The organism is Nocardia sp. bgisy134, assembly GCF_965341865.1.
Taxonomy (GTDB): Bacteria; Actinomycetota; Actinomycetes; order Mycobacteriales; family Mycobacteriaceae; genus Nocardia.
In genome coordinates, this window is the sequence record NZ_CBDQZP010000013.1 from 114,199 (window position 1) to 229,541 (window position 115,343).

104 protein-coding genes and 4 pseudogenes (2 of these 108 only partly in view) are annotated in these 115,343 nt (G+C 67.8%); 54 read left to right on the plus strand and 54 right to left on the minus strand.

Annotated elements, in window-relative coordinates; all coding sequences use genetic code 11:
• The 5 genes in view from ACRWNM_RS22900 to ACRWNM_RS22920 are tightly spaced (at most 41 nt apart) and all read right to left on the minus strand, a layout consistent with a single transcriptional unit that may run on beyond the window.
• Window positions 1-363, minus strand: partial view of a phosphoribulokinase gene (locus ACRWNM_RS22900; protein ID WP_431970110.1) — the 5' end (the start) only. The gene continues 516 nt to the left of window position 1, outside the view; the window shows 363 of its 879 coding nt (coding positions 1-363); its start codon is at window positions 361-363; its stop codon lies beyond the left edge, outside the window.
• 41 nt (window positions 364-404) lie between these two features.
• Entirely contained in the window at window positions 405-1,496 is a 1,092-nt protein-coding gene (locus ACRWNM_RS22905) for a class 1 fructose-bisphosphatase (RefSeq protein ID WP_431970111.1), read from the minus strand.
• Window positions 1,497-1,510: 14 nt separating this feature from the next.
• On the minus strand, window positions 1,511-2,572 hold the full coding sequence (locus tag ACRWNM_RS22910; RefSeq protein ID WP_431970112.1) for an AAA family ATPase: 1,062 nt from the start codon (window positions 2,570-2,572) through the stop codon (window positions 1,511-1,513).
• Complete coding sequence (locus tag ACRWNM_RS22915; protein WP_431970113.1) at window positions 2,562-2,984, minus strand: ribulose bisphosphate carboxylase small subunit; 423 nt, start codon at window positions 2,982-2,984, stop codon at window positions 2,562-2,564. The genes ACRWNM_RS22910 and ACRWNM_RS22915 overlap by 11 nt, the downstream gene beginning before the upstream one ends.
• Window positions 2,985-2,995: 11 nt before the next feature.
• Window positions 2,996-4,438 (minus strand): form I ribulose bisphosphate carboxylase large subunit, encoded by a 1,443-nt coding sequence (locus ACRWNM_RS22920; RefSeq protein ID WP_431970114.1) that lies wholly within the window; start codon window positions 4,436-4,438, stop codon window positions 2,996-2,998.
• A 120-nt stretch (window positions 4,439-4,558) separates the two neighbouring features.
• Between ACRWNM_RS22920 and ACRWNM_RS22925 the strand changes: the two genes are divergently transcribed.
• A complete protein-coding gene (locus ACRWNM_RS22925; RefSeq protein WP_431970115.1) occupies window positions 4,559-5,434 on the plus strand; it encodes a LysR family transcriptional regulator in 876 nt (291 codons plus the stop codon).
• Window positions 5,435-5,506: 72 nt separating this feature from the next.
• Here ACRWNM_RS22925 and ACRWNM_RS22930 read toward each other — a convergent pair whose 3' ends face one another.
• Genes ACRWNM_RS22930 through ACRWNM_RS22940 form a run of 3 tightly spaced genes read right to left on the minus strand, consistent with a single transcriptional unit; the run spans window position 5,507 to window position 8,852 of the window.
• Window positions 5,507-6,811, minus strand: a complete 1,305-nt coding sequence (locus tag ACRWNM_RS22930) for an FHA domain-containing protein (protein WP_431970116.1) — start codon at window positions 6,809-6,811, stop codon at window positions 5,507-5,509.
• Window positions 6,812-6,863: 52 nt separating this feature from the next.
• Entirely contained in the window at window positions 6,864-7,307 is a 444-nt protein-coding gene (locus ACRWNM_RS22935; protein WP_431970117.1) for a hypothetical protein, read from the minus strand.
• Between the two features lie 3 nt (window positions 7,308-7,310).
• Window positions 7,311-8,852 (minus strand): hypothetical protein, encoded by a 1,542-nt coding sequence (locus ACRWNM_RS22940; RefSeq protein WP_431970118.1) that lies wholly within the window; start codon window positions 8,850-8,852, stop codon window positions 7,311-7,313.
• Between the two features lie 211 nt (window positions 8,853-9,063).
• Here ACRWNM_RS22940 and ACRWNM_RS22945 point away from each other — a divergent pair, with 211 nt between their 5' ends.
• The 15 genes and pseudogenes from ACRWNM_RS22945 (at window position 9,064) to nuoN (ending at window position 25,746) form a co-directional block, all read left to right on the plus strand.
• Window positions 9,064-9,399 carry a hypothetical protein gene (locus ACRWNM_RS22945; protein ID WP_431970223.1) on the plus strand — a complete coding sequence of 112 codons (336 nt, stop codon included), beginning with the start codon at window positions 9,064-9,066 and terminating at the stop codon, window positions 9,397-9,399.
• A gap of 518 nt (window positions 9,400-9,917) precedes the next feature.
• Window positions 9,918-10,292, plus strand: coding sequence for an NADH-quinone oxidoreductase subunit A (locus ACRWNM_RS22950; protein ID WP_431970119.1), 375 nt, complete (start codon window positions 9,918-9,920; stop codon window positions 10,290-10,292).
• 47 nt (window positions 10,293-10,339) lie between these two features.
• Window positions 10,340-10,894 (plus strand): NuoB/complex I 20 kDa subunit family protein, encoded by a 555-nt coding sequence (locus ACRWNM_RS22955; RefSeq protein WP_431970120.1) that lies wholly within the window; start codon window positions 10,340-10,342, stop codon window positions 10,892-10,894.
• Window positions 10,891-11,670: an NADH-quinone oxidoreductase subunit C gene (locus tag ACRWNM_RS22960; RefSeq protein ID WP_431970121.1), complete on the plus strand. Its 780-nt coding sequence runs from the start codon at window positions 10,891-10,893 to the stop codon at window positions 11,668-11,670. Before ACRWNM_RS22955 ends, ACRWNM_RS22960 begins: the two co-directional genes overlap by 4 nt.
• A gap of 83 nt (window positions 11,671-11,753) precedes the next feature.
• Window positions 11,754-13,052 (plus strand): NADH-quinone oxidoreductase subunit D, encoded by a 1,299-nt coding sequence (locus tag ACRWNM_RS22965; RefSeq protein ID WP_431970224.1) that lies wholly within the window; start codon window positions 11,754-11,756, stop codon window positions 13,050-13,052.
• On the plus strand, window positions 13,049-13,759 hold the full coding sequence (nuoE, locus tag ACRWNM_RS22970; RefSeq protein ID WP_431970122.1) for an NADH-quinone oxidoreductase subunit NuoE: 711 nt from the start codon (window positions 13,049-13,051) through the stop codon (window positions 13,757-13,759). The genes ACRWNM_RS22965 and nuoE overlap by 4 nt, the downstream gene beginning before the upstream one ends.
• The gene (gene nuoF, locus ACRWNM_RS22975; RefSeq protein ID WP_431970123.1) at window positions 13,756-15,081 is read left to right on the plus strand and encodes an NADH-quinone oxidoreductase subunit NuoF; all 1,326 of its coding nucleotides are present in this window, start codon (window positions 13,756-13,758) and stop codon (window positions 15,079-15,081) included. Before nuoE ends, nuoF begins: the two co-directional genes overlap by 4 nt.
• Window positions 15,082-15,104: 23 nt before the next feature.
• A complete protein-coding gene (locus ACRWNM_RS22980) occupies window positions 15,105-17,615 on the plus strand; it encodes an NADH-quinone oxidoreductase subunit G (protein WP_431970225.1) in 2,511 nt (836 codons plus the stop codon).
• Window positions 17,608-18,903: pseudogene (gene nuoH, locus ACRWNM_RS22985) on the plus strand (NADH-quinone oxidoreductase subunit NuoH); the annotation flags it as partial. The gene ACRWNM_RS22980 and the pseudogene nuoH, both read left to right, overlap by 8 nt.
• 39 nt (window positions 18,904-18,942) lie before the next feature.
• Window positions 18,943-19,497, plus strand: a complete 555-nt coding sequence (nuoI, locus tag ACRWNM_RS22990; protein ID WP_431970226.1) for an NADH-quinone oxidoreductase subunit NuoI — start codon at window positions 18,943-18,945, stop codon at window positions 19,495-19,497.
• 8 nt (window positions 19,498-19,505) lie between these two features.
• The gene (locus ACRWNM_RS22995) at window positions 19,506-20,327 is read left to right on the plus strand and encodes an NADH-quinone oxidoreductase subunit J (RefSeq protein ID WP_431970227.1); all 822 of its coding nucleotides are present in this window, start codon (window positions 19,506-19,508) and stop codon (window positions 20,325-20,327) included.
• On the plus strand, window positions 20,324-20,623 hold the full coding sequence (nuoK, locus tag ACRWNM_RS23000) for an NADH-quinone oxidoreductase subunit NuoK (protein ID WP_036536861.1): 300 nt from the start codon (window positions 20,324-20,326) through the stop codon (window positions 20,621-20,623). Before ACRWNM_RS22995 ends, nuoK begins: the two co-directional genes overlap by 4 nt.
• 1 nt (window position 20,624) lies before the next feature.
• Complete coding sequence (gene nuoL, locus ACRWNM_RS23005) at window positions 20,625-22,511, plus strand: NADH-quinone oxidoreductase subunit L (RefSeq protein ID WP_431970124.1); 1,887 nt, start codon at window positions 20,625-20,627, stop codon at window positions 22,509-22,511.
• On the plus strand, window positions 22,508-24,130 hold the full coding sequence (locus tag ACRWNM_RS23010) for an NADH-quinone oxidoreductase subunit M (RefSeq protein WP_431970125.1): 1,623 nt from the start codon (window positions 22,508-22,510) through the stop codon (window positions 24,128-24,130). The genes nuoL and ACRWNM_RS23010 overlap by 4 nt, the downstream gene beginning before the upstream one ends.
• On the plus strand, window positions 24,127-25,746 hold the full coding sequence (nuoN, locus tag ACRWNM_RS23015; RefSeq protein ID WP_431970126.1) for an NADH-quinone oxidoreductase subunit NuoN: 1,620 nt from the start codon (window positions 24,127-24,129) through the stop codon (window positions 25,744-25,746). Before ACRWNM_RS23010 ends, nuoN begins: the two co-directional genes overlap by 4 nt.
• Window positions 25,747-25,801: 55 nt before the next feature.
• Here the strand turns inward: nuoN and ACRWNM_RS23020 are convergent, their stop codons facing one another.
• On the minus strand, window positions 25,802-27,454 hold the full coding sequence (locus ACRWNM_RS23020) for a hypothetical protein (RefSeq protein ID WP_431970127.1): 1,653 nt from the start codon (window positions 27,452-27,454) through the stop codon (window positions 25,802-25,804).
• Window positions 27,455-27,947: 493 nt separating this feature from the next.
• On the opposite strand from ACRWNM_RS23020, the gene ACRWNM_RS23025 reads away from it, so the two are divergent.
• Complete coding sequence (locus ACRWNM_RS23025) at window positions 27,948-28,973, plus strand: fused (3R)-hydroxyacyl-ACP dehydratase subunits HadA/HadB (protein ID WP_431970228.1); 1,026 nt, start codon at window positions 27,948-27,950, stop codon at window positions 28,971-28,973.
• Between the two features lie 201 nt (window positions 28,974-29,174).
• Here the strand turns inward: ACRWNM_RS23025 and ACRWNM_RS23030 are convergent, their stop codons facing one another.
• From ACRWNM_RS23030 to ACRWNM_RS23040, 3 genes are all read right to left on the minus strand, one after another.
• A complete protein-coding gene (locus ACRWNM_RS23030) occupies window positions 29,175-29,846 on the minus strand; it encodes a DNA alkylation repair protein (protein ID WP_431970128.1) in 672 nt (223 codons plus the stop codon).
• 163 nt (window positions 29,847-30,009) lie between these two features.
• Window positions 30,010-31,371 (minus strand): serine hydrolase domain-containing protein, encoded by a 1,362-nt coding sequence (locus ACRWNM_RS23035; RefSeq protein ID WP_431970129.1) that lies wholly within the window; start codon window positions 31,369-31,371, stop codon window positions 30,010-30,012.
• Window positions 31,372-31,454: 83 nt separating this feature from the next.
• Entirely contained in the window at window positions 31,455-32,282 is an 828-nt protein-coding gene (locus ACRWNM_RS23040; RefSeq protein WP_431970130.1) for an alpha/beta fold hydrolase, read from the minus strand.
• A 186-nt stretch (window positions 32,283-32,468) separates the two neighbouring features.
• On the opposite strand from ACRWNM_RS23040, the gene ACRWNM_RS23045 reads away from it, so the two are divergent.
• From ACRWNM_RS23045 to ACRWNM_RS23055, 3 genes are all read left to right on the plus strand, one after another.
• Window positions 32,469-32,903, plus strand: coding sequence for an ester cyclase (locus ACRWNM_RS23045; RefSeq protein ID WP_431970131.1), 435 nt, complete (start codon window positions 32,469-32,471; stop codon window positions 32,901-32,903).
• A gap of 126 nt (window positions 32,904-33,029) precedes the next feature.
• Entirely contained in the window at window positions 33,030-33,572 is a 543-nt protein-coding gene (locus ACRWNM_RS23050) for an SMI1/KNR4 family protein (RefSeq protein WP_431970132.1), read from the plus strand.
• Between the two features lie 43 nt (window positions 33,573-33,615).
• Window positions 33,616-34,305: a 2-phosphosulfolactate phosphatase gene (locus tag ACRWNM_RS23055; protein ID WP_431970133.1), complete on the plus strand. Its 690-nt coding sequence runs from the start codon at window positions 33,616-33,618 to the stop codon at window positions 34,303-34,305.
• 166 nt (window positions 34,306-34,471) lie between these two features.
• Here ACRWNM_RS23055 and ACRWNM_RS23060 read toward each other — a convergent pair.
• The 4 genes and pseudogenes from ACRWNM_RS23060 to ACRWNM_RS23075 all read right to left on the minus strand — a co-directional run.
• Window positions 34,472-34,645: pseudogene (locus ACRWNM_RS23060) on the minus strand (tylosin resistance protein TlrC); the annotation flags it as partial.
• A gap of 20 nt (window positions 34,646-34,665) precedes the next feature.
• Window positions 34,666-35,889 (minus strand): DUF418 domain-containing protein, encoded by a 1,224-nt coding sequence (locus tag ACRWNM_RS23065; protein WP_431970134.1) that lies wholly within the window; start codon window positions 35,887-35,889, stop codon window positions 34,666-34,668.
• A gap of 113 nt (window positions 35,890-36,002) precedes the next feature.
• Complete coding sequence (locus ACRWNM_RS23070) at window positions 36,003-36,758, minus strand: hypothetical protein (protein WP_431970135.1); 756 nt, start codon at window positions 36,756-36,758, stop codon at window positions 36,003-36,005.
• 196 nt (window positions 36,759-36,954) lie between these two features.
• Window positions 36,955-38,340: a three-helix bundle dimerization domain-containing protein gene (locus ACRWNM_RS23075; RefSeq protein ID WP_431970136.1), complete on the minus strand. Its 1,386-nt coding sequence runs from the start codon at window positions 38,338-38,340 to the stop codon at window positions 36,955-36,957.
• Window positions 38,341-39,200: 860 nt separating this feature from the next.
• On the opposite strand from ACRWNM_RS23075, the gene helR reads away from it, so the two are divergent.
• Window positions 39,201-41,402 carry an RNA polymerase recycling motor ATPase HelR gene (gene helR, locus ACRWNM_RS23080; RefSeq protein WP_431970137.1) on the plus strand — a complete coding sequence of 734 codons (2,202 nt, stop codon included), beginning with the start codon at window positions 39,201-39,203 and terminating at the stop codon, window positions 41,400-41,402.
• A 68-nt stretch (window positions 41,403-41,470) separates the two neighbouring features.
• On the opposite strand, the gene ACRWNM_RS23085 is transcribed toward helR, so the two are convergent.
• The 4 genes from ACRWNM_RS23085 to ACRWNM_RS23100 all read right to left on the minus strand — a co-directional run bounded on the left by ACRWNM_RS23085 (window position 41,471) and on the right by ACRWNM_RS23100 (window position 45,253).
• Window positions 41,471-42,871 carry a S8 family peptidase gene (locus ACRWNM_RS23085; RefSeq protein ID WP_431970138.1) on the minus strand — a complete coding sequence of 467 codons (1,401 nt, stop codon included), beginning with the start codon at window positions 42,869-42,871 and terminating at the stop codon, window positions 41,471-41,473.
• Between the two features lie 91 nt (window positions 42,872-42,962).
• Window positions 42,963-43,562, minus strand: coding sequence for a DUF308 domain-containing protein (locus ACRWNM_RS23090; protein WP_431970139.1), 600 nt, complete (start codon window positions 43,560-43,562; stop codon window positions 42,963-42,965).
• Window positions 43,563-43,631: 69 nt separating this feature from the next.
• On the minus strand, window positions 43,632-44,258 hold the full coding sequence (locus tag ACRWNM_RS23095) for a maltokinase N-terminal cap-like domain-containing protein (RefSeq protein WP_431970140.1): 627 nt from the start codon (window positions 44,256-44,258) through the stop codon (window positions 43,632-43,634).
• Window positions 44,259-44,308: 50 nt separating this feature from the next.
• Entirely contained in the window at window positions 44,309-45,253 is a 945-nt protein-coding gene (locus tag ACRWNM_RS23100; protein ID WP_431970141.1) for a hypothetical protein, read from the minus strand.
• Window positions 45,254-45,903: 650 nt separating this feature from the next.
• On the opposite strand from ACRWNM_RS23100, the gene ACRWNM_RS23105 reads away from it, so the two are divergent.
• Window positions 45,904-47,148: a peroxiredoxin gene (locus tag ACRWNM_RS23105; protein ID WP_431970142.1), complete on the plus strand. Its 1,245-nt coding sequence runs from the start codon at window positions 45,904-45,906 to the stop codon at window positions 47,146-47,148.
• A 32-nt stretch (window positions 47,149-47,180) separates the two neighbouring features.
• Here the strand turns inward: ACRWNM_RS23105 and ACRWNM_RS23110 are convergent, their stop codons facing one another.
• Both ACRWNM_RS23110 and ACRWNM_RS23115 read right to left on the minus strand, forming a co-directional pair.
• Window positions 47,181-47,609: a pyridoxamine 5'-phosphate oxidase family protein gene (locus tag ACRWNM_RS23110; protein WP_431970143.1), complete on the minus strand. Its 429-nt coding sequence runs from the start codon at window positions 47,607-47,609 to the stop codon at window positions 47,181-47,183.
• Complete coding sequence (locus ACRWNM_RS23115; RefSeq protein WP_431970144.1) at window positions 47,576-48,394, minus strand: NAD(P)H-binding protein; 819 nt, start codon at window positions 48,392-48,394, stop codon at window positions 47,576-47,578. The genes ACRWNM_RS23110 and ACRWNM_RS23115 overlap by 34 nt, the downstream gene beginning before the upstream one ends.
• Before the next feature lie 88 nt (window positions 48,395-48,482).
• Between ACRWNM_RS23115 and ACRWNM_RS23120 the strand changes: the two genes are divergently transcribed.
• From ACRWNM_RS23120 to ACRWNM_RS23135, 4 genes are all read left to right on the plus strand, one after another.
• Window positions 48,483-48,872, plus strand: coding sequence for a winged helix-turn-helix transcriptional regulator (locus tag ACRWNM_RS23120; RefSeq protein ID WP_431970145.1), 390 nt, complete (start codon window positions 48,483-48,485; stop codon window positions 48,870-48,872).
• 214 nt (window positions 48,873-49,086) lie between these two features.
• The gene (locus tag ACRWNM_RS23125; protein WP_431970146.1) at window positions 49,087-53,415 is read left to right on the plus strand and encodes a CHAT domain-containing protein; all 4,329 of its coding nucleotides are present in this window, start codon (window positions 49,087-49,089) and stop codon (window positions 53,413-53,415) included.
• Window positions 53,416-53,446: 31 nt separating this feature from the next.
• A complete protein-coding gene (locus tag ACRWNM_RS23130; RefSeq protein ID WP_431970147.1) occupies window positions 53,447-53,863 on the plus strand; it encodes a hypothetical protein in 417 nt (138 codons plus the stop codon).
• Window positions 53,860-54,666, plus strand: coding sequence for a hypothetical protein (locus ACRWNM_RS23135; protein WP_431970148.1), 807 nt, complete (start codon window positions 53,860-53,862; stop codon window positions 54,664-54,666). Before ACRWNM_RS23130 ends, ACRWNM_RS23135 begins: the two co-directional genes overlap by 4 nt.
• A gap of 36 nt (window positions 54,667-54,702) precedes the next feature.
• Here the strand turns inward: ACRWNM_RS23135 and ACRWNM_RS23140 are convergent, their stop codons facing one another.
• The 3 genes from ACRWNM_RS23140 to ACRWNM_RS23150 form a co-directional block, all read right to left on the minus strand.
• Complete coding sequence (locus ACRWNM_RS23140) at window positions 54,703-55,155, minus strand: ArsR/SmtB family transcription factor (RefSeq protein WP_431970149.1); 453 nt, start codon at window positions 55,153-55,155, stop codon at window positions 54,703-54,705.
• A complete protein-coding gene (locus ACRWNM_RS23145; protein ID WP_431970150.1) occupies window positions 55,152-55,778 on the minus strand; it encodes a serine hydrolase in 627 nt (208 codons plus the stop codon). Before ACRWNM_RS23145 ends, ACRWNM_RS23140 begins: the two co-directional genes overlap by 4 nt.
• Window positions 55,779-55,945: 167 nt before the next feature.
• Entirely contained in the window at window positions 55,946-56,401 is a 456-nt protein-coding gene (locus ACRWNM_RS23150; protein ID WP_431970151.1) for a MarR family winged helix-turn-helix transcriptional regulator, read from the minus strand.
• 102 nt (window positions 56,402-56,503) lie between these two features.
• Between ACRWNM_RS23150 and ACRWNM_RS23155 the strand changes: the two genes are divergently transcribed.
• A complete protein-coding gene (locus ACRWNM_RS23155; RefSeq protein WP_431970152.1) occupies window positions 56,504-56,899 on the plus strand; it encodes a hypothetical protein in 396 nt (131 codons plus the stop codon).
• 190 nt (window positions 56,900-57,089) lie between these two features.
• On the opposite strand, the gene ACRWNM_RS23160 is transcribed toward ACRWNM_RS23155, so the two are convergent.
• Entirely contained in the window at window positions 57,090-57,413 is a 324-nt protein-coding gene (locus ACRWNM_RS23160) for a rhodanese-like domain-containing protein (RefSeq protein ID WP_431970153.1), read from the minus strand.
• An 88-nt stretch (window positions 57,414-57,501) separates the two neighbouring features.
• On the opposite strand from ACRWNM_RS23160, the gene ACRWNM_RS23165 reads away from it, so the two are divergent.
• Entirely contained in the window at window positions 57,502-57,978 is a 477-nt protein-coding gene (locus ACRWNM_RS23165; protein ID WP_431970154.1) for a MarR family winged helix-turn-helix transcriptional regulator, read from the plus strand.
• Window positions 57,979-58,468: 490 nt separating this feature from the next.
• Here the strand turns inward: ACRWNM_RS23165 and ACRWNM_RS23170 are convergent, their stop codons facing one another.
• Complete coding sequence (locus ACRWNM_RS23170; RefSeq protein ID WP_431970155.1) at window positions 58,469-60,019, minus strand: hypothetical protein; 1,551 nt, start codon at window positions 60,017-60,019, stop codon at window positions 58,469-58,471.
• Window positions 60,020-60,170: 151 nt separating this feature from the next.
• Window positions 60,171-60,923: an ankyrin repeat domain-containing protein gene (locus ACRWNM_RS23175; RefSeq protein WP_431970156.1), complete on the minus strand. Its 753-nt coding sequence runs from the start codon at window positions 60,921-60,923 to the stop codon at window positions 60,171-60,173.
• Between the two features lie 109 nt (window positions 60,924-61,032).
• Between ACRWNM_RS23175 and cynR the strand changes: the two genes are divergently transcribed.
• The 4 genes and pseudogenes from cynR to ACRWNM_RS23195 form a co-directional block, all read left to right on the plus strand.
• Window positions 61,033-61,917 carry a transcriptional regulator CynR gene (gene cynR / locus ACRWNM_RS23180; RefSeq protein ID WP_431970157.1) on the plus strand — a complete coding sequence of 295 codons (885 nt, stop codon included), beginning with the start codon at window positions 61,033-61,035 and terminating at the stop codon, window positions 61,915-61,917.
• A 198-nt stretch (window positions 61,918-62,115) separates the two neighbouring features.
• On the plus strand, window positions 62,116-62,694 hold the full coding sequence (locus ACRWNM_RS23185; protein ID WP_431970158.1) for a carbonic anhydrase: 579 nt from the start codon (window positions 62,116-62,118) through the stop codon (window positions 62,692-62,694).
• A 67-nt stretch (window positions 62,695-62,761) separates the two neighbouring features.
• Entirely contained in the window at window positions 62,762-63,232 is a 471-nt protein-coding gene (gene cynS, locus ACRWNM_RS23190) for a cyanase (RefSeq protein ID WP_431970159.1), read from the plus strand.
• Between the two features lie 80 nt (window positions 63,233-63,312).
• Window positions 63,313-63,444 (plus strand): annotated as a pseudogene (locus tag ACRWNM_RS23195) (nucleoside deaminase); the annotation flags it as partial.
• Here the strand turns inward: ACRWNM_RS23195 and ACRWNM_RS23200 are convergent.
• Window positions 63,441-64,016, minus strand: coding sequence for a winged helix-turn-helix transcriptional regulator (locus ACRWNM_RS23200; protein WP_431970160.1), 576 nt, complete (start codon window positions 64,014-64,016; stop codon window positions 63,441-63,443). The pseudogene ACRWNM_RS23195 and the gene ACRWNM_RS23200 overlap by 4 nt on opposite strands.
• An 89-nt stretch (window positions 64,017-64,105) precedes the next feature.
• On the opposite strand from ACRWNM_RS23200, the gene ACRWNM_RS23205 reads away from it, so the two are divergent.
• Entirely contained in the window at window positions 64,106-65,317 is a 1,212-nt protein-coding gene (locus ACRWNM_RS23205) for a pyridoxal phosphate-dependent aminotransferase (RefSeq protein ID WP_431970161.1), read from the plus strand.
• An 87-nt stretch (window positions 65,318-65,404) separates the two neighbouring features.
• Here ACRWNM_RS23205 and ACRWNM_RS23210 read toward each other — a convergent pair whose 3' ends face one another.
• Window positions 65,405-66,265, minus strand: coding sequence for a TIGR03619 family F420-dependent LLM class oxidoreductase (locus ACRWNM_RS23210; RefSeq protein ID WP_431970162.1), 861 nt, complete (start codon window positions 66,263-66,265; stop codon window positions 65,405-65,407).
• A 314-nt stretch (window positions 66,266-66,579) separates the two neighbouring features.
• Here ACRWNM_RS23210 and ACRWNM_RS23215 point away from each other — a divergent pair, with 314 nt between their 5' ends.
• The 5 genes from ACRWNM_RS23215 to ACRWNM_RS23235 all read left to right on the plus strand — a co-directional run bounded on the left by ACRWNM_RS23215 (window position 66,580) and on the right by ACRWNM_RS23235 (window position 73,697).
• Window positions 66,580-67,779, plus strand: a complete 1,200-nt coding sequence (locus ACRWNM_RS23215) for a site-specific integrase (protein ID WP_431970163.1) — start codon at window positions 66,580-66,582, stop codon at window positions 67,777-67,779.
• 370 nt (window positions 67,780-68,149) lie between these two features.
• On the plus strand, window positions 68,150-69,187 hold the full coding sequence (locus ACRWNM_RS23220) for a type III polyketide synthase (protein ID WP_431970164.1): 1,038 nt from the start codon (window positions 68,150-68,152) through the stop codon (window positions 69,185-69,187).
• A 59-nt stretch (window positions 69,188-69,246) separates the two neighbouring features.
• A complete protein-coding gene (locus ACRWNM_RS23225; protein WP_431970165.1) occupies window positions 69,247-70,416 on the plus strand; it encodes an NAD(P)/FAD-dependent oxidoreductase in 1,170 nt (389 codons plus the stop codon).
• Complete coding sequence (locus tag ACRWNM_RS23230; RefSeq protein ID WP_431970166.1) at window positions 70,413-72,017, plus strand: DHA2 family efflux MFS transporter permease subunit; 1,605 nt, start codon at window positions 70,413-70,415, stop codon at window positions 72,015-72,017. Before ACRWNM_RS23225 ends, ACRWNM_RS23230 begins: the two co-directional genes overlap by 4 nt.
• A gap of 213 nt (window positions 72,018-72,230) precedes the next feature.
• Window positions 72,231-73,697, plus strand: a complete 1,467-nt coding sequence (locus tag ACRWNM_RS23235; RefSeq protein WP_431970229.1) for an APC family permease — start codon at window positions 72,231-72,233, stop codon at window positions 73,695-73,697.
• Window positions 73,698-73,748: 51 nt separating this feature from the next.
• On the opposite strand, the gene ACRWNM_RS23240 is transcribed toward ACRWNM_RS23235, so the two are convergent.
• Window positions 73,749-74,216 (minus strand): luciferase family protein, encoded by a 468-nt coding sequence (locus ACRWNM_RS23240; protein WP_431970167.1) that lies wholly within the window; start codon window positions 74,214-74,216, stop codon window positions 73,749-73,751.
• An 81-nt stretch (window positions 74,217-74,297) separates the two neighbouring features.
• On the opposite strand from ACRWNM_RS23240, the gene ACRWNM_RS23245 reads away from it, so the two are divergent.
• From ACRWNM_RS23245 to ACRWNM_RS23260, 4 genes and pseudogenes are all read left to right on the plus strand, one after another.
• Window positions 74,298-74,699 (plus strand): winged helix-turn-helix transcriptional regulator, encoded by a 402-nt coding sequence (locus tag ACRWNM_RS23245; RefSeq protein ID WP_431970168.1) that lies wholly within the window; start codon window positions 74,298-74,300, stop codon window positions 74,697-74,699.
• Between the two features lie 19 nt (window positions 74,700-74,718).
• Window positions 74,719-75,168 carry a hypothetical protein gene (locus tag ACRWNM_RS23250; protein ID WP_431970169.1) on the plus strand — a complete coding sequence of 150 codons (450 nt, stop codon included), beginning with the start codon at window positions 74,719-74,721 and terminating at the stop codon, window positions 75,166-75,168.
• Window positions 75,169-75,265: 97 nt separating this feature from the next.
• A complete protein-coding gene (locus tag ACRWNM_RS23255) occupies window positions 75,266-76,273 on the plus strand; it encodes an EamA family transporter (RefSeq protein WP_431970170.1) in 1,008 nt (335 codons plus the stop codon).
• Between the two features lie 451 nt (window positions 76,274-76,724).
• A pseudogene (locus ACRWNM_RS23260) lies at window positions 76,725-76,808 on the plus strand (hypothetical protein); the annotation flags it as partial.
• Window positions 76,809-77,092: 284 nt separating this feature from the next.
• Here ACRWNM_RS23260 and ACRWNM_RS23265 read toward each other — a convergent pair.
• Entirely contained in the window at window positions 77,093-78,712 is a 1,620-nt protein-coding gene (locus tag ACRWNM_RS23265) for an FAD-dependent monooxygenase (protein WP_431970171.1), read from the minus strand.
• 46 nt (window positions 78,713-78,758) lie between these two features.
• Window positions 78,759-79,268 carry a hypothetical protein gene (locus ACRWNM_RS23270; protein ID WP_431970172.1) on the minus strand — a complete coding sequence of 170 codons (510 nt, stop codon included), beginning with the start codon at window positions 79,266-79,268 and terminating at the stop codon, window positions 78,759-78,761.
• Window positions 79,269-79,297: 29 nt separating this feature from the next.
• Here ACRWNM_RS23270 and ACRWNM_RS23275 point away from each other — a divergent pair, with 29 nt between their 5' ends.
• Entirely contained in the window at window positions 79,298-79,693 is a 396-nt protein-coding gene (locus ACRWNM_RS23275) for an HIT family protein (RefSeq protein WP_431970173.1), read from the plus strand.
• A gap of 196 nt (window positions 79,694-79,889) precedes the next feature.
• Here ACRWNM_RS23275 and ACRWNM_RS23280 read toward each other — a convergent pair whose 3' ends face one another.
• The 4 genes from ACRWNM_RS23280 to ACRWNM_RS23295 all read right to left on the minus strand — a co-directional run bounded on the left by ACRWNM_RS23280 (window position 79,890) and on the right by ACRWNM_RS23295 (window position 82,787).
• Complete coding sequence (locus ACRWNM_RS23280) at window positions 79,890-80,342, minus strand: DUF6640 family protein (protein WP_431970174.1); 453 nt, start codon at window positions 80,340-80,342, stop codon at window positions 79,890-79,892.
• 1 nt (window position 80,343) lies between these two features.
• Complete coding sequence (locus ACRWNM_RS23285) at window positions 80,344-80,913, minus strand: TetR/AcrR family transcriptional regulator (RefSeq protein ID WP_431970175.1); 570 nt, start codon at window positions 80,911-80,913, stop codon at window positions 80,344-80,346.
• Between the two features lie 197 nt (window positions 80,914-81,110).
• Window positions 81,111-81,824 carry a TylF/MycF/NovP-related O-methyltransferase gene (locus ACRWNM_RS23290; RefSeq protein ID WP_431970176.1) on the minus strand — a complete coding sequence of 238 codons (714 nt, stop codon included), beginning with the start codon at window positions 81,822-81,824 and terminating at the stop codon, window positions 81,111-81,113.
• A gap of 66 nt (window positions 81,825-81,890) precedes the next feature.
• A complete protein-coding gene (locus ACRWNM_RS23295; protein WP_431970177.1) occupies window positions 81,891-82,787 on the minus strand; it encodes a dihydrodipicolinate synthase family protein in 897 nt (298 codons plus the stop codon).
• 70 nt (window positions 82,788-82,857) lie between these two features.
• Here ACRWNM_RS23295 and ACRWNM_RS23300 point away from each other — a divergent pair, with 70 nt between their 5' ends.
• Complete coding sequence (locus ACRWNM_RS23300) at window positions 82,858-83,730, plus strand: LysR substrate-binding domain-containing protein (RefSeq protein WP_431970178.1); 873 nt, start codon at window positions 82,858-82,860, stop codon at window positions 83,728-83,730.
• Between the two features lie 6 nt (window positions 83,731-83,736).
• On the opposite strand, the gene ACRWNM_RS23305 is transcribed toward ACRWNM_RS23300, so the two are convergent.
• Window positions 83,737-84,213, minus strand: coding sequence for a nitroreductase family deazaflavin-dependent oxidoreductase (locus tag ACRWNM_RS23305; protein ID WP_431970179.1), 477 nt, complete (start codon window positions 84,211-84,213; stop codon window positions 83,737-83,739).
• 301 nt (window positions 84,214-84,514) lie between these two features.
• Between ACRWNM_RS23305 and ACRWNM_RS23310 the strand changes: the two genes are divergently transcribed.
• Window positions 84,515-86,737 (plus strand): MMPL family transporter, encoded by a 2,223-nt coding sequence (locus ACRWNM_RS23310; protein ID WP_431970180.1) that lies wholly within the window; start codon window positions 84,515-84,517, stop codon window positions 86,735-86,737.
• Between the two features lie 109 nt (window positions 86,738-86,846).
• Window positions 86,847-87,647 carry a class I SAM-dependent methyltransferase gene (locus ACRWNM_RS23315; RefSeq protein ID WP_431970181.1) on the plus strand — a complete coding sequence of 267 codons (801 nt, stop codon included), beginning with the start codon at window positions 86,847-86,849 and terminating at the stop codon, window positions 87,645-87,647.
• 348 nt (window positions 87,648-87,995) lie between these two features.
• Here the strand turns inward: ACRWNM_RS23315 and ACRWNM_RS23320 are convergent, their stop codons facing one another.
• Entirely contained in the window at window positions 87,996-89,123 is a 1,128-nt protein-coding gene (locus tag ACRWNM_RS23320) for an NADH:flavin oxidoreductase (RefSeq protein WP_431970182.1), read from the minus strand.
• Between the two features lie 114 nt (window positions 89,124-89,237).
• Here ACRWNM_RS23320 and ACRWNM_RS23325 point away from each other — a divergent pair, with 114 nt between their 5' ends.
• Together ACRWNM_RS23325 and ACRWNM_RS23330 are read left to right on the plus strand one after the other, a co-directional pair.
• Window positions 89,238-89,672, plus strand: coding sequence for a MarR family winged helix-turn-helix transcriptional regulator (locus ACRWNM_RS23325; protein WP_431970183.1), 435 nt, complete (start codon window positions 89,238-89,240; stop codon window positions 89,670-89,672).
• Window positions 89,673-89,983: 311 nt separating this feature from the next.
• Window positions 89,984-91,309, plus strand: a complete 1,326-nt coding sequence (locus tag ACRWNM_RS23330) for a glycoside hydrolase family 1 protein (protein ID WP_431970184.1) — start codon at window positions 89,984-89,986, stop codon at window positions 91,307-91,309.
• Window positions 91,310-91,357: 48 nt separating this feature from the next.
• On the opposite strand, the gene ACRWNM_RS23335 is transcribed toward ACRWNM_RS23330, so the two are convergent.
• A complete protein-coding gene (locus ACRWNM_RS23335; protein WP_431970185.1) occupies window positions 91,358-92,689 on the minus strand; it encodes a PucR family transcriptional regulator in 1,332 nt (443 codons plus the stop codon).
• Window positions 92,690-92,826: 137 nt separating this feature from the next.
• The gene (locus tag ACRWNM_RS23340) at window positions 92,827-94,446 is read right to left on the minus strand and encodes an amidohydrolase (protein ID WP_431970186.1); all 1,620 of its coding nucleotides are present in this window, start codon (window positions 94,444-94,446) and stop codon (window positions 92,827-92,829) included.
• Window positions 94,447-94,649: 203 nt separating this feature from the next.
• On the opposite strand from ACRWNM_RS23340, the gene ACRWNM_RS23345 reads away from it, so the two are divergent.
• Both ACRWNM_RS23345 and ACRWNM_RS23350 read left to right on the plus strand, forming a co-directional pair.
• Window positions 94,650-95,870: a cytochrome P450 gene (locus tag ACRWNM_RS23345; protein WP_431970187.1), complete on the plus strand. Its 1,221-nt coding sequence runs from the start codon at window positions 94,650-94,652 to the stop codon at window positions 95,868-95,870.
• The gene (locus ACRWNM_RS23350; RefSeq protein WP_431970188.1) at window positions 95,867-96,430 is read left to right on the plus strand and encodes a TetR/AcrR family transcriptional regulator; all 564 of its coding nucleotides are present in this window, start codon (window positions 95,867-95,869) and stop codon (window positions 96,428-96,430) included. Before ACRWNM_RS23345 ends, ACRWNM_RS23350 begins: the two co-directional genes overlap by 4 nt.
• Before the next feature lie 77 nt (window positions 96,431-96,507).
• Here ACRWNM_RS23350 and ctaD read toward each other — a convergent pair whose 3' ends face one another.
• Complete coding sequence (ctaD, locus tag ACRWNM_RS23355; RefSeq protein ID WP_431970189.1) at window positions 96,508-98,262, minus strand: aa3-type cytochrome oxidase subunit I; 1,755 nt, start codon at window positions 98,260-98,262, stop codon at window positions 96,508-96,510.
• Window positions 98,263-98,661: 399 nt separating this feature from the next.
• On the opposite strand from ctaD, the gene ACRWNM_RS23360 reads away from it, so the two are divergent.
• The gene (locus ACRWNM_RS23360; protein WP_431970190.1) at window positions 98,662-99,396 is read left to right on the plus strand and encodes a TetR/AcrR family transcriptional regulator; all 735 of its coding nucleotides are present in this window, start codon (window positions 98,662-98,664) and stop codon (window positions 99,394-99,396) included.
• A 37-nt stretch (window positions 99,397-99,433) separates the two neighbouring features.
• Here the strand turns inward: ACRWNM_RS23360 and ACRWNM_RS23365 are convergent, their stop codons facing one another.
• The 3 genes from ACRWNM_RS23365 to ACRWNM_RS23375 form a co-directional block, all read right to left on the minus strand.
• Entirely contained in the window at window positions 99,434-100,423 is a 990-nt protein-coding gene (locus tag ACRWNM_RS23365) for an AurF N-oxygenase family protein (RefSeq protein WP_431970191.1), read from the minus strand.
• 123 nt (window positions 100,424-100,546) lie between these two features.
• Window positions 100,547-101,242, minus strand: a complete 696-nt coding sequence (locus tag ACRWNM_RS23370) for a TetR/AcrR family transcriptional regulator (protein WP_431970192.1) — start codon at window positions 101,240-101,242, stop codon at window positions 100,547-100,549.
• A 37-nt stretch (window positions 101,243-101,279) separates the two neighbouring features.
• The gene (locus ACRWNM_RS23375) at window positions 101,280-101,963 is read right to left on the minus strand and encodes a MerR family transcriptional regulator (protein ID WP_431970193.1); all 684 of its coding nucleotides are present in this window, start codon (window positions 101,961-101,963) and stop codon (window positions 101,280-101,282) included.
• Between the two features lie 100 nt (window positions 101,964-102,063).
• Between ACRWNM_RS23375 and ACRWNM_RS23380 the strand changes: the two genes are divergently transcribed.
• Together ACRWNM_RS23380 and ACRWNM_RS23385 are read left to right on the plus strand one after the other, a co-directional pair.
• Complete coding sequence (locus tag ACRWNM_RS23380; RefSeq protein ID WP_431970194.1) at window positions 102,064-103,797, plus strand: GMC oxidoreductase; 1,734 nt, start codon at window positions 102,064-102,066, stop codon at window positions 103,795-103,797.
• 438 nt (window positions 103,798-104,235) lie between these two features.
• Entirely contained in the window at window positions 104,236-105,426 is a 1,191-nt protein-coding gene (locus tag ACRWNM_RS23385; protein WP_431970230.1) for a lipase family protein, read from the plus strand.
• Between the two features lie 129 nt (window positions 105,427-105,555).
• On the opposite strand, the gene ACRWNM_RS23390 is transcribed toward ACRWNM_RS23385, so the two are convergent.
• The 9 genes from ACRWNM_RS23390 to ACRWNM_RS23430 form a co-directional block, all read right to left on the minus strand.
• Entirely contained in the window at window positions 105,556-106,296 is a 741-nt protein-coding gene (locus ACRWNM_RS23390; protein WP_431970195.1) for a hypothetical protein, read from the minus strand.
• A gap of 169 nt (window positions 106,297-106,465) precedes the next feature.
• Window positions 106,466-107,743, minus strand: coding sequence for a type III polyketide synthase (locus ACRWNM_RS23395; RefSeq protein WP_431970231.1), 1,278 nt, complete (start codon window positions 107,741-107,743; stop codon window positions 106,466-106,468).
• Between the two features lie 160 nt (window positions 107,744-107,903).
• Window positions 107,904-108,515 carry a phosphoribosylanthranilate isomerase gene (locus ACRWNM_RS23400; RefSeq protein WP_431970196.1) on the minus strand — a complete coding sequence of 204 codons (612 nt, stop codon included), beginning with the start codon at window positions 108,513-108,515 and terminating at the stop codon, window positions 107,904-107,906.
• Window positions 108,516-108,525: 10 nt separating this feature from the next.
• Complete coding sequence (locus ACRWNM_RS23405) at window positions 108,526-109,983, minus strand: nitrilase-related carbon-nitrogen hydrolase (protein ID WP_431970197.1); 1,458 nt, start codon at window positions 109,981-109,983, stop codon at window positions 108,526-108,528.
• Window positions 109,984-110,140: 157 nt separating this feature from the next.
• Entirely contained in the window at window positions 110,141-110,803 is a 663-nt protein-coding gene (locus ACRWNM_RS23410) for a response regulator (RefSeq protein ID WP_431970232.1), read from the minus strand.
• A complete protein-coding gene (locus ACRWNM_RS23415; RefSeq protein ID WP_431970198.1) occupies window positions 110,800-111,927 on the minus strand; it encodes a sensor histidine kinase in 1,128 nt (375 codons plus the stop codon). The genes ACRWNM_RS23410 and ACRWNM_RS23415 overlap by 4 nt, the downstream gene beginning before the upstream one ends.
• 73 nt (window positions 111,928-112,000) lie before the next feature.
• Window positions 112,001-112,225, minus strand: a complete 225-nt coding sequence (locus ACRWNM_RS23420; RefSeq protein WP_431970199.1) for a hypothetical protein — start codon at window positions 112,223-112,225, stop codon at window positions 112,001-112,003.
• 467 nt (window positions 112,226-112,692) lie between these two features.
• Window positions 112,693-113,160, minus strand: coding sequence for a hypothetical protein (locus ACRWNM_RS23425; RefSeq protein WP_431970200.1), 468 nt, complete (start codon window positions 113,158-113,160; stop codon window positions 112,693-112,695).
• A gap of 449 nt (window positions 113,161-113,609) precedes the next feature.
• Window positions 113,610-114,092 (minus strand): hypothetical protein, encoded by a 483-nt coding sequence (locus ACRWNM_RS23430; protein WP_431970201.1) that lies wholly within the window; start codon window positions 114,090-114,092, stop codon window positions 113,610-113,612.
• A 798-nt stretch (window positions 114,093-114,890) separates the two neighbouring features.
• Here ACRWNM_RS23430 and ACRWNM_RS23435 point away from each other — a divergent pair.
• Window positions 114,891-115,343, plus strand: the 5' end (the start) of a protein-coding gene (locus ACRWNM_RS23435) for a hypothetical protein (RefSeq protein WP_431970202.1). 741 nt of this gene lie beyond the right edge of the window; 453 of the gene's 1,194 nt are visible here — the first part of the coding sequence; the start codon lies at window positions 114,891-114,893; its stop codon lies beyond the right edge, outside the window.

The window sequence follows — 115,343 nt, forward strand, 5'->3', positions numbered from 1 at the left end:
GAGCTCCTCCCACGGAGTGAACGTGCCCGGCGGCTGCCCGTACGGCTTGGCCTCGGCCTCGTCGTGCAGGTATCGGCGCACCGTGCCGACGCCGGTCTCGCCGTAATCGCGGAACAGCGTCTCGAGCTCCTTCAGCAGATTCGCTTCCTCGCCGAAATGCGAGAACCGCACGTTGCGGTTCTGTTCGGCCTCGGCCATGGCGAGCTTCATCTCGTTGCGGTCGAAGCGGTGGAAGGAATCGCCCTCCACGATCGCCGCGTTGATCCCCTCGCGACGGAAGATCTCCTGAAAGGTCCGAGTGACGCTGGTCGTCCCCGCACCGGACGAACCGGTGATCGCGACCACGGGATGTTTGACCGACATGGCACCTCCTGAATTGCCGGACAACGATGTCGATGCGCCGATCAGCGACCGGCCGGCCGGAACAGCGACCGGTTGCCGAACAGGGAACTGTCGAAACTGGGGCCTTCGTCGGGCTCCTGGTGGTAGCGCTCGATGCGCTCGACCTCGTTGCGGGAGCCGAAGATCAACGGCACCCGCTGATGGACCGCGTCGGGCGTCACCTGGAGCACCCGCTCGTTACCCGTCGTCGCCGCTCCACCCGCCTGCTCGACGATGAACGCGATCGGACTGGCTCCGTACAGCAGCGCCACCCGCCCCGGCCGCGCGGGCGGACGGGTGTCGTGCGGGTAGAGGTACACCCCGCCGCGGGTGAGGATGTGGAATGTGTCGGCCACCAGCGACGCCACCCAGCGCATGTTGAAATCCCGGCCGCGCGGCCCGTCGACGCCGTCCAGGCATTCGTGCACGTAGCGCCGCACCGGGCGTTCCCAGAACCGCTCGTTGGCGGCGTTGATGGCGAAACCCGAGGTGTCCTCGGGGATTCGCATGCGCGGGTGGGTCAGCACGAACGCGCCGATCTCGCGGTCCAGCGTGAACCCGTCCACGCCGCGGCCGGTGGTCAGCACCAGCATGGTGGCCGGACCGTAGAGCGTGAAGCCAGCGCACACCTGCTCGGCGCCCGCCTGGAGGAAGTCCGCCGCCGTGGGTTCGCGGCCGGGTCGCCCCCACACCCGCTCCGGCGCCCGCAGCACGCTGAAGATCGTGCCGACGGGCAGGTTCACGTCGATATTGCTCGAACCGTCCAGCGGGTCGAACGCCAACAGATACTTTCCGCGCCGGTGCGTGTCGGGCACGGGATGGATCGCGGACATCTGCTCGGAGAGCAGCGCCGAGAGATGGCCCGTCCATTGGGTTTCCGCCACCATGATGTCGTTGGTGATGGCGTCGAGCTTGCGATGCACCGTGGGCGGGAGGTTGTCCGGCTCGGAGGCGCCGAGCGACCCGACGATCGCGCCGCGGGTGACCTGATTGGCGATGATCTTCGTCGCCGTCGCGACGACGTTCACCAGGGCGGAGAACTCACCGGACGAACCGGGATGCCGGTGCTCCTCCTCGATCGTGTAGCGGGTGAGGGTCTTCAGTCCTTCTGGCATGGCGGCTCATTCGGTCATGCGGGGGCCCTCGCGGTCGGCCCGTCCGGCTGCTCGGTGGTGTTCGACGCGCGGTGCTCCGCTGCACCGTCGCGCGCACCGCTGTCGGTGAACACGCTGCTGCCGTAGACGTCCCGGTCGGTCAGCGTGATCAGATCGGTCCTCGTCAGCGGTCGCCGCAGCTCCACCAGGCGTTTGGCCTGGCGCAACCTGCACCGGTCGAGCGCGTTGCGGACGCTGCGGGCATTCGAGAAGCGCGGGCGGGTCATCCGCAGCTCCAGATACTCCGAGAACGCCGCGGCCGCGGGCGGATCGAAACGGAAGTTCTCCCGCGCGACCATCAGCTCCGCGATGGCCATGAGCTCGGCATGGGTGTAGTCGACGAACTCGAGGTGATGCGCCACCCGGGACGACAAGCCGGGATTGGCCGAGAAGAACCGCTCCATCCGATCCGGATAGCCCGCGAAGATCACCACCAGACTCCCGCGTTCGTTCTCCATCTCCTGCAGCAGGATCTCGATGACCTCCTGCCCGTAATCCCGCTCGTTCTCCGGCCGGAACAGGTAGTAGGCCTCGTCGATGAACAGCACCCCGCCCGCGGCCTTGGCCAGCGCCTCCTTGGTCTTCGGCGCGGTGTGCCCGATGAACTGACCCACCAGATCGTCGCGGGTCACGGTGTGCACCTTGGGCTTTCGGATATAGCCCAGCGCGTGCAGCATCTCGGCCATGCGCAGCGCCACCGTCGTCTTCCCGGTCCCGGGACCGCCCGTGAAGCTCATGTGCATGGTGGGCCGCGAGGCGTCGAGCCCGAACCGCTGCCTGGCCCGGTCGATCAAGAGCAGCGCGGCGATCTCGCGCACCCGCAGCTTCACATTGGCCAGGCCGACCAGCTCCGCGTCCAGCCGGCCCAGCGTCTCCTCGACATCGTTGCCCGCGATATCGGTCGACAGATCGAGCGTCGCGTCCGGGCCGAGGACGGGCGCCTCGGCTTCGGCCTCGGACGCGACGCGCACCGGCCGGGAGTCGTCGACACCCGGCCGGTGCAGGCGGAAACCGGAGCCGTTCCGATCAGCCGCCATACCGCTGTCCCTGGCGGTGATCGGTGGCGTAGGCATGCAGGCCGTAGGTCTGCACGCGGTCCGGGCCCTCGGTGCGGGTCAGGGTGAAGCCCGGCTCGTCCAGCGGACGCTGCACCAGAAAGCTCAGCGCCGTGGTCTGCCTGGTGTAGCTCGCGTCGTAGGCCAGCACTCGAATGTAGTGCCGCGGGAAGGTCGCCCGGCACGCATCGATCTCGGCGAGCACGCCGTCGGGCTCGTCCAGATCGAACAGCGGCAGACCCCACATCTCCCAGTACGCGTTGCGCGGGTGCGGGTCGTCGGTGTACTCGATCGACACCGGCCACCCGTTGAGCAGCGCGTAGCGCACTTGCGCGGCGATCTCGGCGTCGGTGAGATCCGGCAGATACGAGAAGGTTCCGTGACGCAGATACATGCGAACGCCTTTCAGCGGCTGGACGTCGGCACCGCGTCGGGTGCGTCGGTGGAGGTGTAGTCGAAGGTGACGTCGCCCCACGTCGCCAGCGCGACGTCGAGCGGACGGCAGATCTCGGCCGCCTTGCGCAGCACGTCCGGACCTTCCTTGAGCAGGTCGCGGCCCTCGTTGCGCGCCTTGACCACCGCTTCCAGCGCCACCCGGTTGGCCTCGGCGCCCGCCGCGATGCCCAGCGGATGGCCGATGGTGCCGCCGCCGAACTGCAAGATCACGTCGTTGCCGAACAGGTCGAGCAGCTGGTGCATCTGACCCGCGTGAATGCCGCCGGAGGCCACCGGCATCACCCCGGGCAGGCTCGCCCACTCCTGGTCGAAGAAGATGCCGTTGCGCGGTTCGGTGCGAATGTGGTTCTCCCGCAACGTGTCGTAGAACCCCTTGGTGGTCGCAGGATCGCCCTCCAGCTTCCCGACCACGGTGCCCGCGTGCAGGTGATCGACGCCGATCAGCCTGCACCACTTGGCTAGAACGCGGAAGCTCACGCCGTGCGTCTTCTGGCGCGTGAAGGTGGCGTGGCCCGCGCGGTGCAGGTGCAGCAGCACGCCATTGCGTCGCGCCCAATGCGACATGGACTGCATTGCGGTGTAGCCGACCGTCAGGTCCATCATGATGACCACGCTGCCGAGTTCCTTGGCGAACTCCGCGCGCTCGTACATCTGCTCCATGGTGGCCGCGGTGACGTTGAGGTAGTGGCCCTTGATCTCGCCGGTCTCGCACATGGCGCGGTTCACGCCCTCCATGGCGAACAGGTACCGGTCGCGCCACCGCATGAACGGCTGCGAGTTGATGTTCTCGTCGTCCTTGGTGAAATCGAGTCCGCCCTTGCACGCCTCGTAGACCACCCGGCCGTAATTGCGTGCGGAGAGTCCCAATTTCGGCTTCACCGTGGCGCCGAGCAGCGGCCTGCCGTATTTGTTGAGATATTCGCGCTCCATCACCGTGCCGTGCGGCGGGCCCTGGAAGGTCTTGACATACGCCACCGGAATGCGCATGTCCTCCAAGCGCAATGCGAGCAGCGGTTTGAAGCCGAAGACATTGCCGATGACCGAGGACGTCAGATTCGTGATCGAGCCCTCCTCGAACAAATCGATGTCGTAGGCGATGTAGGCGAAGTACTCCCCCGGCCTGCCCGGCACCTCGTCGATCCGGTAGCATTTGGCCTGATATTTCGAGTGTGCCGTGAGCCGGTCGGTCCACACCACCGTCCAAGTGGCCGTTGACGATTCGCCCGCCACCGCGGCCGAGGCCTCGATCGGATCCACGCCGCGCTGCGGCGTCACCCGGAACACGGCGAGCACATCGGTGTCCGACGGCTGGTAGTCCGGTGCGTAATATCCCATCGACGCGTACGACTGGACGCCCGGATCCCACCGATCCCGTTCGATCTCTTCGGCCATCGTTCCTCCTGGAGCGTTGTGCGCCTTGCGAATTCCAGGATGACCGGGCGACCGACCACAAACAATTTGAATGTTTCTGGTAATCCTCAACGTTTTCATTGAGTTTGCTACCGTCGGTAGATGGGTATGGTGAGCGCGGCGCGGATGGAAACATTCCTGGTCGTCGCCCGCCAGAGCAGCATCCGGCGCGCGGCGACCCAGCTGCACGTCACCGAGGCGGCGGTGTCGGCGGCGGTCGCCCACATCGAGAAACAGCTCGGCGCCAAGCTGGTCAGGAAGGCGGGCCGGGGCATCGCGCTCACCGAGGCGGGCCGCGTCTACGCCGAATACTGCCGCAGCATCCTCGGACTCATGAAAGAGGCCCACGCCGCCGTGCGGCAGGCCGAGATCGGACGCCTGCGCATCGGCGTGGTGGCCACTGCGGGCGAATCGGTGCTGCTGCGGCCGCTGGCCAAGTTCCGCAATCGCTATCCCGACATCGAGCTGAGCCTGAGCATCCATCCGCGCGACGTCCTGTTCGTCGAATTGCAGCACCACGAAACGGATCTCGTCATCGCGGGCCGCCCGCCGAGGGAGGCGGGGCTGGTCACCCGCGCCCGCCGCGCCAGCCAGCTCGTCGTCGTCGGCGCGCCCGACCGCTGCCGCGACCCGCTGCGCTCCACCTGGCTGCTGCGCGGACGCGGCTCGGGCACCCGCGACGCCACGCTCGCCCTGCTCGACCAACTCCAGATCACCCCGCCCACCCTCACCCTCGGCTCGCACGGCGCGGTCCTCGCCGCGGCCCGAGAAGGCCTCGGCGTCACCCTGATCCACAACGACGCCGTCGAGCACCACGTCGAATCCGGCGCACTGCGCGTGCTACCGGTGGACGGCACCCCCCTCGACCGCCCCTGGCACGCCATCACCACCCGAACCCCCACCCCCACCACGCGCCTGTTCCTCGCACACATCATGGACCGCGCCGAGGTCGGCGAAGACGCCTTCCACCCCGGCTGACCACAGGGCGTCACCGTGGCTGTCGCGCCCGACGGCCCGGCCGCCGAAGGACGCGCGGAATCGCCCGCCGACTCACACCTGCCCGTGCTGGGAGTCGAAGGTGGCGGTGCGGCCGCCGAGGAGGATTTGCGCGCCGGGGTGGAGGATCACCGGGTGTCCGGGGAGGGCGCGGGTCCAGTCCTGGCCCGGTTGACGGATGTGGGTGCCGTTGGCAGAGCCGCTGTCCACCACGGTGACATCCCAGTCCTTCAAACGGATCTCGGCGTGGGTGCGGGACATGCCGCCGGAGGCGTCGTCCACGCGGATGGGGCGGGCGCCGCGGCGGACCGCCTCGGAGTGGTCGGGTTCGCGACCCAGTACGCAGTCGGAGTCGAGGATATAGGAGGTGCCGTCGTCGAGCAGCAGCAGGCCGAGCGGCGGGCGCACGCCGTCGGTGAGGACGCAGGTGAGCTGATCCATCCGGATACCGCAGACCGCGCAGAACGAGACCCGGGGATCGTTGTGGTGCTGGCGAGCGCACTTGTAGCCCTTGACGATCGCCTGCCCGGGCGAGTGCGCCGACCCTCGACCCGATGGCGGTACGGTTTCGCGGCGCGGTTCCGTGACCGCCCGCCTGCGTGAGCCGTCGATCGGTCCGGAACCGCGGCGGCCGGACGCCGCGGTGGACGCTCGCGGCACGGCGGTCTCGTCCTCGACCGGTGCACTCGGCGCCATCGTCTCCTCGAGATCGATGTCCGTGGTCGGTGGCGCCGCACGATTCGGCGGCACGGAACGCGGCGGCTCCGACCGCGCACGGTCGGTCCCGGGATACACCGAGGCCCGATCTCGTTTCACCACGGGCACTTTCCGCACCGGCTGCCCGTACCAGAGCACCGCCCCCGCGCCGGGAACGACACCCGATGCCAACGTGCACAGTCCGCGGATCCCCGGCAGTTCGATCGCCGAATCCACCTCGTCGACGAACAATCCGGCCCCGATCGCGGGCGCGGGAATCACCACCCGGTCGACAGTGAAACCGGCGTCGCTGCCGCGCAGCACCTCCGAACGGTCCCCGACCGTCAGCACCGCGCTGACCCCGCCGTGCAGGAACACCGCGAGCCCGGTCACGCAGGGGGTGAGCACGCCGAACTCGACGGCGTCCTCGTCGTCGAGACCCATCAGCCAGGTGGTGGCAAGGCGTGCGAACATGCGCCCGGTGCGCGTGCTCTCCTTGGCGGCCGCCTCGTCGACCAGACCGCACAGCGCGGTCAACGCCGCGCCCGCCGCCGTGTCCTCGGTCGGTGTCACATCGTGCCGATGGGCCACCACCACGACCACCCCGTCGCAGCACGCCACGAGATGCGTGCCGGGCAGCACCTCGACCTGCGGATCCGTCACCGCCACCCTCCTTCGCGGCGCCCGTCCCGGTCGGGCCGGTGCGCCGCCCCGCTCACAGGAACCTGCCTCCGTTGTACCGCCAGCGGTGGAAGAACAACCGGATCGGCCCGTTCACGAAGAGCCAGAACACGATCCAGGTGACCACGAAGTGGATCAGGAACGCCGCCGCCGAAGGCCGCAGGTGCTCGGGCAGCACGATCGTGGTGGTGCGCAGCAGCAGCCAGATCAGCAGCCCCTCGTTCACGATCGTCAGCAGCCCGAACAACGTCGGCCAGTCCTTCTCCCATCGGAATTGCTGCAGGAAGTGGTACAGCAGCTCCCAGAGCACGCCGACCAGGATCACCGCGAGCAGCACCGACAGGGTCACCCGATAGGACTGGCCGAGGGAGAGCGATCCGGTCGGCAGCAGCGGCGTGACGAACAGCGCCACCAGCAGCCCGATCGCGCCGAGCACGAACACACGGGTCTGGATTCGCCCGTTCAGTGTGGGAGTCATCGGTCAGATCTTCTTGTCGTTGACCCACAGCCACCACTGCCGAGCCGAGCGCAGCGGGCCGAGGCGCGGGCAGAAACCGAGCGCGGCGAGGTCGTCCGCCATTTCCAGTGCGGCGTACTGCAGGCCGAGGAACGAGTCGACGCCCGCGTAGTAGCCGCCGAGCGTCGCGCTGCCCGCGGCGTACACGCGCCCCGCACCGCTACGGGTGCCGACCAGCTCGAACGTGCGGTCCACGTCGAGCCTGCCGACCGGGTTGCGCCCGGCCCCCGCGTGGTCGAGCAGGTCGGCGAGCAGCCGGTGTTCGCGGATGTCGGCCTCCAGGCCGGTGCAGTCGATGATGTAGTCGGCGTGGGTGTCGAACGGTTGTGTCGGCGGCCGAAAAGGCAACGGCGCCTGCGCGTCCGGCTCGATGGTGGTCACCACGCCCGGCCTGCCCTCGGCGGGGCGCAGGTCGCGAGCGCTGCCCGCCATCACCTGGTACCAGCCCTGGGCGCGGCCACGCTTCAGTTGCTCCTGCCAGCTCTTGCGCACCGGAGTGTTGGTGCCGCCGAGCATCTTGTACAGCGCGGCGCGCTCCTCCCCCTCCAGTCCGCGCAGCTTCGCTTTCAGCTGCCCGCCCCAGGCGCCCTTCGGCCAGTTGAATCCCTGATAGGCCCATCCGTCGGCGCCTTTGCGGCGCATGAACACGCTCGGCCCGTGCGGACTGGCGACGTAACTGCGGAACAGATGCAGGATCTGGGTGTTGAGCCGGTGGCTGTCGCGATCGTCGATCAAACGCTGCAACACGCGGCTGGCCACGATCCCGGCGCCGCGGATCATGACCGTCCCCGGTCTTCGCTGCAACGCCTGATACACGTGCTCATGCGGTTCGTACGCGTTCACCACCCGGGTGGGATCGCGGAAGCGCTCGCGATAGGCCTGCAGGTCGGGCAGCAACCGCAGACCCGGATAGCCCACGGCCACATGCACATACGTGCTGCGGAAGGCCACCCGCTTGGTCGGTGTCGTGCCGTCGGGCGGCGTCAGGATCGTGTAATAGCCGCCGCCGTGGCGCTTGCGCACCATCCGGACCTGCCCCTTGTAGAGCGAGCGCGCGTAGTCGACGCGGTGGTACTCGCGCTCCATCGCGGCGAACACCTGCCCGGCGCGCGGTGTGTAGTAGTTGGTGAGGATCGGTTCGGTGAGCACGTTCCACAGCGGAGCCAGCGACTTGTCGGCAATCGCCTCGCGCACCGCGTACGACGGGAAGCCCCAGATGTTCTCGGGGGTGCTGCCGGAATCGCTGCGCAATCGCTCGCCGCGCGGAATCTGCGACACCCTGGTCAGGTATTCGTAGCCGGACCACGGCACGTCCTGCGGACCGAGCACCGCGATCGACCGCGCGGGCACGCCGTAGATCCGGAGAGTGTCGAAGGCGACGAACGACCCGATTCCACTGCCGATCGTCACGAACGGTACGTCGATGACCGGTATCCCGGCCTGGTTGAGCATGTCGTCGGTCCAGATGTCGGTGTCGACGAGGACCGGGGTGAGATCTCCCCGCATTCGCCGGATGGTACCGCCAAATTCCTATGGGGCGCTTGCGATCACCTTGTCCTCGCATACCTCGTTCGCGGCGACGCGCGCATCGATCTGCGCCAACCTGCCACGGGGCGGACCGCGGCGGACGTACCATCCCTGCGTGGCCGACTCGACTCGTTCCACCCCGCTGCGGGTGCTGGTGTACAGCAACGACGCCGATACCCGGCGCCAGGTGATGCTGGCGCTGGGCAGGAACCCGCACCCCGAACTACCCGAGCTGGACTACCTCGAGGTGGCCACCGCGCCGGTGGTCATCGAGCGGATGGACGAGGGCGGCATCGACCTCGCCATCCTCGACGGCGAATCGACGCCGGCGGGCGGGCTCGGCATCGCCAAGCAGCTCAAGGACGAGATCGAGCAGTGCCCTCCGGTGCTCGTATTGACCGGCCGTCCGGACGACGCATGGCTGGCGACCTGGTCGCGGGCCGAGGCGGCGGTCGCGCATCCGATCGATCCGATCCGACTCACCGAGGCCGTCGTCACTCTGCTGCGCAACCGCACCGCCGCGTGATTCAGAGGCGAATGTCATCATCGGGTAGCCGGACCGCGAGGCCGTCCTTCCCGGCGACCGATTAGCAATCGTCACCAATAGCGTCCGGCAATCACCGCGGGTGCGGGATCGTCGCGTGTGGCGCCGTCACCAGCGCGAGCAACTCATCGGCACTGGCGATACTCGCCGGTAGCTTTGGCGTGGTCCCGCAGCTGGGACGACGTCCCGGTTCGTCACGTGACGACGCCGACCGATTACCCCACATCAGTCATAAATCGTAGTTCCGAATTCGATCAAAGATCCGGGGTCAAAGGCGTCGCGGCCACTCGTATCAGTTGTAGGCTGTGCCGTAGCTCACATGGGCGAGAGCGCAGGTATGAGACCGGCTGTGTCCGATCTCCCTGACGCACGCCCCGCCGAGCGAGGCCATGGGGCGAGTCTGGCCGAGGCGGACAACGACGTCAGCCCGCCTCGGAAGCTGCCACCAGCCGCCGTCGAGGGAGCCCCGGGCTCGCAGGAGGGGAAGTGCAGTCGTGAACATGGAGTTGCCGACCCTGGTGCTCGGCGCGGTCGCCGCGGCATTCGCGGTCTTTTCCATCATCTTGGCGGCCCTCATCGGGCCGAAGCGCTACAACCGGGCCAAGCTGGAGGCCTACGAGTGCGGCATCGAGCCCACTCCGCACGCCGTCGCGGGCGGGCCGGGAAGCATTACCGGACAGCGTTTTCCGGTGAAGTACTACCTGACCGCCATGCTGTTCATCATCTTCGACATCGAGATCGTGTTCCTCTACCCGTGGGCTGTCCACTTCGATGCGCTCGGTCTCTTCGGTCTCGCCGCGATGGCGCTGTTCATCTTCAACGTCTCGGTTGCCTACGCCTACGAGTGGCGCCGGGGCGGACTCAGTTGGGACTGATCGCCACAAGGTTTCACCCGCACAGTGGAAGTGAGAGTTAGTCGGAAATGGGTCTCGAGGAAAAACTGCCCAGCGGCTTTCTGCTGAGCACGGTGGAGGATTTCGCCGGATATCTGCGCAAGGGCTCGCTGTGGCCTGCCACCTTCGGTCTCGCCTGCTGCGCCATCGAGATGATGGCCACCGGCGCAGGACGATTCGACATCGCCCGCTTCGGTATGGAGGCCTTCCGCGCCTCGCCGAGACAGGCCGACCTGATGATCGTCGCGGGCCGGGTCAGCCAGAAGATGGCGCCGGTGCTGCGGCAGGTCTACGACCAGATGACCGAGCCGAAATGGGTGCTCGCCATGGGGGTCTGCGCCTCCTCCGGCGGCATGTTCAACAACTACGCCATCGTGCAGGGCGTCGACCACGTGGTGCCGGTCGACATCTATCTGCCCGGCTGCCCGCCGCGCCCGGAGATGCTGCTGAACGCGATTCTGACACTGCACGCCAAGATTCAGGAGATGCCGCTCGGCGTCAACCGCGAAGAGGCGATCCGCGCCGCCGAGCAGGCGGCGCTCGCGTCGACCCCGACCATCCGGATGGAGGGTCTGCTGCGATGACCTTCGACTCCCCCGAGAACACCGACACCAGCACGCCCCAGTCGGAAATCGACGCGGCGGCGACCGCGGGACCCGAGGGCACGCTGCCACCGTCGACCGAACCCGAGCCGACGGGCGAGGAGGTCATCGGCGTGCGCCGCGGCATGTTCGGCATCTCCGGCACCGGCGACACCTCCGGTTACGGTCGCCTGGTCCGTCCGGTCACCCTCCCCGGCAGCACACCCGCGCCCTACGGCGGCTACTTCGACGAGGTCGTCGACGCGCTGCGGACAGCGATGGCGGCCACCGGAACGCCCTTCGAGAGCGCGATCGAGAAGATCGTCGTCTTCCGCGGCGAGCTCACCCTGCACGTGCGCAGGGAGCACCTGCCGCGCGTCGCGCAGGCGTTGCGCGACGACGCCGCACTGCGTTTCGAGCTGTGCCTCGGCGTCAACGGTGTGCACTACCCGCACGACACCGGCCGCGAACTGCACGCGGTCTATCACCTGATGTCGGTCACCCACAGCCGCAGGCTGCGCGTCGAGGCCTCGGCGCCCGACGCCGATCCGCACATCCCCTCGCTGTACTCGGTGTACCCCACCACCGACTGGCACGAGCGGGAGACCTACGACTTCTTCGGCATCCTCTTCGACGGTCATCCGTCGTTGACCCGCATCGCCATGCCCGACGACTGGCGTGGCCACCCCCAGCGCAAGGACTACCCGCTCGGCGGGATCCCGGTCGAATACAAGGGCGCGCGCATCCCGCCGCCCGACGAGCGGAGGGCGTACAGCTAGTGAACGACATCGATACTCAGCCCGGCGTCGACACCACGGACTCCGGGCGCGAACCCGCTGCGGACCGACAGCGGGAGCACGCCGTGAACCCTTCGGAGCCGACCGTCGTCACCGTCGCCGGTCAGGACTGGGACACCGTCACCGAAACCCTCGACGGCGCAGGCGAAGAACGCATCGTCGTCAACATGGGTCCGCAGCATCCGTCCACGCACGGCGTACTGCGCCTCATCCTGGAGATCGAGGGCGAGACCGTCACCGAGGCCCGCTGCGGCATCGGCTATCTGCACACCGGCATCGAGAAGAATCTCGAGTTCCGCAACTGGATGCAGGGCGTCACCTTCGTGACCCGGATGGACTACCTGTCCCCGTTCTTCAACGAGACGGCGTACTGCCTCGGAGTGGAGAAGCTGCTCGACGTCACCGAGCAGATTCCCGAGCGCGCCACCGTCATCCGGGTGCTGCTGATGGAGCTCAACCGGATCTCCTCGCACCTCGTCGCGCTGGCCACCGGCGGCATGGAACTGGGCGCGCTCACCCCGATGCTGTTCGGGTTCCGAGAGCGCGAACTCATCCTCGACGTTTTCGAGACCATCACCGGTCTGCGGATGAACCACGCCTACATCCGCCCCGGCGGACTGGTCCAGGACCTACCCGAGGACGGCGTCACCAAGGTCCGCGAGCTGCTGGCCCTGCTGCCGAAACGGCTGCGCGACATGGAACATCTGCTCACCCAGAACCCCATCTGGAAGGCCCGCACCCAGGACATCGGCTACCTCGATCTGACCGGATGCATGGCCCTCGGCATCACCGGCCCGGTGCTGCGCGCCACCGGCCTGCCGCTGGATCTGCGCAAGGCACAGCCCTACTGCGGTTACGAGAACTACGAATTCGACGTCCCCACCACCACCGGCTGCGACGCCTACGGCCGCTACCTGATCCGGGTGGAGGAGATGAAGGAATCGCTCAAGATCGCCGAACAGTGCCTGGACAGGCTGCGGCCGGGACCGGTGATGATCGAGGACAAGAAGCTGGCCTGGCCCGCCGATCTGCAGCTCGGGCCCGACGGACTCGGCAACTCCCCCAAGCACATCGGCCGCATCATGGGCACGTCGATGGAGGGCCTCATCCATCACTTCAAGCTCGTCACCGAAGGCATTCGCGTGCCTGCGGGCCAGGTGTACATCGCGGTCGAATCGCCGCGCGGTGAGCTGGGCGTGCACATGGTCAGCGACGGTGGCACCCGGCCCTACCGCGTGCACTATCGCGATCCCTCGTTCACGAATCTGCAAGCGGTGGCTGCGATGTGCGAGGGCGGCATGGTCGCCGACGTCATCGCCTCCGTCGCCAGCATCGACCCGGTGATGGGTGGTGTCGACCGATGACCGAAATCCTGTTGAAGCTCTCCACCCGGCCCGAGCCCTTCCCGCCCTATGTGCGCGAGCGACTGGAGACCGACGCGGCGGCGATCATCGCCCGCTACCCGCACCCGCGCTCGGCGCTGCTGCCGCTGCTGCATCTGGTGCAGTCCGAGGAGGGCCACGTCTCGGGCACCGGCATCGATTTCTGCGCCGACCAGCTCGGTCTCACCGGCGCGGAGGTGACCGCGGTGGCCACCTTCTACTCCATGTTCCGGCGCACGCCCACCGGCGATTACCACGTCGGCGTGTGCACCAACACGCTCTGCGCGGTCATGGGCGGCGACGCGATCCTGGCCGCGCTGGAGACCCACCTGGGCCTGCGTCACGGCGAGACCACCGACGACGGGTCGATCACCCTCGAACACATCGAATGCAACGCCGCCTGCGATTTCGCGCCGGTCGTGATGGTGAACTGGGAGTTCTTCGACAACCAGACGCCGGAATCGGCCCAGGCTCTGGTCGACGCGCTGCGCGCCGGGCAGCAGGTGACCCCGACCCGCGGCGCGCCGCTGTGCACGTTCCGGCAGACCGCGCGAATCCTGGCGGGCTTCCCCGACGAACGTCCCGGCGTGCTCGACGGCGCGGCGGGCGAGCCGACGGTCGCCGGTCTGCGGGTGGCCAAGAACCTCGAGATGCACGCGCCGCGGCCGAACGGGGAGGACCTCCGATGACCACCCTGACACCGGTGCTCTCCAAGTACTGGGACGACCCGCAGTCCTGGACCATCGCCACCTATCGCAGGCACGACGGCTACAAGGCGCTGCGCAAGGCATTGGGTATGGAGCCGGACCAGATCATCCAGACGGTCAAGGACGCCGGACTGCGCGGCCGCGGCGGCGCCGGCTTCCCGACCGGCATGAAATGGAGCTTCATCCCGCAGGGTCCCGGCCCCGACGGCACGGTGAAACCGCACTACCTGGTGGTCAACGCCGACGAGTCGGAACCCGGTACCTGCAAAGACATTCCGCTCATGCTGGCCACGCCGCACGTACTGATCGAGGGCGTGATCATCGCCGCCTACGCCATCCGCGCCGCGACGGCCTTCATCTACGTACGCGGCGAAGTGGTGCCGGTGCTGCGCCGGTTGCAGGCCGCGGTCGCGCAGGCGTACGACGCGGGCTATCTGGGCCGCGACATCCTCGGCTCCGGCTACGACCTGGAGTTGATCGTGCACGCGGGCGCGGGCGCCTACATCTGCGGCGAGGAGACCGCCCTACTGGACTCACTGGAGGGTCGCCGCGGCCAGCCGAGGCTGCGGCCGCCGTTTCCCGCCGTCGCCGGCCTGTACGCCTGCCCGACGGTGGTCAACAACGTGGAGTCGATCGCCAGCGTGCCGCCCATCATCCTCAACGGCACCGGCTGGTTCCGCTCCATGGGCAGCGAGAAATCGCCCGGCTTCACCCTGTACTCGCTGTCCGGCCACGTGGCCAGGCCCGGCCAGTACGAGGCGCCGCTCGGCATCACGCTGCGGGAGCTGCTCGACTACGCGGGCGGCGTGCGCGTGGGCCACCGGGTGAAGTTCTGGACGCCGGGCGGCTCGTCCACCCCGCTGTTCACCGACGAACACCTGGACGTGCCGCTCGACTACGAGGGCGTCATGGGCGCCGGATCCATGTTGGGCACCAAGGCTTTACAGATCTTCGACGACACCACCTGCGTGGTGCGCGCGGTGCTGCGCTGGACCGAGTTCTACGCCCACGAGTCGTGCGGCAAGTGCACCCCGTGCCGGGAGGGCACCTACTGGCTGGTCCAGCTGCTGAAGCGGGTGGAAGAGGGCCGCGGCACCGAATCGGATCTGGACAAGCTGCTCGACATCAGCGACAGCATCAACGGCAAATCGTTCTGCGCGCTCGGCGACGGCGCGGCCAGCCCGATTCTCTCCTCGCTGAAGTACTTCCGCGACGAGTACATCGATCATCTGCGCTCGGGCGGCTGTCCGTTCGATCCCGCGCGCTCGACGGCCTGGGCCGAGGCAGGAGAAGGGGCGCAATGAACGCAGTATCGCGTAGCGATTCGATGGGGGGTGGCGGCCGGGCGACGGGTGGGCCTGCGACCGTGAGCAGCAACACCAGCGGACTTGCGCCCGCCGATCTCGTCACCGTTGTCATCGACGGCACGGCCGTGAGCGTGCCCGCCGGGACCTTGGTGATCCGCGCCGCGGAATTGATCGGCATCCAGATTCCGCGCTTCTGCGACCATCCGCTGCTGGACCCGGTCGGCGCCTGCCGCCAATGCCTGGTCGAGGTAGAAGGCCAGCGCAAACCGGTCGCGTCCTGCACTCAGACCGTGGCCGATGGCATGATCGTGCGCACCCAGCTCACCTCGCCCGCCGCCGAACGCGCGCAGGAGGGGGTGATGGAGCTGCTGCTGATCAACCATCCCCTGGACTGCCCCGTCTGCGACAAGGGCGGCGAGTGTCCGCTGCAGAACCAGGCCATGTCCTCCGGCCGGCCGGAGACCCGGTTCGACGGCGTGAAACGCACGTACCCCAAACCGATTCCGCTGTCCACGGCCGTCCTGCTCGACCGGGAACGCTGCGTGCTGTGTGCCCGCTGCACCCGCTTCTCCCAGCAGGTCGCCGGCGACCCGTTCATCGAGCTGATGGACCGCGGCGCGCTCGAACAGGTCGGCACCGCCCAGGCCGAGCCGTTCGACTCCTATTTCTCCGGCAACACGGTGCAGATCTGCCCGGTCGGCGCGCTCACCGGCACCAGCTACCGGTTCCGCGCCCGCCCCTTCGACCTGGTCTCCAGCCCCAGCGTGTGCGAGCACTGCGCCTCGGGCTGCGCGCAGCGCACCGATCACCGCCGCGGCAAGGTGCTGCGCAGGCTCGCGGGCGACGACCCGCAGGTGAACGAGGAATGGAACTGCGACAAGGGACGCTGGGCCTTCGCCTACGCCACCGAGCGCGATCGCCTCACCACCCCGCTGGTGCGCGGCTGGGACGGCAACCTGCACCCCGCGTCCTGGTCCGAAGCGCTCGCCGCGGCCGCCGAGGGACTCGCCGCCGCGCACGGCAGCGCCGGTGTGCTCGTCGGCGGACGGGTGACCGAGGAGGACGCCTACGCCTACTCGAAGTTCGCGCGAGTCGCGTTGGACACCAACGACATCGACTTCCGTACCCGCCCGCACTCGGCGGAGGAGGCCGATTTCCTCGCGGCCAGGGTCGCGGGCCAGGGCGTCACCGTCGACTACGACGGGCTGGAGCGCGCGTCGATCGTGCTGCTCGTCGGCTTCGAGCCCGAGGAAGAGTCGCCGATCGTCTACCTGCGGCTGCGCAAGGCCGCCCGCAAGAGCGGCCTGCCCGTCTACTCGCTCGCGCCGTACGCCTCGCGCGGACTGGAACGCATGTCGGGCACACTGATCTCGGCGATGCCGGGGGCCGAGCCGCACCTCATGGACGCCCTGCGCACGGGCGAGATCCCGTTCGGTGGCCCGGAATTCGAGACCGTGGTCGCGGCGGCGCGCCTGCTGCGCACGCCCGGCGCGGTGATCATGGTCGGCGAGCGCATGGCGGGTGTGCCGGGCGCGCTGTCGGCCGCCGTCCGGCTGGCCGACGAGACCGGGGCGGCGCTGGCCTGGGTGCCGCGGCGCGCCGGCGAGCGCGGCGCGGTCGAAGCGGGTGCGCTTCCCGGGCTGCTGCCCGGTGGGCGGCCGGTGGCGGATCCGTCTGCCAGGCAACAGGTTCGCACGATTTGGAACGTCGACGAGCTGCCGGTGACCGTGGGGCGCGACACCGCCGCCATCCTGGACGCCGCGCCGACGCTCGGCGCGCTGGTCGTCGGCGGTGTCGACATCGCCGATCTGCCGGACCCCAACGCCGCGCTCACCGCCATCGACGCGGCCCGCTTCGTGGTCAGTCTCGAGTTGCGGCACAGCGCCGTCACCGAGCGCGCCGACGTGGTCTTCCCGGTGGCCACGGCCATGGAGAAGTCGGGCACCTTCCGCACCTGGGAGGGCAGGCCGCGCCGGTTCGACGCCGCGCTCGGCGAATCCACCGTGCGCCGCACCGCGGCGCCGCTCTCCGATCAGCGGGTGCTGCAAGCCATCGCCGACGAGATGGGCGTGCGCCTCGGCCTGCCCGACACCGCGGCGGCCCGCGCCGAACTCGCGGAGCTCGGCGCCTGGGACGGCCAGCCGGTGGCGCCGCCCGCGCATCGGACGCATCCGATCACCCAGCCCAGGCAGGGCACCGCGGTGCTCGCGGGCTGGCGCATGCTGCTCGACCGCGGCCGGATGCAGGACGGCGAGCCGAATCTGGCGGGTGTCGCCCGGCCACCGGTGATCCGGCTCTCGCCCGCGACCGCCGCCGAAATCGGTGCGGCCGACGACGATCCGGTCACCGTCAGCTCCGAGCGCGGCACGCTCACGCTGCCGCTGCTCATTACCGAGATGCCCGAACGGGTGGTGTGGCTGCCGCTGAATTCGCCCGGCAGCTCGGTGCCCGAACAACTGGCCACCCAGCCGGGCGGCGTCGTGCAAGTACGCCGCGCCGACGAGAGGATGAAGGAACACCGCCATGAGTGATCCCGCTCTGTTCGTCACGGCGACTGTGGGGCCCTCCGTGGCTACGCAAGTTACCGCCTCCGGACCTGACACGCTGGCCATCTTCGGCCACGATCCCCTGTGGCTCGTCATCGCGAAATCCGTGGCGATCTTCGTCTTCCTGCTGCTCACCCCGATGATCGCGGTGCTGGCCGAACGAAAGATCGTGGCGCGCATGCAGATGCGCATCGGGCCGAACCGGGTCGGCCCCAAAGGCTCGCTGCAGAGCATCGCCGACGGCGTGAAGATGGCGCTCAAAGAGGACATCGTCCCCGCCATCGTGGACAAGCCGATCTACATCCTCGCGCCGATCATCGCGGCCATCCCGGCCTTCATGGCCTTCGCGGTGATCCCGTTCGGCGGTGAGGTCTCCATCCTCGGCGAACGCACCGCGCTGCAGCTGACCGATATGCCGGTCGGCGTGCTGTACATCCTCGCCATCACCTCGATCGGCGTGTACGGCATCGTGCTGGCGGGCTGGGCGTCCGGCTCCACCTATCCGCTGCTCGGCGGCCTGCGTTCGACGGCGCAGGTCATCTCCTACGAGATCGCGATGGCGCTGTGCTTCGCCGCGGTGTTCCTGCATGCGGGCACCATGGCCACCTCCGGCATCGTCGCCGCCCAGGACGGCACCTGGTACGTCTTCCTGCTGCTGCCCTCGTTCCTGATCTACTGCGTGTCGATGGTCGGCGAGACCAACCGAGCCCCGTTCGACCTCCCCGAGGCCGAGGGCGAACTGGTCGGCGGCTTCCACACCGAGTACTCCTCGCTCAAGTTCGCCATGTTCATGCTGGCCGAATACGTCAACATGGCAACGGTTTCGGCACTGGCCACCACGCTGTTCCTGGGTGGCTGGCACGCGCCGTGGCCGATCAACATGTGGCCGGGCGCGAACTCGGGCTGGTGGGGCCTGCTCTGGTTCACCGCCAAGGTGTGGACGTTCCTGTTCGTGTTCATCTGGCTGCGCGGCACGCTGCCCCGCCTGCGCTACGACCAGTTCATGAATCTGGGCTGGAAGCTGCTCATTCCGGTGTCGCTGCTGTGGGTGATGCTCGTCGCCGCGGCGCGGGTGCTCGACGCCGAGGGATTCGCCTGGGCGACCGCCGCCATGATCGTCGCGGGCCTGCTGATCACCGGCATGATGATCGGCATGTTCCTGCGGGCCGGGCGCCGCCCCGGAGCCCCGCCCCTGGTGGACGAGCACGCGGTGGACGAGCACGCGCCGAGCGGAACCGGCGTCTTCCTCGGCTTCCCGACACCGCCGCTGCCCGCCGACGTCCGCCACATAGACCCGACGAAAGGCCACCCGCTGGAACCGCTTTCTGGTTTCGCGGTCACAGCGCTCACCATGTTCAAGAAGCCGAACACCGAGTTCTACCCGGAGCACAAGGTGCCGACCGCGCCCCGCTATCACGGTCGCCACCAGCTCAACCGCCATCCAGACGGGCTGGAGAAGTGCATCGGCTGCGAGTTGTGCGCCTGGGCCTGCCCCGCCGACGCGATCTACGTCGAAGGCGCCGACAACACCGAGACCGAACGCTTCTCCCCCGGCGAACGGTACGGCCGCGTCTACCAGATCAACTATCTGCGCTGCATCGGCTGCGGTCTGTGCATCGAGGCCTGCCCCACCCGAGCCCTCACCATGACCAACGAGTACGAGCTCGCCGACGACAACCGGGCCGACCTCATCTACGAGAAGGACCGGTTGCTCGCGCCAATGGAACCGGGCATGACCCCGCCGCCGCACGCCATGTACCCCGGGACGACCGAGGGCGACTACTACCGCGGCACCGTCCCCGGCACGGCCACCGAATCCGACGAGAAGCAGCCCGCGACAGCAGGCGCGGAAGGAGGGACGCGGTGACGATACTGATGGCCGCCGAGCCACTGACCCGCACATCCACCGGTGAGGCCGTGCAGTTCTGGATAATGGCCCCGCTCGCCGTGCTCGGCGCGCTGGGCATGGTGTTCGCGGCCAAGGCCGTGCACTCGGCGATCTGCCTGGCCGCCACCATGATCACGCTGGCCGTGTTCTACATCGCCCAGGACGCGCTGTTCCTCGGTGTGGTGCAGATCGTGGTCTACACCGGCGCGGTGATGATGCTGTTCCTGTTCGTGCTCATGCTGGTGGGCGTCGACTCCGCGGAATCGCTGAAGGAAACCCTGCGCGGCCAGCGTTTCGCCGCCGCCGCGGTCGGGCTCGGCTTCGGCATCCTGTTCGTCAGCGGCATCGCGACCGGCATTCGCAATTCCGAAATCCGGTTCCCCGCCACGGGTTTCGCCGGTCGCGACGTGATCGGCGGACTCGCCGAACTGATCTTCGTCCGGTACGTGTGGGCCTTCGAGCTCACCGGAGCGCTGCTCATCACCGCCACCATCGGCGCCATGGTGCTCGCGCACCGGGAACGTTTCGGCCCGCGGATGGATCAGCGCGAACTGTCTCGCAGGCGGTTCCGTGACGGCACGAGCCGCGCCACCCCGCTGCCGACGCCCGGCGTCTACGCCAGGCACAACGCCGTGGACATTCCCGCCCGGCTGCCGGACGGCTCGTTCGAGGAGCTGTCGGTCAGCACCATCCTGCGGCACCGCCGCACCAGGGCGCTGACCGAGGCGGCCGTCATCTCGGTCGGCTCCGGCTCCGGCGACGCGAAGACCAACGGCCACGAAACCGCCGACGAGGAAGGCACCCGGTGAACCCCGAGAACTATCTGTTCCTGTCCGCCCTGCTGTTCACGATCGGTGCGGCCGGAGTGCTGTTGCGGCGCAACGCGATCGTGGTGTTCATGTGCATCGAGCTGATGCTCAACGCGGTGAACCTCGCGTTCGTCACGTTCGCGAGGATGCACGCGAACCTGGACGGCCAGGTGTTCGCGTTCTTCACAATGGTGGTCGCCGCGGCCGAGGTGGTCGTCGGCCTAGCCATCATCATGACCATCTTCCGCGCCCGCCGCTCGACCTCGGTCGACGACGCCAACCTGCTGAAGTTCTGACGTGGATACCACGATCCTGACGCTGCTGCCCACGCTGCCGCTGGCCGGGGCCGTCGTACTGCTGCTCCTCGGCCGCGCCGCCGACAAGTGGGGCCATCTGCTCGGCTGCCTTGCCGCGCTGGCCTCCTTCGGCGTGGCCGTGTGGGCGTTCGTCGTCATGCTGGGGCGCGACGGCGCCGAGCGAGCCGTGCACGCCAACCTGTTCAGCTGGGTGCCGGTGACCGGTCTCCAGGTGGACTTCGGTCTCCAGATCGACCAGCTGTCACTGTGTTTCGCGCTGTTGATCACCGGGGTCGGCTCGCTGATCCACCTGTACTCGATCGGGTACATGAGCCACGACCCGGATCGGCGGCGGTTCTTCGCCTACCTCAACCTGTTCCTCGCGGCGATGCTGCTGCTGGTGCTGGCGAACAACTACCTGGTGCTCTACCTCGGCTGGGAGGGGGTCGGTCTGGCCTCCTACCTGCTGATCGGCTTCTGGTACGGAAAGCCGTCCGCCGCGACGGCCGCCAAGAAGGCTTTCGTGGTCAACCGGGTCGGCGACATGGGCTTGGCACTGGCCATGTTCACGATGTTCGCCACGTTCGGCTCGATCGGCTTCGGTGAGGTGTTCGCCGCCGCACCGGGCGCGAGCGAGGGCACGCTCACCGTGATCGGCCTGTTCCTGCTGCTGGCCGCCTGCGGCAAGTCCGCGCAGGTGCCGCTGCAATCCTGGCTCGGTGACGCGATGGAGGGCCCGACGCCGGTGTCGGCGCTCATCCACGCGGCCACCATGGTCACCGCAGGCGTCTACCTGATCGCCCGGTCCAACGCGATCTTCGATCTCGCGCCGAATGCTCGACTGGCGGTGGTGCTCGTCGGCGCGGTGACGCTGCTCTTCGGCGCGATCGTCGGCTGCGCCAAGGACGACATCAAGAAGGCGCTGGCCGCGTCCACCATGAGCCAGATCGGGTACATGGTCCTCGCCGCGGGCCTCGGCCCCGCCGGTTACGCCTTCGCGATCATGCACCTGCTCACCCACGGCTTCTTCAAGGCGGGACTCTTCCTCGGTGCGGGCTCGGTGATGCACGCGATGGACGACGAAGTCGACATGCGCCGCTACGGCGGACTGCGCAAGCTGCTCCCGATCACCTACGTCACCTTCGGGATCGGCTACCTCGCCATCATCGGTGTGCCGCCGTTCGCGGGTTTCTTCTCCAAGGACAAGATCATCGAGGTGGCCTTCAACGAGGGCGGCGTGTCCGGTCTGGCGCTCGGCACGGCCACCCTGCTCGGTGCGGGACTCACCGCGTTCTACATGACGCGCGTGATGCTGATGACGTTCTTCGGCGAGCGACGCTGGAAGCCCGACACGCACCCGCACGAGGCGCCGATCGTGATGACCGGCCCGATGATCCTGCTGGCCATCGGCTCGCTCGCCTCCGGCCTGGTGTTCGTGTTCGGCAACGCGCTGGTGAACTGGTTGGAGCCGGTGGTCGGCGCGCACCACGGCGAGGAGGTCGTGCCCGCGGGCGTGGTCACCGCCCTCGCGCTGGCCGTCGTCGCGGTCGGCGTCGGCATCGCCTACAACCAGTACGCGCAGCGTGACATCCCGGAAACCGCGCCGGAGGACGTGTCCGTGCTGACCGTCGCCGCCCGCAACGATCTCTACGGCGACGCGGTCAACGAGGGCGTGTTCATGCGGCCCGGCCAGCACCTCACCCGGTCGCTGGTGTTCGTCGACAACCGCGGCATCGACGGCATCGTCAACGGCACGGCCGCGCTGATCGGCGGGCTCTCGGCCCGCGTCCGCCGGGTCCAGTCCGGATTCGTGCGGTCCTACGCCCTGTCCATGTTCACCGGCGCGGCCCTGGTGGCCGCCGCCCTGCTGGCGGTGAGGATCTGGTGACTACATATCCCTGGTTGACCACCCTCTGGCTGCTTCCGGTCGTCGGCGCCGTCGTCGTGCTGGCGTTGCCCGCGACACGGCGCGTGCTGGCACGCAGTGTGGCGCTGACGTTTTCGGTGGCCGTGCTGGTGCTCGCCGTCGTGCTCGCCACGCGTTTCGATCCCGGCGGGGAGCAGTACCAGTTCGTCGAATCACACGAGTGGATCCCCGCTTTCGGCGCCGGATACACCCTCGGCCTGGACGGCATCGCGCTGGTGCTGGTGCTGCTCACCACCGCGCTGATGCCGCTGCTGATCCTGGCGGGCTGGCACGACGACCGCGCGGCCGGCTCGGGCAAGCGGGTGGCGCACACCTACATGGCGCTGATCTTGCTCGTCGAGGCGATGGTGCTGGTCTCCTTCCTGGCGCTGGACATCCTGCTGTTCTACGTGTTCTTCGAGGCCATGCTCATCCCGATGTACTTCCTCATCGGCGGCTTCGGCCCGCGCACAGCGGATGTGCACCTGCGCCAGCAGCGCTCGCGGGCGGCGGTGAAGTTCCTGCTGTACAACCTGTTCGGCGGACTGATCATGCTGGCCGCGGTCATCGGCCTGTACGTGGTGACAGCGCGCGACGGCCTCGGCGCGGACGGTGCGGGCACCTTCGACTTCCGTGCCGTGGTCGCCGCCGCCAACTCCGGTGAGCTCGGCGCGGGCCCCGCGGTGCTGAACGCGCTGTTCCTCGGGTTCATGTTCGCCTTCGCCGTGAAGGCTCCGCTCTGGCCCCTGCACACCTGGCTGCCCGACGCCGCCGTCGCCGCCACACCGTCCAGCGCGGTGCTGATGATGGCGGTGGTCGACAAAGTCGGCACCTTCGGCATGCTCCGCTACTGCCTGATGCTGTTCCCCGACGCGTCGGGAACCTATGCGCCGCTGGTGATCACGCTCGCGGTGATCGGCATCGTCTACGGTGCGCTGCTGGCGATCGGCCAGACCGACCTGATGCGGCTGATCGCCTACACCTCGATCTCGCACTTCGGCTTCATCATCCTCGGCATCTTCGCCATGACCAGCCAGGCCCAGTCCGGGGCCGCGCTCTACATGATCAACCACGGCATCTCCACCGCCGCGCTGTTCTTGATCGCCGGGTTCCTCGTCTCGCGGCGTGGCACCCGGATCATCGCCGAGTACGGCGGGGTGCAGAAGGTGGCACCGGTGCTGGCCGGAACGTTCCTCATCGCGGGTCTCGCGACGCTGTCGCTGCCGGGCTTGGCTCCGTTCGTCAGCGAATTCCTGGTGCTGATCGGCACTTTCAGCCGCTACCAGCTGGCCGCGATCATCGCGACCAGTGCATTGGTGCTCGCCGCGGTCTACGTGCTGTGGCTCTACCAGCGGATGATGACCGGCCCGGTCAGGAAGGGCAACGAGAACCTCTACGATCTGGTGCCTCGTGAGCTTGCCGTCGTCGTGCCGCTCATCGCGGCCCTGCTGTTCCTCGGCCTCTATCCGAAACCGGTGCTGGACTTCATCGATCCGGCGGTGAGCCAGACCCTGACCACCATCGGCCGCCACGATCCCGCGCCGACGGTTCCGGCGCCCGAGGCAGGCGCGGCGAATCTTCAGGAAGGCGGGCACAAGTGACCACGCATCCGATCCCCCTCGCCGCGACCGTGGCCACGCCGAGCATCGAATACGGCTTGCTCTCCCCGATGCTCATCGTGTTCGGTGTCGCGGTCGCCGCGGTGCTGGTGGAAGCGTTCGTCGCGCGCCGGTACCGCTACGGCACCCAGGTGATACTGAGCCTGGCCGGTCTCGCCGCGGCGCTGGCGGCCGTCGTCCGCTTGGCGGGCACAGAGTCCACCGCGATCGCGGGCGCCGTGGCCATCGACGGGGTGACGCTGTTCCTGCAGGGCACCATCCTGGTGGTGTCGATCCTCGGGGTGCTGTTCATCGCGGAACGTAGCGCGCAACCACGCGTCGAGGCACGATCAGGGCCGGGCACCTGGAGCCTGGCCGCGGCGACCGTGGGGCGCGGCGCGGACGCGTTCACACCGCAGGCGTCCGCGGTCCCCGGCAGCGCCGACGAGCAGGCCGCGATTCGCGCAGGAATCGCCACCACCGAGGTCTTCCCGCTCACGCTGCTCGCGGTCGGCGGCCTGATGCTCTTCCCCGCCTCGAACGATCTGCTGACCATGTTCGTCGCGCTGGAGGTGCTCTCGCTGCCGCTGTATCTGCTGTGCGGGCTCGCGCGGCGCAAGCGGCTGCTCTCGCAGGAGGCGGCGCTGAAATACTTCCTGCTCGGGGCGTTTTCGTCGGCGTTCTTCCTCTATGGCGTCGCGCTGCTGTACGGCCAAGCGGGGACGGTCCGGCTCGCCGGGATCGCCGACGCGATCGCCGCGCACCCCTCCGAGGCGATGCTCGCGCTGCTCGGCCTGGCGATGCTGGCGGTCGGGCTGCTGTTCAAGATCGGCGCGGTCCCGTTCCAGTCCTGGGTGCCCGACGTCTACCAGGGCGCACCGACCCCGATCACCGCGTTCATGGCGGCCGCGACCAAGATCGCGGCGGTCGGCGCCATGCTGCGCATCCTGCAGATCGCGGTGCCGGGGCTGCGGGACGACTGGCGGCCGGTGCTCGCGGCGGTCGCGATCGCGACGATGGTCGTCGGCGCGGTCCTCGCGGTGACGCAGACCGACGTGAAGCGGATGCTGGCGTATTCGTCTGTGGCGCATGCCGGTTTCATCATCGTCGGCTTGGTCGCCGCCAACGACGCGGGCATCGCGGCGGTGCTGTTCTATCTGGTCGCCTACGGCCTGGGCACCCTCGGCGCGTTCGCGGTGGTGAGCCTGGTCCGCGAGCCCGATGGTGCGGAGGCGACCGCGCTGGCGCAGTGGTCCGGGCTCGGCCGCCGTTCCCCGTGGCTGGGAGCGGTGTTCGCGCTGCTGCTGCTCTCCTTCGCCGGTCTGCCGCTCACCAGCGGGTTCGTCAGCAAGTTCGCGGTGTTCGAGGCAGCCGTGTCCGGCGATGCCGTCACGCTGGTGATCGTCGGCGTCATCTCCAGCGCCATCGCGGCGTTCTTCTACATCCGGGTGATCGTGCTGATGTTCTTCACCGATCCCCCGGCCGACGCGCCGATGGTGATCACTCCCCCGCTCACCCGGGCGATCGTTCTGCTGACCGCCGCGGCGACCATCGTGCTCGGTCTGTTGCCGCAGTCGCTGCTCGATCTCGCCGAGCGAGCGTCGACCCTCGTGCGCTGATCTCGTCCCTGAAGGGGCCCCGGCCGATCGTTCGGCCAGGGCCCCTTCTTGTGCGCTACTTGTCGAGTTTCGCCCGGAACGGACCGCCGATGCTGTTGAACAGCAGGTCGCCGTTCGGGAATGCCTCGATGATCGCGTACGCGCCGTTGCCGTAGTTCGACGGCCCGAAGATGGTGCGGTGCACGGTCTCTCCGGTCTTCCAGTCCAGGCCGGTGACCTCCCAGCCGTCGGCCTCGCTGTAGCCGTTGACGAACACGACGCCGGCCGTGGTCGACACCGCGGGCACCATGGACGTGGACACCACGTCGCCGCGCTCCCACGCCGAGGTCCACTTGTCCGCGGCCGGGTCCCATTCGAAGCGCTGCATGCCGTGCGGCGGATCGTCGACCGGGCCGTTGGCCATCACGTCGACGAGCCGGTCGGGTTCGCCACCGGAGCCGATGTTCTGCACGACGAACGCTCCGTAGTCGTGCACCACCACGGACTGCTCGCTCTGGATGAACTCGGGCTTCGGTTCCGGCAGGCCCGCCGTCACCTCGATCTGGTCGGCGATGCGGTTCGACTCGGCGCTCGCCTTCGGCTGGAAGCCCTCGGGAATCTCATTGCGCCAGAAAGCGACCAGCTTCATGTGGTCGGCGCCGTCGGTGATCACCACGAGTTCGTCGCTGTCGTCGCCGAATCCCATGAGGGTGGGCGTGGAGCCGCTGCCGACGCCGAACTTCACCGCGGGCGGCTGGCGGCCGAAGTCGTAGGGCGCGGACCAGGCGCCATCGGCCTCGTCGGTGGACAGCTTGGCGCCGGTCCACACGACCTTGCGCATCACCTTGTCGGAGGCGACGTAGATGCCGCCCTTCTCGTCGACGGCGATGGAATTGGAGACGGTCTCGTCGTCGCCGAAGCGAATCTGCTGCGGTGGCCCCGACAGCTCGCGGTCGATCGCGAGCAGGCCGCGCGAGGAGACGACGACGAGGTGGCCGTCGTAGGTCATGTTGACGCCGACGATGCTCTCAGGGATGCCGAGCGTGGTGGTGCCCGTCCCGAGCAGCGGCTTGAAGTCGAAGCGCTCGACGATCTCGATGCCTTCTTCGGGCTTGTCGTTGTTCTTCAGGCCGAAAACGAGGAGCTCGGAGTTCTGGGTGGTGTAGTAGATGCGATTGTCCTTGTCCACCAAGCCGTAGACGCCGTTGGCGATGCGCTGCCAGGTCGCGCCGCCCCAGTCGTCGCGGATGGCGTTCTGGATCTGGGCGGTATCGGTGAACGTCTGATCGAGCACCTGGTCCAGTGCCTGCGTCGGGATGGGTTGCACCCCGGGCGCGTCCATCGCGGCGACCTCGCGGAATCCACGGTCGGAGACGTCGACGTACCGCACGCCGGAGCTCGACGAGACCCACATGTACTTCTCCGACGTCGAGGCCAAGGTGATGATGTTGACCGGGCCCGCGGGCACGCGCGGCATCTGCTGGGGGTCGACCCGGAACGTGCCCCTCGGCACGGGGTCGGCGAAGCTGTCGGACTGGCCGGAATCCAAGTGGGTGACCGCGTATTTGTCCGCGGCCAGGTACGGGTTCTTCGCCGGACCGCGTACCGTGCTGTTCGCGGCCGGACTAGGGTCCGACGATTCCGGCGAATCGTCGCCACACCCGGGTACCGCGCAGGCCACGGCCACGGCCAGGACCGCGATACCGATGGAAGATCGATGCTTGCTCACAGCAGTGCTCCTGTTCTCGCGACGGGTACTGCGTTCGAATCGAGCTGACGAACGAACCGTCGACCGCAACACCGCCGACGGCGACCAGCGGAACCACACGAACTGAGACAAGATGCCTTCGGGCTTCCGCGACGCTAACACGACGCGCGCCACAACAAGATCACTTCCGCACACTGCACGTGGGGACCTCGAACCAGGCAGGTCGCGTCCACTGCCGTTACGCACTCGATGCCGCAATCGGATCGGCGAGCTGGTAGGAGCCGCAGCTCAGGGCTTGGAGTGCCGTTCCCACGCGACTGTGTCGAGTCGCTGCCAGTAATTCAGGCGGTCCCAGGTGAGTCCGCGCAGTGTGTCTCGCGACCGTTCGTTTGTCCTGCTCAGCAAGGGCGCTGCCGGATGTGGAAGGGTGGGTTCATCAATGAGTTCGGTTCTGTGGATACCCGATCACGAGTACCCGATGGAATCTCGAGCGAGGAGCGGCTTGGTGGAAGCAATGTTCGATGTGGCTGGGCTGGTGGGACATCGCTATCGTGCGGATGACTACTACGAGGTGGGCCGGGAGAAGATCCGCGAGTATGCGCGGGCTGTCCAGGATTTCCACCCGGCGCACTGGAGCGAGTGCGCCGCCGGCGACCTCGGCTACGCCGGTTTGGTCGCGCCGACCACATTCATCTCGATAGCCGCGATGCTGGCCAACCGTAAGCTCTTCGAAACGGTGATCACGGGCTATGACGTGTTCGTGCAGACCGATCAGGTCTTCGAGATGTACAAGCCGGTGCTCACCGGTGACCGGCTGGTCAGTGATGTCGAAATCACTTCGGTTCGTCGCATAGCGGGCAAGGATTTGCTGACGATTACCAATACCTTCTTCGACCAGACCGGTGCGGTGGTGCAGATCATGCATACAACCGTCGTCGGCATCACCGGCGACGAGGTCGGCGCCGGCATCAGTGACGCGATCGAACGTGTGGTCATGCACGGTATCAACGTGTCGTCTCGAACCGCGACCTCGGCCGCGACGGCGCGGACTGCGACGGACCCGGTTTCCGAGACCGGCCCACGCCTGTCCCCTATCTCGCGCACGCGTGTCCCGCGCACCGCAATCCGATTCGAAGACATCACCGTCGGCGACGAGCTTCCTGCTCGGATCGTGCGACTGACACGCGGTGATCTGGTGAATTACGCGGGGGTCTCCGGTGACGCGAACCCCATCCACTGGCACGACGAGGTCGCCGCGCTAGTGGGTCTTCCCGATGTGATCGCGCACGGCATGCTCACCATGGGCCTCGGAGCAGGATTCGTCACCGGATGGCTCGGCGATCCAGGCGCGATCACCAGGTACGGGGTCCGGTTGTCGAACTACACCGTCGTCGAAGCCGCCACTGTCGGGAGCGTCGAGTTCACCGGGCGCATCAAGTCGGTCGACCCCGAGGCCAGGACCGCCGTCGTCGTCATCATCGCCAAGTCCGCAGGACGCAAAATCTTCGGCCTGGCCACCGCGGATATCCGTCTCGCGTAGTCCTCGGCCCACGCACTCCGACACCGCCGCCGGCTGACCGGCCGCCCTGCCCTGCCGGCGCCGGGCGGCTCCGCGATCGGAACAGGGTGTCGCGGACTCGTAGCTCGTCATCGATGCGCTGATCTATGCGGCGCATCTTCCTCACGGCAAGCCACAAGCCCAGACGATCACGGCGTTGGTGGCCAGGGGCGAACACCCTGCCTACTTGTCGTGCTGTCGGCGCACCATTTCGGTGATCCAGGTGGGCGCGAACGGAGACGTGCAGTTCGGTGGAGTCGGGTAGTCCTTCAGCACCTCCAGGCGCTCACCGATGTCGATCGCACGGGCGCGGTGCTCGGCGTGCTCGATCCCGATCTGAGCGAGGCAGTGGTTCATCGCCCACTGCAAGCGATCCGGTGCGTCTTTCATCTGCGCCTCGATGACGTCGAGCAGTCCTGCCAGGTCGAGGCCCTCGGGCTGCTTCGCCACGCGTTCGGTGGTCAGCGCCCATCCGGCGCTCGCGACCACCGGATCCGGATCGGCGGACCAGGCCAGGCGCAGTTCTTCGGCGTGCGGGTTCTTCTTCACCACGTAGTTCACGAGCCAGTCGTGCACCTTGGGTGTGCGCGCCTGGCGCACCATGACGTCCAACTCGTCACGCTCGAACGTCTTCGGGCGGCAGAGGAGTGTTGCCAGCAGTTTCGCCGCGGTGTCGTCCGTTTCCCACAGCCCGCGCGCGAGTTCCTGTTGCGTTTTCAGCCGCTTGGCGAGCGCGCGCAGTTTGCTGAGGTTCACACCGTGATCGTCACCGTGCTTCTCGTTCACCGCGCGGATCTTCGGGTCCTCGAGCGCGACCAGTTCGGCCATGACCTCGGCCACCGTCGTCTCGGCCACCTCGACCTCCTGTCCGTCACATGGGAGATTCAGCCTATGGCTTCCCGCTGTCGATCACGCGGAGCCGCTCTCGACCTGAACCACGCGCGGCCGACCGGGTCGGATTCCCTACCGGCGGCGCGTGGTGTCCGAGGCCAACATTCGTCGGCCTGCCGAGACCGGCTCACGCGGCGACGCGCTGGAACAACCGTCCCGCGAGGTCGATGCCGACGACCGCGCCGCTCTCGTCGCGGGAGAAGAAACCGAGCTGTCCACGCAGACCGCCGTGGGTGACGAGGTATTCGTCGCCATCGCCGGGCAGCAGGCCGATGGCGGCCGCCGGGTAGTCCGGCGGCACTTCCTGATCCGATGCCGCGCGGATCTCCGGTTTGACCCCGACCGCGAGGTTCAGCCCGGTCTCGTCGGCGGCAATGGTGAGGGTCATGGCGTCGATGGCGTACGTGCCGACCAGTTCCGCGGCGCGGGACGAGTCGTAGGAGATCGGTTCGGGGTCGCGGTCGAGGACGCGCAGGTAGCGCTCGAGCGCCCAGCGCACGATCGCCTGGTTGCAGGCGATGCCCTCGGGTCCCGCGTTCGACATCACCACGATCGCGAAATCGCGTTCGGGGACGATGAGCAGTTCGGCGAACTGCCCGTTGCCGGATCCGCCGTGACCGATGGCCCGCACGCCGTCGATGTCACGCAGGAACCAGCCGACGCCGATGGCGTCGCCGAACGTGCTCGCCCGCAGCGCGACCGTCGGACGACGCATCGCGCGCAGCGTGTCGGTGGGCAACACCGCGCCGCCGTCACCGAGATGGAAACGCGCCCAGCGCAATTGGTCGGCCGCCGAGGACGCCAGTCCGCCGCCGGGGTTGTTCGCTCGCCATGGCCGCCACAGACGCGCAACCGTCAGCGAACCGTCAGCCTCGGCATTGTGGCCCTCCGCGAACCGGCGGGCGGTGATCTCGCGCGACGCGAAGAAGCTGTGCGTGAGGCCGAGCGGCGCGAAGATCAGCTCCGCGATGGCCTGTTCGAACGGCTGCCCGGTGACCTTCTCGATGACCCGTCCGGCCAGGTTGTATCCGGCCTGGCTGTAGGAGGCACGAGCGCCGGACGCGGCGATCAGGCCGAGTTCCGGGAGCCTGGCGACGAATTCGGCGAGCGCGTCTTCGCCGTCGCCGGTGTCGACGAGGAGGTTCCAGTCCAGTCCGGCGGTGTGGTTCAACAGGTTCGCCACGGTGATCCGGGTGGCGGCGTCTTCGTCGGCGAGCGCGAGTTCGGGAAGGTAGGTCCGCACCGGGGCGTCCAGCTCGACCCGGCCCTGCGCGGCCAAGCGCATGAGCGCGGTCGCGGTGTAGGTCTTGGTGACCGAGCCGAGCTGGAACAGCGTGTCGCTGTCGACCGGTTGCGGGTTGTCCAGGCTCGTGACGCCGTGGCAGGCGAAGACGTCCTGGCCGTCGATCAGCACCCCGACCGCGACTCCGGGAATCCCGAACTGCGTGGCGGTCGCTTCGACGAACTCGGACAACGTGACATCGGACATCGGGCGTTTCCTTTCGCTTCGTGGAACGCCCATGACGATGCCGGTCGGCGCTGACAGCGCACCGACGGCGGGCTGACAGCCCGTCAGTCGGCGCGCAGCACGCCGCGCAGGTATGCGGCGAATGCCGACGTATCCCCGATGAATCCGGTGTGATCGCCGGGGAACAGTGTGGGTACCAGGCCGAGCGCCGCGGCCAGCGCACGACTGCTGCGGTCGCAGAGCTGTCCGGCGGAGTCGACGCCGATACCGATGACGATCCGAGCCTGGGTCGCGCGCAACGTGTTGAGATCGGGTCGCCAGCCGACGGTGCCGAGCAGCTCGTGGTCGAACCAGTAGCGTTCGGAGGCTGCCCGGGCGGGATCGCGGTCGCCGCCGAACATCTGCTGAAGTACCGGTTCCGGCAGCTGAATGTTCGCCTGCGCGAGGAACTTCCGGAAGGCGCCGAGCACGTCGCCTGCGCCGTAGGTGGCGATCATGTCCTCGGTGCCCGCCCGCAGCTCGGCGCGGTCGTCGAGCAGCTCGATCAGCGGCGGTTCGTGCGCGACCACCGTGGTGACCAGATCAGGATGGGCCTCGACCAGGGCCAGCGCGCTCGCCGCGCCACCGCTGGACCCGACGACCACGGCCGGGCCGATGCCGAGGTGGTCGATCAGCCGGGCGAGATCCTCACCCCGCAGTTCAGGCGTGGAGTCCTGGTGCGGATCGGTGAGCACGCTGCCACCGTGGCCGCGCGGGTCGAGGGTGAGGACGGTGTGGTCGGTGGCGAGCAGGTCGGCCAGCGGCGCGAAATCCGCGGCGGCCATGGGCGCGCCCGCCAAGACGATGAGCGGACCATTCCCGCGGACCTCGTAGTAGAGGCTGACGTCGGAGAATTCGACGGTGGCGGCGACGGCGGCAGGGCTGACGGTCATAAGGTCTCCTAGGTGTGAACGCGTCCCTTCGACTGTGTGGACGGGCGGGGCGTGGGAAATTCATCGCGGCCTCGGAATCGGGTGCGCGTCGGGTGTCACAACCGGCCCTGCGGTGGTGTCTAGTGGGTGTCGTCGAGCCCGGCCCGGCGACGCCCATCCGACCATTCGCCCCGAAGGACCAGCCCCATGTCGACCGACGAAGAAACGAGCAACAAGGCGACCTTGGAACGCCTGCATGCCGCCCTCAACTCCCACGATACGGAGCGCATCACGGCGACGATCGACGAGGTAGTCGCGCCCGACGCACTGATCCGCACCCCGGCGCCGGTCGGCGTCACCGGCGCGCGAGCGCTCGAAGAGGTGTTCCGCAGGCTCCACCTGGCTTTCCCCGACCTCCACGTCGGGGTCGAAGACACGATCGCGGAGGGTGACAAGGTCGTCAGTAGGAACACGGTCACCGGCACCCACCGAGGCGAGTACATGGGCCTCCCGCCGACCGGCAAACCCATCACCTACAACGAGATCTTCATCTTCCGCTTCGTCGACGGCCGAGTCGCCGAGACCTGGGGCGTTGTCGATACTTTGGGGCTGATGCGTCAGCTCGGCGCGCTTCCTTGGTGACACCGCGACGTAGTAGTTGTTTACCGTCAGGTCGCTCGCTCGGTCATTGGTAGGCTCCCCGCGTAGTGACGGGATCTACAGGGGCGGGCGCGTGATGCAGGGACGACGTTCAAGGGAGCCGATCCGGTGATCGAATCCGTCCAGCAGCTCAGGCAACTGGTCTCGCCGCCGCCGAATCGCCGAGATATCGACTGGGATGGCGTCGAACGGGACCTAGGTGATGAGCTTCCGGCCGACTACAAGGAATTGATCGGCATCTACGGCGGCGGCTACTGGGACAACTACCTCTACATCCTCGAACCTGGCTGTGCCAACGACGATTACAACCTTCTCGACTGGAAGGGCTGGCACACCGAAGTCCTGGAAGACCTCTGGGAGTTCGAGGACAAACCGGCCGAACTCAACGAAGACGGCGCCAGGCTGCTGCCATGGGCCACGACCGACAACGGTGAACTCCTCTACTGGCTGATCCGCCCCGGCCGGCGATCCGATGACTGGACCGTCATGGTGAACGAGGCGCGCGGCGACCACTGGGAACACTTCGGACACACCTGCACGCAATTCCTCGCGTCGGCTCTCACCGGAGACATCCGCTCGACCCTGCTATCAGCCCACTACTTCCCGCTTCCAGTTCACACACACAGGCGATTACGCCCGACGGATCAGTAACGGCCGCAACGCATCCAGTGTCGATCTGGTGGACGATGCCTGAATGCGTTGTGTATTCACCGACCTCACGCAGCTGACCGCTGTGCCCCGGGTCGCCGTCGTCGTCGACGTCATGCGTGCGTTCACCACCGCGGCATACGCTTTTGCCGGTGGGGCGGGCAAGATCGTCTTCGCTGAAACCGATGACGCGGCCTTGAAATCGAAGGCACGCCATCCGGATTGGCTGGCTGTGCGCGACGGGACGCCCGCGCCGGGTTTCGATCTCGCGAACTCACCTGGGCAGATCAGGGCACGGGATCTCCGTGGCCGGACCCTCGTGCTGAGAACAACCGCGGGCACGGCGGGCGCACTGGCCGTGGCGGGCGCAGATGTGATCTTGTGCGCGAGTTTCGTTGTCGCACAAGCGACAGCGAGCTTCCTGCGGAGCCTGGCGCCCGGCGAGGTGGTGTTCGTGATCACCGGGGACAACGGACGCGCCGACGAGGACCTGGCATGCGCCCACTACATCGCCGAGTTACTGACAGCCGAAGAGGTAGACCCGTCGCCGTTCATCGAACGGGCGCGTCGCTCGGTCGCCGCCGAGGACCTCGCAGAGGGCCTGCGACAGGGATACCGGGGAGTGCATCCCGACGACGTACCGCTCTGTCTGGAAGCCGACGTCCACGCGTTCGCTATGACCGCAACCAGCGGAGCGTGGGGAATGACCTTGGGCGCCAGAAGGCCACGCAGATGAGGCCAGCGCGAGCGCCTCACTCGTCGAGGCCGGACCGTCGACTTGGCTGAGGCTCATGGCCACGACTACCGAAGCCGCCCTCACGCGTCGTAAGTGACCAGCACGGGCCGATCACCCCCGACGTCGCATGAGCACTGAGTAGAACGACCCTGTCCCCCAGCCGGTTTCACGAAGCGAGCCCGCCACCCGACATCTCCATTCGCATGCCGCCGAAACGGCTACACATCGCCCGGTCGTGGGTCACGATCACGACCGCGCCCGGATAGTCCGCCAGTGCGGCCTCCAACTCCTCCACCAGAGCGGGGGCGAGGTGGTTGGTCGACTCGTCGAGCAGCAGCAAACGGCCGAATCGCGTTGGCGTCAACCCCGTTCCGCGGGAACGTGATCCGGATCGCGCCACGGTGGAAAGCGCAGATAGGTGACTGCCCGCAGCAACCACTCCACCGGCCCGTACCGGTGGTCGCGCAACCACCACGCGCTCAGCGCGAGTTGCGCCGCGTAGGTGAGCAGGGCGAACCCGATCACCCCGGCGGGCGGCACCTTGTCGGCGAGGGCGAAGCCGTAGCCGGTGTAGAGCACCATGAGAACGATCGACTGCCCGATGTAGTTCGAGGCCGCCATCCTGCCCGCGGGCGCCAGTCTGCCGACGGCTCGCGCGGTGCGCGGTGCGCGGGCGAGCAGGAGGATGCCCGCGATGTAGGCGAAGGTCATCACCGGGTTCACCAGTTCCTGCACGCCCATCCACCACCACGGCGCGTGCAGCAGGCCGACCGAGTTCGCGAACGTCACCGCCGAGATGGGCAGTCCGAGCGCCAGCCCGATGGCCAGCACCCGCGGCGCCCACCGATCCAGTGTCTCGGCGTCCTCGAACAGGCCACGTTTGCCCGCCGCCATGCCGATGAGGAACAGCCCGAGACTGGTCATCCCCTGCGCGACCCAGGTGAGCAGCATGAAGCTGGGCGCTACGGACAGTTGCATGTCGAGCGTGTCGGCGAAGCTGCCGGTGTAGCCGGCGCGCAGTGCGGGCAGGTCGATGAATCTCGACAACTCCTGGTACATGTCGCCGCCGGGCCCGGGTACGAACGCCCACAGAGACCACAGAGCGTAGAGGACCACACCGGTGATCAGCGCCGTGCGTGGCCGCAGGTTCCGCAGCATGATCAGGATCAGGCACAGCAGCGCGTACAGGGTCAGGATGTCGCCGATCCAGAGCAGCACGACGTGCGCGAGTCCGATCGCCATCAACGCCGCGCAACGCCGCAGCAACCGTGCGTTCGCCGACGCTCCTGCCCGCTGCGCGGCCGCGATCTGCAAGGTGAAGGAGTAACCGAAGAGGAATGCGAACAGCAGGTAGAACCGTCCGGAGAACAGCGCGTCCACCACGCCGGTGACGATGTGGTCGACGGTGCCCCGGTAGTGCTGCCGGATGTCCTGCTCGGTTCCGTCGAACGACCACAGCACCGTCGCCACGGTCACATTGGTGAGCAGAATCCCGAACAGCGCGAAGCCGCGCAGGATGTCGACCTCCGCGATCCGCCGACCGGTGGTCGCGGCGGGCAGCACGGATTCGGTGGCACCGGACATGATCCGACGTTAACCGCCGCGACGACCGGGGCGCGTCACCCGTTCGAGCGATTCGCGCACCGGCCGAAGTCAGGGCGAGCCACGACCTCCGGCGTATTGACCGCGGATCGGCGTCAGCCGAGATCCGCTACCTCCAGGTAGATCTGGCGTTCGACGGTGAGTTCGGCGAGGAACCCCTGCTCGCCGCCGACGGACTCGGTCGCGCGGAACGCCGCCACCGCGATCTCACCGGTCCGCAGGCGCTGACCGTGGAATTCACGCTGCCCCAAGATGATCGGCTGCGCGGTGTCGAAACCCACCTCACGCACGTCGTCGGGCAGCCGCCTGCCGAGCATGTCGGTGACCGTGCCCGGAATCAGGCGCACGGCCACGATCTGATCGAAGCTGGGCCGCCGCGCGATGCGATGCGCGAGATACAACCGGCCCGGCCGCCCGAAGCACAGGTGCGTGAGCAGTTCTTCGCCGCGGTACGGCTGAAGTTCGGCGAAGTACTCGACGCTGCGAACGGTGGCGACGACGTCGCGCGCGATGATCGGACCACCGCGTTCCAGGTGACCGCGGAACAGGGTGCCGCGCAGTTCGGTGCGCGGCCGTTCACCGCGCGGATCGAGCTCGGTGAGCGGGAAGAAGTCGGGTTCGAAGGTGTGAAACCCCTCGTATCCGATCCTGCGGTCGGCGCCCAACGCGCGCCGCCCGTGCTCGTCCAGCTCGACGGCGAGCAACACCTGGTAGTTGTGCGGCGCCTCGAACGTCGGCATATGCGACAGGTAGCAGTCGACCCCGGTGCCGAACACCAGCATGGCGTGCGTATCGGTCGTGCCCGCCATGGCGCCCGAACGCTCCAGCGCGTGGGGATGGATCCCGAACATGGGGGGCTCCTCTCTCTCCAGTCCCTACAGGGAGAGTGGCACCAAACCCGGTCACGGCCACGAGTGCCGGGCTACTCGATTCCGCACGTTCCGGCTACTCGCCAGGGCCGATCCGTCGCGCGCTGGGCGCTCGGGCCCTCGGTCACACTTCCGTTTACAACTGAATCATCGTCGCGACAGCGCCGAACGCAACACCTCAGTTATACGAGTGGGTGACCCCGTCGAGCAGATGCTCCATGGTCTCGAAGGTCGGCGGGTCGACGACGTCGATCAGATCGGCGGGCGCCGGCACCTTGTGTTGGGCGCTGACCTGGGCGAACTGTGCCGCGTCACCGGTGCGGAAGCCGTGCTCTGCGGCTAGTCGCTGCAGCTCGGCATCGGTGGACAGCAGCCGGCCCAGCCGGTCGCCGGAGGCGTCCAGCGGCACCAGCGTGTGGGTGGACAGGACGGTCGGCGACGGGTACGTCAGCACCATGTCCGGCTTCAGCTGCCTCTGCACGGCCGCCTCGACGAACTGGGCCTCGTAGATCATCACCAGCGGTGTCGGCCCCATCCCGGCGGTGAGGTACTCCTGGAACGGGCCCGCGCTCGAGTTCTCCGCGTACCCCTGGCCGGTGAACAGCCGCGAGATGATCGGCAGCACCCGCTGCTCGGCCTCCGCGCCCTGCACGACCGCGTTGTCGTTCGCGACGAACCCGGCGATGGCCAGGTACATCGCGGCCGAGTTGGAGGTGCGCGGGTCGGTGGTGGAGACGAGGATGTTCTTGCGCACCGGGTAGGCGGTGTTGCCCGGCAGGTGCGCCCACTCGGTGTTGCGGCTCACCAGGTCTAGGTAGCGGGCCACATCGAAGGTCGGCACGGGACCCGGACGTACCACGCCCGCCGCGGTGAGCAGGTCCGCAATCGGCCGGAAGGTGGCGATCGCCATCGGCGAAGCGAACGGCGTGTACTTGGTCGCGATATTGCGAGCCCGCTGGATCCGCTCGGCGGCGGGCGCGCTGGACGGGAACGCGAAGCTGTGATTCGTCAGGTCGATCGCGGCGATCTGGCGCGAGCCCGCGGGCTCGACCTCGGCCTTCAGCCCGTGCTCGGCGAGCTCCTGCACGACGCGCGGGTCCTCGAAGAACGCCATCTTCTCCGATCCGACGACGCCGCGCACGATGGTGAGCCCGGAACCGGGAATCGCCGTGGGCGCGGGATCGGGCTGTCGCGCCACCAGCGCGACGACCAGCAGCGCCACCACGGCCAGCGCGCCGCCGAGCAGCGCGACCGACCGCTTGCTGTTCAGCGGGGACTGCCGCAGCCGGGCGACGAGGTCGAGGCGCGGGCCGTCGGCCTGCGCCGCCGCGGTGTCGATGCGTTCGGCCGGGGTGTCGGCGGGTTCGGGTTCGAGTTCCCTGCGCACGATCCGTTCGATGAGGATCGGTACGAATTCCCGCACCGGACGGCCGTCGAAGCGCTGCCGGGCCGAGCCGATCGCGGAGTGGATCTGCTCGGCGGAGTGGGTCTCGGTGTAATTCTCGACCAGACTGTCGGTCAACCGGCGCATCGCCTGTTCTTCGCGGACAGTGTCGACAGCCACCAGTTCTCCTCGATGTCACAGCTGGATCGGATCTCGCGACAGCATTCGAGCACCTGTTCGCGCGCGCCGAAACCATACCGGCATTTCCGGCCGGCCGATACACCGCGCAAACCCGCGCGAGGGCGATTCGACTGCGGGTGAACGCATTTCGGTGAGGCGGCACCGGTCGCCGACGGACGTCTTCGCCGCAGGTCAGCGCGGGTTCTATTGCGGGAAAGACGTCGCTGCGCTCGGTACTGCGCGGCCGTGGAGCCGGTCGCACAGCGGCTTCGGCAAACGCGCAGAGTTCAATCCGACATCGGCTGCGCGCCATCGAATGTTGTGCCGCGGTTCACCGATCGACACGGATTCAGCCAGACCGCCTGTCGCGGTTTGGTATTCGCTGATCGACGGGTCTACGACGCATGAGGGACTGCGCCGTAGCACGGGCGCTTCACTGGTTCGGATTGCGGCGCAACCTGTTTGGTGGCCTTGTGCCGCGGTTCACTCGTCAGCTCCAGCTCGTCTCAGGTTCGAGGGCGGACGCGTCCTCCCGACGGCCCGCGCCTGAGCGTCGCGCGCGCTTCGACGCCAGGACTTCTTCGGTTCGCGAAGACGATCCAGTTCTGGGATCTCGATCTCACAAAGGAGGTCCGTCCAACAACGGGACGACGAACGAAAGGGAGCATCAACTCCTTTCCATTTTCAACATATAGCGCACAGGGGGCCTTGCGGCAAGACCCGGGTCGTGCCGCACAATCGCTGGCCGAGATCGAAACCTGCGGAAATGGGAGCAGCGAGAGGCGGCACGATCCGCGGCTGAACCGCCCATGCCCGCGCCGACCGCGCGGGATCGTCGTGCCAGGGAAAGTGAGGGGTGTGTGTCAACTCAGGGATATGAAGACGAACTGCGGTCCGAACGGAGCTACGTGGCCGGTCTCTACGCACGGCTCGATGCCGAGCGCGCACGGGTGAAGGGTCGATACAGCGCGGCCTTGCGGGGCACCGGCGGCACACCCATGGAACGGGATTTCGAGGTGCGCGCGCTGGCCAAGGAGGCGAAGCGGTTGGACGTGGCCGACAACGGGCTGTGTTTCGGCCGGTTGGACGCTGTGTCGGGCGAGCATACGTACATCGGCAGGGTCGGCATTTTCGACGAGGCGAACGAGTACGAACCGTTGTTGCTCGATTGGCGGGCGCCCGCGTCGCGCGCGTTCTACGTCGCCACCGCCGCGAGCCCGGAGAACATGCGTCGGCGCCGCCAGTTCCACGCTCGCGGTCGTCGAGTGGTCGATTTCACCGACGAGGTGCTCGGCCGCCCCGGTGGTGGCGAGCGCGGGGATGCGGCCTTGCTCGCGGCGGTCGATGCGCCTCGCGGCGAGGGCATGCGCGACATCGTGGCGACGATCCAGGCCGAACAGGACGAGATCATCCGGCTCGATCATCCGGGCGTCGTGGTGATCGAGGGCGGCCCCGGCACCGGGAAGACCGTGGTGGCGCTGCACCGCGTCGCGTACTTGCTCTACACCCAGCGGGAAAAGATGGAACGCAACGGTGTGCTCGTGATCGGGCCCAACCCGGCGTTCCTGAACCACATCGGCCGCGTGCTGCCGTCGCTGGGCGAGTCCAACGTGGTGTTCATGACCACCGGCGACTTCGTTCCCGGTCTGCGCGTCACCGCGGAGGACACCCCGGAAGCCGCGCGGCTCAAGGGCTCGCTGAAGATCCTGGACGTGCTCGCGGCGGCGGTCGCGGATCGGCAGCGGCTGCCCGAGCATCCGCTGCCCATCGCGCTGGCCGACGTCACGGTGCGGATCGACGCCGAGACCGCGGAGTGGGCGAGGGAGGAGGCGCGCGGGAGCGGGCTGCCGCACAACGAGGCTCGCGCGGTGTTCACCGAGATCGTCACGTGGGTGCTCACCGAACGGGCGATCGGGCGGATCGGCCGGGGCTGGCTGACCTGGAAGGATCGGGAAGCGTGGGAGCAACTGCGGGCGGACTTGCTGACCGAGCTCGCCGGTGACGACAAATTCACCGCCGCGCTCGACGAGCTCTGGCCGATACTGACGCCGGAAGACCTGCTGGCATCGCTGTACGCCTCCCCCGAGCGGCTGCGAGCGGCGGGCGCCGACGAGGCGCTGTGGCGCGCCGACGGCGACGCCTGGACGGTATCGGACGTGCCGCTGCTCGACGAACTGGTCGATCTGCTCGGCACCGACAAGTCGGTGGACCGGTCGGCCGAGCGGGAGCGGAAGGACGAGGCCGAATACGCCGCGGGTGTGCTGGACATCCTGGTCAGCCGCGAGGACATGATGGACGACGAGGATCATCTGTTCGCCCACGACATGCTCTACGCCGAGGATCTCGCGGATCGTTTCGTCGAGCGCGACACCCGTGAACTCGCCGAACGCGCTGCCGCGGACCGGGATTGGACCTACCGGCATGTGGTGGTCGACGAGGCCCAGGAGCTGTCCGAGATGGACTGGCGGGTGCTGATGCGGCGTTGCCCGGGCCGGTCCTGCACGGTGGTCGGCGATCTCGCCCAACGCCGCTCGGCCGCCGGGGCGACCTCGTGGGACACGATGCTCGAGCCGTACGTGCCGGGCCGCTGGCTCTACCGGTCGCTGTCGGTGAACTACCGAACCCCGGCGGAGATCATGACCGTCGCCGCCGCGCTGCTCGCCGAGTTCGCACCCGAGGTCACGCCGCCGGAGTCGGTTCGCGCGTGCGGCGTCCAGCCGTGGTCCCGGCGCGTCACCGAGGACGAATTGCGCGCTGCCATCGAGGAATTCGTCCGTGACGAAGCGGGTCGCGAAGGCACCAGTATCGTGATCGGGCCACCGGGTGTGCCGGGCACGGTGGCAGCGTCGGAGACCAAGGGCCTGGAGTTCGACGCCGTCCTGGTGGTGGAGCCGGAACGGATACTCGCCGACGGTCCGCGCGGCGCGGCCGAACTCTACGTCGCCCTCACCCGCGCCACCCAACGCCTCGGCGTCCTGCACCGGAGGCCGCTGCCGCAGGCACTGCGTGGACTCGTCGAAACCGGGACACCCGCGGAGACGGGGTATCAACGGTCGGCGTGATTCGCGTGCGGCCGCTCACGCCCGGCGTGCTCGATCACGCCGGGCACGAGCGAGCCTCCGACGACGAGCTACTGCTCCCCCACCATGGCGCGGATGTCGGGCAGATTCCCGATCCGCTGCGTGGTCGGCCGTCCACCGGCTTCGGTCTGCGGGGACCCGGTGGCTCGCAGCAGCCGTCGCACCTGCGCCGGATCGTGCATCTCGAAACTCGTGGAGGTAATGCCCAGGTAGCACGCCAGCGCACCCACGACGATGGGGGACGCACTGGAGGTGCCGCTGAATTCGTCGGTGTACCAGTAGTCTTCGTCGGTTCCGCCTTGCAGGTCACCGTAGCCGGTGGTGGTCACCTCCCGGCCCCAGCCTTGCGCGTCGATGCGGGACCCGTAGTTGGAGAACGCGAGCCGCGATCGCGCCGGACCGTGATCGCTGCCGTGCGTGCCCGGCGGCGGAGCCCCCGCGCCCACCAGCACCGCGCCGGAATCGTCGGCGTCGCCGCGGAAGGGGTTGCGCCACGACTCCGGGAATCCGCTCGGGCGCGTGTCGTACAGCGCGGCGTCGAGGTCCTCGCCGCCGTTGCCCGCCGCTTCCACCACGATGACGCCACGCGCGGTGGCGTAGCGGATCGCGGCGAGGTCGTCGGGCCACCACTCGATCGCGATGTAGCCCAATTGGTCCGCGCGGTTCTGGTAGTTGCGGCGCGGCCCAGGCCGGTGCAGTTCGATGAGGATGATGTCGCCCGGACCCAACGCGTCGGCGGCGGTGCGGATCGCCGTCGCCGACCCCGGGCCGAATACCGAGACGGCGCGGATCGTGGCCTCCGGTGCGATGCCGGTGATGCCGAACATGTTGGCGTCGCCGCTGATCTCGCCCGCGACCGCGGTGCCGTGGTTGCGCCAGCCTTCGTCGGCGGAGGGTTCGCCGCCGATCACGCCGCCCTGGTTCTGGGTGAGGTCCTCGTGGGTGAATCGCCACGCGCCCTCGATGTCGATCACCCGCACGCCCGTTCCGCGTCCGCCGGGCCGGGTCCACGCCCAGCGTGCGTCGATACCGGCCGGTGCGGCGTCCAGATATCCCTGCCTGGCTTGGAAATCCGGCGTCTCCGGCGGGGCGGCTGCCGTCGATCGCATCATCGTGGTCCTCGGCGCGATCGGCGGTTCCGCCGGTGGTTTGACGTACGCGCCGGCCACCGCTTCGTTCTCTCGCAACTGTTCGGCAACCGCTTCGAGGTCTTCGGCGACGCCGACCACGGCGAAGTAGTTCAGGTAGTGCGCGGCGACCGGTTCCTGATCGGTGCCGCGCAACCGCCCGGGCAGCCGGTCGCCCGGACCGAAGATCGGGGACAGCCGCGCGCCGCCGGGCAGCGACGCCGCCAGATGCGATCGCCCGGCGGCGTTCTCGCGCAACGCGATCGGCCCGATGGGCCGCACCGCGCCGTGGGTGACGACGATGAGTTCCGCCGGAGACCGCATCGAACCCGGTACCGATGGCCGTGCCGAACTGCGCCGCTGATCCGTTGGTGCCATAAAGACAGTGAACCGGTTGCGCGGGCGACCCGCCAGTTCAACTGCGCGGCACGGGTACTCGCGTTGCGCCGGGCGCCCGGACCGGACCGGCGCGACCGACGCCGACCAGCGCGATCTCCAGCCCGCCGAGCATCGCGAGGCAGCTGCCGACGACCACGCCGAGGGAGCTCAGTTCCTCCAGCGGAAGACCGAGCACGACGATGCCGACGATCATCGTGAACAGCCCGAACAGTTCGTGCCGCAGGCTTTCGGAGAGCTGCTCGTCGTCCCACGCCGCGACGGTCGCCTGGGTGATGCCGCGAATGGTCCAGCTCAGCCCGATCCACATCGAGAGCAGCAGCACCGAATTCCCACCGCGCAGACACAATACGGCCAACACCAGCGAGAGCAGCCCGCTGACGAGCACCAGCACCCGCAGCGGCAGCGCGAACCGCGCGCCGATCGCGAGCCACAGCTGTGCCACTCCGTTGGCCAGCAGATACAGGCCGAACAGCAACTCCAGGATCGGCACGGTCTTCTCCGGCCAGATCGCGATCAGAACGCCGAGGGCGACGGAGCAGACACCCACGACCAGAATCGCCTCCCGTCCCCCACGGACCCGCGATTCCACACGCCCCTCACCATCGTTTCCGGGCATAGCACCATGATATGACCGGAAGACATGGTTAGCCTGATGTTTGCCGTATTTGTGGAGGCGGTCCGGAGATCAGCCGTGCGCCGACAGCAGAATCGACCGCGTCACCTCGCCACCCGGCCCCCGCCACGGCGCGGTGACGGTGGCGAGGCCCGGCGGCGGCGCTTCCGGATCGAGCCGCCGATGAACTCGGAGGAGCGGTCCGCCGACCACGGTGATCTCGGTGTCGTCGACGCCGTCCGCCACCGCGAATTCCGCCACCGCGGAATCGGATACCGAGTTCGCGACGACGACCGAAGAATCCGGGGTGTCGCTCTGGCTCTGCGCCTGCGGTTGCGCGTTCCCGCTCATCAGCGCGGCGATCTGCGCGACGGCCACCGGGTCGTGCGATCCGTCGTAGATCCAGCGCAGTCCGAGCACACCGTGCTCCGAGGTACCGATCAGCGCGTGCGCACCGCCGGGCAGCTCGGCGCCGCGGTAGGTCATCGGCAGGTGATAGGTCACCGGTCGCACACCCGAATCGTCGGTGACGACCATGAACTCGATGCCCACCTCCCCTGCCGGGTCGTCGAGCCGGAACCCGCCCACTTTCGTCGGCCGCGGTCGGGTCCCACCGCGATACCACGGGCGGCTCGGCAGCCAGACGGTGAGCAGATCCCGCTTGCTCGGGGACATGGTCGTGCGGTGGATGACAGCCATACCGCACCATAGCGCGCGGGCTGGATCGTAGGCCGCGCTCGGGCTTTCGGTCAGGAGCTCTCGACCGGTTCCGGCGTGACGGGGACTCGCGCGGCCGCGAGCAGCTCGTCGAGTTGGCGTTCGGCACGTTCGGCACGGGCGAGTGTTTGGGTGCGAGCGTCATCGAGGGCGGCGATGCGCTCGCCGGCCTCGGCGCGCGCCTGCTCGAGCGATACGGCCGCTGCCGAGCGCTGAGCGGCCGCTTCGGCGGAGGCGGTGCGGCGCAGGTCGGTGAGTTCGATTCGGGTGGCGTCCAGTTCGCCGCGCAGGCGGGTGAGTTCCTCGCGGGCTTCGGCGAGAGCCTGGGCGCGTTCGGCGGTGGCCTGTTCGGCGCGGTCGATGGCGCGGTCGGCGTCGGCGGCGCGCTGCACGGCGAGGTCGCGTTCGGCGCCCGCCGCGGTGACCTGCTGCGCGGCTTCCCTGCGCACCTGCTCGATCTCGGCGGCAGCCTTACGCCGTGCCTTGTCCACGTCCTCTGTCGCCTGCTGGCGGGCGCGTTCGATGTCGTCGGCGGCTTCGCGTCGCACCGTGCGGATCTCGGCGTCGGCGTCGGCGCGGGCGGCGAAGACATCGTCGGCGGCCTGCTTGCTCACCCGCTCCACCTCGCGCAACGCATCGTCGCGCGCGGTGTTCGCCTCGGCGACCAGTGTTTCCGCGCGTTCCGCAGCGGTCGCCGCGTCGTCGGCGGCGGATTCCGCGATCCGGCGGGCGTCCTCGGCCTCCCGGCGCGCTTGCTCGGCAGCCACCGTCGCGACCTCGGCCTCCGCGATGCGGCGGGCGGCATCGGCCTGCACGGCCTGCACCTGCGCCTCGGCGATCGAGGGATCGGCCAGCGTGGACAGTTCCACCACCGCCGCATTCAGGTTGTTGCTCAGTTGTTCGGCGAGGCCACGGAACTGGGTGAGCAGTTCGTCGGCCCGCGCCCGAGCGGCCGTGATCGGACCCTGTGGCGTCACAGTGACAGAAGCGACGGGTGTCTCCGACTCCTGTTGCAGCCGTTGCCTTTCCCGCCATGCCCGCCACCGCGTGTGGTCGGGGTGTTCACAGTATTCGGACGGACGTCCGGGGCCGCCACCCCGCGTGATGGGCCGGGTGCATCCCGGAAAGCTGCAAGTGCTCGACACCCGGGAATCGTAGCGTTGATTTCGTTGGATTCGACGTATTGACACGAAACGAAACCCGTGTCGGCACTTAGGAAGGGCTTTGCGCGACAGGAGGTTCTGACCACCGATAAGTGAACATTATCGGCGGTCAGAATCTGAGACTCCCCCGCATGCGGCCACATTCGTTTCGTTTCCGTTTGGTCACACCAAATGAAACGTAACGTCAACGAAAGTCGCTGAAAACTAGGATTGCTGGGACAGCCGTACCACTGCTGGGTTCTCACACCACCCGACGCTGACCCGAAAGCCCTAGCCGGGGAGATGGCGGTGTGCCTGGGACTGCCCGTCGGCCGCCACGACTCCCCTAAGCCCTCGCGCACGCGGTCGCCGCAGTGATGCGCCGGGCGGGCACCCGGCAGTAGTCATGGCCATTCTCGCGCTCTGGCGAAAGACCGCCGCACTGCTGCCGTTCCGGGTCCGGCCGGTCCGCGGCGAGACCACCCGTGATCAGGGTCTGCTCGTCGGCGGCCGACAGCTCCTGTCGTCGGCATCAACTCTGGCTCGGGGAGTTCTCCGCACCGCTGCCGGTGGACCTCAGCTCCGCACCCGAGATCGCGAAGGCAATTCATCAGCGCGACAAGCTGTTTCGCAGCGACGAGGACCGCGACTGGACTTCCGGCCACGTCAACGCAGCCCGAGACATCATGACCGCCCGGCGGTTCAACCCCGATCCGCTCATGCAGTGGCGGCTCAGCCAACGATGGAACGACCGTGACGCCGCGGTCAAGGCCGTCAACCAAGCCCAGCAACTGCTGCCGACCTGGCTGCTCGTTCTGCCCGAATCGGTGATCCTCGCCGAAATCCTGATGGATCCGGCCTGGCGTCGCCGGATCGGGCTCGCGGAGCAGCTCCACGAACAGCGACCGTTCGCCCACCGTCTCGGGCTCCGCGGCTGGGCTGCGGGCATGCACACCGACAACGACCCACTACGCCGCTGGGTCCACCAGCACCGAATCCAGCACCCAGACACGGCCTCGCTAGCCGGCTACCGGTCTGCGATCGACGATCTCACCAGACGAATCGAAGGGCTCACGACCCGCCGGACGACGCTGATCGCTCAACTGGACCAAGCCGCTCACCGCACCGGCACTGCCGCACAGGTCCATGAGAAAGAGGTAACCATGCCCGAATTCACCAGCCTGTCTGCCGAATTGCCAGCCCCCGCCGATGACGGAGCAGCAGCTCACCTGCCCGGCACGAGAATTCCGTCCCTCACGCTCCAGGCAACCAGCGGCGACGACATTCGTCTCGACGATCTCGGTTCCGGCAGGACAGTCATCTACATCTATCCGTTGACCGGTCGACCGGGGACCGACCTGCCTGACGGCTGGGACTCGATACCGGGAGCACGCGGTTGCACACCCGAAGCATGCAGCTTCCGCGACCACTACCAGGAACTGCGCGGAGCTGGCGCCGACAACGTGTTCGGGTTCTCCAGCCAGGACACCGCCTACCAGGCGGAAGTGGTTGAGCGACTCCATCTCCCCTTCAAGATGCTTTCAGACCCTACCCGGAGCCTGGGCCAGGCGCTCACCTTGCCAACGTTCACGGCCAGCGGTCTGACCCTCTACAAACGGCTGACCCTCATCGTCAACGATGGAGCGATCGAGAATGTCTTCTACCCAATCCACCCGCCGAACGACCACGCCAGCCAGGTTTTGACCTGGCTGCGAAAGAACCTGCGATAACACCCGCCGGGCCGATCGTTCAGGTTCCTAGGTCAGGTGTTGAGGGTCATGACGCTGTCCACCGCGATCGTGATGACGACCCGCTCGGGCGGGTTGGGTGGCGGCGACTGATAGCGCCTGGTGTACCGGGACACGCCGTCGGACACCTCGCGTGAATCGTTGGACACGGTCGCCGTGCCTTCGAGCGTGATCCAGCGAAAACCGTCCACCTGGCACAGGGCGACGCGGCTGCCCGGGTTCGCCGCCAGGTTGCGGGCCTTGCGTGAGGAGCCGACCGTCATGACCCGGGCCAGCCCCGCCTCACCGTCCCAGGTGAAGCGAACCGGCGCAGCGTGCAGCGAGCCGTCCGGCCGAATAGTCGTCAGGGTGGCAGACAGCGGTTCGGCCAGGAAAGTCTCGGCCGAGGCCGACAGCGGCTTGTGGCGGGTCACTTGAACGCTGTAATGGTGCGTGCCACCCATTCGGCGAAGGTGCGGGGTGGGCGTCCGAGGAGTCGTTCGATATCGGGGCTGACGGCCTGCTCGGCGGCGGAGGGTGTGCCGAGCGCGTCGAGGGTGGCCTCCACGATCGGCTCGGGCATGTACCTCAGCATCTGGGTCCGCGCTTCCGCACGGCTCTGCTCGACGAACCGCACCGACTCGCCCAGTGCGGCACCGATCGCCGCGGCCTGCTGCCGGGGTGAGATCGGTTCCGGCCCGGTCAGCGTATAGATGGTGCCCTGGTGTCCTTGCTCGCGTAGCGCGATGGCGGCTACCTCGGCGATGTCGGCCGGGTCGATGGCCGGGACTGCGACATCACCGAACGGTGCCGCGACCACCCGCTGTGTACGGACCATATCGGCCCATTGCAGCGCGTTGGAGTCGAAGTTGCCCGGCCTCAGCATCGTCCATTCCAGACCTGACTGCTGAACAGAGTCTTCCAGCACCGACGGATGACGTCCCGTGCCAACGCCATGGGACGACAACAGAACCACGCGCGGGACATCGGCCGCGCGCACGACGTCGAGGACGGCATTGATATTGCCGTTCGCCATGAAGTCTGGGGAGGTCAGCAGAAATAACACCGCTGCTCCCTGGAGGGCTGGCGCGAGGCTCTGCGGCTCGGCCAAGTCGGCCTGGTGATGCCGGACTCCCGCCGGTACCCCGATCTCCCTCCGGGACACGGCGATCACCGGCTCGTCAGCCCGGACGAGCGCCTGAACGAGCGGCTGCCCCACATTTCCGGTCGCTCCCGTCACCACAATCATCTCTGTCTCCTGTTCCGCGTTTGTTCAACGCATTCGGCGACGCTACTATCCGAGAGCTAGTAGGTACCTAGGGGAAAGTGGTTTTCAGGTGACCGAGGCCACATCGCAGGTCCCTCCGGAGCTGGCTTGCCCAATCGCTCCGGTGGTCGATCTAGTCTTCAGCCGCTGGACCACGCCGATCCTGTGGACACTCAACGAGTTCGGGCGGCAACGGTTCAGCGAGCTGGAACGCCGCATCACAACGATCACGCCCAAGGTCCTGACGCAGCGGCTCCGGCAACTGGAACGTGACGGGCTTGTCGTGCGCACTTATCACCCCGAGGTCCCACCCCGGGTGGAGTACGAGATCAGCGCACTGGGGCGCAGCCTGGCACCACTTTTCGCAACACTCGCCGAATGGTCGGTCAACCTGGACAAGGTCGATCGGGCCCGACAGGACTACGACGCCCGCGACCGGGCCCCTCACCGTCGAACCTGATCCGAGACAGTGGTAGTGACATGATGTTTCGGCGCCGGAATGAACGTTCGCGCGGAATCCGGCGCTAAGGATTTACCGCAGCGCGGGACCTGCTGGCTCGTGGCCGATTCGTCGGCTGTCGCATCGTCTCAACCGATCCGATTTCCCGGCCGATGCCGCGGTAGCGCCGTACCCTGAAGCGAGCGCCACAGCGAATCAGGGCGAGGGGGCGGGGATGGCGACCCGGGACGAATTGCTGGCCACGCTGTCCGAGCGGCTCGACGAGGCGCTGGCCGCCGACGATCTTTCCGCACTGCTCGGCAAGAAAGTGCTCCGCCAGGCCGAAGAGCTTGTGGCGCAGAGCGATCCGCTCCACGACGTGGAGGTGGCGTACACGCTCGGGTGGTTGCGCTGGTTGCCGTTCGAGGCGCAGCTGACCAGCTTCACCGAAGCGGAGCTCATCACCGTGATGAGCTGGTTCCAGACCGTGTACGCGGCCGATCCGGACGCCGTCCCGGCCCCGCTGCGCGAGGTCATCGAGGAGGACGACCCGCCGCAGGCCCGGGCCGATGCCGACCGCGCGGAGCGACTGATCGACGAGTACGAGGCTCACCAGGACGCCGGCGTGCTGGTCCGCGCCATCGAACTGCTCCGCGCGGCGATCGATGCGACACCCGAGACCAGCTTCCGATACGCGCCGCGGCTGGTGAATCTGTCGGGGCTGCTCGGGCTGTTGGACGAGGAGATGCCCGAAGCCGGCATCCTCGCGGAGGCGATCGACACCGCGCGGCGAGCCGCAGACGCCGCCGCCGACGACGACAGGATCCGCTGGCTCGCGATCGGTAATCTCACGCGAGCCCTCTGGCGCGACTACCAGCGAACCGCCGATCCGGAGTCCTTGCGCGAGGCGATCGAGCTGCTACAGGAAAGCCTCGAGCAGCTCTCCGAGGGTGAGGCGACGCCCACGCGCGAGTTCCTCGCCGAATTGACCGAGGAGTGGGATTCACACGCCGAGGAGTTCGCACGCGCGGCGGAGGCCGCGGCGAATTTCGATGTGGAGGACTCGATTTCGCAATTGCGCGCCGAATTCCTGACCGCACGGCCGGAGGATCCGGACTACGGCGGCCGACTGGCCAACTTTGCGAATGTTCTGATTCAGGCATACGACTACGCCGGGTATCCGCAGCTGCTCGACGAGGCCGTGCGCGTCGCCAGGGAGGGGGCGGCGCTGACGCCGGAGGACGTGTGGTTCTTCCACATCGTGCACAACACCCTCGCTGCCATTCGGCTGCGGCGCTATCGCACCTACGGTGATCCGGGCGATCTCGATCACGCCGTGGACGCGCTCAACCGGGCGATCGATTCGATCGATTCCGCGCATGCCGAATACGAGCATCTCACCACCAACCGGGCACTCATCTCCAGCGCCCAACCGGAAGGCACGAACGACGAGGGGGCGAGCACGGAGGCGGCGACGCTCACCGATGCCGGTCGCACTATCGCCGCGCCCGACTTCGCCGACGATCCCGAGCGGCTGTGCGCTGTAGCGGGCAGCCTGTACATCCGCGCCGACGCGCTGCACGACATGGCTGCCGTGTCCAGGGCGATCGGCTACACCGAGCGTGCCCTCGAACTGCTTCCAGCCGGAGACGACCGGCGCGGCGACGCGTTCGACCTGCTGAGCCTGCTGCATCAGCTCCGCTACCGGCGCACCGATGGCGAGAACGATCCCGACGCCGCCGTGGCCGCCGCCGAGCAAGCCGTCCGGTACGCGACCGAGCCCGGCGGTCGGCGGGCGGGATTTCTGTCCAATCTCGCCTCGGCCCTGCTGCTGCGTTCCGCGCCCGGTGATGCCGCGCGCCGCGCCGATTATCTCGCGGAGAGTGTCCGGCTGGCGTCGGCGTCCGGCGACGACCGGCAGGCGATCACTGTGTCGCTCAACGAGATCGGCCTCCTAGTGGAGATGGGCGACTACACCGCGGCGGCCAACGCCCTCACCGATTCGGCCGGGCTGTTCGACGCGACACTGGCCCCGCTCGCCCGGCGCTCGCCCGATCACGGCCGCATCCGACTCGGTCTCGCGGTGCATTGGAGCCGGATCGCGCTCGCCACCCGGCTGGCGGGCCATTTCGACCAGGCGATCGCCGCCACCCGGCGCGCGGTCGAGGTCATCGTCTCCGAACCCAATGACAATCACGCATGGCTGCTGCAACTGGCCGGTCTCACCAGGGAACGCGCCACCCTGTTCCTCGATCCCGCGGACCTCGACACCGCGGAAACAGCGCTGCGCCATCTCATTCGGAGCGGACCCGACCCGGACGAACTCGCCGAGAGTCACTGGCAGCTCGGCGCGGTCTTGCGATTACGCCACAGTCTCACCCGCGATCCCGCACTGCTCGACGAGGCCGTCACGCTGCTGCGGGCAGCCGCCGATGGGGAGCTCGACGACCTCAACCGGCGCAAGATCGTCGGGCCCAGTCTGGCCGCCGTCCTGCTGGCCCGAGTCGCGAGCGGCCGGGGCACCGAATCCGATCTGGACGAAAGTGTCGCGCTGCTGGCCGATTCCGTGGCCGACCGATTCGAGACCGGCCTCGATGACACCGACTTGGACGCGCGGAATCTGTACAACTACGCGGGCGCGCTCTATCAGCGATACCTGGCTCGGCGCGACACCACCGACCTGGATGCCGCGATCGACTCCGCGCGACAGGCGGCCGACGAAAGGGATCCCGGCGAGCCGAACCGCGCCCCCATGCTGTGCAACCTCGCCGTCTACCTGCACCGCAGATTCGCCGATACCGGGGACGGCGCCGACTGGGTGCGGGCCGCCGACACCTGGCGGCAAGCCTGGGAGACGCCGGGCGCACCGCTGGTGCCGCTGCTGCGCATCGCGCTCGGATGGGGCACGGCCACCACGCAGTCGGGTGATCCCGCGCGCGGAGCCGACATCCTCGGCCGAGGCGTGGCGCTGCTGCCCGCGCTGGCCTGGCGCGGCTTGGCCCACGCGGACCGACGGCTGCTGCTGCAAGCCGAGGCGGGCGAGTTGACCCAGAACGCGACCGCGGCGGCAATCGCGGCGGGGCGATTCGAGCGCGCGATCGAACTGACCGAAGCAGGGCGGGGCATACTGTGGACCCAGCGACGGGAGGTTCGTGCCGACATCGAGGGATTGCGTAGCGCCGCACCGGAACTCGCCGACGAATTCGAGGTCTGCGCGGCCGCCCTCGATGGCACCGGCGAGCCCGGCGAGCAGGAAACGACGCGGTACGAGCGGGCTGATTCCGCGCGGCGGTTCGAGCGGCTGCTCGACCGGATCCGTGGCCTCGACGCCACCGCCGGATTCCCGCGTCCGGCGGAATTTCTGCTCCCCCAACCATTCTCGGCGTTGCGCCCGCAGACCCCCGGCGAATGGATCGTGCTGATCAATTGCAGTGAACTGCGCTGCGACGCGGTCGCGGTGAGCCGGGATCGCGTGGTCGCGGTCCCGCTGCCGGGACTCGATGCCGACACCGCGGTCCGGCAGGCCGAGCTGCACGTGAACACAGTCAAGCGGTACGCCGCCAGTCGGCGCACCACCACCGACACTCAGGTGTTCGACGCGGGCCTGGCCAGAACTGCCGCCTGGATGTGGACCGCTATTGCCGAACCAGTGCTGTGCGCACTGGGTTTCACCGATCGCCCGGCCGCGGGTGCACCGCCCCCACGCATCTGGTGGTGTCCGACCGGTGTCCTCACCGTCATGCCCTTGCACGCCGCCGGATTCCACGCCGAAGGAGCGGGCCGCACGGTGCTGGACCGCACGATCTCGTCGTGGGCCACCTCGCTCACGCACCTCGCGCACGCCCGCCGCACCCACACCGAATCCGAGCCCGCCACCGTCGACGCCCACCTCGACACCTCGGATGGCCGCCGCGCCACCACAGACGCCCACCCCGGCACCCGGCGCGCCGAGTATCCGGGCGCCATGCTGATATTCGCGGTCCCGGAGACCCCCGGACTCGATCCGATCCCGGCCGCGGCCGAGGAGGCCGAGGATCTGGTGAAACTATTGGGCGCACAACCGCATACGGCGCTGATCGGCGCAGCGGCCACCCGGGCGGCCCTGCTCTCCGGGCTCGCGGACCACACCTGGTTACACGTGGCCTGTCACGGGACGCAGGACCTGTTCGATCCGGCGGACGCGGGGTTGTATCCGTACGACTGGCAGGAGGCGGGCGTGGTCGGCATCGACGATCTCACCGGAACCAGCCGTGGCAGTGGGGAGTTCGCGTTCTTGTCCGCCTGCGAAACCCATGTCGGCGACGCGCGGAATCTGGACGAGTCGATCACGCTCGCGGCCGCGTTGCAGAGCCGGGGCTGGCGGCACGTGATCGGCGCCATGTGGGCGATCGGGGACGTCGCGGCGCACCGCATGTCCCAATGTGTGTACCCCGCACTGCTCGGTTCCGGTCGACCGAGCGCCGACGCCGCAGCGACCGCACTGCACGGCGCAGCGATGGAGTTGCGCGACGCCGAACCGCACGCCATGCGCCACTGGGCGGCGTTCTTGCACATCGGCCCCTAGCCGCAACGAATTCGAAGGGAGCACAACAGGATTGGCACCACCACCTGTCTCGGGCCGCACCGCACGCGCTTGGTGGTGTGAGAACCTCCCGGCCTTCACCGAGATCGCCGAGCAAGCCGGTTGGCGCGGTGCACTCGACGCCGCCGTGGCCGACATCGCCGCCGGAACCGCCGTGGCCGAGGCGATTCGCGATCGCGGCCTGCCGGTCGATCCGGCCGAGGCCGTGACCCCGCGACCGGCGCCCGGCGATCGGCACGGGATCGATCCCAGCGATCTGGACCGGTTCGGTGTGCCCGCCGTACCGGTCCGCGGCGGATACGGGTGCCCGACCAGAGCCTGTGACCGGCGGGCGACCGCGGATCCCCGCACCGGTCACCGGCCGCGCTGCGCAATCGGCGACACCGACATGGTCCGGCGCCTGCCCGGGTTGCGTGGTGGCCGCTCGTGACCGACATCCTGATCGGCCTCGGTAAACGATTGAGCGAAACCTGGTTCACTGCCATCGCCCTGCCGGGATTGCTGTACACCGCGCTCGCGGTCTGGGCGGCACTGGCCGCCCACCGGCACGCGCTCGATCCGGGATTCGTCAGCAGCCGGGTACAGTCGCTCACCCGAGGCGGTCGCGATCTCGCGGCGCTGACCGTCTGGGCCATCCTGCTGCTGGCCGCCGCGACCCTGGCGGGGTTCCTGGCCGCACTGGTCGCGGAAAACCTGGTGCACCGCTGGTGGATTCGCGTGGCGCGGCCCGTGCGCCGCGATCGGCGTCAGGCTGCGGCGCGAGAGCGGTGGCAGGACCGTCACGAGCCGCCACCCGCGCGATACCTGCCGACCCGGGCGACCGCGGTCGGTGAGCACTTCCGCCTGCTGGGTGAACGCGTCGACGCCGAGTACGGGCTGTCCCTGGTGCATGCCTGGCCGCGTCTGTGGCTGTTGATCGGCGCTGAGCGTCGCGAACTCGTCGTCGCGGCGCAGCGCGGCTATTTCACCGACGCCCTCCTCGTCGCCTGGGGCGTTCTCCTGCTGCCGTGGGCCGTATGGTGGTGGCCCGCAGCTCTTCTCGCCTCGGCTGCGGTACTCACCGGGGCTTGGCGGGCCCGCGACAGTTCGCGGGTACTCGCGACGCTGATGGAGTCCACCCTCGACATCCACCAGGCCGACCTGGCCGAAGCCCTCGGCGTCGAACTGCCCAGCGGCCGCATTACCGTCGATCTCGGCAATCAGATCAACGACATACTGAACAAGCGGGCCTGATCACCGAACTGGTTTGTGGCTGGAAACGTTGCCCGGCTAGTGCAACTGCTCGGCGAGATCGGCCGCCGCGGTCATCAGCACCAGCAGCGGAACCACCTTCGCTGGAGGGATGCGGTAGGCGCCGCGGCTATGCTGCTCGATGATCTTCGCGGCGGTGAGCGCGCGGACGTGATGGTAGAGCTGACCGGTCGAGGTCAAGCCGACGGCCTCGGCCAGTTCAGCGCCGGTGCGGGGACCGTCCAGCAGCGCCTGGATCAGTGCTTGCCGCACCGGATGTCCGAGTGCAGCAAGCGCTTCCACCCGGGCGGCGGCTGGCAGGTTCAGGACCGAGGACGCGGCGTAGCGGATCGTCCAGCTGATCTCACTGCCGAAATCGACGGTCCCGCGGTATTCGATGAAGCCGCGGGCGGCGTCCTCGATGACCGGGCGCCCCTCCAGGGCCTCGATCCGCACCTCGAGTTCGGCGAGTTTACCCTCGACATCGGTCATACCGCGCACCTCAACCGGTGCAGGGTGTCCGGTTCGGTCAAGACCCCATCGCCTCGAACCCCTCCGGCGGAGCCTGCCATTCCAGCTGGGCGCGAGCGATATCCGCGCCCGCGCCGAAACTGCCCGTGGCGATCGCGCGGTGCAGGGCGGTGAGCTGGCGCGCCGAACCCGTCGGCGTGCTGTCGGCCCACGCCAGCTGAGTATCCAAGGGCTGGCAATGTCTTCGACTGGATCTCGGTGCGATAGCCGGGGTCGGCGGCATGACGCCGCGCAGCGGCCCACGGATCGGTGACGGCCGGATCGAGCAGGCGGATCGCATCGCCGAGCTTCGTGGACGGCGAGTAGCCGGTCCAACTGCCGGCCGCCGCGGCCTCGATCAGCGCCTGGTCGCCCAGGCGATCGCGCGGGTAATCCGGTGCGGCGTTGTCGCTTTCGCGGATCATGGCGCTGACCATCTGGTCCAGGGTGACCGTATCGCCCGGGAGCCGGGTGCGCGCCGTGTCGTGCGCGCCGCCGTCGGTGCCCGGCAGGTACCAGCGTTCCCAGTCGGTGACGGCGATCCGCTCCTGCGGGTCGAGGGCTCCCGTGGCGACCGCGCGGGCATAGGCCGCCAGCGGGACCACCTTCACCGCCGAGGCGAGGGGTTGCTGACGACCTCAACTCCGGCCCCGGGCGATGTCGAGTGCGGCCGCGGATCATCCGGTCAGCCGAGGCCGGGCGGGGACTTCCGGCCGTTCGGTGCTGCTGATGGTGGCGTTGACTACGGATGCATCGGTGGACTTGTGGAACTTCAGCTGGAAGAGACGGCTTCCTCGTAGGCGCGAAGTGTTGTGATGACCAGGGCGCGCTGCTCGGCCGTCAGCGGGCCCAGCGCGGCGCGCCATCCGCGGTCCGCGCCACCGAGCCAGGCCGCTACCGCCGTTCGATGCGAGTCGGCGATGGTGACAAGGGTGCGTCGCCGGTCGTTCTCGTCGGTCCGGCGGTCCAGTACGCCTTGGCGGCTGAGGTCGCTGATCATCAGGCTCACGGTGGTGGGCGCCACCTCCAGTCGACTCGCCAGCTCGTTCACTGTGAGCGGCCCGTCGAACAGCACATACGTCAACAACGACAGATGGCGCGGTGCCAAATCGAACGATTGCAGAGCTTCGGGAACCGGTAGGCGTTTCGCGCGGCCGACCAGCCGCGGCATCAGCAACACCATGGCTCGAACGCTGTCGTCCAGGGATAGACCGTGCTCCGTTGACATACCTCTCTCTCCCAAATATCTTTGCTTTCAAAGCAATAACGGTGAACGAGACCAATCGTCCCACGCGGACGGGCGGTCGCACCCCTTCGTGGAGGAGAGTCGATGACCGAAGCAACCGCACGCCTCCGAGCACTGACCATCGGATTGCATCCACAAGCCATGGACTACAGTCGTTTTCCTGATCTGGACGAGGCGCAGCTCACGGCCAGGGTCGACGTCGCCAATGCCGCTCTCCAGAACACCGAATTCGATGTGATGCCGTGCATGGTCCGCGCGTCGCCCGAGGAGGCTGAAACCGAAATCCGCACACTGCTGGCGGACCAGCAGTTCGACCTCGTCATGGTGGGCGGGGCGGTGCGGGCCTTCCCCGAGCACACCCTGTTGTTCGAGCGCATTGTCAATGTCATCGTCGACGCGGCGCCGGGAATCCGGTTCTGCTTCAACACCTCACCGGAGACCAGTCTCGACGCCCTCCGCAGAGCAGCCGCATCCGTCTGAATCGCGATTACGCGCTTGCCCCGGGGCGTGCCGTGGATCCGAAGATGAGCTGCCCGCTCGCCCCAACCCCGACAACCTCAGGCGAGAGCGTGGACTGGCGGCGGGCGGCAACTCCTCGACCGACAGAGGGAGAGGCCGGACCGGGTGTGGCAACTGCACAGAGCACTTGCCACACCCACACGATCGGCCGTCAGTGTTCGACGGGGAAGCCCGCCTCGGTCCAATCCTGAATGCCCTCAGGGTATTTGCGCACATTGGTGTAGCCGAGGGCCGTCAGCTTGGCGGCGACCTGCCCGCTGTTGGGGCACGCCGGGTTCGAGCAGTAGGTGACGATCGCCGCATCCTTGTTCGGAAGCAGTTGCGACGCTTTCGCTTCCACATCGGCTTCGACAAGGTTGAGCGCGCCGGGCAGGTGCGCCCTGGCGTAATACTCGGCCGGGAGCGCATCGATCACGGTCAGCGAACCGGTCTCGAGCTCTCTTGCGAGTTCGTCACGGGTGATCAGGGCAGTCATCAGGAGGACCTTTCTCGAGCACAAATTTGCGTGCGTGCGCACGCTACTACATGCGTGCGCGCGCACGCAATCGACTAGGATGCGTACCGTGCCGAACCATGCGAACCGATCACACCCGGCCGTCAGCGCCTGGGCCGCGTTGCTTCAGGTGCACGCCAAACTCGTCCCCGAGCTGGACGCGGAACTACGTCGCACCACCGGACTGCCCCTGAGCTGGTACGACGTGCTGCTGGAGCTAAATGGTCCGCAGCCATTGCGCATGAGCGACCTGGGCGAACAGGTGGTGCTCAGCCGAACCCGGGTGAGCAGGCTGGTCACCGAACTGGAGTCACACGGCCTGGTGCTCCGCGAATCCAATCCGGACGACGGCCGCTCCGCCTTCGTCAGCATCACCGACACCGGCCGACAACGCCTCCGGGCAGCCGCTCCGCACTACCTCGCCGCCATCGAACGCCGCTTCACCGGCCTCGACACCACAGAACTCGACGCCATCTCATCGGCACTCCGGAAAGTCTTGGGCCAGAACGACCTTCCCCATCCCACCATCAGAGGTCATCGGTCGTAGTCGCCGAAAATGGAGTACCCGAGTGAATATCGGACCTGAGGTCCGTACGACTGCCGGAGTCGTGCGAGGCGGATGGGAGAACACCGTCGTCCGATCGATCACCCGAGTCCGGCGGGTCACCTGGAGAGGGAGCCGGCGCTGTTTGCTCGGCCTGGATCTCGATCTCGACCTGAGTTCGCGCCGCGCCCGGATCCCACATGTCCTGGAACGGACCGATGACCGAAACACCACCGATCCCCCGCCGACGCGCGCGAGTCGTAGCCCACGCGAATCCACCCGTGATCAGCACGACGGGACCGACGGATATCACGAACAGCAAGAAACCGTCCATGCCCCGATGCTACTTCCCACGACACCTCCTGACACGAAACCGGAACGACAGCGCGGCGACAGCACCGGACGGAACCTTCGACCTCCCCACTGCCGACGACGGCGGGCCGCCGCCGAGCGAAGACGGTGCGAACGTTCGGGTGAACGCCCGGTTTCCGGGTCAGTGATCGATGAGTGCGGTGAGCTCGCGGCGGAGCTCGTCGTCGGGTTCTGTTGCGGCAGTGGCGGTTACCCAGCTGCGAATGTCGTCAGGGAGGTCGTGGCCGTACCATTCGACGAGGGTTCGCAGAGCTGCGCGGCGCAACCGTACTGGATTGGCGCCGAGCGCGGAGCGCACCAGCGGCAGGCCGGTTCCCGGCGCCGCGCGCCGCACAGTCGACACCATGATCTCCAGGATGTGGTCATCGGCGCGACGCCTGCCGCCAGGCTTCGGCCCGCGGGTGATCTCGTCCAGCGGTAGCAGATCGTGCGCCAGGTCGGCCAGCGCGGCAACCGCGTGGTCGGGCGTCCTTTTGGACACCCATTGCCACGCGTAACCGTTGCGTGGATTGCGTCGAAGATGGGCCAGGGCCTGCGGATATGCCTGGACCCCGACGGCTTCTGCGCAGGACAGTGCTTGGTTGAAGCCGAATTCGCCTTCCGGCTGGGCCAGGCGCGCCCGGACCTCGTCGGCCCAGTCGGTCCGCGCGAGCAGCGCCGCGTATTCGGTGGCCAGACCGGTGACCTCGTCGGAGGGCCAATCCAGTTCCGGGGGTGGGTCGTTCAGTAGACCTGTGATCGTCCGCGTACTGCGGATGCGGGTGAGGGTCGGAGCAGCGGTGGCGAGCAACTCGGCGAACCGGATCAGCACCGGCAGTGCGTCGGGGTAGTGCCGGATGTCCGCGGCTGGTCCGCCGTGGAGGGCCAGCGCGGCGAGAATGTCGGCGGCGCCGTCGAGGAGTTCGTCGCCGACCTCGGAGGCGAGCAGCGCGCCGCGGAGATCGCCGGTGGTGGCGGCGAGATGGGCGAGGTATTCGTTCATCACGCCGTTGCGGAAGCCGGTTCGCAGCAGCCATGCCTTGATCTCGGGATCGGTGGTTCTCGCCAACCGCTCCACGGCGTGGATTCGTCCCCATCCGTCGACGCGGCGAGCGAGCTGGTACACCGCGCGATGCCGATCCGGTTGCGAATTGCCCAGCGCTACCACCGCATACAGCGTCAGATCGCCCAGAGTCCCCAATGTCAGCAGCAATTCGCGGTCTCGCTCGTCGCCGGTCACTCCGAGGATGACGATGCCGAGCGCCACGGCATTGCGGCGGGTGCCGTGTTCGGTCAGCCACCGCGCCACCGACCGCACCTCGTCGCGCGGCAACGTGGCAGCGCGCAGCTCACGAACCAATGCGTCGGCCAGCGCGAGCGCTGAGCGCTCGGCCAACTGATCGTGCAATGCGGCCAGTGCCGAATCACTCGGCGCGGCAACGATATCGGTGATCGTAGCGACGGCGGCAGCGGCGACGTCCGGCTCGGCCGGGGCCGTGGCGTGATGGGTCTGCACACCATCGAGGACGGTCGAGTTCAGGAGCTTCCGCTCGTCAGGTGAATCGTCCGGCAGCGGACGGCCTTCCGCAGGCCATGGGCCTGGCCCGTGCAGGGCAGCGAGACTGATTGCGTGGGCGAGAAAAGTGGTCTGGTCATCGATGTCGTCGGAGACCAGCCACTCGCCGGGGGTCACCGGCAGGGGCGCGCGGCGCCCTTTCCGTTAGAGAAAGTCACCGCGACACCATACGACAATGGGGAGGGTTTGTGCACGCCCACATCTCCCCCGCGGCGTGAATTGCCATGGCGCAAGCCCGCGAAGAAGTTCTCGAGGTCGACGAAATCGGTCAACGACGGGCCTCGAGGATCGAGACGATCCCGGTTTGCCCACGCCGCTGGGCATTGTCGAGAGCGGTGCGTCCGGATGCGTCGCGGATCGAGGGGTCGGCGCCCGCGTCGAGCAGGGCGGTCACGACCCGCTGGTAGCGCTCGGATCCGTCTCCGTAAACGATCGCCTCGTGCATCGCGGTCCAGCCCGGCTCGTTGACGTGGTCGACTTCGACGCCCGCGTCGATCAACAGCCGCACCGTGCTGAGGTATCCGTGTTCGCTGGCCGGGATCAAGGCGGTGCCGCCGTAGCGGTTCACGCTGTGCACGTCGGCGCCGTGGCGCAGGGTGAGCTCGAGGATGTCGTCGATGCCTTCGGCGCCCGCGTAGAGGTAGGCCGAATCTTCCATGTCGTCCTTGGCGTTGACGTCGGCACCCGCCTCGATCAGTGCCCGCGCCGCGGCGGAAGCCCGGTTCTTCGTGGCCGCGATGAGCGGAGTGCGATCGTGGTCGCCGCGGAACTCGATGTCGGCCCCACCGGCGATGAGCTCGCCTACCTTCTCGGCGTCGTCGGCCGCGGCCGCCCGCACCAGCTGCGGTCCGAGTGCGGGGTCGCGGAGAGCGCGCACGGGGGACGGCTCCGCAGCGGAGGTACTCCTCGGGTCGACCGGCGGCTGCACGGTCCGGTCGCCGGGAGGATCGGCCGTGCAGGCCGCGATCGAGAAAGCCAGTGCGGCCGCGGCCAGCACGATTCGGTGGGAACGCTGGATCAATGGAGAACTCCTGACTCGGGTTGCCGATATCCCCACCATGCCCAGGAATCGCGATAGTGCCCAATACAGAGGTCCCATGGTTGCGATAGAGCGCGTCTATAGTTCGTTCATGGAGCTGCGCCTCATCCGGTATCTGCTCGCGGTCGCCGATCACGGCAACTTCACCCGTGCGGCGGAGTTCCTCCACGTGTCACAGCCGACGTTGTCGCAGCAGGTCAGGCAGCTCGAGCGCGCGCTCGGCGTGCAGCTGCTCGATCGCTCCGGTCGCGCCGTGCGGCTGACCGAGGCCGGGGAGGCGTACGCGCATCACGCCCGGCTCGCCCTGCGCGATCTGGATGCCGGTGAGCGCGCGATCCACGATGTGCAGGATCTGTCCCGCGGCCAGCTCCGGGTGGCGATGACGCCGACGTTCACCGCCTACTTCATCGGTCCGCTCGTGCACGAGTTCCATGCCGCGTACCCGGGTGTGACGCTCACCGTCGTCGAGACGACCCAGGACCGGATCGAGGCCGACTTGCTCGCCGACCGTGTCGATCTCGGTATCGCCTTCGCGGGCGCCCATGCCGCCGGGGTCGAGGGCGTCGCGTTGTTCGCCGAACGCCTCAGCTTGGTGGTCGGATCGACCCACGCCCTGGCCGGCCGCGCGAAGCCGCTGCCGGTCGCGCGGCTGGCGCGGTTTCCGCTGGCGCTGCTCACGCGCGATTTCGCGACCAGGACGCACATCGATGCCTACTTCGAGGAAAGCCGCAGCACGCCGAGCATCGCGGTGGAAGCCAATTCCATCGGAGCGCTGGTCGAGTTCGTGCGCCGCGGTTCGCTGGCCACCGTGCTGCCCGATGCGATCACTCGCGCGCACGCCGAACTGGTTCCGATCGACTTGGCGCCCGGGTTGCCCACCCGGACCGTGGAGTTGTTGCGGCGCGGGACCGCCTATCAGTCGGCCGCCGCGCGAGCGTTCGCCGCGCTCATGAAGGACGCCGCCCGGTCGAACTGAACGCGGCGACCTCCCTCCGAATCGATCTGCCACGCAGTCCATTCGGCGCGCAATGAGGACGGTGCGAACGCCGGTCGATCTTCGCGCAGCCTTCAACTATTGGCGTGAACAATCGCAAGCATGGGAACTGCGTCTTGGACGCTATAGCCGCAGGTTGTGCATGGTGGATTCGTCAGGCCCTACCGAAGGGAGCGATCCATGCACGACCTCGCCGCCGGCGTCGCGAGTTTCCAACGCGATGTCTTCCCGTCCAAGGCGGATCTGTTCGCCCGTTTGGCGACGAGGCACCGTCCCGAGACGCTGTTCATCGGCTGTTCCGACGCGCGTGTGGTTCCTGAGCTGGTGACGAACAGTGAGCCCGGCGAGCTTTTCGTGATCCGCACCGCGGGGAATCTGGTTCCCGCCTACTCGGACACCGACGGGGTGACGGCGAGCATCGAGTACGCCGTCGCCGTGCTGGGTGTCTCGCGCATCGTGGTGTGCGGCCATTCCGGCTGCGGCGCGATGACCGCCCTGGCCGAAGGTCGCGATCTGAGCAGGACTCCGATGCTCGCCGAGTGGTTGCGGCACGCGGGCTCCACCGCCCTCGGCGTCTCCGTTCCAGCGCTCGTGCGAGCGAATGTCCTCGCACAGCTGGCCAACCTGGCGGGTCACCCGCAGGTTGCCCGGGCGGTCGCGGCGGGCGGCCTAACCGTCGAGGGATGGGTATTCGACATCGGCACCGGCGCGATCACCGTCCTCGACGGCTCGGATTCCGGCAACGTGCCGGCTGCCTGACCTCCCACGCGAAAACCGAAGCGGTCCGGACTTGCCGGGCCGGTCGACCAGAAAGGAACAACCCACTATGGTGCACGCACAATTCGATCCCACCGCCCGCCAAGCTTTGGCCGCCGCGGCGGTGGACGCGAAGATCACCAAAGATCTCACCTGGCAGCAGCTCGCCGACGCGGCCGGGCTGTCGGTCGCCTTCGTCACCGCCGCGGTGCTGGGCCAGCACGCCCTTCCGCGCGAGGCCGCCACGGCGGTCGCCGAGCTGCTGGGCATGGACGACGACGCGGCGAAGTTGCTGCAGACGATCCCGACTCGCGGGTCCATTCCCGGCGGTATCCCGACCGATCCGACGATCTACCGCTTCTACGAGATGTTGCAGGTCTACGGCACAACCCTCAAAGCACTGGTGCACGAGCAGTTCGGCGACGGCATCATCAGCGCGATCAATTTCAAGCTCGACGTGCGCAAGGTCGCCGACCCGGAGGGCGGCGAACGCGCCGTGATCACCCTCGACGGCAAGTATCTGCCCACCAAACCGTTCTGAGAAGCGAGGAGTAGCAATGGATTTCACACAGCGCACCATCGGTCTCGCGCGCCGCAACGTCACCGAGGGCGGGCGGCCCTTCGCGACCGTGGGACCAGCGCCGCCTGCCCATGCGCTACGCGCCGCACGACGAAGCGGTCGACGTCTATCGCCTCTGGCAGGAACGCAACGGCGGCGAGCGGCGCGTCGCGGGCGCCCCGACCGGCAGCTAACGCTTCGCAGGCTCGGCCAGTGAGCGCGTGCCCATGACCACCTCGGTCGCGGCGGCCAAGTCGAGGTGGAGTTCGAGGTCAGGGGCCTCGGCGGGGCCGTCGTGGTGGCTGATGCCCGCGCCGGTCACCACGTAGTGGAACGTGGTCTCGCCGATGTGAACAGTGACGACCCCCTCGGGGAGCAGGTCGGCGACCGCGCGGCCCAGCGGCAGGGCGAACCAGTGCGCGCGGACGGCATCGGTGGCGCCACGCTCGCCGAGCAGCGGTGCGCCCCAAGCCGACAGCGCGGCGAGCACGGGCCGCAGGCCGAGGCCGACCTCGGTGAGTTCGTAGACGGCGGTCGCCGCGCGGGGACCGACGCGGCGACGGGTGAGGATGCCGTCGCGCTCGAGGTCCTTGAGCCGGGCGGCCAGCACGTCGGTGCTGATGCCCGGCAGGTCCGCGAACAGATCGCTGTAGCGGCGCGGACCCGACGACAGTTCGCGGACCACAAGCAGCGTCCACCGGTCGCCGACGACATCGAGTGCGCGGCTGACGGCGCAGAAGTGGGCATAGCTTCGACGTGGCACCATGCCACTGTATCGAATCGCTTGGAAAATCCAAGTGCATACTTGGAAAAACCAAGTAGAGTGTGCGGCAACCGCACTCAGAAGGGATGTTCATGCAGGTCAAGCAGTCGAGCAAGCTCGCGGGCGTGTCGTACGAGATCCGTGGCCCGGTGGCCGAGCACGCCGCGCGGCTGGAGGCCGAGGGCCACCACGTCGTGAAGCTGAACACCGGCAATCCCCTGCCGTTCGGCTTCGAAGCGCCCGCGGAGCTCTTGCAGGACATCATCCGCACGCTGCCCGCCTCGAGCGGTTACTCGTCGTCGAAAGGCCTGTTGTCGGCGCGGCGGGCGGTCGTGCAGTACTACCAAACCCTCGGTGTCGACGATGTCGACGTGGAGGAAGTGTTCCTCGGCAACGGGGTTTCCGAGCTGATCATGATGGCGATGACCGCCCTGCTGGAGAACGGCGACGAGGTGCTCGTCCCCTCGCCCGACTTTCCGCTGTGGACCGCGGCGACCACGCTCAACGGTGGCAGGCCGGTGCACTACGTCTGCGACGAGTCCTCGGACTGGTTTCCCGACGTGGCCGATATCGCCGCCAAAGTCACCGACCGCACCCGGGCGATCGTGCTCATCAACCCGAACAACCCGACCGGCGCGGTCTATTCGCCGGAGGTGCTGCGCCAGGTCCTCGAGATCGCGCGCCGCCACAATCTCGTCGTGTTCTCCGACGAGATCTACGACAAGATCCATTACGACGATCTCACCCACACGGCCACCGCCGCGCTCGCCCCCGATCTGCTGTGTCTGACCTTCTCCGGGCTCTCCAAGTCGTACCGGGCGGCCGGATTCCGGTCCGGCTGGCTGGTGGTGTCGGGTCCCACCGAGCACGCCGAGAACTACCTGGAAGGTCTGACGATGCTCGCCGGGCTGCGTCTGTGCGCGAATGTGCCCGCGCAGCAAGCGATTCAGGCCGCGCTCGGTGGGCATCAGAGCATCACCGACCTCACCTTGCCCGGCGGCAGGCTGCGCGAGCAACGCGACCGCGCCTGGGAAGCGCTGAACGCGATTCCCGGTGTCTCCTGCGTCAAACCCAAGGGCGCGATCTACGCCTTCCCGCGCATCGACCTCGACATGTATCCGATTCACAACGACGAACAATTCGTGCTGGATCTGCTACTCCAGGAGAAGCTGCACATCGTGCAGGGCACGGGCTTCAACTGGAAACGACCCGACCACTTCCGCATCGTCACCCTACCGCACGCCGACGAGCTCGAAGCGATCATCGAACGCATCGGCCGCTTCCTGGCCACCTACCGCCAGTGATCGTCGGGCGAATGCCGCTGTTTCGCAGCGGGATTCGCCTGATGCTCGGCCGAACCTGCCCGACGAGACGTCGGCCGAGCGCAGAGATCACACGCGGGCGACACCGAATTGTTCGGCGAAGCACGACAGTTCGTCGAGTTGTTCGTTCGGGTCCGACGCGGTGGCGCTGACGACGACACGGGTGACGCCCTGCGCGGCGAAGGCGGCGAGCCGTTCGTCGGTCATATCGATGCCGCTCCAGCGGGTGTATTCGAGCGCGTCCGGGTCCCGCCCGGCTTCCTGGGCCGTCGAGCGCGCCAGATCCCACTGGACCTTGCGCTCTTGCGGGACCAGCATGCCGCCCGCGAAGTATCCGTCGCCGCGCAGACCCGCTCGGCGCGCGGCAGGCAGGCTCGATCCGCCGACGTGAATCGGCAATGTCGTGGCCTGGTAGGGCTTCGGGTACTGGACGAGATCATCGAAGGCGAAGAACTCGCCTTGGTAGCTGACGCCTTCTTCGCCACCCGCCCACAGCAGCCGCAGCACATCGATCGCTTCGTCGGCGCGTCGTCCGCGGGCGCGGAATTCCACACCGGTGGCCGCCGCTTCTTCGGGCAGGGTGCCCAATCCCACTGTCAGCAAACGCATCCGGCCCTTGGACAGCACGTCGATGGTCGCCAACTGCTTCGCGAGCACCACCGGGTGCCGGTACGGCAGCAGCAGCACGCCGGTGCCGAGCAGCAGCCGCTCGGTCGCCGCGGCGACGTAGGCGAGGGTGTCGAGCGGGTCGAGGAACGGCAGCGTGGGCGGGACCTCGAAGGTGTGCATCTTCGCGCCGGGAAACAGCACCAGATGTTCGGGCAGGTACAGGCCCTCGAATCCGCAGGCCTCGGCGTGGCGCGCGTAGTCGATGATCCGGTCCGGATCGGCCCCGAAATGGGCGCTGCTGTAACTGACCGCGAACTTCATATTCGATCCCTTCCGGCGCGATGTCCGTGTCGCCGTTCAGTGCTGATACCGGCTCCGGTGTATATCGCCGGGTCCGGCGGTCGTCCGCGGGGAGAACCTTGCCGTGCTCGAGAAAAATTCCCGACCCGACATCGGGTTGTCGCGACCGCTACTCCGACCGAGTCGCGCGGTAGGAACCGCGCCACCGCTGTCCACGACCGCAATATGGCGTCCGGGTGCGCGACCAGCTCTCCGCCAGCGCATAGTCTGGGCTCGAATGCGGTCGGCGCCATTACGTTCTGTGCGCTGCCGACCCGGGGCAGTGAGGAGCGGAAGTGGGCGACAGCGTCGTGGCCGTGCCGGAAGCGGTGCGCACCGAGCTGCGTCGTGGCGTGCGCAGCGTGCTGGTCGACCCGGCCGCCTTGCATGTGGTGCGTGAGCGATTCGACGACGTCCAGGCCGGTTCGCTGCGCCGGTACCTGGAGGCGTCGCAGTCGGCGAACACGCTGCGCGCCTACCGCACCGACTGGATCGCCTGGGCGGGGTGGTGCGCGGCCGAAGGGCGGCAGGCGCTTCCGGCCGACGCGCTCGATGTCGCGGTGTATCTGGCGGCCGCGGCCGACGCGCGACGCCCGAACGGCGAATGGGCGTTCGGCCCCGCCACATTGGAACGCAAATCGGCCGCGATCGCCGCCGTGCACGCCGCCAACGGACTGCCCTCCCCCACCCGCTCCGACGTGGTCCGCCTGACCCTGCGCGGTATCCGGCGCACCCGCCGCACACCGCCCACCAGGAAGCGCCCCATCCTGCTGCACACCCTCGACCAGTTGCTCGCCGGTCTGCCCGAGCCCGGCTGGCCCACCGAACCTGCCCGCCGCCGCGACGCCCTCGCCCTGCTGATCGGCTTCGCGGGCGCGTTGCGCCGCAGCGAACTCGCGAGCCTGCGGGTCGCCGACGTCCGGGTGAGCACGGATCACGCCACCGGCGAACCGATCCTGCTCGTGCACTTGCCGACCACCAAGACCGACCCCACCGGCGCCGCCGAACAGCGTGTGGCACTACCGCGCGGACAACGCCCGCGCACCTGCCCCGTCTGCGCCTGCGCGGCCTGGCTCGAGCTCCTCGAAATCCACACGGCCGCAGGACCACTCGCTCTCCGCGACCACTGCACGACACCCATGGCGAATGACGGAATCCACCGCTGCCACGGCTTCACCGGCACTCCCCTCGCCGAACACCCGGACCTGCCGCTGTTTCCCACGATCACCCGCCACGGCGGCATCGGCGACCGCCCGATGTCGGGGCGCGCCGTCGCCGAACTCGTGAAACGCTACGCCGCCCGCGCGGGCCTCGACCCGAACCTCTTCTCCGGACACTCTTTACGCGCGGGCTTCGCCACCCAAGCCGCCCTCGGCGGCGCCAGCGACCGCGAAATCATGCGCCAGGGGCGCTGGTCAAATCCCCGCACCGTGCACGGATACATCCGCACGGCGAACCCGCTGGAAGACAACGCCGTCACCAAACTCGGTCTGTGACAGGTAACCGACTCGGCGCGGGCGAAGCGGTGTGCGGTTCGCCTGTCGGCCAGTCCGGCAACCAGCGCACAGAACTTGAAAAGATTGTCGAATTCGTTCCGACGCGGGCATAGTTGAAATATCGATAGACTGGATAACTAATCATCTAGAACGCGCCGATTGGTTGCGCCCGACAACTAGTTGGCCCGCCCACCCGAGCGTGGAAGCCGCCCACCCGGGGTGAGCATGTTTCCACCCCTACGGGTGGTGTTTGCTGGCAGGTATCTGAGGAATTATTCATGCCAGGTGTTCGACGGGAACGCCACCAGTCCGGCGGCAAAGCTTCCGGCGGGTTCGGTCTCGATTGAAGGAAATTATGACGACTGCGTACGTGAACAAGATTTCCACCGCTGTTCCAACGAACGAAGTCCATCAACTGCTGTGTGACAACCTCCTCGAGGTGACCCAGCTGAAGCGTCACAGGCTGTTATTGGAAAAGGTCATTCCGCAGTGTCAGATCTCGAGCCGCTACTCGGTGCTGGATCAGCCGTCCGAGTTCTACGGCTCCGATCCGGACGGGGTCAGCACCGCGGCCAGAATGGCCGCGTACAAGGAGGCTGCCCCCGACCTCGCCGCCAGGGCCGTGGCCGGACTGGAGATCGACGACATCGCCGCCGACATCACGCACATCGTCGTCATCACCTGCACGGGATTCTTCTCCCCGGGTCTGGACCTCGAGTTGATCAAACGGTTCGGCATCAATCCCAACGCGGAGCGCACGACCGTCGGTTTCATGGGGTGCTTCGCCGGCGTGAACGGCTTGAAATTCGCGAACCACATCGTTCGCTCCGAGCCCAACGCAAAGGTGCTGGTGCTTTCCCTCGAACTCTGCTCACTTCACCTGCAGATGCCCAAGAACCTCGAGATGTCCATCTCGTCGCTGCTGTTTGCCGACGGTTGCGCCGCAGCGCTGATCACCAGCGAGGAACAGGGTATCGGCCTCGATTCCTTTACCGCGTTGGTAGTGCCGGATACGCACGATCAGATGTCTTGGCATATCGGCGACACCGGGTTCGACATGGTCCTGTCCCGTCGTGTGCCGGGAGCTCTGAAGGATGCGCTGAACGCCGAGAACACCCAGATCATTCTCAATGGCGCACAGACGGATTCGATCGATCTGTGGGCAGTCCATCCCGGTGGACGGCTCATCCTGGATTCGGTCGAAGAGGCCCTGGAGCTCGGGTCCACCGACCTCCGGCACTCACGAGACATTCTCGATCGGTACGGGAATATGTCATCCGCAACCATTTTCTTCGTCCTCCAGCAGATGATGAGTGCCGGCGACGGAGCCAATAGCGGCAAGCGCGGGTGCGGGATGGCCTTCGGCCCCGGCCTCACGGCCGAGACCATGCTGTTCCATATCGCCTGAGAGGACACGCTGTGAATAGCTACTTGTCTCAGGCACCTGGCGACACACTCGAGCCGAAGATGGTCCGTCAGCCACGGCCTTCCCGGTCGGCCGCCACCGGTCGATACGACGCTGTCGTCGTGGGCGGCGGCCTTGCCGGGTCGGCGGTCGCGATCGGACTGGCGCGCAGCGGCGCGCGGGTTGCGCTACTGGAAAAGGAGGCCCGAACCTTCGGCAAGGTGTGCGGCGAGTTCCTCAGCCGTGAGGCGCTGACGTACCTCGATCGGCTCGGCGTCGATCCCGACGGGCTCGGTGGGGTGCCGATGGACGGCGTGCGGTTGCGTAGCCGCCAGCACAACGTCGACGTACGGCTTCCGTTCCGTGCGCTGGGCCTGTCACGTCACATCCTCGACGAGGAGTTGATCGGCCGCGCCGCGCAGGAGGGCGTCGATGTGCACCGCGGCATCCGCGCGCGCAAGCTGACAGGCGAAGTCGGCCGATGGAGCGTCGAGACCGACAAGCAGAGTTTCGATGGCCGCGAGATCTTCCTCGCTACCGGAAAGCACGACCTACGCGGATGGACCCGTGAATGCGGCAAGGGCGTGCAATCCGGGTTGGCGGGATTCAAACAACACTGGAAGCTCACGCCCGCACAGTCCGGCGCACTCGGCAACCATGTCGAGCTGGTCTTCGTACCAGGGGGCTACTGCGGGATCAACCCGGTCGAGGGCGGGGAGACGAACGTCTGTCTGCTGCTCGACAAGGCGCAGGCGGGACCGGGATGGGATCGGGACTTCGGAAGTATCGACCCGGCAATCGCGGAGCGGTTGGCTGGTGCTGATCCGGTTCATCCGAAGATGCACGCCGTGTCGTCCATTCCGTACGGCTATATCGCGCGAACTTCCGATGGCGTCTGGCGGCTCGGCGATCAGGGTGCGGTGATTCCCTCGTTCGCGGGTGACGGGATGTCGATCGCGCTGCACAGCGCGAGCCTGGCAGTCGCGGCATGGCACCGGGGATACGACGCGGACAGGTACCAGGCACGACTGGCGCGCGACGTCCGATACCGGATCCGGCAAGCAACCTGGCTCTCTCAGGCATTGGTGTCGCCGCGCTACCAATCGAAGCTTCTCGCGATCGCCGCGAGCGCGCCCTGGGTGGTCAGCGGGATCGCCCGGTTGACCCGACTGCCGAACCCCGCCATGAAACGCGCGGTGGCCCCGAACGAGGGTAGAGGAGCCCATTGGTGACCCATCTCAAAGAAGAACTGCGTGAGCCGGTGGTCGATCGGCCGGCCCTGCCGGTCTCTCGTCGCGCTCGAATCACCCTCGCAGCGGTGTGTTTGAGCACGTTCATGCTGCTGCTCGATCTCACGATCGTGGCGACGGCGCTGGCGGAACTCCAGTCCACCTTCACCGCGACGCTCGGGTCGCTGCAATGGGTGGTCGATGCATACACCCTGCCCATCGCCGGGATGGTGCTGATCGCCGCGACGGTGGGTGACCGGATCGGACGCAAGCGGCTGTATCTGGGCGGCGTCGTCGTCTTCACCACCGCCTCGGTGGCCTGTGCGATGGCCCCGTCGATCTTGGCGCTGAACCTGGCCCGCGGTGTTCAAGGTGTCGGTGCGGCCATGCTGTTCGGCATATCGTTGCCGATTATCGCCGCCACGTTCGTCGAGCCCCGAAGCCGGGCACGTGCGATCGCCGTGTACGGGGCCGTGCTCGCGAGTGCGGCCGCCGCAGGGCCACTGATCGGCGGAATCGTCGTGGACACGATGGGCTGGAAGGCGATCTTCCTCATCAATGTGCCAATCGGAATCCTGGCCTTCGTCGCTGCGTGGCGTTACATGGCGGAATCGCGCGATCTGCGGCCGCGTCGAGCAGATTGGGTCGGTACCGCAACGATCAGCATCGCGCTGTTCGCCGGTGTCTTCGCATTGATCGAAGGCAACAACGCAGGGTGGACCTCCGCAACGATCATCGCCGCAGTGATCACTTCGCTGGTCGCTCTCGTGGTGTTCGTCGGCTGGGAGTTGCGCACGCCGGAGCCGATGCTCGACCTCCGCCTGATCGCGCAGCCGACATTCGCGGCGCTGACCCTGGGCGGATTGGCCATCGGCGGCACCATTTTCGCCGGTGTCAACTACCTCGCTCTCTACTACATGAACACCCTGCAGTTCAGTCCGCTGCAAGCGGGTCTGTGTGCGCTGCCGCTGACTCTGGCTGCGTTCTTCGTCTCACCCGTTGTCGCGATCCTGCAGCGGCGCATGCCGATTCGCTGGTCTTTGCCCGGTGCAGTCGTGCTGATCGCGGCCGGGCTGTTCCTGTGCACGGGAGTGTCGGTGGGCACGCAGTGGACACATTTCGTACTGGGTTCGATCATCGGTGGTGTCGGACTGGGAGCCGCGAGCGTGATCGTCTCGCAGGGTGCGCTCGCCTTCGTCAGTGTGGAGCGCAGCGGAATGGCGACCGGTACTGTCCTCACCGCTCGTCAGGTCGGTACCGCGTTGGGCATCGCAGGCCTCGGCGCGCTGTTCGCCGACCGGGCGACCGCATCCACGGAGCGTTCGCTCACGGGCCTGGGACCTTTCGTCCGCGGGATACCGCCGCATGAGGTGAACCGGCTCACCGATGCCCTCGGCTCCGGGGTCGGTCGAAAGGTGGTCGACTATCTGCCCGACCAGATGTCGGGATTCGCCCCAGCCGTGGACCGGATCGCTATCCAGGCGTCCGCCTCGGGCATGGACGCGATCATGTGGGCGGGAGCGATCACCGCGGGCGTCCTCGCAGTGGCGATCTTCGTTCTGTGCCGGTTGCCGGGCGCACGCGAGGTCGACCTCGATCGCTGACAACCTCTGCCGTCGCGATTCGAAGGGCAACCCATGGGTGGGCGATTCCCACCCATGGGTTGCTTGTTTTGTCCCGGGCTCGCCGCGCTGTTCACGGTGTTGCTCGCCACCCGTCTCGCAGACGCTCCGCTCGAGGCCACTTCGGTAAAATCGCACGAAGTCGATCGTGTTCACGGCTGGTGGCGCACCCTCCGAGAAGGTGAGGTGAGCGAGGTGGCGGACGCTTCGTCGCAGGCGCAGACCAACGAGAATTCCGTCGAGCTCGGCGGCTATCGGCAGGAGCTGAAGCGCACGCTCGGCCCCTTCCAGGTGTTCGCGATCTCGTTCGCGTTCATCTCGGTGGCGGTCGGCATCTTCGCGACCTACGACGACGTGCTGCGGAACGCGGGCCCGGTCGGGATCTGGCTGTGGATCATCGCCGCGGTGGGTCAGGTCCTGGTGGCCTTGGTGGTCGCGCAGTTCGCGGCCCGCATCCCGCTCAGCGGCTCGTCCTACCAGTGGGCCTCACGGCTGGCCAACCCCAAGATCGGCTGGGGGTTCGGTTGGCTGACGTTCTGCTACCTGGCGGTCGCGGTGATGGCTGTCGACAATGCGCTGGCGAGCCAGGCGTTCATGCCGCTGGCCGGCCTCGCACCCGACGAGGGCACCGCTCGCCTGATCACCCTCGCGGTGCTGCTCATCCAGGCCGTACTCGCCGTCGCCTCGACGCGCCTGGTCAGCATGATCAACACCAGCGCGGTGGGGCTCGAACTGGCGCTCGTCGTGGTGGTGGCGATCGCGCTCGTCGTCGCGGTGGTGATCACCGGCAACGGCACGGCCCACAACCTCACGTCGCGCGGTGTCACCGAGAACGCCCCCGGCTATTTCGCCGTCGGCGGCGGTTTGATGCTCGCGATGATCATGGGACTCGGCACGCTCGTCGGCTTCGACGCCGCGGCCAATCTGGCCGAGGAGGCCAAGGATCCCTATCGCAGCGTCCCGCGCGCGATCGTGGGGTCGGTCGTGGCGGCCGGGGTGCTGGGTCTGCTGTTCGTGATCGCACTCACCGTGGCGATCGACGACATCCCCCGGATCAGCGCCAGCGAGTCGCCGGTCGCGGCGATCATGCGCGACCAGCTCGGTCCGGTGATGGAGAGGATCCTGCTGGTCGCCATCACGTTCGCGTTCTTCGGTGCCGGGATGGTGGTGATGGCCGCGTGCTCGCGGCTCGTTTTCGCGATGTCGCGCGACGCGCGCTTCCCCGCCCACCGGCTGATGCGACGGGTCGACCCGCGCACGCATACACCGGTCCCGGCAACGATCCTCATCTTCTTCCTCGGCGTCGTCCTGATGGTCGCACTGCCTGGTGACGCGCTGCTGGAGCTGATCACAGCCTCGACGATCCTCCCGGCGCTCATCTACGGCTCGACGATCGCGCTCTACCTGACGGTGCGCAGACGATTGGACCGCAGGAAAGGCGCGTTCGACCTCGGGCGCTTCGAGTTGCCAGTCGCGATCGCGGCGCTGGTCTGGTCGGCCGTCGCGTTGTTCGTGCTGGTGACGCCCGAGCATGCGGTGGTCCCGGTGCTGATCGTGGTCGGCTTGCTCGTCGCCGGCGGGCTGTTCTTCCTCACCCTGCTGATCTTCGACCGCGAGGCGCTCGAGACCGAGCCGGGAGACACGAGCATCTTCGAGCACTGACCGAGCGCGTCGAACGCACTTGTCGCCGAAGCGATCACGCGACGAACGCGCTCAGGCGGCGGCCTGGTCGTAGGAGGCTTGCAGCACGGTGGTCGCGACGGTCAGTTCGTCGGTGTCGCGCGGTGCGTAGAACATGACGATGCCGCTGGGGAACTCGGGTCGCTTGCTGATCGGATGCGGTTCCACCCAGCCCAGGTCCGTCAGCACCGCAACGGAACTCACCGGGATGGTCAGGTGCATGAATCCGGTGCGGTGCACGTGGCCGAATTCGTCGACGGAGGGATGCAGGAACGCGTCGAAGTCGCGATCGGCTCGGGGCAGCCGGAAGGCCAGCGATCCGGGTTCGGACACCGCACTCGGCCCGGTCCGCACCCCGGGTAGCGAGCGCGCGAATTCGATGAGCACGGAACGGATCTGCGGCGGCGAGAACGCCTCCAGTTGATCGTGCGGGATTTCCAGCCCGGTCGTCGCGGGCCTGTCCCCGGTTCGGGCGGGCAAGGCGGTGAGATCGGCGGTCACGGTGTCCTCCTGCGCGGTAACGCACTTTTTGTGCGTTGGTCACTACTTGTGTTCGACAGGATTCTGGGCGATCCTCCCGGGGTGACAGAAGTAGGCACTTCGGAATTCGCTACGCACACCGATGTTTCCATGCAGGTCAGCGCGGATTCGGCCACCTGTGAGCTGCGCGATGTGCTGGACCGGGTGGGCGACAAGTGGAGTGTGCTGATCATGGCGGTGCTCGGCACGGGACCGCGCCGCTACGCCGAGCTGCGTCGCGCGATCGACGGCATCTCCCAGCGGATGTTGACTCTCACCCTGCGCAGCCTCGAACGCGACGGGCTGGTCACCAGAACCGTCACCCCGACCACGCCGCCGCGCGTGGACTACGACCTGACGGCGGCGGGGCGGACACTGTCGCGCGAGGTCGGCGCCCTCATCGACTGGGCCGAACGGCACCGCGAATACATCGCCACCGCTCGCCGCACCTACGACGAACGCTGACCGGGCAGACGCCACAACGGTGTTCGCGGGACGTCGCACCGCCGGCCTCGCACGCTCGGGCGCCTATCGCATCGATCATGGCTGCGCCGGACGCGTGCTCGTCATGCACGGCGCGCCGGGAGTCGGAAAGTCCGCGCTGCTCGAGTACCTGAAGCGTTCGGCGACGGGCATGCGGATGCTGCGTGCGGTCGGTGTCGAGTCCGAGATGGAGCTCGCGTTCGCCACCTTGCACCAGTTGTGTGTTCCGCTGCTGGATCGGCTGAAAGAACTTCCCGCGCCGCAGCGCGACGCGCTCGAGACAGTGTTCGGGATGCGGGCGGGCACCCCGCCGGAACGCTTCCCGGTCGGACTGGCGGTGCTGAGTCTGCTCTCGGATGCTTCGGAGAGCCCGGATCGAACAGAGCTTCCTGACGCGGATCGAAGGGTTACCCGAGCAGAGCAGGCTGCTCCTGCTGATCGCCGCCGCTGAGCCGGTCGGTGATCCCGCTCTCGTGTGGCGGGCCGCCGAACGGCTCGGCCGGAAAACCTTTGGTCAGGGCGGTGATCGCTCAGGCACACTGCCAGGCGTGGTCGTATCGGAGAAGGCCGTGCGGGCGCCGAGCCAGGCACGGGCGACCGGGCTGAGTCTGATCTCGTGGGTGCTGTTCGCAAGTTCGGGCTCGCTGGCCGCGGCGGTGATGGCGGCGGGCTGGTCTCCGGCTGCGGTGACTTCGGCGCGGATCGTGTTGGCCGCGATACTGCTGGTGCCGATGGTTGCGGTGCTGCGGCCGCGGGCACTGCGATTCGGCCGCGCCGACCTCTGGTTGCTGCTCGGCTACGGTCTGCTCGGCGTCGCCGGGGTGCAACTGCTGTTCTTCGTTGCCGTGGCCAGGGTTCCGGTCGGGGTGGCGATGGTGCTGGTCAACGTGGCGCCCGCGCTGGTCGCGCTCTGGGTTCGGGTGGTGCGGGGCACCCGGCTGCCCGGACTGGTGTGGCTGGGTATCGGGTTGGCTTCGACCGGATTGGCTTTGGTCGCGCAGATCTGGCAGGGCACCCGGCTGGACCTGCTCGGCGTCGCCGCCGGGCTCGGCGCGGCGATCTGCTCAGCGGGGTACTTCCTGCTCGGCGAGCACGGCGCGAGCAGGCACGACTCGCTCGGGCTGACCGCGGCTGGGCTGGCGATCGGCGCGGTGATGGTGGCGGCGGTCGCTCCGCCGTGGACGCTGCCTTCGGGCCTGCTCACTACCGCTGCGGTACTGGGCGGTCTGCGGGCCCCGGTGTGGCTGGTGCTGCTGGCGCTGGCCGTGGCCGGCACCGTGCTGCCCTACCTGGCCGGGTTGCGGGCGCTGCGCGATCTGCCCGCGGCCCTGGCCGGCGTGCTGTCCCTGGTGGAACCGCTGGTCGCCGCGGTGCTGGCGTGGCTGCTGCTCGGCCAGTCACTCGGGCCGACGCAACTGGCCGGGGCGGCGATACTGCTCACCGGCGCGGTGCTGGTGCAACTGCCCGGCCCGAGACCGCGTCCCGACATCCGATCCGGATGCAAGGGCCGCCGATCTGATCAAGAGTCGAGCGGCGCCAGGTTCGGGTGGCGCTGAGCTGGGTGGCCCGAAGCACGGCACCAGGTCGACATCGCCGCCGGACTCGACCAGCCCGGGCCGACCGGTACCGGCCGCTGCGCGTCCGCGACACCCTCTTCCGACCTCAGTGGCGACAGGCATGGCCGCGCCTGTCATCTACCTCCGGTGATGCCGCTGATCGCGGTGTCCGGTTCGGCCACAACCGGATTAGAGTTTTCCGGGTGCCCAACCCGCTGCATTTCGATACCCATGCCGATGTCTACGACCGGGCCAGGCCGCCGTATCCGGCTGTTCTGTGGGCCGAGCTGCAAGATCTCGGATTGCTGCAGCCAGGGATCCGGGCGATCGATCTCGGGGCCGGTAGTGGACTGGCCACCGGACCGCTCCTCGAAGCGGGCGCGTCGGTCGACGCGGTCGAACCGGGCCCGGCCCTGGCCGATGGCTGCGCCGTCGCTGGCCGGCCGCAGTTGTGCACGTCGACACGGCCGAGCAGGTTGAGCTGCCCGCGGCAGTCTTTGATCTCGCTGTCGCGGCCACCGCTGTGCATTGGTTCGATCTCGAGGTGGTCTTGCCGAAGTTGCATCGCGTGCTGCGTCCCGGCGGCCATTTCGCTGTGTGGCGCAATGCCTTCGGTGACCCAACTGTCTCGATCACGCCGTTTCGCGAGCGAGTCGCCCATATCGTGGCCCGTCGCGAAGCCGTAAAACCACAGCGTGTGCATGGTGAACTCGACAGTCGTCGAATTTCCCGGCGCGCACAACGGGATACGCACCGACCCCAGGGAATTCGCTCGCCAGCTGATCCAGATCCTGTCGCCGGAATCCCGCTGAACCCGGTTCAGCGGAAGATCGCCGCGAAGTGCTTGGTCAGATCTTCGGGCGTCGGCGCGTGTTCGGTGAATCCGAGATAGCCGTCGGGCCGGATGACATAGGCGCACAACCCTTTCGCGCCGTAGGCGCGGGCGAAGTCACCGTCGCGGTCGCGAATCACCGGCAGCGGTGAGGATTCGGGTTCGGCGTCGGCGGCGGCGATGAGGTAGACGTCGACCCGGCCGTGTGCGGCGCGGCGCGCGGCATCGGTGAGCGCGGCCACCGCGGCGGGCGACTCGGGGCCCGCGGTGTCGTCGACGTAGATCAGGACGGTGTGATCGGTTCGCCCGAACAGGGAGAACAGCCGGATCGGGAAGGCGACGGCGTCGCGGGTCAGACCGGCCGCGTCGGGGGCGCGTCGTCCGGGCAGCGGACCGCCCGTGTCGGCGGGGGCGTTGCTCACCAGCGGGCTGGCGGAGTAGTCGATCAGCAGTTGCGCTTCGCGGCGGATGACGAAGTCGGGGTCGGTCTCCCCCGCGCCGATGCCTTCCCGCGCGCTGCGCATGGTCCGTCCGACCACCTCCGCGCCGACGGGCCTGCGTTCGGCGTCGTAGCTGGCGAGCAGATCTGGCGCGCCGATGCCCGCGAGGGTGAGCGCGAGTTTCCAGGCGAGGTTGTGCGCGTCCTGGATGCCGGTATTCATGCCCTGCGCGCCGGTCGGCGGATGGATGTGCGCGGCGTCTCCGGCGACGAACACCCGTGCGCGCGAATAGGAGTCGACGATGCGATGGCTGATGCGGAACACCGACGACCAGCGCAGGCTCGACGCGGTGACCCGCTCGGGGGCGAGCCGGTCGAGGACCGCCTGGATGTGGTGCAGCTCGGGCGGATGACTGCCCTCGAAACCGTGCTCGACGGCGTCGCCGCACGTCGCCGGTGCTGTCGCGAGTTCCTCGGGCACCAGCATCGAGACCCGATACCGGTAATCGCCGGGCAACGGGATACACACCAGCAGATCGTCGGTGACACCGTCGGTGCGGTGCATCGCACGGATGCCATAACCGCGCGGCATCGACCAGCCCAGTTCGACATCCCCGAGCATGTACTGTTCGGCGAACGCCGCGCCTTCGAAACTGAGCCCCAACCCTTTTCGCACGATGCTGTGCGCGCCGTCGCAACCGATCAAATACTCCGCCTGCACCCGGCGCTCGCCCTTCTCGTCGGTGAGCACGGCGTGCACGCCGGAGTCGTCCTGTTCGAAATGGGTCAGCGCCGTGCCCCGTTCGACGTGCGTACCGGTGGCGTCCAGGCGTTTGCGCAGGATCCGTTCGGTCTCGTACTGCGGCAATCCGACGAATTGGTAGGGGATGTCGGCGGGCAGCGTCAGCGCGACGCGCTCGACTTCGGCTCCGTTGACGTACACGATCTGCCCGCGCAGCTGGATCGACGAGTCGAGCACCTGCCGCAACACCCCCATGCCCTCGAACACCTCGAGCGTCCGGGGTTGGATACCGACCGCCTTGGCATACCGCGGTGGTTCGGCGGCCGCGTCGATGATCCGGCAAGTCACTCCGCGTCGGGCCAACTCGATGGCCGCTGTCAGTCCGACCGGACCAGCGCCGGCAATGAGCACCTCTGTGTCGACCATGCCACATCACCTCGAAGTGGATGTTCACGCAGCGATCCCGGTGAGTCTACGCCCGGGCCTGCGCGGCTCTCATCGATTTCCGGCAAACTCCCAGCATCCGCGCATGGTCGGCGCGGTCATTCCTGGGCGGTGAGCCAGCGTGCGGCCGGCAACCGCGGCCGGCGTTCGGCGATGTCGTGCGTCTCCTCCGCCCGGCCGGCGTGCACGGCGGCGGCACCAGATCGGTGAGCATGGCGACCAGCGCCACGGGCTGGAAGTCGGTGGTGACGAGACCCTCGCGCTGCCCGTGTTCGATCTCGCTGATCTCGGTCGCGATGATGCGGCGCACCGCGTTCTCCGCCGCGGGGATGCCGGTGGCCCGGACCTCGGCCCAGGCCTGCAGCCGGGCGTTCTCGGGCAGATAGTGGTCGAACATCCCCCCGGGTGTATCCGGCAAGTCCGCGACGTCGAGTGCGGTCCCGTCGGTGATCTGGCCCGGCCACTGCTCGATGACCGCTGGATAGAGCCCGTCCTTGCTCGCGAAATCGGCGTAGAGCCGATCCTTGCCTGCGCGCACTTCTACTTCCCGCTCGAACGGGTCGCTCCGTGCTGATCATCGCGGAGGACGAGCAGAACTTCGCGTTCCTGTCGCGCTATCCGACGCTGTTCGGCTCCGTCCTCGTCGCACCGAAACTGCACCGCGAACACGTCGTGCGAGACCTCCCCGAGGACGCTTTCCTGCGGATCATGTCGCTGGTGCACCCGGTGACACGCGCCGTGGAGGCGGTGGTGCCGAGCGAGCGCACCTATGTGCTGAGTCTCGGTAGCCAGCAAGGCAATTCGCACCTGCACCGGCACGTCGCGCCGCTGCCGCCTGGCGTCCCCTACCGCGAACAGCAGTTCCACGCGCTGATGGCCGATAACGGCGTGCTGCCGTGGTCGCTGCCGCAGGCCGTAGAGCTCGCGGAGCGGCTCCGCGCCGCGTTGTCGACACTGGACTGACCCCACGGCCCCGTTGGCCGGATGCTGGACGCGACTGCTGCTCGATCTGGTGCTGTCCGATCCGCGCTTGCGGCCGGGGCCAGCCGCAAGCGCACTGGCGTTGCAGCGCACCCAGTTCGAGCGGCGCGCCGTCGCGGTGGTGGGTAACGGGGACAAGATGCCCGCGCCGGGGAATACCGAGTGCGGCACCTGCCATTCAGTGTTGCCGTTCGGTTCGGGCGATGAGCAGGACGGCCACAAGCAGTAGCGTCAGCAGGATCGCGGCCAGCAGCACTTGGGGGTGCAGGCCGACGATCGACGGGTTGTCGAATTCGGGATCCTGTACGGCGGCGCCCGGGAACAGCATCGCACTCAGCAGGCCCAGCCACGGCGCGGCCAGGATCGCGCAGGCCGTCCACACCCGGGATCGTGTACCGCCTCCACGCTGTACCAGCAGTGTCAGCGCGACCGCGCCGAGCAGGATCGACATGACGATGTACTGCGCGTCGTGGAATTTCGCGTGCGGCGGCCACGCGTCGTTGTGCAAGTGCTGGCCCGCGCTCTCCGGGACGACGAAATCGGCAAGCAACGCACCGAACACAGTGACGAGTGCGACGAGCACGGCGAGAATCCGTGGAGCGGAAAGACTTCTGGTTACCGGAGACGTCATGTCACAAAGGTCCTTGCCGGTGTGGGGGTTTCGTGGAGTGGCAGCGCAAGAAGTCGTCGACGACATCGTGCACGTAGTCGAGGTCGAAGGTTCGGTTGGCGACCAGGCGGCGGAAGAACAGCGGACCGAGCAGTCGATCGACGGCGATGTCGATATCGAGTTCGGCGGGCAGTTCGGCGCGTGCGACGGCATCGGCCAGGATCGCGCGCACCACCCGGGTGCCCGACCGGTACAGCGCCTCCTTGACCTCCGCGAATTTCGGTTCGACAGCAGCCCTTTCGATCATCACGCGCATGCCCTGTTCGCTGGCCGGTTCGTGCAGCATCGCGCGGGTTCCCGCCAGTTCGGTCAGCAGGTCGGCGCGCAGATCACCGGTCGGCTGTGACTGCGCCAGGGTGATGTGCCAGGCGATCGTGGCGCGAACCAGATCGGGCGGCTCGGGCCAGAGCCGGTACAGCGTGGCCCGGCTGATCCCGCTGCGCGCCGCGACAGCACCGTGGGTCAGACCGGCCAATCCCTGCTCGATCAACAGCTCTCGGGCCGATGCGAGCGCGGCATCGCGGCTGCGCACCGTCCGAGGATCCGGTGGTCGCACGGCATCCCCTTACGAAACAGTTTGTCTCATATCTTCGAGACAAACTGTATCGAAGTTCAGCCGATACGAAAAGAGGGAGCGTGGAGCGGATCGGTCTGGATGGCCGAACCGATCCCTTTCGTACGCAACGCATTCGCCCGAACACGGGATCTACGGAGATCCCGTGCGGCCCCTCAGCGCGCCGCCTCCGGCCGCGCGGACGTCGCAGCGGAGACGGTCGGCGGGACTGTGTGACGGTACACGCCCAACGCCCAGGTCGGATCCTCACAGACCGCGGTGACCGCCAGCGGGGTGCCGAAGACGTCCTCGCACGCCTTCATCACCCCCGGCGCCTTCGGTTGCGCGACCGCCCGACCGGGCAGCGACGCCGTGGGATCGGCATAGTCGTCCAACACCAGGATCGCGCCGGGCGCGAGTCGCGGCAGGGTGGCACGCAGGCACTGCACCGTCGACTCGTATCGGTCGCCGTCCATGTAGGCGAAAGCGATCCGGGCGGGGAGCTGCTCGGGCAGGGTGTGGGCGAACAAACCGGCGTGCACGTGCGGCCGACGCAGACCGAACTGTTCGTGCAGCCTCAGCACATCACCCACCGAGGCGGTGAACTCGCCCTCGGCCAAGTAGTCGCTGTCGTAGCTGCCGACCGCGGGCAGCCCGCGAAACGAGTCGTAGGCGTGCACCGGCGGATCCGCGCCGAGGGCGTCCAGCACGGCGCGCATCCACGCGGTCATTCCGCCTCGGTAACAACCGAATTCGACCACAGCGCCGGTCACGCCGCCGCGCACCGCCCGGGTGAGCTCCCGCTCCACGACCACCATCCGCCCCCGGTCGATGGTCCTGGGTTGAGTCCGCAACAGGTACTCCTGCAACGCGCCGCGACGATCGTTCACAACGCCCTCCGGTCTGTGCGGTTCTCGCCGCCCGGCGGCACCGGACTACGTCAGAATAGCAATCGGCTATCGGGATGGAAGGTGATCGAGAAGCGCCGTCAGAGCCCGATCCACCGATTCCGGCGCGGCGGGCAACAGCGGCAATCGCACCGCCGCGCTCGGAATGCGCCCCTGCGCGTGCAACACACCCTTGATCACCGTGGGGTTCGGCTCGGCGAACGCCGCCGCCGAGACTGCGGCCAGCTCCGCGCCGATCGCCCGCGCGGCCGTCAGGTCGCCTGTCCGCCAGGCACTTTCGAGGGCGACATAGCGCGCGGTCGCCAGCTGCGCGGTCGCCGCGATACCACCTGCCGCGCCCAGCGCGAGCAGCGGCGACACGAACGCGTCGTCACCGGCCAGCACCGCGAAATCCGCGGGCGGTTCGGCGAGCAGATCCACCGCGTCGGCATCCACACCGCCGACCGCGTATTTCACACCGACGACACCATCCAAGGCCGCCAGTTCCCGCAGCGTGTTCGCGCTCAACGCACGCCCGGTCCGGTAGGGAATGTGATACACGATCAGCGGCACGGGCGAGCTCGCCGCGAGGTGCGCGAAATGCGCCACCACCCCGGCCTCGGCGGGCCGCGTGTAGTACGGCACCGGCACCAACGCCGCCGCGACCTGCGGCCAAGCCGTCAGCTCCGTCAGCGCGCCGACACCGGCGCGAGTGTCGTTGCCGCCCGCCCCGACGATCAGCGGCGCCCCCGCCGCCGCGCACGCCCGAGCGCACACGTCGATCACCGCGCGCCGCTCTTCGGCGTCCAGTGTCGCCGCCTCGGCGGTCGTGCCGAGCGCCACCAGACCCGCCGCACCCTCGTCGAGCACGTCACGCGCCAACGTCTCCAGTGCGTGCAACGCGACGGCGCCTTCGGCTGTGAACGGCGTGATCAGCGGTACGAAAATCCCTCGAAATCGGTACATAAGGCCAGCGTGCCGCACCCCCACGTTAAGAACCAGTTCGCATATGTTCCGCTGAGCGTAAGCTCAGCTGATGCTCGACGTGCGCAGACTGCGCCTGCTCCGGGAACTCGCGCGCCGCGGCACCATCGCCGCCGTCGCCGAAGCACTCGCGTTCACCCCGTCCGCGGTCTCCCAGCAACTCACCGCGCTGGAACGAGAATCCGGCGTCGCGCTCCTGGAACGCACCGGACGCCGAGTCACGCTCACCCCCGCCGGGCACACCCTCGTCGCCCATGCCGATGCGGTACTGGCTCGGCTGGAGGAGGCAGAGGCGGATCTGGCCGACGCCAGGGCCGGAGTCACCGGCCCGTTGCGTATCGGCGCATTCCCCAGCGCCACCCAGGCCTTCATCCCCGCCACCCTCACCCGACTTGCCGCCGTCCACCCCGGGCTGGAACCCTGTGTGACAGAACTGGATCCGGCCAGGGTCGCCGACGCACTGCGCGCGGGCGAACTCGACGTCGCCCTCGTGCACGACTACGACCTGGTGCCGTTTCCACCCGAACCCGGCGTGCACACCGCACCGCTCTACCGCGAAGCCATGTTCCTCGCCGCCGATTCCGCCGTCCCCGGCGCCACACTCGACACCTGGCGAGACGCGCCCTGGATCGTGGCCACCGCGGGCACCCGCTGCCACACCATGACCCTCCGCGCCTGCGAAGCCGCCGGATTCAGCCCGCGCATCCGGCATCAAGTCGACGACTTCAGTACCGTGCTGGCCTTCGTCGCCGCAGGACACGGCGTCGCCCTGGTCCCCGAACTCAGCGCCACCGATCCCCCGCCCGGCGTGCGACTCATCCGGCTCCCGATCGCGCGCACCACAACCATCGCGTGCCGCGCCGGAGCGCACGCGCATCCCGCGATCGCCGCCTTCGCCGCGGCCGTACGGGCCGAGATCGACTGACCCCGTTCACTCCCGGCGCAGTTCGAAGATCCGGAACTCGCGGCCACCGGACAGCTCGTACTCCATCTCGTAACCGGGCCAGAACTCCACGGCCAGATCCCAGGCCCGCTTGCGCTCCACCCCGGTGATCTCGGTGACCCGCACCGCGAAACGCTCACCCCGATGCCCGACCGTCGCGGTGCTCGCCGCACGCAGATTCGCCGACCACGCGGGATGCTTCGCGCTTCCCCAGTTCGAACCGATCACCAGGAAATCCGTCCCCCGCGGCACATACAGCAGCGACGCGGTGCGCGGCATGCCGGTCTTGCGCCCGGCGACGGTCACCTCGATCGACGGCAGCCCGACCAGGTCGAGCACGCCCATCCGGCCGCGGCTCAGCCACCGCACGAACCGTTCCAGCGGCAGCACCACCGGCGCCAGGCGCATCACCCATCGCTGCTGCGCGAAGCGCCGGGCCAGGGTCGGCAACGGATTCGAGACCATAACCGCATGGTGCCACGACGCGGCGAGCCCGTCCGGTCCGCGCGCGTCCAAGCGGGGCAATTCACACGCCCGCACGCCCGCGTCCGATCACCGACGGCACACGCGTGCGAAGCGAATCGATGTCACACGACCCGGAAATGATAGTTAAACGCCTACATTTCACTCACGTCTGTACCTTAGATGGCAGACGCCCTGTCGCCCCACGGAAAGGACGCGGCCCCTTGGTCTTCCGCGCAGCAGGATCGGCTCACCGACCGAACCCGGCCCCCGACGCCCCGCCCTGCCCTCACGGAGACCGCTGATGTTCGCGCGATGGGGGGATCTGGTCCACCGATACCGATTCGGCGTCCTCGGCGTCGTCATCGCCGGACTGCTCGCACTCGCGGGCTACGGCATCGGCATCGAAAACCACCTCAGCTCCAGCGGATTGGAGGACCCCACCTCCGAATCCGCCCGCGCGAGCCGCATCGCCGACGAGGCATGGGGCCGCGACCACGAATCCGACGTCGTCCTGCTCGTCACCGCACCCGAGGGCAAGACCGTCGACGATCCCGAACTCACCCACACCGTCGTCACCCACCTCGACAGCCTCCCCCGCGACCACCCCGACGAGATCGCTGGCATCAACGGCACCTACTGGGCCACCGAGACCGGCAGGGCCAGCGGACCCCTCTTCGCCAGGGACGACCGCCGCCACGCCTTCGTCCTCATCGCCATCCACGGCGACGACGACACCGAAATGGTGCGCAACTACCGAAAAGTCAAAGACGCCTTCCACATTCCCGGCGTCGACGTCCAAGTCGCCGGCCTGCAACCCATCGCGGGCACACTCACCGACACCCTCACCGACGACGTGCACCGCATGGAGGTCGTCGCCCTCCCTGTCGTCGCGGTGCTGCTCTTCTTCGTCTTCGGCGGACTCGTCGCCGCCGCGCTACCCCTCGCCATCGGAGCGCTCACCGTCACCGGCGCCAACGGCATCATGCGGATCTTCACCAACTTCACCGAGGTCAATTCCTTTGTCACCGGCGTGGTCTCGATGATCGGCGTCGGCCTCGCCATCGACTACGGCCTGTTCATCGTCAGCCGCTTCCGCGAAGAACTCGCCGCCGGCCACGACACCCGCACCGCCGTCCGCCGCACCGTCAGCACCGCGGGCCGCACCGTCGTCTTCTCCGCCACCATGATCGTCGCCAGCCTCGGCGGCCTGCTGCTCTTTCCGCAGGGCTTCCTCAAATCCCTCGCCTACGGCGCGATCTCGACCGTTCTGCTCGCAGCCCTCGCGGCGATCACCATCCTGCCCGCCGCCCTCGGCATTCTCGGACTGCGCGTGGACAGCCTCGGCCTCAGCCGATTCCGCCGCACCAAGACCACCGCCGAGATCGAGAACGGATTCTGGGGGCGCACCACCGACTGGGTCATGCGCCGCCCCCTCCGCGTCGCCGTTCCCATCGTCCTCGGGCTCTGCCTGCTCATCATCCCCGTCAAGAACCTCGCTTTCGGCGGCATGAGCGAGACCTACCTGCCCCCGGACAACACCACCAGACTCGCTCAGCAGCACTTCGACGAGCTCTTCCCCAAACGCCAGCCCGACCCGCTGCAACTCATCGTCGTCTCCGACGACCGGGCAGCCATCGGGCAGCTCTACCGTCAGGTCAACCAAGCCCCTGGACTCGCCAGCGAATTCAGCGTGCCCGCCTCCGCGCCCGGCCGCACCGACCTCTACCGCATGCGCGCCACCCTCGCCGACTCCAACGACACGGGCCCGACCATCGACTACCTGCGCGCACTCGACGTGCCCGAGGGACTCACCCTGCTCGTCGGCGGCCAGCCCGCCATCCAGGAAGACAGCATCGACACCCTCCTCGACCGCATGCCGTATATGCTCGCGGCGGTCGTGCTCGTCACCACGCTGCTGATGTTCCTGACCTTCGGATCCCTGGTCCTGCCGATCAAAGCCGCGCTCATGAGCGCCCTCGGACTCGGCTCCACCCTCGGCATCCTCACCTGGATATTCATCGACGGACACGGCGCCGAGCTCAGCGAATTCACACCCCAGCCGATCATGTCCCCGGTACTCGTGCTCATCATCGCCATCATCTACGGGCTCTCCACCGACTACGAGGTGTTCCTGCTGTCCCGCATGGTCGAAGCCAGAGCCAGGGGCGCGAACACCACCGAGGCCATCCGCGTCGGCACCGCCCACACCGGCGGCATCATCACCGCCGCCGCGCTCATCCTCCTGGTGGTCACCGGGGCGTTCGCCTTCTCGGATCTGGTGATGATGCAGTACATCGCCTACGGCATGATCGCCGCGCTGTTCATCGACGCCACCCTCCTGCGCATGCTGCTCGTTCCCGCGGTGATGAAACTGCTCGGCGACAGGTGCTGGTGGGCCCCGGCGTGGATGCAGCGGATCCAACGGAAGATCGGCCTCGGCGACCCCGTCCTCGACGACGAGCCGCAGGCACAGGGCGCGCCCGACGCGGCTCCGGTCGCGGCATCCGTGGCCACGCGGATCTGACGGTCGGCCGAGTCGGCCGCGAAAAGCGCGGTCGCAACCCTCGCCCGGAGTACGCTCACCGCCAGAAGGGAGCGTCACCACCGCCGACCGGATCGAAGGACGTGCACCGATGAGCAGCCGTCTCGACGCCGAATACGCCGATCCCGCCCCGCTGCGGGTGCGGATCGACACCCATGAGCGCTACTCCGAGAAGCCACACGACCCGGGCGCCGACGTGCTCGCCGCGCTCGACCTCTCCGGCGCGGAATACCTCGCCGACGTCGGCTGCGGCGACGCCCGCTTCCTCGCCAGGCTCGTGGCGCTCGGGCACCGCGGCCCGCTCCTCGGCATCGACACGTCCGCGGCCATGGTCGCCGCGGCCGACGCCGTCCCGGGCGTGCGTGGCGTCCGCGCCGACGCCCGCCGGATCCCTTTCGACGACAACACCTTCGACGTGCTCACCGCCCGCCACATGCTGTACCACGTTCCGGACCCGGTGGCGGCGCTGCGCGAATTCCGGCGCACCACCAAACCCGGCGGTACCGTCGCGATCGTCGTCAACCACGCCGAAACCTGTCCGCACATCGGCGAACTCGTCGACGCGCACGCCGCGAGCTACGGCATCGACCTCGGCGAGACGCCGTCCCGCACCGTGGATTCGGAAACCTTGCCCGGGCTCATGTCCGACCTCTTCCGGGCTGTGCGAGTCCAACGCCGTGACAACGCGCTCGTCTTCGACACCCCGGCGCCGCTGATCCGCTTCGCCGAGGCCATCTTCGGCCCCCGCGGCATCCCGGCCGACCACCCCGATCGCGACGCCGTCCTCGCCGATCTCAGCGCCGACGTCGAGGACTGGTTCGCGCACCACCCCGGTCGTACCTGGCGCGATCCCAAGGGTTACGTCATCGCCACGGCGATCGTCACCGACTGAATCCGTTCAGATCCCGCCGCATCCTCTCCTCGTCCAAAGCAGTGGCGGTTGTGCCCTGTTGTTTGTAGGAGTAGGTGATTCGTGGTGGTTCTGTAAGGATAATCTTTCATAGTTAGATGCGCATATCTACGTATCATCATGTCGTTCGACAATCACACCGGCACCGAGGTGCGCAGACCGCCGACACTGCCCCTCGAGGAGCGAGCCGGGCTCGACCTGCCCACTCCCCCCGGCCAACAACCCCACCATTCCGAGGCCCCTCCCCCACCCGAGTCGACTCAGGGGGTCGAGGGGCACCCCGTGCGAGAAAGTAGCCCTGGGCAGTTCGAGTGGGGCCGAGGCGCAGGTCTAGCTCAGTGTCTTCAGCGCCGTCCCGTCGTACGGCTTCAGCTCCTCGATCCGGTCCCCCAGAACCTTTGCCGCCCACTGCGGGTCCTGGAGCAGAGCGCGGCCGACGGCGACCAGGTCGAACTCGTCGCGCTCCAGGCGGTCGAGGAGGTTGTCGAGGCCATGGACCGGGGCGCCCTCGCCCGCGAACGCGTGGAGGAAGTCGCCGTCGAGGCCGACCGAGCCGACGGTGATGGTGGGCCTGCCGGTGAGCTTCTTCGTCCAGCCCGCCAGGTTCAGGTCCGAGCCTTCGAACTCGGGCAGCCAGTAGCGGCGAGTGGAGGCGTGGAAGACATCGACGCCGGCCGCGGCGAGCGGGGTCAGGATCGCCTCCAGCTCCTCCGGCGTCTCGGCGAGCCTCGCGCCATAGGCCTCCTGCTTCCACTGCGAGTAGCGGAAGATCACCGGGAAGTCGGGCGAGACGGTCTCGCGGACCGCGGCAACGACCTCGGCCGCGAACTTCGTACGGGCTACGGGATCGCCGCCGTAGGCATCGGTACGGCGGTTCGTTCCCGCCCACAGGAACTGGTCGAGGAGGTAGCCGTGGGCTCCGTGCAGTTCCACGCCGTCGAAGCCGATGCGCTCGGCGGCCGCGGCGGCCTCGGCGAAGGCGCCGATCACATCGTCGAGGTCGCGTTGGGTCATCGCCTTGCCGGTGCCCTCGGTGCCGTCGACGCGGATGCCGGAGGGGCCGACGGCAGGGGCGTCGGCGTAGGGCGGCTCGCCTTGGTTGCGCACCATGCCGATGTGCCACAGCTGCGGCACGATCGTGCCGCCCGCCTCGTGAACCGCCTCGGCGACCTTCGCCCACCCCGCCAGCTGCTCCTCACCGTGGAACCGCGGCACGCGGTCACTCTGACCGGCCGACTCGTGGCCGACGTAGGTCCCCTCGGTGACGATCAGTCCCACACCCGCGGCGGCGCGGCGGGCGTAGTACGACCGCACGTTCTCACCGGGGACACCGCCCGGGGAGAACATGCGCGTCATCGGCGCCATCACGATGCGGTTCGGGACGGTCAGGCCGTTCAGCGCGAGAGGCCGGGACAGGATCTCGGCCGCACGGGAGGTGGGGGACGCAGTGACGGTCAACGGGGATGCTCCTCGTAGGTACTTGACAATCTTGATGCTTGAGAACTTCAAGCAATACAAGACGGTAAAGTTAGATATTTGAGATTGTCAAGTTTCCAAAGTAGAATGACTCCAATGACAGGACGTCCCCGCGTCGACACGGCCCAGCTCATGGAACTGCTCTCGGTATCGCTCGGCGTCTATTACGGCGACTTCACGGTCGCGGCGGCGAGCGAGAACCTCACAGCGAGCCAGGGCAAGGCGCTGACCGTGTTGCGCCGGGGACCCGCCGCGATGCACGCCTTGGCCGACATCATGACCTGCGACGCCTCCAACATGACCGGGATCGTCGACCGGCTGGAGAAGCGCGGACTGGTGCGCCGCGAGGCCAGCGCCTCCGACCGGCGCGTCAAGAACGTCGTCCTCACCGCCGAGGGCGAGTGCGTCACCGACGCGATTCGTGCGAAGATGCGCGCCACACAAGATGGCCTGGACAGGCTCAGCGACCAGGACCGGGACTGCCTGTACGCCCTGCTGGAACGAGTTTTCATCGCCCAGCCCGCCGCCTGACCGGGAATTACCGGAATCTCCTGGCAGGGTACGACACAGCAGCGCCGTCTTGCCCGACAACCCATCGGTGGCCCACCCGAGCAACCGGCGCGGCTGCTGGCACGTCCACCGAGCTCGGGACCACGGTGTCGAGGTCACGAAGCCTGCCGCCGGTTGTGGTCGCGGCGCCGAGCCAGCTTGCCGCACAACGCAATCCTCCCCCGATGCGGTCGGGCGACCAGTTACAGTGTTCGCCGTGACCCCACCCGGCCCGGTGTCCTCGGATACCGGAGGTCTATGAGCGCCGGTCACCCGTTCGGAACAGGAGTTCGATGCGATCCCCCAGTCGCCGCCGAGTCTTGGCCATCCTCGCCGCCACCACCGCCGCGCTGCTCGTCGGCGGCAACGCGCCGGTGCAGGCCCGCCCCGCGCCGCCCACACACGTGCAGCCCTTCGGCAGCGACTTCCTGTGGGGCGTCGCCGCGTCCGGTTATCAGTCGGAAGGCCATGCGCCGGACAGCAACTGGTCGCGGTACGTCGCCGCGGGCAAGACCGAGGATCCGTACGGGAACGCCATCGACTTCTACAGCCGGTACCGGTCGGACATCGAACTCGCCGCCCAGCTGGGCGTGCGGGTGTACCGCATCGGCATCGAATGGGCGCGTCTACAGCCCCGGCCCGGCGAGTGGGACGAGGCCGGATTCCGCTTCTACGACAACGTGATCGCCGCGATCCAGGCCGCGGGCATGCGGCCGATGCTGACCATCGACCACTGGGTCTATCCGGGTTGGGAGGTCGACCGCGGCGGCTGGCGCAATCCGGCCATCGTCGAGGACTGGCTGGCCAATGCCCGGCGCGTGGTCGACCGCTACGCCGGCGCCGACCCCCTCTGGGTGACCTTCAACGAGCCGATGATGTACGTGCTCAACGAGGTGCGCCACGGCAGCCTCGGCGCTGCCGACGTACCCGCCATGCACGACCGAATCGCCCGGGCGCACAACGCCGTCTACGACCACATCCATGCCGTGCAGCCCGGCGCGATGGTGACGAGCAATGTCGCCTACATCCCCGCCGCAGAGGACCCGGTCAACAAGCCGCTCATCGACAAGATCGCCGCCAAGCTGGACTACGTCGGCATCGACTACTACTACGGCCTCTCCCCCGACAACCTCACCGGGATGACCAACTTCACCGAGCTGTGGAAGAACCCGCTGCAGCCCGAGGGCATCTACTATGCGCTGCAACACTATTCGCACGCCTTCCCCGGCAAGCCGCTCTACATCGTCGAGAACGGCATGCCCACCGAGAACGGCCTGCCACGCTGGGATGCCTACAGCCGCGCCGACAATCTGCGCGACACCGTCTACTGGCTGCAACGCGCGAAAGCCGACGGCATCGACCTGATCGGGTACAACTACTGGAGCCTCACCGACAACTACGAATGGGGTTCCTACACACCGCGTTTCGGCCTCTACACCGTCGACGTGCCGACCGACCCCACGCTGACCCGGCGCCCCACCGACGCCGTCGCGGCCTATCGCGCCATCACCGGCGAAGGCGGCGTCCCGGCCGACTACCTGCCGACACGACTGCCGAAGGAGTGCTCCTTCGTGGACGCGCTCGCCAGCTGCGCCGATCCGGTCACCATTCCCCGCTGACCTGTCCACCCCGCCGTGCGGCTCGACCGCCGCACGGCGGGCGTCCCGTCAGGAACGCCGTACGCGGGGCGACTCCGCGATGTCGTGCACCACGGCGTCCTGCTCGCCGCCGCGTTCCGGCTCGTCGTAGCCGGCGAGAGGGGGCATGGTGCCACCGGGATCTCCGCTCCGGTGCGCGCGGGCGACCAACGCAGAGCGCAGATACCACAGGCCCGAGGCCTGGGTCGGATCGAACGCGATCAGTTGACCGATCCGCTTGAGGCGGTAGTCGACGGTGTTGGTGTGCACGTGCAGCAGGCGCGCGGTCCGCTGCCGGTTGAGGTTGGTGCCGATGTGCACCTGCAGGGTTTCCAGCAATTCGGGGTAGTCGTCCAGCGGATCGAGCAGCGAGCCGAGGAAGTCGCGCGCCGGGCCGGGGCGGGTGAGCTGATATTCCAGCGCCAGGTCGTTGAAGCGGTACAGACCCGACACGCTGTTCATCCGATGCACCATGTCGAGCAGTTCGTGCGCTTGGTCCGCCGCCTGCGGGATGCGGTCGGGCGCGGCCTCGACGGCGCTGGCGCGCACCGGAACCTGGGCGGCTCTGGACAGGTGGGTGATCAGTTCGTCCAGCTGCGCGTCGGCGAGGGTCGTGGTCGGAATGAGGATGGTGCCGCCGTCCACGCTCAGCAGCGAGAGGGCGCTGTCTCCGCACCGCGTGGCCAGCTCGGCCTGCAGCCTGCGCAACTTGCGACGGGCGACCACCTTGCCGTCCAGCGCGGGATTCTTCTCGTCCCGGTGCGGCGGCACCGCCAGCGCGAGCACGTGATAGGACTCGGCGATCTGGATGCCGCACTCGCGTGCCATGGTCGACGTGCTGTTGCCGCCGAGCAGCGCCGAGGTCAGCGTGTGCACGGCCGTGTGGTGTTCGCTCACCACGGCGCGTAGCTCGCGCACGTACGCCACCGAGACCGTGGTGATGATGGTGTCGAGAATGTCCATGAAGCGACGGGCCACGTTCACCAGGCTCTCGTGGTCCTGGGTGGTGGCGTTCGCCAGGATCAGATCGAAGCCGAGTTTGAAGCCCTCGTGAATGGCGTGCTGGATGGTGTCGATCGGAATGCCCTCGCGCGCCCAGCCCGCGGCCGCGGCGCCGACCCGCTCGATGTCCTCACCGCCCTCGTTGCCGTCGAGCATCTGCACGGCCAGCTCCAAGCACACCCGGGTCACGGCGGTGACGTCCCCGCTCAGCGCCTCGCCGGGCAGCGTGCCACACGGCACCACGTTCTTCACGAAGTGCCCCACCATGCGCTGGGACAGCGTCCTGGTGTCTTTGAGGTGCGTCGAGACCGGGCGGCCCGAGACGATCAGATCGGGATCGGCCATGTTGGGGGCGGTCATAGCGGGTCCTTCCGGCCGGAATTGCACAGCGATCCAACGTAACGGGAATCACGGTACGGTGGGCCGCCTCGACCAGGGATTGTGAGACTTGGGTCCGCTCCGCACGGGCATTTGTGACATGTGACAGAGGACGCGGATCAGGCTTGGAAGGTCGGCTCTCCGCCCAGGTACGTGGCGTGCACCCCGATATCGGCCAGCTGCTCCGGCCGCACCCGCCGCGGATCGTGGTCGAGGACGACCAGGTCCGCGTACTTGCCGGGGGTGAGGGAGCCGGTGATGTCGTCGGCGAACAACTGGTAGGCCGCGTCGATGGTCTGGGCGCGCAGCGCCTGATCGACGGTGATTCTTTCCTCCGGCGCAAGAACGCGTCCGCTGCGCGAAGTCCTCGTGACCGCGGCGGCCATGTTGCGCAACGGCTCCTCCTCGGTGACCGGGCAGTCGTTGTGGAACGACACGCGCATACCCGCATCGAGTGCCGATCGGGTGCGCACCCAGTTCGCACCGCGGTCGGGGCCGAACAGGTCGTCGACGAGCACGTCGCCCCAGTAGTAGACGTGGTCGACGAACAAACTGCACGTGATGCCGAGTCGCGCGGCGCGCTGGAACTGCTCCGGGGTCATCGCCCCGCAATGCTCGAGGCGCAGCCGATGATCCGGGCGCGGATATCTGGCCAGCGCGCTTTCGTACACGTCGAGGATCAGGTCCACGCCGAGATCGCCGTGCACGTGGCAGGCGATCTGCCAGCCCATCGGGTAGTACGCGCCGACGATGCTGTCCAGCTGCTCTTCGGAGTAGTTGGCGTGGCCGCGGTGATCGTGGCCGAGTCCGAGCGCGGCGGTGGCCGGTGTGTTCAAGTACGGGAACGAGGTGTCGATGTTGCCGACCCACGGCGACCCGTCGACCCAGATCTTGATCCCGATCTGCCGGAACATGTCATCGCCGTTGTCCAGCGGACAGTACGTCTCCCCCGCCGGATCGGCCATCTCGTAGGCGCGCATGCGCACCTTGGCCCGCTGCTGTTGGTAGAGCGCGCTGGTCAACGGCCGCATCTGCTGGGCGAAAGCCATGTCGCTGCACAGCGTGACGCCGCGCGCGGCGAGGTCGGCGTGTTCGCGGGCGAGCAGGTCCGGGCCCACTAGCTGGTCGGCGAGGATGGGCCCGATGACCGACAGCACCGCGGGCGCTTCGTAGACCTTCCCGGTCATGTGACCGTAGTCGTCCCGCGCGTAGTGACCGCCCGCCGGATCGGGCAGGTCGTCGGAGAGACCGGCGAATCGCATGGCGGCGCCGTTCGCCCACGCCAGGTGTCCGGAGTTCTGCCAGATCACGATCGGCCGGTCCGGCCCGAGCTCGTCCAGCCAGGCCCTGGTCGGCTCGGGAAAACCCGTCTGCAGCAAGACATCCAGGCCGTAGAAGATCAACGGACGCCCGGCGGGAGCCGTGGCGACGGTGCGCAGGATCTGGGCGTGCGCGTCCTCCGCGCTGGGACAGGTGGTGACCGGGCGAATGTCGATCACGGTGTCGGAGTAGAGCATCTGGTCCTGGGTCGGATGAGTGTGCGCCTCCACGAATCCCGGCATCAGGCAACGATCCCCCAGATCGACCACCTCGGTGCCCGGCCCGAGCATCGCCAGGACCTCCGCTCCGCCGACCGCGGCGATCCGTCCGCGGGACACGGCGAGCGCGCGGGCGCCCTCGTGCTCGGGATCCATCGCGAGGATCGCGCCGCCGGTGAAGATCAGATCGGCTGTGCTCATCGGAACCTCCGTGGATGCGGTCGGGCCGGCGGACGAGCTCAGCCACTCGATTGCGAAGAGTTTGCGCAGACGACGATAACAGCTGGTGTCGCTGTTTCGTGTACACAAATGGGGTTTGCCGATGCCCGTCCGGGCCTCGATCCGGCAACCATTTACTGAAACATGTTCTAGACAAAGGCAAACATTCGTCTTACGATCGAGATATGCAGACAGCTTTGTCACATACAGGCGGGTTCGTCCTCCGGTCCGGCGACACCTGGCGCGATCCCTGGCCGATGTACGCCGCGCTGCGCGACCACGATCCGGTCCACCGCGTGATCCCGGCCGACCATCCCGACGAGGACTACTACGTGCTGTCTCGCTTCGGTGACGTCTACGACGCGGTGCGTGACGCGCAGACCTTCTCCTCCGCCTCGGGCATCACGGTCGACTACCACGATCTGGAGAAGATCGGACTGGGCGAGAACAAGCCGTTCGTGTTCACCGACGCCCCCGACCACACGATCTTCCGTCGCCGGGTGGCCAAGGGATTCACCCCACGTCAGGTCGAGGAGATCCGGCCCGCGGTACGGCGATTCGTGGTCGAGCGCATCGAGCGGCTGCGCGAGGCGGGCGGCGGCGACATCTCCGTCGAACTGTTCAAGCCGCTGCCGACCATGGTGGTGGCGCACTATCTCGGTGTGCCCGAGGCCGAGCGGGCGAAGTTCGACGAATGGACCGACAGCATCGTGGCCGCCTCGGCGACCGGCAACGTCTACTCGGCGCAGGCCGCCGTCGGCGAGCTCACCCAGTACTTCACCGCGATGATCGAACGCCGCCGCCTGGAACCGGCCGACGACACCGTCACCCACCTGGTGGCCTCCGGTCTCGGCGAACCCGACGACATTCCCGGCATCCTGCAGATCATCGGCTTCGCGTTCACCATGATCACCGGCGGCAACGACACCACCACCGGCAATCTCGGCGGCGCGGTGCAATTGCTCACCACGCATCGCGACCAGCGCAGGCGCCTCATCGAGGACCCGACCCTGATTCCCGGTTCGGTCGACGAATTCCTGCGGCTCACCTCTCCGGTGCAGAACATGGCGCGCACCGTGACCAGGGACGTGGAGATCGAGGGCGTCACCATCCCCGCAGGCAGGCGGGCGCTGCTGCTCTATGCCTCCGCCAACCGCGACGAACGCGAATTCGGCTCGGACGCCGCGGAATTGGATGTCACCCGCAGACCGAAGACCATCCTCACCTTCGGCCACGGCAACCACCACTGCCTCGGCGCGGCGGCCGCCCGCATGCAGGCCACCATCGCGCTGCAGGAGCTGCTCGCCCGCTGCCCGGACTTCACCATCGACCTCGACGGTGTCCGATACGCGGAGGGCAACTACGTACGGTGGCCGGTGCACGTTCCGTTCGTGGCGAGCGCATGAGTGCCGACTGGCTGGCCGAGGGGCGCACCGAACTGGCCGCGCAGCGAATCCTCGATGCCGCGGCGCGCCTGTTCGCCGACCGGGGCGTCGCCGAGACCCAGATGGGCGATATCGCCAAGGCGGCCGGGTGTTCCCGCGCGACGGTCTACCGCTACTTCGAGAACCGGCACGCGGTGCGGCTGGCGTTCGTCCACCGGGAGGCGCGCCGCATCGGCGCCGCGGTGGTCGCCGAGGTCGACGGGATCGCCGATCCGGGCGAGCGGATCGTGACGGCGGTGCTGACCGCGGTGCGCGCGGTGCGCGCCGACCCGCTGCTGATCGCCTGGTTCCGGCCCGCCGACGCGGGACTCGCCGTGGAGATCGGGCAGTCGTCGCAGGTCGTCGTGGCGCTCGCAGCCGCATTCCTGCCGGATTCGATTGCCGGGGAACGAGATCGGGCGCAGCTGGCGCGCTGGCTGACGCGGCTGATCGTCTCGCTGCTCACCGTCCCCGGTATCGACGACGCCGACGAACGCGCGATGCTGGAACACTTCGTCGCACCGCTGTTCACCCGCGCCTGACCGCAACACAGCCGAAGGCCACGGACACCGAAGCTGTTGTCACAGAACGGTGTCCGCGGCCTTCGCGAGCGACGCGCCTAAGGCTCCCGGTCGGCCGCCGTCGCGGCCGGTTCGCTGACGGCTTGGCCGTGCCGCGGCGCGCCCCAGCCCACGTGCGCTTCGGCGCGCATGCGGTCGACCATGTGCGGGTAGTGCAGTTCGAATGCCGGTCGCTCCGACCGGATCCGGGGCAGTTCGTAGAAGTTGTGTCGCGGCGGCGGGCAGGTGGTGGCCCACTCCAGCGAATTGCCGTAGCCCCACGGGTCGTCCACCGTGACGGGCTCGCCGTACCGCGCGCTCCTGAAGACGTTCCAGATGAAGGGCAGCAGCGAGGCTCCCAGGATGAACGAGCCGATGGTGGAGATGGTGTTCAGCCCGGTGAAACCGTCGGAGGGCAGGTAGTCGGCGTAGCGACGCGGGAAGCCCTCCGCACCGAGCCAGTGCTGCACCAGGAAGGTGGTGTGGAAGCCGATGAACGTGGTCCAGAAGTGCCACTTGCCGAGCCGCTCGTCGAGCATGCGGCCGGTCATCTTCGGGAACCAGAAGTAGATGCCCGCGTACGTGGCGAACGCGATGGTGCCGAAGAGCACGTAGTGGAAGTGCGCGACCACGAAGTACGAGTCGGATACGTGGAAGTCCAGCGGCGGGCTGGCCAGGATCACGCCGGACAGACCGCCGAACAGGAACGTGACGATGAAGCCCACCGAGAACAGCATGGGCGTTTCGAAGGTCAGTTGACCGCGCCACATCGTGCCGATCCAGTTGAAGAACTTCACGCCGGTCGGCACCGCGATGAGGAAGGTCATGAACGAGAAGAACGGCAGCAGCACCGCGCCGGTGGCGAACATGTGGTGCGCCCACACCGCGACCGAGAGCGCGGCGATGGCCAGCGTCGCGTAGACCAGCGTGGTGTAGCCGAAGATCGGTTTACGCGAGAAGACCGGGAAGATCTCCGAGACGATGCCGAAGAACGGCAGCGCGATGATGTAGACCTCGGGGTGCCCGAAGTACCAGAACAGGTGCTGATACAGGATGACGCCGCCGGTGGCCGGGTCGTAGATGTGGCCGCCGAGGTGGCGATCGTAGGCGATAGCGAACAGCGCGGCGGTCAGGACCGGGAACGCGAGCAGGATCAGCACGCTGGTGACGACGATGTTCCAGGTGAAGATCGGCAGCCGGAACATGGTCATGCCCGGTGCGCGGAGAACGACCACGGTGGTGATCATGTTGACCCCGCCGAGGATAGTGCCCAGACCGGAGACGGCCAGGCCGAGGATCCACAAATCGCCGCCGACGCCCGGCGAGTGCATGATGTCGCTGAGCGGCTGGTACGCGGTCCAGCCGAAATCGGCCGCGCCGCCCGGCGTCACGAAACCCGCGGTCGCCATGGTCGCGCCGAACAGGTACAGCCAGTAACTGAGGGCGTTCAGACGCGGGAAGGCGACGTCCGGCGCGCCGATCTGTAGTGGCAGCACGATATTGGCGAACGCGAAAACCACGGCCGTCGCGTAGAACAGCAGCATGATCGTGCCGTGCATGGTGAACAGCTGATTGAACTGCTCGGTGGACAGGAACTGCATGCCCGGCCGGGCCAGTTCGCCGCGCATGAGCAGCGCCATCAGTCCGCCGATCATGAAGAACGACATCGACGTGACCAAGTACATCTGGCCGAGCACCTTCGGGTCGGTCGTGGTGACCAACTTCAAGATGAACGAGCCCTTCGGTCCCACCCGACTCGGGTACGGCCGGACGGCCTCGAGTTCCGGCTCCGGCCTGGGAGCTACGGCAGTCACCACATCCTCCTCGCGCATCAGATTCCGGTCCGTAGCACGTGTCGCCGCTGCGGATCCCCACGGTCGAACGACGGCGAGCATACGCCGGGCGATTCCGCAAGAGTGGAGTTTCGTCCACTTGTTGCCGTGTCGTTGTGCGTCGCACGACCAGCGAAAGTGTGGACCGAACCCATTTTCGTCGAGCGGCCGCCGCACGCTTCTCCGCCGCGACACACCGCGCCGACCGTGATCCGCCCCTCGAGTCGACGTCGCTCGGTTAGTGTCGGGACGTCATGACCGCCGGGCTCGGTGCCCTAGCGACACCACCCTGCGGGTCCGGCGGTCATGCACCACTCGTCCCCCGCGGCCTCGGAATCGACAACGCCGCCCCGGGTCTCGCCCGTGCTCTAGACTCGAGCCGTGCCGACGTCCTCGTCACCCGCCCCGCAGCCGACCGGTGGCAGGCAGGCGCGCTGGCAGCCGCACAACGATCGGCGGCGCGAGCGCATCGTGACGGCCTTGATCGAGCTGATCGAGGAGACGCCGATGGGCGTCGAGGTGCCCATGCAGCAGATCACCGAGCGCTCCGGATTGTCGAAATCGGTTGTCTACCGCCAGTTCTCGGGGCGCGACGAACTCGACCGGCGTACCAGGACCGCGATCGGCGATCGGTTCACCGACGACATCGACACCGCGCTCGACATCTCCGACGGCTCCATCCGTGCGATCCTGCGCCGCACCATCGCGGCGGTCGTGGACTGGATCGACCGGCACGCGCGTCTCTACGACTTCCTGCGCCATGGCCCCGCCCTCGGCGACCCCGACGATGTAGACGCCGTGAGCAGCCTCGAAGACCGGATCGCGGGCCGCACCCGCCAGCTCGTGTCCGGTCTGGCCGGAGTTGTCGGCGTGGTGGACGAGGCGGCCGCGGACACGATGACTTTCGCCATCGTGTCCATGACGGAAGCCACCGTGTCGCGCTGGGCGCGCGATCCGGACCGTGCCATGGGCCGCGACGAGCTCGTCGCCGAACTCGCCGGTTACGCCTGGAGCGTGCTCGACGGAGTGGCGCGGGCACACCGGATCACCCTGGATCCCGACGAACCGCTGCTCGCCGCGCTCGCGCGGCTGTCGAGCGTCGACACCGCGCCCTGAGCCGCTGCCCTTCGCGGAAGGGGCGCGTGAAAAGTGCTCAGGCGATGCGGCGTTCGGGTTCGCTGCGGTAGCGCGCGGCGTCGCCGTCGATGTGCAGCATCGACCACACCCGCTTGGTGACCGGGTTCATCAGCCCCAGTTCGCCCGCCAGCTTGCGGATGTCGCCGAAGTAGCCGGACAGGATCCGGCGCGACTGCGGCCCCTGCCAGAACGCCTCGCGGAACACCTCGCGCGGGACGTCGAACTGCCTGGCGAACGAGCGCGACGGCACCATGATCTCCCCGGCCAGCCAGCGCATGGCCAGCGGAAACGCTAAGGCGCACACGGCCTTACCCGCCGGGCTCATCCGTTCGATGTGTGCCTTCAGGAACTCGTTGGCGAAGGAGATGTGCCGCGCCTCCTCGGCGATGTGAATCTCCATGGTGCGCAGCACGGCGGGCGGGATGTTGCCGCCGTCGCGGATGATCGCCTTCTGGTAGTGGTCGATCGGTTCCTCACCGCCGAGAATGCCGATGAACAGGATGACGTGCGCGTAGCCGCCCGCCACGCCGATCAACGGGGACAGCGCGCGGAAGATCGGCCGCATGCCGGGCACGTCGTCACCGATCCGGTTGACCAGCTCCTGGAACATCTGGATGTGGTTGCACTCTTCGGTCATCTCGTGCAGGCAGTAACGGAATTCAGGAGAGCCGTTGGGCAGCTTCATGATGTACTGCATCATCCCGCGGATCAGCACGCTCTCGAAGGCCGCGCCCACCTTGATCACGTTCGCGGTCCGCCAGCGGCCGATCTCGATCTGCCGCTCCCGCGGCAGGTTCCGGTACCAGTCGGTCGCGCCGAGCGGATCGAACTCCGGGGACAGGATCCACCGGGGATCGTCCTTGTCGATCGCGAACTCCGGTCCGTCCCAGTCGATGTCCAGGTACGGGTCGAATTTCCGGTGCACCGAACCCTCCGACAGGGTGTCCAGCGTCTCCCAGTACTCCCGATCGAACAGTCCGGTACGAACCGATTCGGACAGCGTCATCGATGCCTCCTCGCTCCTGCCGACGCTCGGCGCCGGCACTGCGCACGCTCCTCGCGTGGTGTGATCCAGAATATATGGGACTGGCGGTCCCACACAATGGGGCGGGTGAGGTTCGTCCGGAGGTCAGTCGCGGAAACCCAGCAGATCCAGCAGGTTGTCCAGCATCAGTTCGAACAGTTCGGCGCGGTCGGCGAAGGTGTCGCGCCCGTACATGTCGAACACGTCGAAGCTCACCGCGCCGAACAGCGCACTCCAGACCGAGACGCCGCGCGCCACCAACCAGTCCGGCACGTCCAAGCCGAATTCGTCGCGGACGGCCGCGAAACTGCCCGCCAGCGCGGTGGACACCCGCACCGGCCGGGCGGGCTCCACCAAGCGGCCAGCCCGGTAGGCGTCGGCGAAGACGTGCAGCAGGGTGGCGATCACCCGCACGCCCGGGTCGACGGTCTGCTCGGCGGGCGCTTCGTAGCCCGGCACCGGCGAGCCGAAAAGCAGTCCGTACCAAGCGGGTTCGGCCAGTGCCCAGGCGCGTACGGCGCGGCCCGCCACGCGCAGCCGCTCGGCCGGATCGTCGGGCGCGTCGATCAGGGCGGTGTCCACCGCGTCGCCGAGCGCGTTGTAGCCGTCCACCACGAGCAGGGTCAGCAGCTCGTCGCGGCTGCGCACGTACCGGTACACCGCCGAGGACACGACGCCGAGATCACGAGCCACCGCCCGCAGGGACAGCGCCGCGGCGCCGTGCGTGGCGAGGTGTTCGCGGCCGATCCGCTTGATGTCCTCCATCGTCTGGGCCCTTGCCCTGGCGCGCGGCGTGGTCATGGCAGCCACTTTAGAGTGAACACTGCTCGCGGTTTCGTCAGCCGTCCAGTTCGCGGACCGCGCGCTCGATCTCGTCGGCCAGGGTCGCGCCGCCGACCTCCCAGGCGGCGGCCCGGAAGCGCTCACGGAACCGGCTCAGGTCGGTGCCGATGCCCTCGCCGCCGTAGCTCGTCGCGGCGGCGTCGCGGAAGGTGCGCACCATCTCGTCGGCCAGCTCCGCGATCCTGGCGCGGATGAGTTTGCGCAGCGCGCCGGCGAGTGTGATGTCGGTGCCGACGTCGTAGAGGATCAGCGCGCCCTTGAGCATCGGCTGGTCGGGGATCCGCCAGCCGTCCTCACATCGTTCGACGTACTGCGCGGCGATGAGCTCGTCGAGGACGTCGGCTCGGCGATCGCCGAGCAGCGACGACAGTTCGTCGTCGTCGATGACGACCGACTGGTCCGCCGCGCCCGCGTACCTCGGATCGAGCACCGAACGCCAGTCGGCGTTGGCGCCGCGCTGAGCTTCGGCGTCGAACACCTCGCGGATCGCTTCCAGGCGCAACCCGCGCGCCTGCATACCGGAGATGTCGCGCAACCGATCCAGATGCTCGTCGGTGTACACCGCCTCCTTGCCCGCGCGACCGGGTTTCGGCAGCACACCGAGCGAATGGTAGTAGCGGATGGTGCGCGCCGGTACGCCGCTGAGGTCGGCCAGCTGGACTCGGCTGTATCGGGACACGCGAATCAGCATAGAGACCCCGCCGATCCTTCGTTGACAGCTCCTACTGTCCACATTAGCGTAACGCAGGTCACTGCCGACAAACCGAGGAGTTCCGCGCATGTCCCAGCGAGCAACCGACTTCGATGTACTTATCGTCGGTTCCGGTTTCGGGGGCAGCGTCACCGCGCTGCGCCTGGTGGAGAAGGGCTACAAGGTCGGCGTGCTCGAGGCGGGTCAGCGCTTCGCCGACGACGAGCTGCCCAAGACCAGCTGGGACCTGCGCAAATTCCTCTGGGCGCCCGCGCTCGGCTGCTACGGCATCCAGCGCATCCACCTGCTGCGCGATGTGCTGATTCTCGGCGGCGCGGGCGTCGGCGGCGGTTCGCTCAACTACGCCAACACCCTCTACGTCCCGCCGGAGCCGTTTTTCCAGGACCCGCAGTGGCGCGACATGACGGACTGGCGCGCGGAGTTGACGCCCTACTACGAGCAGGCCCAGAAGATGCTCGGCGTGGTCCGCAACCCGCACATGACACCCGCGGACGAGATCTTCAAGAAGGTCGCCGAGGACATGGGTGTCGGCGACACCTTCGTGCAGACCCCCGTCGGCGTGTTCTTCGGCGAACCGGGCAAGACGGTGGCCGACCCGTACTTCGGCGGCGTCGGACCCGAGCGCACCGGCTGCGTGGAATGCGGCGACTGCATGGTGGGCTGCAAGTTCGGCGCCAAGAACACCCTCGTGAAGAACTACCTCTACCTGGCCGAGCAGGCGGGCGCCGAGGTCGTCCCGATGACCACGGTCACCGCGCTGCGGCCGCTACCCGACGGCACCTGGGACGTCGCGACCAAGCGCACCGGCGCACTGGTTCGCAAGCAGCCCAAGGCCTACACCGCCGCGCACGTGGTGCTCGCCGCGGGCACCCGGGGCACCCAGAAGCTGCTGTTCGACATGCGCGACAAGGGCGTGCTGCCCGGCCTTTCCGATCGTCTGGGTGTGCTGACCCGCACCAACTCCGAGTCGATCGTCGGTGCGGCGACCAGGAAGGTCACCCCCGGCGTCGACTTCACCAAAGGCGTGGCGATCACGTCCTCGATCCACCCGACGCCGGACACCCACATCGAACCCGTCCGCTACGGCAAGGGTTCCAACTCGATGGGCCTGTTGCAGACGCTGATGGTGGACGGCGGCGGCCGCATCCCGCGCTGGCTGCGGTTCGTGCTGCTGATACTGCGCCACCCGATGCAGCTGCTGCAGTTCCTGAGCACCAAGAACTGGAGTGAGCGCACCATCATCTCGCTGGTGATGCAGCACCTGGACAACTCGATCACCACCTACACCAAGCGCGGCCTGTTCGGGCGCAAGCTGACCTCGAAACAGGGCCACGGCGAGCCGAATCCGACATGGATCCCGGTCGGCAACGAGGTGACCCGCAAGGTGGCCGACGAGATCGGCGGCATCGCGGGAGGTAGTTGGGGTGAGATCTTCAACGTCCCGCTCACCGCGCATTTCCTCGGCGGCGCCACCATCGGCGCGGACCCGGCGCACGGCGTCATCGACGGCTACCACCGCGTCTTCGGCTACCCGACGCTGAGCGTGGTGGACGGCGCTGCGGTCTCCGCGAATCTCGGCGTGAACCCGTCGCTGACGATCACGGCGCAGGCCGAGCGCGCGGCCGCCTTCTGGCCCAACAAGGGCGAGGTGGATTCCAGGCCCCCGCAAAGCGCCGGATACCAGCGCATTTCGCCGACCGCCCCGGCCAAGCCCACGGTCCCGGCCGGCGCACCCGCCGCGCTCGTACTGCCGATCACGCCGGTGCGCCCCGCCGATCAGGAGGCGCCGGCGGCGGGGTGACCGCGACCGGATGACGGATCCAGCGGCCCGTGGCCATTCGGCCACGGGCCGCTGTGCCGTCGGGTGAGATAGCTATGCGATCGCCCAGATACTGATCGAGACGACACCCGCCGATCGAGATGCAGGCGCAGGACGGATCATAATCTGCGGCCGCTGGCCGCGCTTGTGTCCAGAGATCTCCTCCCTCAGGCGAAACAGCAGCTAGAAAGCTGACTCTCGGTCGCTTTCTACGACTTCTCCACCTAGATCAGCACCTTCGGAGTCGATTCGGGACATGCACGCCGAGACTTCGGCTTACCCTTTGACGTGTCGCTGAGTATTTGCTGATATAGCATTCGGATTGAAGATTGCTGGTCGACGAAATCCGCGCACTATTCGTGGAGGTCAACGCTCGTGACTCGTCCGTTTCTTCGTTTTCTCGGCGCCAAGCGCAACCGTGTGACCGACGTACTCGGCGCACTCGGAGGTTCAGCACTCGGGCTGCTGCTCGTCGCGACAGCAACCGCGGCACCGTTGTATCCGCGGCCCGATCCCGACCCGTTCTACGCCGCGCCGCCAGATCTGGCGGCGCACAGACCCGGTGACGTGCTCGAAGTCCGGGAGATGTCGCCGCTGCTGCTCTTTCCCGGCGCCACCGTGCGGCTGGTCGAATTCCGGTCCAGCGACTCGCACGGCGCACCGATCGCGGCGACCACCACGATCGTCACGCCCGCGGGCCACCGGCCCGACGCGCCGCTGCTGTCATATCAGCACTTCATCAATTCGCTCGGCACCGACTGTGCCGTATCGCGCAAGCTGTACACCGGCGATCTGAATCTGACGACCACGGCGCCGTTCCTGAACGTGTTTCTGCAGCAGGGCTGGAGTATCGCGCTGCCGGATCATCTCGGGCCGCAGTTCGCCCTCGGAGCCGCCCGGCTGGGTGGTCAAATCACCTTGGACGGCATCCGTGCGGCCAAACGACTACCCGAGCTCGCCCTGCACGACAGTCCCGTGGTGATGGCCGGTTACTCCGGCGGAGGCATCGCCAGCTCGTGGGCGGCGGCGCTGCAACCGTCGTACGCGCCGGAGCTGGCACTCGCGGGCGCGGCCATCGGCGGCGTTCCGATGAACCTCGTGACCATGGCGGAGGCGGTGCGCGACGGTTCGCATCCGGCCTTCGGACTGGTGATGGCGGTGGCGATGGGTCTGGAACGGGAGTATCCGGACCAGGTGGCGCTCACCTCGTACCTCAATCCACGCGGTCTCGCGGTCCGCGACGCCCTGGCCAACAGCTGCACCAACGAACTCCTCGCCATAGGCGCCAACACCGGTGTCCGCGACTACGTCGCCAACACCTCGGTGTTCGACAGCCCGGAAGCCCGGGCGGTGGTGGAGCAGAACAGCCTGGAGCTCTACCCCGGGGTGCCGCAGATACCGATGTTCGAATGGCATTCGCCGACCGACCCGCTGATTCCGATCGACGCCATCGTCAACACCGACAGCCGCTGGTGCGGGGCCGGGGTGCCGTTGCAGACTTTGCGAGTGTCCGCGCCCGAACACCTGTCCGCCGCGATGATCGGCGCACCCCAGGTGCTGGACTGGCTCGGCGCCCGGGTTCGTGGTGAGCCCGCGCCCAGCAACTGCTGACGCAGCGACGGTTCGAGGCCGGCGGCGCCCACGAAGGGTCAGCCGCCGGCCATCGGCCCGACGAGGGCGAGATGAACATGCCGCCATCGCGCATCCTGAGCAACCGCGCGGTCCACGCGTCGTGAATGGTCAGAACGAGTCTGCCGACACATCCATGTCGTTCGGCGGATCGCCGAGCAGGACGAATGTCTGACCATCCTCTAACCGAATCTCGCCGCCTTCGAACTTTTGAAAGAAGCGCCCCGGCGCATCGCCTGCCTGCTGGTCGGTGGACGGGAAGCCCAGATCCCCGCTCTCGCTTCCTTTGTCTTGGTAGGCAATGAAAATGGGTCCCGACACCTCGAAAGTGCCCAACCCCTTTTTGAACCAAAGGCCGCTCAGAATTCCGGGTATTCCGCCCCCGGAACGCAACCGCATTGCTCCCTTGGTCCCGATGATGGGTAACGTCGGCGAATCGTGTTCGCGGCCGGTCGCATTACGCACTTCGACTGCCTTTCCGGCCAGCTTCGCGTCACACAGATCGAAGAGGACGCAATGGCGATCGAGTTTCGCGAGCGTGCGGGGTCCCGTGAGTCCATCGATGAAACCGTTCGGGTCACCGGGCGGAAAACGGATGTCGTAATGCGTCTTGTAGGCCTTCACCGTCTTCGTCGTCAGCGGCCCGTAAGTACCGATGACGAACTGGGACCGGTCGGACACGGGTGTGTCGATCCGCTGCGTCCAGGTCAGATCGAACAACGCTTGCTGCACCTTCTTGACGCTCTCCGGCGGGCTACCCGCCTGAAGCTTCTTGGTGCCGGTATCCGGATCGTTGAGAATCTCTTCCAGCAGCGCGTCCTCGTCGAAACGCCCTGATACAAAGCTTGCCATCATTTCCTCCGCTCGTCGCGACTGCCTGTCGTGCGACACCTCGCGAGCCACGGCTGCACCCGTTGGGCCGGGCCGCCGGTGCGATCAGGAGCGAAGTTCCTCGGATCTGCCCGCCGAAGCGCGTGGTGACACGATCCACCCACGGCGCGAGCGATTCCTGCGTACCCGACTACTCGAATTGCCGATCCATCAAGCGACGCTCGACGCCACCACGAACTCGGTTGGGAGGCGACGCCCACCGGCCGCTTGCCGACCGGGACGACCGCACGACGGCGTGGGAAGCCCGCACAACGTCGAAGACGAATCCCTCGATCGTGACGCCCGGCGCGAACGAGAACGCGACGCCCGTCGAGATCGGCTTGTCCGCCGCAGCCTCACCGGCGATCCGTTCGAGCACGAAGATCAGTGAGACGCTCGACATGTTTCCGTATTCACCGAGAACCCGCCAGCTCGTCGACGAGGCTTCCGGCGGGAGGCCGAGCGATCGCGCGGATTCGAGCAGGATCTTCGGCCCGCCCGGGTGGATTGCCCACACATCGATGTCTTGGTGCCGCAATCCATTGCGGCGCAGAACGTCTCCGACGACGGGAGCGACGCCGTCGTAGATGTACTGGGGTACGTTCTCGGACAACTCGCACGTGATGCCGTCGTGGTTGACGCCGACCGCGATGCCGTCTTCGGTGCCCTCGAACAGGTGGGTGAATTTGTCCCGAATGACGATCGTCCCGGCTTCGACCTGCTCCTCCCCTCGGTTTGCCCCGATGACGACCGCGCCGCAGCCGTCTCCGAACAGGCTGCGGATCACCGCGTCGTCGATGTCTTCGACGGGGACGGCGTGCACCGAGTTGAGCTCGATGCACAAGACCATCGCCTTCTTGTCCGGATTGGCCTGGACAAAGTCCGAGGCGGTGCGAATTCCGTTCATCGCTGCCGCGCAGCCCATGAAGTTGACCACCAGGCGAGCGATCGACCGAGGCAGTCCGAGTTCTTCGACGACCGCGGCATCGACGCCGGGCGCGATGACGCCGGTGCTCGTGGCGAACACGAGAAGTCCGAGGTCGGCAGGGTCGACACCGTCGAGCGCGCGTCGCGCCACATCGACCGCCAGTGGAACGGCGTGGCGGTAGAACAACTGCATGCGATCCTGGATCGTCGCCGTTTTGCCGCCGGGCGCATGAACTCGAGGATCCAGCGGGTCCACCGCGAACCGCCGGGTGTCGATCATGGTCTTGCGGAAGATGCGCCTGATCCGGCTTTGCTGCTCCGGATCGGTGAATTGCCCAGCAACCCAGTCCGCTGCGACGGATTGGTCGAGGACCAGGCTGGGTGCACCGGTCGCAATGGCTTCGATGACGGGTACGGTCGTCGGCGGCGCCGACGAAGTTGCGTGCTCATGCGCTTGCGTAGCTGTGCGGGTGAGGAGTGCCTGACCAAGGGTGATCGACATAAAGCCCGTTCTTCCTCGCTCGAGTGATTGGGGAATGGGTACTCCCATCGTCGAGTAGCGAACGCTCAGCAAATAGTCACCCCGGGGGTGTGGATCCCCACACCTCGGTGTCCGATGTTGCTCGAGTGCGATACGTACGCCTGCCGGCAAGCGATCGCGGTCAAGCCCCGCCGATGCTGCGCGCCGCGGTGATGAAGTCACGAACCTTCTGCAGGTCCTTGACGCCCGGGCTCGCCTCCACACCGCTGGACACATCGACGCCCCACGGCTGTACAGCGCGAATTGCCTCGATGACGTTGTCGGGGCCCAGTCCGCCCGCGAGCATCCACTTGCCCTCGGGTTTGCGGGCACCGAGCTTGGAGAGGTCCCACCGTTCACCGGACCCCGGCTTCGGTGCGTCCAGAAGCAGCGCCTCCTCGCCGAATGCGCCAACGGTGAGGTCGGGGTCGCTCTTCAGTGACGTCGCCCGCCATACTCTCGGCACGATCGTCAACGCGTTCGTGAAGTCCTCGCGCGTGTACGGACCGTGCAACTGCAGCACCGCCACGCCGAGCTTCGCGGCGTTTTCCGCGGCATCGGCGGCGGACATGTCGTTGACGACGAGGACTGTGTCGACCCGGTCACCGGCCGCCGCGATGATCTCGGCAGCCGCACCGAACTCCAGTCGCCGGGGGCTGGTCCGGTTCATGACGACACCGATCGCGTCGGCGCCTGCCGCGATGGCCGCGTCCGCAGCGGCAACGGAGGTCAGTCCGCAGATCTTCACGTACACGGGAACGAACCTACCTTCGCGCCCGTGCACGGACGGTGCCGGATCCCGCACCGGCCGGCGCGGTGCGGCGGGCCGGCGCGAATCCCGCGGCGGCACAGGCTGCCGCCAAGACCGCCGCGAGCCATCCGAACCAGTCACCGAAGCGTGCGTAGAGGGTGGCGGAAGTGTGCTGGGGGATGTCGGCGATGACGGTTCGGTCATGCGCAGTGTCGGTCGCCGCCGAGGCCACTACACGGCCGGTGGCATCGCCGGCGACCAGCTCGCCGAGTTGTGCTGCGCGGGCGACGCCGACGCCGGATTCGACGCCGCGCAGGACTGCCATGCGGCTGTGGAGCCACTTGTCGACGGTGAAATCCAATGCCGGGACCAGCATCAGGGTGGCGCCGCGGTTCCGGTTGGCGCGCACGAGGCTTGGGCGGTCCAGGTCGTAGCAAATCGCGAGTGACCATGAAGTACCGGGGACTTGCTGCCATGCGGTGCCTGGGCGCAGCTCGTCTTCCAGACCGGGAATCAAGTAGTGCTTGGCGTAGACGACGCCGGACGGATACGCGATGGCGGCATTGACGGCGGCCTCCGGCCTGGCGAGAACCAGCCCCGCGACCACGGTCGTATGGCGCCGCGCGGCGACCTCGGTCAGCGGACCGGACAGCATGGGGAGTGTGGATTCAGTTGCACGCCAGGATTTTTCGGGAAGTACAACCACCTCGGCGCCCTGATCGACGAGTCGTTCTATCTCGGTGACGGCACGCGCGACCATATCCTGGCCTGCTGCGCTGTCGACCGGAACGTAGTCATCGGGCTGAGCCAAGGCGACGAGCCCGACGCGAACCGCCGCCGAGTCCGTGGGCAGGGCGATCCGCGTGTAGCCGAAGGCGAGTGTCGCCGTGAGCAGTGCTGCTGTGCCGCTGCCGAGGCGAAGCCGTTGCGCGCGGGTCACATTCGGTGCGGTCAACACCGCGATCGCGGAGGAAGGCAGCATGATCAGAAAAGTGATGCCCCACGGACCGGTGAGTGCGGCGGACTGAATGACGGGCAATACATCGGTCTGGGTGTATGCCAGGCTCCACCACGCACCGATCGAGCCGAAGACCGAAATGAGGTACTCCACTGTCACCCAGCCCACGGGTAGCGCGAGCAGAGCCAGCCCAGGGCGGTTGCGCACCAGCAGCGCGCGAGTGAGCAGGACCAGCAGGCCGAAAGCCACCGAGGTGCCGCCGAGCAGCGCCGCCGGTGCGACCGGCGGCTGTTCGAGCGTTCCTGTGAAATACGGCCAGAATTGGCAGGCACCGCCGAGCCAGGACAGCAGCCCGGCAAGGAATGCCACACCGCCCGACGCCCTGGAGGCGAGTAGCAGCACCGGCAGGGGCGCGAGGAAAGCAACGCACGGCAAAGGGTGCAGGCCGGTGCCGAGAAACCACAGCAGGGCCGACAGAACGATTGCCACGCAGGCGGTTACCAGACGCTTCAACGGTGAACTCCTCGGATCTGGGAAGGTCACCTGGAATGCTCGTCATGCGGCGGACACGACGCATCGCCGACAAGAATGAACCGGCACTCCCTCTCGAGAGCGGTTCGAATCCAGCGTTTCGCGCTGTCGGCCCGTCGCAGCGCCACCGCTCGGACGCTCAGGCGGGTGTGCCCGGAACGACCAATCCTGCTTCGTACGCGAATACCACCGCCTGCAGACGGTCTCGCAAGCCCAGCTTCGAAAGCACAGAGCTGACATGCGTTTTGACCGTGTGCTCGGAGACCACCAGCGCCGCGGCGATCTCCGCATTCGACTGGCCTCTGGCGAGTTGGCGGAGACAGTCGCGTTCGCGTTCGGTCAACTCGGCCAGTCGGTGCGCCAGGTCGGGCCGGGGAGCGCCGCGACGAGTCAGGTCCTCGATCAGCCGGCGGGTCACCGTCGGCGCGAGCAGCGACTCCCCCGCCGCTATCACCCGCACCGCCGAGACCAACTCCGCACGACGCATGTCCTTCAGCAGGAAGCCGCTCGCGCCGGCGCGTAGCGCGGCGTACACATATTCGTCTGCGTCGAACATGGTGAGTACCAACACCTTTGCCGCCGTACGGGCGCAAATCTGCCGAGTGGCGGCGACGCCGTCGAGGCGCGGCATTCGCACATCCATCACGACGACGTCCGGCGCTGCCGCGATCACTTGGTCGACGGCGTCCTGTCCGTCGGCCGCTGTGCCGACGACGGAGATATCGGGTTCCGCGTCGAGGATCATCTCGAATCCGACGCGGAAAAGCTCTTGGTCGTCGGCGATGAGTACACGCATGTTCAGCTCACCCTCGCGATGGGTAGTTCGGCGAAAACGGTGAACCCGCAATCGGATCGGACGTCGTGCAGCAGGCCGCCGCACGCACTGACCCGCTCCCGCATTCCGCGCAGGCCGTACCCGGCCGAATACGCGCCCGAGGCGTCGCCTGTACCGTCGTCACGGACCTGCACCGTCAGCCACTGATCGGACCAGCACAGCACCACCTGCACATCGCTGGCATGTGCGTGCTTGACCGTGTTGGTCAGCGCCTCCTGCACGACCCGGTATGCAGCGACCTCGACCTCGCCGGGCAACGTCCGGGGCGTGCCGTACGCACGGTAGGTGGCGGTCAGCCCGGCACGCTTGGTCAGTTCGACCAGGTCGGCGATCGCCGCGATACCTGGCTGGTGTCGAGGATCGGCGTCGCCGCGCAATGTCTCGAGACTGCCGCGCAGTTGTCGCACCGCATCACGCCCGGTGTCCGCGATACCGGCGAAGACGGCGGCGGCGCGATCGGGATCGGTGTGGGTGAGCAGGGGGCCGGTCTCGGCCTGCACGATCATCAGCCCCACCGCGTGGGTGACGATATCGTGCATATCCCTCGCGATGCGGACCCGCTCGTTGGCGACCGCGGCCGACTGCTCCTCCTCGAGCCGCAGCGCGCGCTCCTGCAGCAGAACGATGTGAGCGTGTCTGGCCCGCACCCCGGTTCCGAGCGTCCACGCCGTCAGAAACGACATCGCCGCGTAGCCGTACGCATCCGGAGATTCGTTGGGCACGATCAGCGAGATCAGGATGCCGATGATCCCGCTCACGGCGGCGACCGCGCGGCGCGCAGGCGGGCTGTAGGCGGCAATCGTGTACGCGCACACGATGGTTCCGTACGGCAGCGCGGGCATAGCGCCGACGCAGGCAAGCCAGATGAGCGCCGGGCCGACCACGCTGAACACGACCAGCGGCGCCCGGCGCCGCCACAGCACAGGCACCGAAGCGGATGCCGCCAGCAGCAGCACCCACCACGACCGCCCCTCGAACACCACAGGCAGCGTCGTAGCCGCCGTCACCGCCACGGTGAGGGCGGTATCGACCACCAGGGTCGGCAAGGGCGCAAACAGCGTGGCGGGCCGCGCATCACCACGGATCTTCACAGCGAACCAGTCTTGCACGGCGTGGCCGACCACCGCCAAAGCCAGTCCCGCGGGCGGTCATTCGAGCCTCCGGTCAGAGCCGGAAGATGCGCCCGCTCACTCCCCAACCGGCGCTGGACCAGTTGGGGCCGAAGCAAGCCACCGTGCCCGCCTGCCCGTCGGACAGGTCTTCGCGCGCCGTGTACTGGCCCAGAATCGGCGGAAAGGCGGTGAAATTGTATCCGATGCAATCGATCTCGAGTCGGTAGCTGCCCGCACCGCCTTGGCAGATCCCGTTGTAGGCCCATGGGCCGTTCATCGATCCTGAGCAGCCGGGCTCGGCGGCGGCCGTTCCGGTGGCCGTCCCCGTGAGGGCCACTGCGACAGCGGGAGTTGCCAGGCACATCGCCAGTGCTCGAGCCGAGATTCGCATACTGAGCTCCGAATGTTGTTGTGGTTGATTACATGGGATGCATTCGAAGCTATTCCGCAACACGTTACAGAGTTGTCGCAATCTCCTGCCGAGAGACGGGTGTGCGAGTGGCTGGAAAGCATAGAGCCGAAAGGCATTTGGCGTTACCGGGAGCTGAGCTAGCCGGTGTCGGTCCGGTCGAAGCGGCCGAGCGACTGGGCATCGGCCGCAAGACCGGATAACGGTGGCGGCACGCGAACGGAGGACTGCCTCCCGCGCAGGATCGCACCGGAGTCGAGAGCATCTGATCCGACTTTTGGCGTTTCGACATCGGCGGCATCGGTCTCTACTCGAGGTGGATGGAGGGCCACCCGTCACGGGCGTTCGGGCGTTCCCCTGCCGCTGTCGCGGGCTTCGATCGCCTTGACGGTCTTTCCGAAGGCCTGCTTCAACACGGGTCCGCCGACGGTCCCGACCACGACTCCCAGGACCCGTCCCTTGAGGTTCTTGCCCTCGCGCACCACGACGACATCCACATCGGTCGTCCCATCGGGCCGGCGCGTGAAGGTGTATGTGTGACCCGAGTGGCCGCCCCACACGTTCGAGTCGGTGGTTGTCATGACGACGCGGTCGGGGTCTGACCAGTCGTAGTGCAGGCGTTCCCAGATGCCGTGCGAGCCCTCCGTGACGTCGGCTTCACGTCGGCCTTGGTCGTGGACCTCGAGATATCGGTCGGCGCTGTTGCCGAACACCTGCGAGCGGCCCGGCCCGAAATCGGTCAGCGCCGCCACGAACTGCTCCGGTGTCGAACTCGTCGTCTCCTTGAAGTGGATGGTGGACATTGTTTGCTCCTTCGCTATGGGATGACCGCTTCCGGGTGGGCGGGTTTCAGGGGCGCGGTTCGGACACCGAATCCGCAGCAGTTGAGACCCTGGGCGGGTGGCAGGCCCTAGTTGCTCCCGTCGGCATCGACGGCCCTGGTTCGAAGCCAGGAGGTGAGGACGATCTGAGCGAGGTGCTTTTCGAAGTGTTCGGGCAAGCTCTGGAGTGCGCTCGAACCGGCCCATAACACCGTCCGCCCGAGATGATTCGCGGGATCGCCCTCGACGTGCGCGGTGTTCTCCTATCGATGAATGATGATCTCCGGCGCATGCCAGCGCAAGGCTCGGGCGTGATCGGAACGATGTGCTCGGGTGATCCAGCGCGACGCCGGTGGACACCCCGCCGAAGTTCGACCGGTTCGTCTTCCGCGAGGACGACCCACGCACCCGCGCTCGCGTGTCAGCCGGTTTCAGGCCGGTGAGCTCGATATTTCCCAGGCTTCGATCGGGTCGCGGGAATACCAGTGTCCGGTCCATTCCCGGCCGGATGCCAGCGCTGCGTAGAACTCGCTGTCGTCGGGCAACTCGGGGGCATGGGCCGTGACGACACCGGGGCGGTCGCTGTGGAATCGGCGGGCGCGTTCGACCGCGCGAGCGGAGAATTCGGCATGGTAGGCGCGTTGGATGATCAGCCATTCGTCGGCGGTATGCCGGTCGGGGTGTCCGGTGTGGTCGAGGGGGTAGTGCATCTGGTGCGCCATCCGCGCCAGTTGTTCACCGGCATGCTCGAACAACCATGCGATCCACGCCGGAACCTCCGGTTGTACGGCCAGCGCCCGGGCGGCGAACCCGCTGTGCGTGGCCGAGACTTCCCGATCACGCTGCACCGCAGCGAGGACGCTTGCGAACGCGACGGAGTCGATGCGGTCACCCTCGCGATGCTTACCTCCCATAGCCGATGACTCTAGGCGGTCGGGCGGGCCGTGGCCGCCGCTTCGCGTGGGCGTGTCCGGCTCGGAGCGCGCGGAGTATCCGGGCAGGTGGAGTCATCCTCGACGACCGCTTGCGGCGCGGCGCGGCACCCATCTGAGCCGAGCTGCCGACACCGTTGACCATGGCGTTGTCGCCGAGTCGGTGGCCAGCCCCATCGCCGACGTCGGGCGTCGGGCGTCGGGCGTCGGCGCGATGATCACCCGGCCATCGGTGAAATCGTGGTCCCCGGCCGCCGTCGACAGCGGTAGCGTAGTGGTCAGCGTGCGGTCGTTTCGATCGAAGTGGCGAGGGCAGCCCGCGACCAATCGCGGCGGTAGCTGTGCATGGTCGCGAGTCGACCTCCACCACCATCTGTGAATGACAATCAGGTGGGCATCGTCCCAATTACGTTGGAAGGCAGGGCTTTTGTTCGGCTTGTCGAATCCATGGGTGGTGAAACACGGTACCCGGCAGGCTACCGCGACGGAGTCTTGTCGGCGACGTGTTCGCGGAACTGCACTGCGTCCGCTCGAGTTCATCGGGAACGACTGCCGGACACCATCGCTCGCAGCGGCGTCGTCGCCACCCCGTTGCGCGGGTAGGCCCCCCCGGGTGAGCGTTGCCCGACGAGCTACACCGAGGTGCCATCCTCCGTCGACGCCGAACCCGTTCTCCACCCGGGGTGAACGCGGAAGCCTCAGAGTTCTCTCACGAATGCGACAAAGGTGGTTCAACTCGACAGGATAATGTCCGGAACGCGAGAGAGTAGGACGGCGAATATGGCGAACGGGCGCAACGGATTTCTGCTACTCGGCGGCCTGGCATCGATCGGGGCGGGTGCGCTGCACCTGTTCGCCGCGGGGCTGCACACCGAGCACGCCACACTGGCCCGGCTCATGGTCGCGCTGGCGGCGCTGCAATGCGTGGCCGGGCTGCTGGCGACGCTGAGCCCACGCCGCGCGGTGACTGCGGCGGTTGTCGGGGTCAACCTGTTCGCGGCGGCGATGTGGGTCTACACCCGGTTCGCGAGTGTCCCGTGGATCGACGGGCTGGACGCGGAAGCCCCGCAGTTCATCGACAGTGTGTGCGCGGCGCTGGGTGTGCTGGCGGCGGTGGCGGCCGGAGTCGCGCTGGCCTTGCCGCAGGCGCAGCTGCCCGCGATGCGGACCGGTATCGCCGCGACCGCGGTGGTTGTGCTGGCGGTGGCGGCGATGCTCGGCGGAGTCGGGCAC

Coding starts and splice junctions, on each gene's coding strand:
- ACRWNM_RS23310 (WP_431970180.1), top strand. CDS start 84,515: ATGTTCGCGCGATGGGGGGATCTGGTCCACCGATACCGATTCGGCGTC.
- ACRWNM_RS22955 (WP_431970120.1), top strand. CDS start 10,340: ATGGGTCTCGAGGAAAAACTGCCCAGCGGCTTTCTGCTGAGCACGGTG.
- ACRWNM_RS23340 (WP_431970186.1), bottom strand. CDS start 94,446: ATGAGCACAGCCGATCTGATCTTCACCGGCGGCGCGATCCTCGCGATG.
- ACRWNM_RS23330 (WP_431970184.1), top strand. CDS start 89,984: ATGCGATCCCCCAGTCGCCGCCGAGTCTTGGCCATCCTCGCCGCCACC.
- ACRWNM_RS23090 (WP_431970139.1), bottom strand. CDS start 43,562: ATGCCCGGAAACGATGGTGAGGGGCGTGTGGAATCGCGGGTCCGTGGG.
- ACRWNM_RS23280 (WP_431970174.1), bottom strand. CDS start 80,342: ATGACGTCTCCGGTAACCAGAAGTCTTTCCGCTCCACGGATTCTCGCC.
- ACRWNM_RS23025 (WP_431970228.1), top strand. CDS start 27,948: ATGTTCGATGTGGCTGGGCTGGTGGGACATCGCTATCGTGCGGATGAC.
- ACRWNM_RS23115 (WP_431970144.1), bottom strand. CDS start 48,394: ATGATTGTGGTGACGGGAGCGACCGGAAATGTGGGGCAGCCGCTCGTT.
- ACRWNM_RS22915 (WP_431970113.1), bottom strand. CDS start 2,984: ATGTATCTGCGTCACGGAACCTTCTCGTATCTGCCGGATCTCACCGAC.
- ACRWNM_RS22945 (WP_431970223.1), top strand. CDS start 9,064: ATGCTGGCGCTGGGCAGGAACCCGCACCCCGAACTACCCGAGCTGGAC.
- ACRWNM_RS23160 (WP_431970153.1), bottom strand. CDS start 57,413: ATGACTGCCCTGATCACCCGTGACGAACTCGCAAGAGAGCTCGAGACC.
- ACRWNM_RS22940 (WP_431970118.1), bottom strand. CDS start 8,852: ATGCGGGGAGATCTCACCCCGGTCCTCGTCGACACCGACATCTGGACC.
- ACRWNM_RS23040 (WP_431970130.1), bottom strand. CDS start 32,282: ATGACCGTCAGCCCTGCCGCCGTCGCCGCCACCGTCGAATTCTCCGAC.
- ACRWNM_RS23205 (WP_431970161.1), top strand. CDS start 64,106: ATGCAGGTCAAGCAGTCGAGCAAGCTCGCGGGCGTGTCGTACGAGATC.
- ACRWNM_RS23085 (WP_431970138.1), bottom strand. CDS start 42,871: ATGCGGTCTCCGGCGGAACTCATCGTCGTCACCCACGGCGCGGTGCGG.
- ACRWNM_RS23315 (WP_431970181.1), top strand. CDS start 86,847: ATGAGCAGCCGTCTCGACGCCGAATACGCCGATCCCGCCCCGCTGCGG.
- ACRWNM_RS23425 (WP_431970200.1), bottom strand. CDS start 113,160: ATGTCCACCATCCACTTCAAGGAGACGACGAGTTCGACACCGGAGCAG.
- ACRWNM_RS23390 (WP_431970195.1), bottom strand. CDS start 106,296: ATGGCAAGCTTTGTATCAGGGCGTTTCGACGAGGACGCGCTGCTGGAA.
- ACRWNM_RS23430 (WP_431970201.1), bottom strand. CDS start 114,092: ATGGGAGGTAAGCATCGCGAGGGTGACCGCATCGACTCCGTCGCGTTC.
- ACRWNM_RS22960 (WP_431970121.1), top strand. CDS start 10,891: ATGACCTTCGACTCCCCCGAGAACACCGACACCAGCACGCCCCAGTCG.
- ACRWNM_RS23350 (WP_431970188.1), top strand. CDS start 95,867: ATGAGTGCCGACTGGCTGGCCGAGGGGCGCACCGAACTGGCCGCGCAG.
- ACRWNM_RS23300 (WP_431970178.1), top strand. CDS start 82,858: ATGCTCGACGTGCGCAGACTGCGCCTGCTCCGGGAACTCGCGCGCCGC.
- ACRWNM_RS23125 (WP_431970146.1), top strand. CDS start 49,087: ATGGCGACCCGGGACGAATTGCTGGCCACGCTGTCCGAGCGGCTCGAC.
- ACRWNM_RS23420 (WP_431970199.1), bottom strand. CDS start 112,225: ATGAACGGCCCATGGGCCTACAACGGGATCTGCCAAGGCGGTGCGGGC.
- ACRWNM_RS23210 (WP_431970162.1), bottom strand. CDS start 66,265: ATGAAGTTCGCGGTCAGTTACAGCAGCGCCCATTTCGGGGCCGATCCG.
- ACRWNM_RS23365 (WP_431970191.1), bottom strand. CDS start 100,423: ATGACGCTGTCCGAATCGGTTCGTACCGGACTGTTCGATCGGGAGTAC.
- cynS (WP_431970159.1), top strand. CDS start 62,762: ATGGTGCACGCACAATTCGATCCCACCGCCCGCCAAGCTTTGGCCGCC.
- ACRWNM_RS23155 (WP_431970152.1), top strand. CDS start 56,504: ATGACCGAAGCAACCGCACGCCTCCGAGCACTGACCATCGGATTGCAT.
- ACRWNM_RS23065 (WP_431970134.1), bottom strand. CDS start 35,889: ATGTCCGGTGCCACCGAATCCGTGCTGCCCGCCGCGACCACCGGTCGG.
- ACRWNM_RS22905 (WP_431970111.1), bottom strand. CDS start 1,496: ATGCCAGAAGGACTGAAGACCCTCACCCGCTACACGATCGAGGAGGAG.
- ACRWNM_RS23380 (WP_431970194.1), top strand. CDS start 102,064: ATGTCCCAGCGAGCAACCGACTTCGATGTACTTATCGTCGGTTCCGGT.
- ACRWNM_RS23055 (WP_431970133.1), top strand. CDS start 33,616: ATGCGTTGTGTATTCACCGACCTCACGCAGCTGACCGCTGTGCCCCGG.
- ACRWNM_RS23295 (WP_431970177.1), bottom strand. CDS start 82,787: ATGTACCGATTTCGAGGGATTTTCGTACCGCTGATCACGCCGTTCACA.
- ACRWNM_RS23110 (WP_431970143.1), bottom strand. CDS start 47,609: ATGGGTGGCACGCACCATTACAGCGTTCAAGTGACCCGCCACAAGCCG.
- ACRWNM_RS22995 (WP_431970227.1), top strand. CDS start 19,506: ATGGCCGCCGAGCCACTGACCCGCACATCCACCGGTGAGGCCGTGCAG.
- ACRWNM_RS23370 (WP_431970192.1), bottom strand. CDS start 101,242: ATGACCACGCCGCGCGCCAGGGCAAGGGCCCAGACGATGGAGGACATC.
- ACRWNM_RS22910 (WP_431970112.1), bottom strand. CDS start 2,572: ATGGCGGCTGATCGGAACGGCTCCGGTTTCCGCCTGCACCGGCCGGGT.
- ACRWNM_RS23045 (WP_431970131.1), top strand. CDS start 32,469: ATGTCGACCGACGAAGAAACGAGCAACAAGGCGACCTTGGAACGCCTG.
- ACRWNM_RS22925 (WP_431970115.1), top strand. CDS start 4,559: ATGGGTATGGTGAGCGCGGCGCGGATGGAAACATTCCTGGTCGTCGCC.
- ACRWNM_RS23185 (WP_431970158.1), top strand. CDS start 62,116: ATGCACGACCTCGCCGCCGGCGTCGCGAGTTTCCAACGCGATGTCTTC.
- nuoF (WP_431970123.1), top strand. CDS start 13,756: ATGACCACCCTGACACCGGTGCTCTCCAAGTACTGGGACGACCCGCAG.
- ACRWNM_RS23140 (WP_431970149.1), bottom strand. CDS start 55,155: ATGACCGATGTCGAGGGTAAACTCGCCGAACTCGAGGTGCGGATCGAG.
- ACRWNM_RS23325 (WP_431970183.1), top strand. CDS start 89,238: ATGACAGGACGTCCCCGCGTCGACACGGCCCAGCTCATGGAACTGCTC.
- ACRWNM_RS22920 (WP_431970114.1), bottom strand. CDS start 4,438: ATGGCCGAAGAGATCGAACGGGATCGGTGGGATCCGGGCGTCCAGTCG.
- cynR (WP_431970157.1), top strand. CDS start 61,033: ATGGAGCTGCGCCTCATCCGGTATCTGCTCGCGGTCGCCGATCACGGC.
- ACRWNM_RS23335 (WP_431970185.1), bottom strand. CDS start 92,689: ATGACCGCCCCCAACATGGCCGATCCCGATCTGATCGTCTCGGGCCGC.
- ACRWNM_RS22935 (WP_431970117.1), bottom strand. CDS start 7,307: ATGACTCCCACACTGAACGGGCGAATCCAGACCCGTGTGTTCGTGCTC.
- ACRWNM_RS23150 (WP_431970151.1), bottom strand. CDS start 56,401: ATGTCAACGGAGCACGGTCTATCCCTGGACGACAGCGTTCGAGCCATG.
- nuoE (WP_431970122.1), top strand. CDS start 13,049: ATGACCGAAATCCTGTTGAAGCTCTCCACCCGGCCCGAGCCCTTCCCG.
- ACRWNM_RS23305 (WP_431970179.1), bottom strand. CDS start 84,213: ATGGTCTCGAATCCGTTGCCGACCCTGGCCCGGCGCTTCGCGCAGCAG.
- ACRWNM_RS23345 (WP_431970187.1), top strand. CDS start 94,650: ATGCAGACAGCTTTGTCACATACAGGCGGGTTCGTCCTCCGGTCCGGC.
- ACRWNM_RS22950 (WP_431970119.1), top strand. CDS start 9,918: ATGGAGTTGCCGACCCTGGTGCTCGGCGCGGTCGCCGCGGCATTCGCG.
- ACRWNM_RS23200 (WP_431970160.1), bottom strand. CDS start 64,016: ATGGTGCCACGTCGAAGCTATGCCCACTTCTGCGCCGTCAGCCGCGCA.
- ACRWNM_RS23225 (WP_431970165.1), top strand. CDS start 69,247: ATGGTCCGTCAGCCACGGCCTTCCCGGTCGGCCGCCACCGGTCGATAC.
- ACRWNM_RS23070 (WP_431970135.1), bottom strand. CDS start 36,758: ATGTTCGGGATCCATCCCCACGCGCTGGAGCGTTCGGGCGCCATGGCG.
- ACRWNM_RS23265 (WP_431970171.1), bottom strand. CDS start 78,712: ATGGTCGACACAGAGGTGCTCATTGCCGGCGCTGGTCCGGTCGGACTG.
- ACRWNM_RS22980 (WP_431970225.1), top strand. CDS start 15,105: ATGGGGGGTGGCGGCCGGGCGACGGGTGGGCCTGCGACCGTGAGCAGC.
- ACRWNM_RS23035 (WP_431970129.1), bottom strand. CDS start 31,371: ATGTCCGATGTCACGTTGTCCGAGTTCGTCGAAGCGACCGCCACGCAG.
- ACRWNM_RS23095 (WP_431970140.1), bottom strand. CDS start 44,258: ATGGCTGTCATCCACCGCACGACCATGTCCCCGAGCAAGCGGGATCTG.
- ACRWNM_RS23395 (WP_431970231.1), bottom strand. CDS start 107,743: ATGTCGATCACCCTTGGTCAGGCACTCCTCACCCGCACAGCTACGCAA.